Origin of the sequence: Microbacterium allomyrinae (genome assembly GCF_020682705.1) — a bacterium.
Taxonomy (GTDB): Bacteria; Actinomycetota; Actinomycetes; order Actinomycetales; family Microbacteriaceae; genus Microbacterium; species Microbacterium allomyrinae.
In genome coordinates this window covers 169778-281910 of sequence record NZ_JAGTTN010000004.1, presented here as the reverse complement: position 1 = coordinate 281910, position 112133 = coordinate 169778, and the positions used below count along the sequence as shown (strand labels likewise).

Here is a 112133-nt window from a genome sequence, read left to right as displayed (position 1 = left end):
CAAGGGGTGTGTCCGGAACGAACACGTACAGCTCGCCGTCGACGACTTCTACGGCGTATTTCGGCAGGGGCGTTTCGCAGGGCAGCTCGGTCGCCTCGCCGGTCATCAGTGAATACCGGCCCATGTGGACGGGGCAGTTGATCTCAAAGCTCTCGGGCAGCACGTGTCCGCGCCGCAGCTGCGCCGGCAGATGCGTGCAGCGGTTCCCGATGGCGAACAGCCGGCCTCGGACGGCCAGCACCAGCACTTCGCGGTCGCCGACCTTGACGACGGTGCGCTCGTCCTCTTCGAGGAAGGCCGAGACCGGCCCCACGTGCACACGCAGCTCCGACGCAGCGGCGTGCACCACGGTCAGTCATCTCCTGTGTCGTGGTCGGAGTGATTCGCCACGTTCGCCTTCCAGTAGGCGCGGGGGTGCAGGCGATGACGGTCGATCAGGCGGTTGTCGAGGAGGTGACGACGGATGCGACGCATCGCGCCCGCCTCGCAGCCCACCCAGATCTCCCCCGGACCGTCCGGCAGCTGCAGCTGTGCGGCCGCGCGCACCAGGGCGTCGCCGGGCTCGCCCTCTTCGGGGATCCAGCGCCAGTCGGCGCGCGCCTGGCTGTCGGCGGGATCCGCGTCGGCGAGGTCGTCGAGCTCGACCACCGCGATCGCGGTGACATGCGGCGGGAGCGCCTCGACGATCGCGCCGACGGCGGGAAGAGCGCAATGGTCGGCGAAGAAGACGCACCATCGGGTCGCCGGCTTGGGTGCGAAGCCGCCGCGCGCCTCGCCGGCGACCTCGAAGACCGAGCCCCTCGTGACCTCGCGCGCCCATCGGGTGGCCGGGCCGTCGGCGTGCAGACCGAAATCGATCTCGATCTCGCCGGTGCCGTCCTCGACCCGGCGGACCGTATAGGTGCGCATCGCCGCGGACTCGGCGCCGTCCTCGGGCACGAAGATCTTGACGTGCGCGCCGGGCAGCCCGTGCTGCCAGCCCGCGAGGTCGCCGCGCGCCCGCACCCGGACGAGCTGCGACGTGCGCCGCTCGATCGAACGCACCTCGAGAGACCGACGCGGCAGACGCACCCGCGGCGCTCCGCCGCCACGCGCGCCCCGTTCACCGCGCTCGCCGCCGCCGCGCCCGCCCCCACCGCCGCGGCGCGCGGTCAGGTGGGTGCGGAAGTGCTGCACCGTGCGCGCCCAGGTCGCGGCGGCGGCGTCGCTCGGATCGTCGAGGTCGGCCCGCAGCAGGAAGCCGTGCCCGAGGCCCGCGAGCATCTCGGCGTCGAACTCGGGGTTCGAGCCTCGCGCCGCGGCGATGTACTCGTGGACGTTCTCCTGCACCACGCCGGCATCCTCGTCGCCCCAGAAGGCGAGCACCGGCCCGGTCAGCGAGCCGACCAGATCGAGCGGTCGAGGCGGCGGCATCACGATCGCCCGCGCCGGCACCGGGAAGCCGTAGTACGCCACGGTCACCAGGTCGGTGCGGGTGCTGGCGAGATCCAGAGCGAAGGTGCCGCCCATGCAGAAGCCGAGGACGCCCACCTTCGCCACGGCGAATTCGGCTGCGAGCCAGTCTGCCGCCGTGCCCAGATCGATGAGCGTGTTGCGCTCGTCCAGTGCGCTCCGGCGGGCGAAGGCATCCTCCTTCTCGGCACCCACCGGCCCCTGCCGGAAGAAGAAATCCGGCAGGAGCACGGCGATGCCGACATGTGCCAGCCGATCGGCGAGCGCCTCGTAGAACGGGCTCGGTCCGCGGATGTCTGCGACAAGGAGGACTGCAGACCGGGCATTGCGGCCCAGATGCAGCGTCGCAGGCATCGACTCGCCGTCGCCGACGGGGATCGACACGACGCGATGGTCGGCGACCGCGACGGTGTCGTCGCCCGATACTTCGGTGGGGCACATGGCGTTCTTTCGGTTCAGAGCCCGGTGGGCTCGCGGGTGAACAGCTCGTCGATGCTCAGGCGGGTCGCAGTGATGCCCTGATCCGCGCTGTAGCCCAGGAAGACCTCCAGCGTCGCCCGGTTGGCCTCGACGCCATACGGCCAGAAGTCGTCACCGAGCAGGCCTCGCGCACGTTCGGCGTTGGCCGACGCCCACGGCAGCGGGTAGCTGGGAACCACCGCACTCAGCGCGCGTCGCAATGAGCGATCCTTCGCCTCGGTGAAGGAACGCACGAGTTCGTCGGCCACGGCCGGGTTGCGGTCGTAGGCCGCGCGGCGAAGGACGAGCACGTGCATGATCGGGAAGATCCCGCTGCGCTTGGCGTAGTCCATCTCGTCGAAGGTGAACTTCGGGAACAGCCGCTGCACTGCCGCGCCGCGTCCCTGCGCGCTGGCCGGCGGCCGTGCGGTGATCACGGCGTCCAGCTCGCCCGAGGTCAGCAGATCGTCGAGGGACCGATCCGTCTCGCGACGGATGTCGAAGCCGTCGAGGTCGAGGTCGACGGGCTCCTTGCGGCCCGGCTCATCGACTCCGCCCTGCACCCACCGGACCGAGCGGAGATCGACGCCGTGATCGGATGCGAGGACGCCACGGGCGTAGATCCCGGCGGTCTGCGCCCATACGGGGATGCCGATGCGAGCGCCGTTGAGTTCGGCTGCCTCGGCGATGCCGTTCGCGCGGACGAAGACCGAGCTCTGTCGATACGCCCGCGCGGGGAAGACCGGCAGGATGATGAGCGAGTCGTCGCCCTGTGCGCGCCGTGCCGTGGCGACCGCGAGCGACAGCTCCGCGGCATCCCACTCGCCGCCGTCGAGGAAGCGGGAGAACAGCTCTTCCGGGCTGTCCACCGGAGTCGCCTCGAGTTCTCCTTCACCGAAGGAGACTCGGCCGTTCCACAGGTCGCGGGTGTGGTCGTAGTCGCCGAACCCGACGCGCACAGTCGATGACATGCTCTGGCTCACCAGTCGCGGTCGGGGTGGAACGTGAACTCGACGCGGTGCCCGTCGGGGTCGATGATGCTGCCGGTCTTGGACGAGTCGTGGCCGCGGTTGGGCTCCTCGACGTGGTCGATGCCGAGCTCGCCGAGGTGCACCAGGAATGCGTCCCAGTCCTCGACCTCGATGGCGAAGTGGATGAGGCCGGTGACTTCCTTGCCCTTCTCGACCGGACGGAAGTGCAGGTCGAAGTTGCCGCCGCGGTCGGTGTTGGTCAGCAGCATGGTGCGGTTGACCGGGATGTTGACGGGGTTGGACACCGTCAGGCCGAAGACCTTGCCGAACCACTCGGCGGTCGCCTCGGTATCGGTGATCGGGAAGTTGACGTGATGCAGGCTGTGCGCGTGCGATGTCATGGTGTGCCTTTCGAAGTGGGCTTTTCGATGCTCGGCGTCATCGTGATCGACACTCCGCGACCCTCGTCGACGTGTCGTCGACAGGCCCCGTCGTCTTTGATCGGATGCGCTTGGCGTTTCATCAGCATACGGACTTTCTCGTCCGCCAGAAGAGGTCGAGCGTGGCGATCGCGCAGGCATATCGTGCACACCAGGCAATCTCGTTCGTGTGATCGCACACCTACTATTCCGCCGATTCGTGGAGGCGCAGACGCGCCCGTGATGCGCAGGGCATCACGGGCGCGGACGGTCGTGCCGACAGCGGTGGTCAGACGGCGAGAGCCTCCCCGACGGCGGGGATCACGAGCTCGGTGCCCTCGGGCAGCAGCTTCGCGAGCAGTCCGCCATGCAGGCGTCGATGAGCCTCGGCAAGACCGCCCTGGTGGATCGGGACGACGATCCGGGGTGCGACGTCGCGGGCGAAGTCGATGACTTCCGAGAGCTTGAGCCACGGAGCCCCGAGCGGAAGCAGCAGCACGTCCACGCGCCCCTCGGGGCGCTGCAGCGAGTCGCCGGGGTGGAAGATGCGGCCCTCGATCATCAGGGCGATGTTCTGGGGAAGCGGGAGGGTCTCGTAGATCACCTCGTGGGGCTGCTCGTACGCCGTGACGGCGAAGCCTCTCACCCCGTCGACCTCGCCGGGGGCCAGAAGACGCACGTCCGCGGTGCCGGCGGCGCGAACGTCGTCGAGGGCATCGGCCGGAACGAAGACGGGGGTCGCGGCATCCGGTGCCACCTTCGCCAACTGCGCGAAGTCGAGGTGATCCTCGTGGCGGTGGGTGACGAGCACGGTGTCGGGCCGGGCAACTCCGGTCAGATCGCTCGCCAGGCTCCCGGGATCGATCATCAGCCGGCTGCCGCCCGATTCGTTCTCGATCGTCACGCAGGCATGTCCGTGGTGGGTCAGCTTCATTCTCTCTCGCCTTCGTGGGTCGCGCCTCTGGCACGTCGGATGGTCGGGGCCGCGCCAGCGATGCGCGGGCGGTTCCACCTTTCGAGCCGCGTCCGGTGCTGTCAAACGGGCGACCCCGCGTGTTCCACAGACAAAGCATGCACACTCGTGCGCCATCCCGGGCGCAGGTAGCCTGAGACGCCACACACCCTCTCGTCCGTGCACTTCGACTCGGACGACCGCCGACCTCCGGAGACTGATCGGTGTCCATCCCGGACGCAGCCGCGATCGCCGGCGCGCACGCCCTCTCGCTCGGGCTCACCCGTACGCCGGGCCATCTCCTGCGACGAGGTCTGGCGACCTATAACGCGATCTGGGCCGACGAGGTCGGCAGCGACCCGACCAGCGCCCAGTTCGCGGTGCTCGCCGCGCTCGCCACGAGTCCCGGCATCGACCAGCGCGCCGTCGGCGAGCTCGCGTCGCTGGATCGATCCTCCACGACCGACGTCGTGCAGCGCCTGGCGCGCCGCGCCTGGATCACCAAGTCCCGCGATCCCGCAGACGCCCGTCGCGCGGTGCTGGACCTCACGGTGCCTGCGGCCCACGCGCTGGAACTGCTCACGGCCCGTGCGGCGGCGGTCCACGACCGGCTCCTCGCACCTCTCGACGCCGACCAGCGCATCGAGCTGCTCGCGGGACTTCGCAGCATCGCCCGCCTTCCCCCCGGGCGCATCAGCCGATCCGATCACTCGCCGCTGGAGGCGCCGGGCTTCCTCATCCGTCGCGCGCAGCAGATGCACACCGCGCTGTTCGCCGAGGAGTTCGGCGACGACATGACCGGCCCGCAGTTCGCCGTCCTGCATACGCTGCGCAACTCCCCGGGCATCAGCCACCGGACGCTGCGCAGCGTCGTGCGGATCGACCGCACGACCGTGACGGGCATCGTCGATCGCCTCGGTCAGCGGGGCTGGATCGGCCGGGAACGCGATCCTGCCGACGCCCGGCGCTTCCGGCTCACCCTCACACCGGCCGCCGAGGCGATCTACGACGACCTCGCAGAGCGCGTCGAAACCGTGCAGCAGAGGCTGGTCCTGCCGCTCTCGGCCCAGGAGCGCGAGGGATTCCTCCCCCTCCTGTTCGCCGTCGCGACGCAGCGCAGCGCCGACGGCGACTGACGGCGACTGCCGGCGCCGCCGCCGGTCACTCCGCCGAGAGCGCGAACCGCACGGAGATCTGCTCCGCGGTCCGCCGGACCGCCGAGACCAGGTCGTCGACGACGCCTTCCGCGCGCCGCTGCACCGTGACGATGCTGATGCCTGCCGCCACGGAGCCGTCTGCCGCGTGCACCGGCGCGGCGATGCCGACGGCGTCGGGATCCAGCTCGCCCCATGACACCGCGAAGCCGTCCTCGCGCACCCGGGCCAGGCGCTGCAGGATCTCGTCGGGCCCGGTCAGAGTGGTCTCGGTGTACTTGGTCAGAGAGGTGCTCTCCAGCAGCCGTGCGATCACGTCGGGTTGTTCCCACGCCAGCAGCACCCACGCGGATGCGCCGGCGTTCACCGCCTGGACGGTGCCCCGCTCGTAGCTCAGGCGTACCTGCGCGGCATCCGATTCCACCCGCTCCAGGCACACGACGCGGTCACCCGAACGACGAGTGAGCAGCGCGGTCTCGCCGGTCGTCGCAGACAGCTCGCGCAGAAGAGGCAGCGCGATCTCGGAGAGTCCGTACGAGCGTCGTGCCAGCCGCGCCAGCTCGAACACCCGCAGCCCGAGGCGGAAGCCGCCGGCCGGATCCTCCTCGACGAACCCCCCGGCGATGAGCGTCTGCAGGTAGCGGTAGGCGGTCGAGCGCGCCACGCCGAATGCCGCCGCGACATCGGTCGCCGACAGGGTCGTGCGCCGGTCGTCGAACAGTCCGAGGATGTCGAGCGCGCGGTCGGCGGTGCTGTTGCGTTCGCGGTACGCGCTCGCCGGTGAATCGGATGTCGCTCCAGCCATAGGCACCACCCTACGAGCGGGAAGCGCCGGTGGCGCACCCCGCCCGGCGTGAGGTATTGTCCTGTTTTGTGGTTGTACTGTCCTGTTATACAGGACATGAGGGAGATGCGATGCAGAAGACGAGCCCCGCGGACGTCATCGTCGTCGGCGCCGGCCCGGTCGGCATGACGGCGGCCCTGCTGCTGGCGGCGTACGGCCGGAGTGTCACGATCGTGGAGCGGCGCACGGCGACGAGCGACGAGCCCAAGGCGATCAGCCTCGACGACGAATCCCTGCGCGCCTATCAGATCGCCGGAATCGTCGACGAGGTGCTGGCGATCATCGTGCCGGGCACCGGCACGATGTACTTCGACGCCGCTGGCGAGAAGCTGTTCCACGCGAGGGCTGCCCAGCCGCTGCGCCTCTCCTTCCCGTTCAAGAACCCGTTCGCGCAGCCCGACCTCGAGCGGGTCCTCATGACCGCGATGACGCACAGTCCTCGCATCGACGTCCGTTTCGGCACGACCGTCACCGACCTCGTGCAGGACGCGCACGGCGTCGAGGTGATCGCCATCACCGAGGGGACGGCGTCCACGCTGCGCGCGGCCTACGTCGTCGCCGCGGACGGCGGCCGCTCGACGGTGCGCTCCCGGCTCGGAATGCCGATGGAGGGCCGGGGCTTCGACGACGTCTGGGTCGTGATCGACACCATCGGCGATACCCGCGGCGAGCGCTTCGGCATGCACCACGCGGACCCCGCGCGCCCGCACGTGATCGTTCCGGGGCTCGACGGCCGCTGCCGGTACGAGTTCTACACCTTCCCCGGCGAGGCGAGCCCCGATGCCGTCCCCGACTTCGCGCTCATCGAGCGTCTCGTCGCCCCGTACCGCTCCATCACGCCCGCCGATATCGAGCGCGCGGTGGCCTACCGCTTCCACGCGCTCAACGCCGTGGACTGGCGGCAGGGGCGCGTCTTCCTCGCGGGTGATGCCGCGCACATGATGCCGCCGTTCGCGGGGCAGGGACTGAACTCCGGCATCCGCGACGTCGTCAATCTCTCGTGGAAGCTCGCCGATGCCGTCGCACATCCCGACCAGGACCACGGCACCCTGCTCGACAGCTACCAGAGCGAGCGACGACCGCACGCCGACGCCGTGATCCGCAGCTCCGTCCGGCTCGGCCGTGTCGTGATGACGACGAACGAGCGCCTCGCGCGATTCCGCGACGACACCGTGCGTGCCGCACTCGCGACCCCCGGCGGCCGCGACTTCTTCGAGCACATGCGCTACCGGCCGCCGGTGCGGATCACCTCCGGCGTCGTCGTTCCCACTCCCGACTCCGAGCTGGTCGGCGTGCCCATCGCCCAGCCGATGGTGTTCGACTTCCGGCGGCACCGCATCGTTGCGCTGGACCGCATCCTGGGGCCGTCGTGGTCGCTCATCGCCGTGGGGCTGCCGCCGTCGGAGGTCGCGGTCGCCGCGGATCTGCTGCCCGAACTCGCTCCCACCCTGGTGGCCGCGCCACTGGACGACACGATGGCCGACTACCCGGCGAGCGCCGAGGTCGCCATCGACCTGGACGGGCGGCTCTACGCAGAGCTCGCGGGCGAGCGCGGGCACTTCGTGCTCGTGCGCCCCGACCGCTTCGTCGCGGCACGGTGGTCTCCCGCCGATTCCGACGCCGCCGTCGCTGCGGTCCGGCAGCGTCTCGGCGCCGTCTACGCGCTTCAGAACTGACGAACCTCCTGAAAGGAAGAGAAATGCAACGACCACAACGCGTCATCCTCGAGCAGTCGGCCGCCGCTGGGACCCTGCGCGACACCGCCGTCTCGCACATCGGCTTCCACGTTCCCGACGTGGTGGCCGCCGAGATCTTCTACGTGCGGGTGCTCGGCATGCATCGGCACGCCGAGCTCGCCGACGGCGGAGTCCGCCTCGGCTGGGGTGCCGGTCACCACGTCATCGATCTGATGCCCGGTGAGCAGCGCCTCGCCCACTACGGGTTCGAGGTCGGTGACGCCGCCGGCATCGCCGGGATCGCCGAGCGCCTGACCGCGGGCGGCTATGTCGTCCGGCCACTGGATCCGTCGTACATCGACGCGCCTCTCGGCCACGTCGAGGGTCTCTCGACCATCGATCCCGACGGCACGATCGTCCACTTCCACTCCCGGGTCCAGCGGCAGGGCGAGAACGCAGCCGACACCGGCCGCCGGCCGATCAAGTTCCAGCACACCACCATCGGCACCGTCGCGGTGGAGCCGTTCGTCGAGTTCTTCGCGAGCACCATCGGCTTCCAGCTCAGCGATCAGCTCGCCGACGGCCGCTTCTGCTGGCTGCGCAGCAACAAGGACCACCACACCCTTGCGGTCGTCAACGTCGGCAGCGCCGGCGACATCGACCACTACTCCTACGACCTCGCGGAGTGGGAGGACTTCAAGGCCTGGTGCGACCGCCTCACCGAGCTCGATGTGGAAGTGCAGTGGGGCCCCGGGCGCCACGGACCCGGCAACAACCTCTTCGTCTTCTTCGACGATCCGGCCGGCAACCACATCGAGCTGTCGGCCGAGATGGAGAAGTTTTGGGACGACTCGGTCGTGTACCAGCCGCGGAGGTGGGATCCGACCCCGCACGCGGTCAACATGTGGGGCGGCCAGACCCCGAGCTGGCGCCGGACGAGCGAACGAAAGGGCGGGGTGCCCGCATGAGGATCGTCAACTACCTCCGCGACGGCCGCAGCGGCGTCGGCGTCGTCGACGAGGACCGGATCATCCCGCTCGCCGGCCTGGATGCGATCGGCGCGGGCGTCGGCAGCGCCGAGATCCACGCGGCCGCGCGTCTCGAGGACGACGCGTTCCCGCTCGCCGAGGCTCACCTGCTGCCGGCGAGCCCCCAGCCGGCGAAGGTGTTCTGCGTGGGCCTGAACTACCTCGAGCACGTCGAGGAGACCAAGCGCGAGCTTCCCGCCTACCCGGTGCTGTTCCCGAAGTACGCCAGCAGCCTGATCGGCGCCCATGACCCGATCGCGATCCCCGCCGAGTCGGAGCAGGTCGACTACGAGGCGGAGCTCGCCGTGGTGATCGGCACCGGGGGGCGCCGGATCGCCGAGGCGGACGCGATGAACCACGTCCTGGGCTTCGCGGTCGCCAACGACGTGACGATGCGCGACTTCCAGTACAAGACGCACCAGTGGCTGCAGGGCAAGGCCTGGGACGGCGCCACCCCGATCGGCCCCGAGGTGGCGACCCCCGACGAGTTCGACTGGACCTCCGCCGGCATCCGCACGTTCGTCAACGACCAGCTGGTGCAGGACTCCGACCTGACGATGCTCATCTTCAGCATCCCCCGTCTCATCGCGACGGTGTCGGTCTTCACCCGCCTGGAGCCCGGCGACGTCATCCTCACCGGCACGCCGGGCGGGGTCGGCTTCCGCCGCGACCCTCAGCTGTTCCTGCAGCCGGGCGACCGGGTCGTGGTCGAGATCGACGGGCTCGGTCGCATCGACAGCGAGTGCGTGCGCGAGGCCTGACCGCCGCGCAGAAAGGCGCCGCCCGAGTCCTTCTCGGGCGGCGCCTTTCGTCGGTTCAGAACGGGGCGACGACCGCTTCGCGCATGCGGATGCCCTCTTCGACCGGATCGAAGTCCGGCGTCGGGTCGAACTCCCACTTGCGGGCGTTCGCGCCGTAATCGACCACCCTCTTGCAGCGCTCGTAGCGGCGGTCGCCGTATGCCTGCAGCGCACTCTCGAGGTCGTCGTTCGCGGCCAGCTCCTCGGCCAGCACCACGCCGTCCTCGATGGCCAGTGCCGCGCCCTGCGCGGTGTTGGGCGTCACCGCGTGCACCGCGTCGCCGAGCAGCACGATGCGGCCGCGGTGCCACGGACCCGGTGCGATCAGGTACTCCTCGGGCCGCAGCACGATCTCGTCCGCGGCATCGAGGTAGTCGTCCCGCACCACGCCTGCGGGGCCGCCGAACCCGGCGAGGTATGAGCGCATGAGCTCGCGCAGCTCCTCGGTGTCGGGCCGGACCGAACGGTCCCACACGATGTTCAGGTACATGTACCCGAGGTCGTCCGCCAGGGGGACGAAGCCGACACCGATGCGTTCCCCATCGTCGCCGAGTCGCTCCTGACGCAGGATCGCGTCGATCTCCGGCAGACGAGGCACGTTGATGCGCAGCACCGACTTGCCGCTGTAGGCCGGTTCGACCGGCTCGTCGTAGACATGGGCGCGGATGATCGAGCGCACGCCGTCGGCTCCGACGAGCAGTTCGGGGGTGCGGGTCGTGCCGTCCGACACGTCGACCTCGACGTGGTCGCGCCGAGGACGGACCGCGGTGATCGTCTTGTCGTACTCGATCGACACCCCCACGGCCAGCGCCCTCTCGGTGAGGACGCGGTGCAGCTTCGGGCGCGTGATCCCGTTCATCGCAATCTCGGGAAACTCCGCCACGCGCGGACCCGGGATCGCCCGCACCACAGCGCCGTCGGCATCCAGATGCTTCGCCGAGTAGGCGGCGGCATAGCCCACGGCGATGCAGGCGTCAGCGCATCCGATCGCGGCGAGCGCGCGCAGCTGATTGGGCTGCTGGATGATCCCGACGCCGACGGTCGAGGACCGCAGGCCCGGGTGCTTCTCGATCACGGTGACGTCATGACCGGACTGCGCCAGTGCGATCGAGGCGGCGAGCCCGCCGATCCCGGCACCGAGGATGAGGATGGAACTCTGGGTCATGGGACTCCCTTGTCGACGAGCGGGCATTTACGTATAAGTATGTACCTACATCTATCGGGGGTAGGATGCCTGTCATGCAACCTCGGAATGCAGACCCGTCCGATCCGATCGTGGATCTGAGCGGGGCGCTGCGCCATCTCGCATGGACGCTGCGCCGCAGCGCCCCAGATCGCGCGGGTGTGCCGTCGGTGCCGACCTCGGAACTCGCCGTCCTGAAGCAGGTGCTCGAGACTCCCGGCCTGACGGTCACGGAGCTGGCCGCCACGCTCGGCATGCAGCGCCCCAACACGAGTGCGGTGCTGCGCTCGCTCACGCTGCGCGGACTCGTGACGCGCGAAGAGGACGAGGGCGACCGCCGGCGGGCTCTCATCGTGCCGACGTCCCTCGCCCATTCCGAGGCGACGGCGATCGGCGATGCCTGGCTGGACGTGATCGGCGAGGCCGTCGGCATCCTCCCCGCCGACGAGCGCGCGGCCCTCCTGGCCGCGGCGCCCGCCCTCCGCTCGCTCGGCAACGCGATCCGGGCGGGAGCGTCTGCCCTCTAAAGTGCGACGGCCACCGTGACCTGCGTCGGAGCGCTCATCAGCCCGGCGACGCCGTCACGCAGCACCTGCACCGCCGCGCCGACGTTGTGCGCCGCGAGCGCCTCTCGCGAGGACCAGCGCTCGACGATCAGGATCGAGCCGTCGTCGGCCACGTGCGGGTCGTACTGCTGGCAGCCCGGTTCGTCGCGGATGCCGGCGACCGCGGCACCGACCGCCGCCACCGCCTCGTCGAAACGCGCCGGATCGGGGTGCAGCCGTGCGACGACGGTCACCGCGTCGGCGGCATCCGCGTTCCCGTCCGTCACGCCTCGTTCCCCCACACCATCGTCGCGAACGTCTCGACCAGCTCGAGCTTGCGTCGCTGCTCGGCGACCGTGAGGGCCGCCGGCAGATAGTGGATCTGCTGGAAGCCCCGGTGGGGCAGCAGGCCGATGCGATCGTATTCGTGCTGTTCGATCGCGACGTCGAGCCGGCTCATGACGGTGTCGATGTCCTCGAGCGCGGCGACGTCGGCGTCGACGATGCCCAGGCCGATCTGCTTCTCGTCCGGCACCAGCGACGGCAGATTCTGCGCGACGGCCGCGTCGGAGTGGTACGGGAAGGTGAACTTGTCGTACCCGGTCGCGAAGAGCTTCTCGGCGCGCGCGATGTCGATCTCGGCGTCGAGATGCTCCCCCCAGCCGATCGTGAGCGCGACCTTCTGCTGCTCCTCGCGCTCGAGCCCGGCCACCACGGCCGCGTCGATCTCGACGGCCTCGTCGAACGACAGTTCGCCGCTGTCGCGCCCGGCGAGGAACGCGGCGTAGTCGGGGTTGTCCAGCTGCACGAATGCGACGCCGATCTCGAACAGCAGCTCGATCTCATCCCGCAGCAGTTCGGCGATCGCATCGCCCAGCGCGGCCGCACCGGGGTAGGCGCGTCGGGCGTCGTCGGAATACGTCTGCGCGGCGATGTGCGCGGCGGACGGGAGCTTCACCTTCACCGGAAAGCCGGTGTTCTCGAGCAGGAACCGTGCAGCATCCGCCGCGATCGGCTTCTTCTGCACGAGCGGGCCGTCGACGGTCCACACCGTCAGGCCGTCCGCCGTCTTGGCGTTGGGCACCTTGGTGAATCCCGACACCGACTGCAGCACCGAGCTGCGGTAGTCGCCGTCGCGGAAGTTGCCGTCCGACAGGCACGACAGCGTCAGGTGACGCTGATAGGTGAGGAAGTCCAGAACCGCGGCGTCTTCGATCTCGCGGAGCTCGTCCGCGGTGATCTCCCCCGCGCGAAGCGCGTGGCGACCGGCCTGGATCGTGTCGGGACGGATGTTGTCGCCATGGTTGTCGATGCGGTACGAGAAGAGATTGGCCATCGTCGGGCCCTTTCAGTCCTGGTCGTCGGCGCGCGCCTTCGCGCCCGCCCACTCGGCGAAATCGGTGTCGTAGCCGAGCTCGGCCACGACCGTCTCGGCCAGCAGCTGGTCCTCCTGCGGCGTGCCGCCGGACACTCCGATGCCCCCGACGAACTCACCGTCGCGCTTGAGCGTCATCCCGCCGCCGGTGGCCACGATCGGGAAGTGGCCCATCGTGGAGACCTGCCCGAAGAAGGCCGGGTCGGAGTTGGACCAGGGCTTGAGCATGCCGCTCGGGCGCTGCATGACCGCCGACGTGTACGCCTTCGAGATCGCGATCATCGGGGTGATCGGGCGTGCGCCGTCGAAGCGGCGGATGCTGACGATGAAGCCGCCGGAGTCCACGACCGCGATGCTCAGACCCTTTCCGATGCGCAGCGCCTCGCGCTCGGCGATGACCATGATCTTCTCGGCGTCGTCCTGCATGACGTTCTTCGGCATCTCAGTTTCCTTCCAGCGCATCGACGAGCTTCGCGACGGCGGTGTTGAACAGGTCGGGGCGCTCCCAGTACATGGAGTGCGGGGCACCGGGCACGACCTCCAGCAGCGAGCCCTCGACGAGCTCGTGGGCCTTGGCGACCGTGGCGGGGCTGAGGACGGCATCCTTCTCCCCCGCGAGGAACGCGATGCCGAAGCCCGCCGCCGACACCTCGGCGATGCCGGGCCCGTCGGTGGAGAGGTTGCGGAGATCCTGCATGCGGGCCTTGTTGAAGGTGCCCATCTGCGTGAACAGGAACGTCTTCGCGGCCTCGTGCTCGCGGAAGCCCTGGGTCAGCAGACGGTCGATGACCGGCAGCTTCTCGGCCTCGGCGCGGTCGGCCTTCACCAGCGGCGTGATCTCGGGGTGATCCATTCCGCCCAGCGAGTGGGCGAGGATGACGCCGCGCACCCGGTCCGGAACGCGCAGCGCGGCCTTCAGCGCGGCGGCGGCGCCGATCGACTGGCCGAGCAGCACGACATCGGTGAGATCGGCGTCCTCGATCACCGCGACGATGTCGCCGGGGAAGTTGAGGCTGTCGTACGACTCGTCCTTGTCGGAGTTGCCGAAGCCGCGAAGGTCGATGGTGACGACGGTGTGCGTGTCGCGCAGCGCCGCGACCTGCTGCCACCAGGCGGCGTGATGGCCGCCGGAGCCGTGCACGAACAGGATCGGCGATCCGGTGCCGTGCACCTCGTAGTAGATCGAGGTGCCGTGGTTGTCGACGGTAGGCATCAGGCGGGGCGCCGGCCGTGGAAGACGAGCTCGATCATGGTGTGGTCGGGGTCGTGGATGTAGCAGAACTTCGACTGGTTCTCGGGGCGCTCCACCGTACGGGTGTGACGGATGCCGAGGCTGTCGAGGTGCCCGAGGAAGCCGTCCCAGTCCTCGACCTCGACGGCGAAGTGGTACGGCGCCATGCGGTCCATCTCCTCCACCGGGGTGAAGTGCATGTCGAAGCGCCCCTTGGTCATGAGCACCACGCGGGTGTTGCTCTTGGGCATGACGCGCTTCAGGCCGAACACCTTCGTGTACCACTCCACCGTGCGATCGACGTTGGTCGTCGGAAAGTTGACGTGGTGGATGTACTTCGGCTCGATGCTGCGGCCCTCGGCGTCGAACTTCGGCTCGGGAAGGCTGAACCCGGCGGCCACGTGCGTCGGGCCGGCGTTCGTCTCGGTGCTCATCGCTGGGTCCTCTCTGTTTCGCCGGCGACCTCGCCGGCAACGGTGTTGGTGAGTGTTCCGATTCCGGAGATCTCGATGTCGATGACATCGCCCACTGCCATGGGGGTGTTGCCGTCCGCGCCCATCCACAGCACGTCTCCGGGATGGACGGTGATGTACTTCGTCATCTCGACGAGGAAGTCGTAGGGATCGAAGATCATGTCGCCGGTCGCGAACGACGCGTCGACGACGCCATTGCGGCGCACCGTGGTCGTCGACTGCAGCGGGTCGACGTCGGTCTCGATCCACGGCCCCATCGGCTTGAACGTGTCGGCGTTCTTGGATCGCCAGAACGTGCGATCGGCGTGCTGCCACTCCCGTGCGCTCACGTCGTTGCCGATCGTCCAGCCGAACACGGCCGCCTTCGCCTCGTCGCGTGTCGCGTGCCGGAGCGTTCGCCCGATCACCGCGACGACCTCCGCCTCGGTCTCGAACCGGCCCTCGACATCGACGGGCTTGACGATCGCGCAGCCGTGGCCGACGAGCGCGCTCTGCGCGCGATATCCGACCTCGGGGTGCGTTCCGACCTTGACCGGGTCGTAGCCGAGCTCTTCGTGGTGGCGGTTGTGGGCCTTGTAGTTGAACCCGGCGGCATAGAAGGTGCGCGGCATGACCGGCGGCAGCAGCGTGATGGAGGCGAGTGGATGCCGCGCCCCGGCGCTCGTGGTCGGGCCCTCCCAGGGTGCGCCGTCGATCTCGACGACGTCCTGGTCCTCGACGATCGCGAAGAACTCGCGTTCGTCGCGCGCGCACCTGGCGTATCGCATCCGTCCCCCGCCTCAGCGCAGCTTGTGCGACACGCGCTTGGTGATGAGGTACGCCTGCACGCCCTCGGGACCGGACTCGCGACCGAGGCCGCTCTCTTTGACTCCGCCTGACGGCGCCTCGGTGACCGAGCCGCCGCAGTGGTTGATCGAGAGGATGCCGGCCTCGAACCCGCGGGCGAGGATGTCGGCCGTCGACGCGGACTCGGTGAATCCGTAGGCCGCGAGGCCGAACGGCAGCGAGTTGGCGATGCGGATCGCCTCGTCGAGGTCGGTGAACGTCGTGATCGGCGCGATGGGACCGAACGGCTCCTCGCTCATGACCTCGGCGTCCAGCGGCACGTCGACCAGCACGGTCGGTGCGTAGAAGCAGCCCTGCTCGCCGATGCGGTGACCGCCGGTGGCCACCGTCGCGCCGTGGGCGACGGCATCCTTCACCAGGTGATCGGTGGACTCGACGCGCTTCGCATTGATGAGCGGCCCCATGGTCACGCCCTCGTCGAGCGGATCGCCGACGACGAGCGCCTCGGCCTGGCGCACCATCTCGGCGGTGAACTCCTCGGCGATCGACTCGTGCACGAAGAAGCGACTCGGCGAGGTGCATACCTGTCCGGCGTTCGCCCACTTCGCCGCCGACGCGCGGCGTGCGGCCTGGATCGGGTCGGCATCGGCGGCGATGATCACGGGGGCGTGTCCGCCGAGTTCCATGATCGTCGGCTTCATGAGCGCGCCCGCGCGGGCGTTGAGCTGCTTGCCCACGGGCACCGAGCCGGTGAAGGCGATCAGCCGGGTGGTCGGCGAGTCGATGAGGTGCTCGGCGGTCTCGGCGCCGCGGCCGAATACGAGGTTCAGCACACCCTGGGGAAGCCCTGCGTCGTGGAAGATCTGCGCAAGTGCGCACACGGTCGCCGGCACCTCCTGGGACGCCTTGATCACGAGCGTGCAGCCCGCGGCGATGGCCGCCGACATCTTGCGCATCGGAGATCCCGCCGGGAAGTTCCACGGCACGATGGCGCCCACCACTCCCACCGGCTCGTACCGGACGGTCAGAGACGTGTCGACATCGGTCGGGATGACCCGCCCGTAGAGGCGGCGGGTCTCCTGGGCGCACCACTCGAGCGTGCCCGACACGCGGAATGCCTCCAGCGTGGCGTCCTTGACGGGCTTGCCCTGCTCGATGGCCATGAGCCGGCCGATCTCGGGGGCGCGCTCGCGCAGCAGCGCGGTGGCCTTCATCAGGATTCGGCTCTTCTCGAACGCCGAGGTGTCGCGCCACGCGGGGAACGCACGCTCGGCAGCGGCGAGCGCGTCGTCGAGGTCCGATGCCTCGGCGCGCGCGACCTGCCCGATCACCGAGTCGTCGACCGGGTTCAGCACGTCGAAGGTGCGTCCCGCGGCGCCCTCGCGCCATTCGCCGTCGATGTAGAGGCCCAGCGTGGCGGTGCTGTAGATCTCGGCTGCCCGGGCTGAGGCATCCGTCCGGATTTCTGTCGCGACGGTCATGACAGGGCCGTTCCTTCCGACGTGTTGGGGACCGCGGGATCGCGGTTGGTCTCGAGCACCCAGATGTGGTGCGGCGGGGTCTCTTCGTGCACGCGCGACGGGTAGGCGTCGTCGACGCGGTCCATGTCGGCGGCGTACTCGACGCGGCCGCCCGCCGGGCTGTGGATGAAGCGGAACACGTTCGAGCCGACGGTGTGCCGGCCCAGGCGCCGCGCTTCGCGCCAGCCCTTCTGGATCATGTGGTTGCCGCCCTCGATGACGTCGTCGAATCCAGAGACCTCGTAGGAGGTGTGGTTCGTGCCGGCGCGGTCGGGGCGATGGCAGAGCAGGAAGTTGTGCTGGTCGTCGTCGCCCTCGATCTGCATGAACACGCCCATGGGCTTGACGATGTCGACCGCGCGGAAGTTCAGCCGGTCGCAGTAGAACGCCGACGCCTGCTCCCAGCCCTCCTTCGGGATGTTGAGCGCGACGTGGCAGATGCGGATCGGCCGGATGTCGGCGATCGGCGTGTGCGGCAGATTCCAGCGCTCGATGCGGCCCGAGCTGTTGTATCGGCGGGGATCGTACGCGAGCTGCTCGGGGGCGGTGACGGCGAGCGCCAGCCCGAAGCCGGTCTCGTCGTAGGTGTGAGCGATGCCGTCTTCGTCGATCGTGACCTCGCGATCGGTGCGGAGCTCTTCGACGAGCGCATCGAGCGCCTCTTGCGAGTCGACTCCCCACACCACCTCGCGGATTCCCGGTGTCGTCTCGACCGCGCGCGGCAGCGACGGATCGTCGTTGCGCTTGAGCACCAGCCGCTGCTTCACCTGGGTGGTGAGCACGACGCGGGTGTCGGTGCGATCGACGAGCTCCAGCCCGAAGTCCTCGAAGAAGCGGGCGCACTCGTCGAGGTCGTCCACGCCGTAGACCACGGATTCGATGCGTTCGATCGCCATGTCGCGGGACCTTTCAGTTCGAGTCGTTCGTGGCGACGGCCGGGACCGCAGAAGCGGCCTCGATCGAGTCTGCGCGGTCGCCGCCCTGGGCGGGAGACTCCGTCACGAAGGCTTTCGTTGCGCGGTCTGCATGCAGTCCGGTGCGGATGCGCGCGAGCGTCTCGAGTGCAGAAGCGGGGATGGCGGCGGAGCCGGCGGCGGTGTGCCACCCGCTCTCCAGGAGCGCGGCCCATGACGCGCTGAGCGTGCCGATGGTCTCGTCGGCGAGCCCCGTCGCCTCGATGCGGATCGCGCGGCCGTCGAGGTCGTCGCGGCGTGAAGTGATGTATCCCCGACCGCGCAGATCGCGCAGCGCCGCACTGACGTTCGCGCGCTGGAGACCGGCGCCGTCCGCGATATCGGAGGCGGAGCATCCGGGGTGATTGTGGACGAAGCGCATGACCTGACCCTGGGTCTGCGTCAGAGGCACGACCGGCGTGGTCTGGGCCGCGCGCAGCTGGATCTCTCGCGCGATGTCGATCACGAGTTCCGCGAGCGTGCGGAACGCCGGGTCAGTGCGGGATGCGTCGTCGCTCATCGTGCCTCCTTGCTCGATTTGATTATCTAAACATAATCACTTTCTGGACGCAACAATCCAGGGATCGCTCCCCGGGTTCGTGGTCAGGCCGCGGTGCGTGCGCGGAACCAGGCCGTCATGAAGTCGAGGAAGACGCGCACCCGCTCTGGCGTCTGCCCGCCCGGTGCATGCACGGCGTACAGCGCCCGCGCCGGCGGCCGGTGCTGCGACAGCACCTCGACGAGCTCGCCGCTGTCGAGGCGGGACTCGGCCGGTCGGCGCGGGATGAGCGCGATGCCGCAGCCCTGCTCGACGAGCTTCTCGATCACGAGATACGAATTGGCGACCACCGGCGCGTTCTGCACCTTGTGGTGAATCGTCTCGGCGCCCGCGCCGAGGCGCCACACCGGGTCGTTGGGATGCAGCAGGCAGTCGTGGTCGCTCAGTTCGATGACCGTCTGCGGCGTGCCCTTGCGGCGTAGGTAGTCCGCCGACGCTGCGAGCACGAAGGGCAGCTCCGACACCCGACGCACCAGCACGTTCGAGTCCCGCAGATCGCGGGTGTGGAACGCCACGTCGTAGCCCCGATCGAGGAAGTCGTAGTTGCGGTCGGACATGCCACCCAGCTCGAAGCGGACCGTGATCCGCGGGTGCTCGCGCACGAATGCGGCGATCGCGTCACCGACCTCGAGCGTTCCGATCCACTTCGGGCAGATGATCGAGAGCGTGCCTTCCGCCGCGTCGCGCGAGCCCGACAGATCACTGTCCTCGACGTCGATCTCGGTGAGGATGCGCTCAGCGAACTCGGCGTAGCGCTTGCCCGCGTCGGTGAGGCTGACCGACCGGGCGGTGCGGTTGACCAGGCGCACACCCACCTGTCGCTCCAGATCCGCGACGTGTCTCGACACCAGCGACCCCGAGATCGCGAGCTCGCGCGCCGCCGCGCTGAAACTCGACGATTTCGCGACGGTGACGAACGTCTTCATGACGACCAAGCGATCCACAGTGACCTCCCTCGCGGCCCGACACTCGTCGTCGTGACCGCGATGGGAGTCTACGTGTGCAGAATCTGCAGAGGTGCTTTCCGATGCTGCAAGAATCGCAATCTCAGTCTGCGCGCGCTCAGACCTCGGCCATCGACCCCTCCGCGTGCGCGCTGGCGAACGCGTTGCGCACCGCGCGGCGCGCCTCGCGACCCTCCGGATGCGTCGCCGGCGTCGCGCCGAGGAGCTTGCGCGTATACGGGTGGCGGGGGCGCTCGAACAGCTCCTCGGCGTCGGACAGCTCGACGATCCTGCCCAGGCGCATCACCGCGATGCGGTCCGAGATATGACGCACGATCTCGAGGTTGTGGCCGATGAACAGATAGCTCACCCCGGTCTCGGCCTGCAGGTCGACCAGCAGATTGATGATCTGGTTCTGCGTCGACAGGTCGAGGGCGCTCAGCGCCTCGTCGCACACGACCAGCCGCGGATTGAGCACCAGTGCGCGGGCGATCGCGACGCGCTGCTGCTGACCGCCCGACAGCTCGGCCGGATACCGGTCCAGGTGCAGGCGGGTCAGTCCGACGTGATCGAACACCTCCTCGGTGCGGCGCCGTCGCTCGGCGCGATCGCCGATGCCGTGGCGGGCGAGCGCCGCGGTCACCGCCATCGAGACCGGCTGCCGCGGATTCAGCGACATCGACGGGTCCTGGAACACCGCCTGCACCTCGCGGCGATACGACAGGGGAGTCCGGCGGCCGAACGCCGTCACCTCGTCGCCGGCGAAGCGGATCGAACCGCCGCTCGGGGCGATCAGGCGCAGGATCGCTCGTCCGATCGTGGACTTGCCGGACCCCGACTCGCCGACGAGGCCGAAGGTCTCGCCGGGATGGATGTCGAACGAGACGCCTTCGACCACGTTCTTGCGGGTACGGCCGAACAGTCCCGCGGTCTCGTAGCTGACGGCGACGTCGCTCAGCTCCAGCAGCGGCACTCCTGCGGCGTCGCCGCCGGGTGCCCCACCGGCCAGAACGGGTTGCAGATCCTGTCGGACGGTCATCGTGCCACCTGCTTCACGGGTCGGGGGCGCCGCTCTCGCGCGGCCAGCAGCGACGCAGTGTAGGGGTGGCGTGGTGCGTCGAACAGCTGATCGACGTTCTCGGTCACCTCGACCATCTCGCCGCGATACATCACTGCGGCGCGGTCGCACGCCTCGGCCACGACGCCCATGTCATGCGTGATGAGCAGGATCGCCATGCCGAACTCGTCGCGCAGATCCAGAAGAAGGTCGAGCACCTGCGCCTGGGTGGTGACATCGAGCGCGGACGTCGCCTCATCGGCGATCATCAGCTCGGGCCGCGACGCCAGGGCGATCGCGATCGCGACGCGCTGCGCCATCCCGCCCGAGAACTGGTGCGGATAGTCGTCCAGCCGGCTCGCGGCATCTTTCACTCCGACGCGGTCGAGCAGTTCGATGGCGCGCGCACGGCGCTCGGGGCCGGTCATGTCGAAGTGCACGCGCAACGGCTCGGCGAGCTGCTTGCCGATGGTGTGCACGGGCGAGAGCGCCGCCATCGGATCCTGGAATACCGCCGCCATCTTGCTGCCGCGCACGGCGCGCAGCTGCTTCTCGGATCGGCCGACCAGGTCTTCGCCGTCGAGCAGGACCGAGCCTTCGCTGACGCCCAGACCCGGCGCGAGCAGGCCCAGCACGGCACGGGCGAAGGTCGACTTGCCCGAACCCGACTCACCGATCAGCCCGACGATCTCGCCGCGGCGGATCGACAGCGAGGCACCGTCGACGAGGGTGGTCATGTGGCGGTCGGTCGTACGCAGCTGGACCGTGAGATCGCGCACCTCCAGCACGTTCGCGGGATCGAACGGCCGATGATCGACGGATGCCTCGTCTCGGGCGATCGGCTGCGGATCGACGCCGTCGGGCACACCCGCCGGGGCCGCCACATCGAAGCCGCCCGCCTCGGCGGCGGCGATTCCCGCGGCGGCGGGAGCCTCGACGCGGGCTGCGCGCGCCACCGCCGCGGCGGCCTTCTTCGGCCGGCGGAAAGGACGACGGTTGCCGACGCCGAGGGCATCGTTGAGTCCGTCGCCGATCGTGTTGAACGCGAGGACGGTGAGGACGATCGCGACGCCGGGCGGGATCGCGAGGAAGGGCTGGAGCGCGAGCTTGGCAGCGGCGACTCCGAGCAGGCCGCCCCACGACGGCACCGAGGACTGCAGGCCGATCCCGAGGAAGCTCAGCGCCGACTCGATGATGATGGCGGTGCCGGTGAGGATCGCGGCCTGCACGACGAGCGGGGCCGCGAGGTTCGGCAGCACCTGGCGGAAGAGGATGGCCGATTCGCGCAGTCCCGACACGCGTGCCGCATCGACGTACAGCTTGCTGCGCTCGGACAGGGTGATCGCCCGCGCCATTCGGGCGAAGTTCATGCAGAACATCAGGCCGATCGCGAGCAGCAGCGACTCCAGCCCGCGGCCGAGGATCGCAATCACCGCGAACGCCACGAGGATGCCGGGCAGCGCGTCGAAGACGTCGACGAACCGGGTGCCCACGCGGTCGGTCCATCCGCCGCGGAAGCCGAGCAGGAGGCCGATCGGCACGCCGATCACCATGGCGACGATCACCGCGCCGAAGCCGACGATCAGCGCGATCCGCGAGCCGTAGATGATGCGGCTGAGCACGTCGCGACCGTTCTCGTCGGTGCCGAGCCAGTGCTCGGCCGACGGACCCTGGAGGGCGTTCGCGAAGTCGTTCTGAAGAGGATCGTAGGGCGCGAGCCACGGGGCGAAGATCGCCGCGATGAGCACGACGAGCAGCCAGCCGAGGGCGATGAGGGTGAGCGGCTGATGCAGGATCGTGCGCAGCACCCGGTTCTTCTGAGCGTCGGCGCGCGTGGCCGTGGCGATCGTGACCGTCGCGCTCGGATTCGTTGCGGTCATGCGGGACGCGCCTTCGGGTTGATGACGCCGTACGAGATGTCGAGCACCATGTTGACGATGATGACGATGACCCCGATCACCAGGGCGATGCCCTGGACCACCGGGAAGTCCTTGCCGAGCACGCTCGAGAGCATGAGCGTGCCGAGACCGGGGAAGCTGAACACGCGCTCCATCACCAGGCTCGTGCCGAACAGCACGCCGATGGCGAGACCGACGGCCGCGAGAGCGGGAACGAGAGAGTTCTTGAACGCGTAGCCCCAGATGATGCGCTGGCGCGGCACACCGGCCGCGGTGAGGGTGTCGACGAAGCGCGAGTTGAGAGACTCCGCCATCGCCGTGCGCATCTGGCGCGAGATGAGGGCCGCAGCACCCACGCCGAGCGCGATCGCGGGCAGCAGAAGCCCGGCGAGCCATCGGCCGACGTTCTGCGAGGGCGGCACCCACGCGAGGACGGGCGCGACGTGGAGCTGGATGACGAACACGACCACCAGGATCTGTCCGAGCCAGAACTCGGGGATCGACTGCATGAAGGCGGTGAATCCGGTCACCGCCCGGTCGCGCGGCCGCCCGGCCTTGATGCCCGCGTACATGCCCAGGCTGATCCCGACGATGACCGCGACCACGAGGCCGCCGATCACGAGCGACAGGGTGGCGGGCAGCCGTTGGGTGATCATGTCGGTCACGGGCTGACCCGAGAGGATCGACGTGCCCAGATCGCCGTGCAGCGCCGCGCCGTACCAGGCGAACAGGCGGACCAGGAACGGCTGGTCGAGCCCGAGCTCCGCCTCGATGCGGGCGATCTCCTCCGGCGAGGCGGCGGCGTCACCGAGGATGACCGCCGCCGCGCTGCCGGGGATGAGGTAGATCAGCGAGAACACCAGCAGTGACACGATCATCAGCTGGGGGACCGCGAGGACGAGACGGTAGCCGATCAGCTTCAGCATCTCCCGCCTCCTCGCCTCGTCGCTCGCAGTGCCATTCTCATCTACCTCTCCGCCGTTGCCTTCGTACTCGGAGTGACCGGGTCAGCCCGCGGGCGTCAGGTCACGATAGTTGACGAGGTTCTGCTCCCACGCCTCGGTGGGCTGCTCGACGCCGCTGACGGTGTCGCTGTTCCAGGCGATGATCTCCGAGCCGACCGTGAACCCGCAGGCGAGCGCCTCGTCGTCGACGATGATCGCCATGACCGCGCCCCACAGGGCTTCGGCCTCGGGAGTCGTGCCCGCCTGGATCGCGGCCTGCGCCGCAGCCTTCAGCTCGGGACTCTCGAGCTTCGACGGGTTGGCGAAGGCCTGTGCCGAGAACCACGTCGAGTACCAGTCGTAGGGCGTGATCTGCGGGTTGTTTCCCACGCCGAACGCGTACTGACCGCTGTTCCACTCGCTGATCCACTGCGGCACCGGCAGCTCCTGGACGGTCACATCCACGCCGTCCAGCTCGTTCATGCCGTCGGCGAAGTACTCCAGCTGCTGCTTGTTGAACGGCGCCGCCGGGAAGACCGCCTCGACCGCCGGCGAACCCGCCTCGGCGTAGGCGTCGGCCGCGGCATCCGGGTCGGCATATCCGACGATGTCGGCGTTGTAGCCGTACTCGCCTTCGAGGAAGTGCTGCTGAGGCGCTTCGAGCACACCCGTGTCGATCGCCTTGTAGCCCTCGTTGTCCGCCGCGTAGCACAGAGCCTTGCGCAGGTTCACGTCTTCGAAGACGCCGCCGGGGCCGCGGTCGAAGAAGACGATGTTGTTGCGGATCGCCGGGTAGGTGAGCGTGTCGGCGTTCTCGGCCGACTCGATCGTCGGCATCTGGTCCTCTTCGGTGTCGGTGATGTCGATCTCGCCGCCCAGGAGCGCAGCGGTGGCCGCCGTGTCGTCGGCGATGCCGTAGAGCTCGATGTTCTCGAACCCGGGCTCCTCGCCCCAGTAGTCGTCGGTCAGCGCGAACGTCATCTGAGTGCCGGCGATCGACGACGCCTCGTCGTACGCCCACGGGCTCGTGCCGACCGGGGTCGTCACGATCGATCCGTCGGCGATGGCCGCAGGGCTCGCCATCGGGACGTTGCGCTGCGTGAGCATCGTGAGGAACGTCGGCGCCGGACGCGAGAACACGATCTTCACGTGGGTGTCGTCGACGACCTCGACCGATTCGACCATGCTGAGCGCGCCCGAGAACTGACCGCCGTTGTCGCGCACGTACTCGATGTTGACCTTGACGGCCTCGGCGTCGAATGCCGTGCCGTCGTGGAATGTGACGTCGTCGCGGAGCGTGAGCGTCAGGTCGGCAGGGGTCTGCTCCCACTCGGTGGCGAGCCAGGGCTCGACCGTGAACCCGTCCTCGCCGAGCGCGGTGAGCGTCTCGTAGGGCACGCGCAGGTACCCGGGCTCCATGGGCTGGCCGGGCGCCCAGCTCTGCGGGAACCCTCCCCAGTTGGCTTTCAGGGTGCCCGAGGGGCCGTCGGCTGCCGGCGCGCTGGGCTCGGGGTCACCCCCTCCGCTGCAGCCGGCGAGCAGCATGCCCGCCACCGCCAACGGTATGACGAACTTCAGAACTGATGCCTTCTTCGGCATGGGACGCCTCCTCGCGTCTGACACTCCGGGTGGGATCCCCGCACGGCCGTGGAGCTGTCGCGGGGAGTTCTCCCGACGCTAACCCGCGCACGTCGGAGCCGGGATCCACAAGAAGTCAACATAACCGTGCACAGGACGCCGCCTCGACACGAGCCGGTTCGCGAGGGGTCGCCGAGGCATGACGAAGACCCCGTCCTCGGGGAGGACGGGGTCTTCGTCTGGGGTCGCCGAACAGGTCGGCGCGGGTCGTCAGTCGGTCTCGGCACCGCTGCAGAACGGGCACGGATCGTCGATGCACCGCCAGTCGTCGACGGCCGGCGCCGCAGGAGTGCTCACACCCGGCATGCTCATCTCGGCGGGGCTGCCGTCACGCGGTCGCGGGGGCGACCTTCGCGTAGCCGAGGACGTCGGGGAACGGAGGCCGGCGGCCCTCCTGCAGATCGACCTGGAAGGTGTTGAGGCACATCGACAGCAGCGTGAAGTTGCCGAGCAGCCCGATCGCGTCGACGATCTGCTGGTCCGTGAACACCGCCTTCAGGCGCGCGAACGTCTCGTCCGACACGAAGTGCTCGGTGAGCAGTTCCACCGCGAAGTCGTGGAACGTCTGAAGCTCGACGTCGTCGCCGAAGTCCGGTCGCTCGTTGTTCGCGAGGGCGGCGACCGCCTCGGCGGGCACGCCGGTCTCGATGGCCTTGTCGATATGCGAGTTCCACGAGAACTGCGCGTCGAAGTTTCGCGAGGCGACCAGCAGCGCGTACTCGCGGATGCGTTCGGGCATGCTGCAGTCGAATCGCACGAACGCGCCGAGCGCCTCGACCCGGTCGCAGAGCTCGGGCGAGTGCAGCCAGACCTTGAACGGGCCGCCGATCTTGCCGCGTTTGGCGATGATGCGGTCGGCGAGCTCGCTCTGACGTGCCGACATGTCTTCGCGCGGGATGACATCCAGTCGCATGAGTCCTCCTCGGGGTGCGTGGAACAGGGAATCCTCCGGTGAGAGTAGGCGCCCGGCGAGAGGGGAAGGAGTGTCCGGCGCGCAACGTGAGCGTGCAGGTCGCGAACCGCGGCTCGACCTAACGTGGGAACGTGCCCGCACTGATCACGCGGCTCGCTGCCGAGCTGCGCACCGACTCCCCCGCCGTCGCGACCCCGACGCCCCGCCTCTCGTGGACCGTCGAATCCGACCGCCCGGGCTGGCGCCAGGCGTGGTCCGAACTCCGCCGCGGCGACGAACTCGTGCGTCGAGAAGGCGACGACAGCGTGCTGGTGGCATGGCCGTTCGCGGCGATGGCGGCGGGCGAGCGCACCGAGGTGAGGGTGCGCGCCGGGTCGACCGACGGCGACGAGACCGAGTGGAGCGAGCCTCTCGCGGTGTGGGCGGCCTTCGCCGCCGAGTGGGTCGCGAAGCCCATCGCCCTCGCCGATCCCGAGAGGCCGGCTCAGCCGGTGCTGCTGCGCACGGTGTTCCGCGTCGATGCGCCGCTGCGCAGCGCGACGCTGCACTGGAGCGCGCTCGGAGCGGCGGACGCGACGCTCAACGGCGAGCCGGTCGACGACCTCGTGCTCACACCGGGATGGACCAGCTACCGCGAGCGTCTCGTCTACGAGACCTCCGACGTCACCTCGCTGGTCCGCGAGGGCGAGAACGCTCTCGGGATCTCGCTCGCAGGCGCCTGGTACACCGAGGAATACCACGTGCTCACCGAGCCGCGCCGCTTCTACGGCGATCAGCCCCGCGCACTGGCGCAGCTGCGTCTCGAGTTCGAGGACGGCAGCGTCCGCACCGTCGCGACGGGTGAGGGATGGCGCGCGAGCGGCACCGGTCCGATCGTCGACAGCGGAATCTACGCCGGTGAGCACGTCGATGCCCGCCGCGCCGTCCCACGGTGGGACAGGCCGGGCTTCGACGATTCGACGTGGGCCGCGGCATCCGTCATCCACGAACCACTGCCCGCCCTCGAAGCCCGCATGGCACCTCCGGTGCGCGAGATCGAGCGGATGCCGGTGCTCGCCGTGTCACGCACCGGCTCGGGGCGCATCCTGCTGGACTTCGGCCAGAACATCGTCGGCCGCCTGCGGCTGCGCGTGCAGGGCCCCGCCGGCACGGTCATCACGATTCGCCACGCCGAGGTGCTGGAAGGGTCGTTCGACGACGGCGCCGAGCTCGCCCTGCGGCCGCTGCGGCGCGCCTCGGCGACCGACTCGTTCACGCTCGCCGGCGGCGAGTCCGAGGTCTTCGAGCCCTCCTTCACGTTCCACGGCTTCCGCTACGCCGACATCGAGGGGTGGCCCGGCGAATTCGAGCCGGATGCCGTCGAAGCGGTCGTGCTCGGCAGCGATCTGCGCCGGACCGGCTGGTTCGAGGCATCCGATCCGCTGCTGGAGCGGTTCCACGAGAACGTCGTCTGGACGCTGCGCGGCAACTATCTGGCCGTGCCGCAGGACTGTCCGCAGCGCGATGAACGGCTCGGGTGGACGGGCGATACCCAGCTGTTCGCACCGACCGCGGAGTTCCTGTACGACTGCCACGCGTTCCTCCGGTCGTGGCTGCGCGACCTGGCGCTCGAGCAGCGCCGCCTCAACGGCCTCGTACCGCTGTTCGCGCCCGACGTGGTGCCCGGTTTCAGCGACCGCGGCCCGGTCGCGGCGTGGGGCGACGCGATCGCGATCGTGCCGCGGGTGCTGGCCGACAGCTCGGGGGATGCGAGCGTGCTCGCCGAGTTCTATCCCGGCATGCGCGCGTGGTCCGACCTCGTGCTGTCGCACGTCGATGACGAGGGCCTCTGGACGAGCGGACGTCAGCTCGCCGACTGGCTCGACCCGAACGCGCCGCCCAACGCTCCGTCGCGCGGGCGCACCGACACCGACATCGTGGCGACCGCGTATCTCGTGCGGACGCTCCGGCTGACCTCCGACATCGCCCGCGGGCTCGGTCACCACGCCGACGCCGACCGGTTCGAGGCGGCCGCAGAGGCATCGCGCCGTGCCTTCGTCGCTGCATTCGTCACCGCGTCGGGACGCATGATGTGCGACACCCAGACCGCCTACGCACTGACCATCGCCTTCGACCTCGTCGAGGATCCGCAGCTGCGCCGACGGCTCGGCGACCGGCTCGCGTTCGTCGTCCGACGCGACGGCTACCGCATCGCGACCGGTCTCGTCGGGACCGCGGTCGTCGCGCAGGCTCTCACGGCGACCGGTCACGTGGACGCCGCCGAGCGCCTGCTCTTCCAGACCGAGGCGCCCTCGTGGCTGTACCCGGTGACGGTCGGCGCGACCACGGTGTGGGAGCGCTGGGACGGTCTCACGCCCGACGGGTCGTTGAACCCCGGCGCGATGGTGTCGTTCAACCACGTCGCGCTCGGATCGGTCGCCGCCTGGCTGCACGCCGATGTCGCGGGACTCTCCGCCGCTGCGCCCGGCTACCGGCTCGTCCGCATCGCGCCGCACCCGCTCGCCCGGTTGGGTCGCGCGTCGGCCCGCCATGAGACCCCGTACGGACCGGCCGAGTCGGGGTGGGAGCGCGTCGACGGCACCGTACGCGTCCACGCCGTCATCCCCCCGAACACGACGGGTCTCATCGAGCTGCCCGACGGCCGGCGGTTCGAGGTCGGCTCCGGATCGCACAGCTGGACGATCGACCAGCCGGATGCCGCTCCCCCGTGCCGGCCCGTCACGCTCGACTCGTCGATGGCCGAGCTCGCCGACGACGCGGAGGCCCACCGAGCGTTCTTCGCCGCTCTCGCCGCGCGACCCAACCGCTTCCTCGCGGGTGCCGTCACCGCGAACGCCCTGTACACCCCGGGTCGCAGCATCCGTGACGCCCTCGTCTTCGCCGATCGGGCGACGCTCGACGCCGTGTCGGACGCACTGGCGAGCGGCCCCCACTCGAAAGGAACAGCATGACGACGATCCGGATCTTCCGTGAGATCGAGGTCCTCGACCGGGGCGGCGCCGTGAAGACGTGGCCCTTGATCACGACCGAGACGAGCGGCGGCGAGAACGACCTGGCCACCGGCATCAGCGTCTACCCGGTCGGCGCGGGCGCACCGCTGCACTCCCACAACTGCGACGAGCAGGTGCTGATCCTCGAAGGAGACGGGTTCGTCGAGGTCCACGAAGGGGGCAAGGACGCGGCGGACGGCATCCTGCGTCGCGATCTCACCAAGGACGACACCGCCTACGTCAAGGCAGGCGTCTTCCACCGCTATCAGAACACCGGCGACGTGCCGATGCGCATCCTCTGGATCTACCCGCAGGCGTTCGTGACGCGAACCTTCGGCGACACCGGCAAGACCGTCGAGCATCTGACCACCGAAGACGCGATGGGCGGGCGCTGAGCACCGCTGTCGACCGAAGAGGGGACATCGGCGGGAGGGGCGGCTCGGTTAGGTTCTGAGGAGCGCTCCGGGAGCTGCCCGGGCCCATCCGCCTTCTTCGAGGAGACGCATGCGACGTCGCACCCCCGTGGCCGCCCTCACCGGCGCCGTGCTCCTGCTCGCCGGCTGCGCCATCGCACCGCAGGGCGCCCCCGGCTCCGTCGCCGGCTCGGCGTCTGCGACCCCGCAGTACGCGTGCCCCGAACAGCCCGGCGTCGAATTGCCACCGGAATGCGCACCCTACGACCCCGATGCGGCGATGGCGCAGAACGACGTCTATCGCGAACGGTTCGAGATGGATGCCGCCGACCAGGCCGCGAACGCGGATCTCGCGGCCGCCGTCGCGACGGCTCTCCAAGGCCTCGACCGTTCCGCACTGACGGAGGAGTCGGTGACTTCGGCGATCACCGATGCCGGTGTGGAGGGCTCCGTGCAGCTGCACGGCGATGCGCGCGCCTACGCATTCGGCGCCGCGGTCGCGGGCGGGTGCGTGTTCGGACAGGTGGACCAGACCGCGGTGAGCGTCGAGCTCGGCGGATTCATTCGCGACGGCGGATGCCTGCCTGCTCAGTGACACGGGCGGCTCGGCGCGCGGGGAGGACCGCTAGGACAGGAGCACGACCTTGCCGCCCGGATGGCCGGTGGCGACCAGGCGCAGCGCGTCGGGCGCCTGGGTGAGCGGGAAGGTCTTCGCGATCGGCAGGGTGAGCTCGCCCGATGCGGCGAGCGCGAGAACGACCGGACGCTGCGGCATCCGGAATGCGATGCTCGCGGGCGCAGCGCCGGCAGAGATCCTCACTCCGGCATCGCGCGCCTTCGGGCCCGGCGCGAGTGTCGCGACGCGTGTCGGATCGGCGACGAGCTCGAGCGACACCGCGAGCGCCTCGTCGGTGCCGGCCGCATCGATCGCGCCGTCGAACCCGCCGGGGGCGAGGGTGAGGGCCCGATCGGCGAGACCGTCGCCGTACGTCGTCGGCTCTGCGCCGAGCGCCCGGAGCTTGGCCTGATTCGCGGGGGAACCGGTGGCGATCACCCGGATCCCGGCGCGCCGGGCGAGTTGGACGACGAGGGATCCCACTGAGCCCGAGCCGCCGTGCACGAGGAGCGTCTCGCCATCCGCTGCGCCCGAGAGATGGAGGAGTTCGCTGGCGACGACACCCACGTGCAGGATGCCCGCCGCCGCCGTGTCGTCGATCGAGTCCGGCAGCGCGAAGACGTCGCCCGCGGGCACCGTGAGCTCGGTCGCGAAGCCGCCCGCGACCTTGAAGGCCACGACTCGGTCGCCCACTGCCACGGCTCCCGACGCGATCGTCGTGTCCGGGCCGATCGCGGTGACGACACCGGCGACCTCCTGGCCGATCGCGAGCGGCAGCAGCGCCGGGTCGGCATTCCAGCCCCCGGTGAGGGCCTTGGCATCGGACGGGTTCACACCCGCCGCCGTGACCGTGATCGTGACCTCGCCCCGGGCGGGCTGAGGCACCGCGACGTCGATGAGCACGAGCGCATCGATCCCGCCGTACTCGGGAAGCACCCAGCGCCGGGCCACGAGTCAGGCCGCTTCGGGAACCGCGACGCCGAGGGTGCCGGCGGCCTCGACGAGCTCGGCCCACAGCTTGTCGCCGACGGGGATGCCGGCATCCGAGCGCGCCGCGAGCGTCTCGGCGCTGCGCTCGCCCGGGACGAGGATCCGGTCGACGCCCTCGGCCTTGGGAAGGCCGTGGATCGTATCGATCGTGGCATCGACGTTCGCCGCGAACTCTTCGGCGGAACCGAACGCCGACGGGTCGATCACGATGAGCGTCGCGTTCTGGCGGTGCTTCTTCTGGCCCGCGTGGTAGCTCGTCAGAATGGGCGCTGCGACCAGCACCGAGGTCAGCAGTTCGAAGACGAGCGAGAGGCCCGAGCCCTTCGGACCGCCCAGCGGCGTCGGGATCTTCGCGAGCTCGGGATCGGTGGTGGGCGTGCCGTCGGCTGTCGTCGCGGCACCTTCGGGCAGGGGCTTGCCCTCGCGCTTGTACTGCGCGATCTTGCCCAGCGCGATGAGCGAGCTCGCCATGTCGAGCAGGACGGGTGCGTGGGCACCGGTGCCGGGGACGGCGACGGCGAGCGGGCTCGTCGCCACCGAGGCGCCGACGGCACCCTCGTACGACATCATCGGAGACCCTGCAGCGATGCCGATGCCGACCAGCCCGGCGTCGGCGATGCGCGACACGTAGTAGCCGATGGCGCCGGTGTGCACGGTGTTGCGCACCGATACGATCGCCACGCCCTGGGCCTTGGCCTTCTCGATCCCGATGTCGGCCGCGCGGGTGAGCGCGACGGGCCCGGGAGCGAAATCGGCATCGACCACGGCGACACCGGGTGCGGTGTCGGCGACCGTGATGTCGGGGGTCGGGTTCGCGACGCCCGAGCCGAACATCTCGACGTAGCGCGGCACGCGCGAGATGCCGTGCGAGTCGACGCCGCGCAGGCTCGCCCACACGAACGACGGGGCGGCGGCCGCGGCGTCGGCGGGGCTGACACCCGCAGCCTGGAAGATGTCGCGGATGAAGCCCTCGAGGGCGGCGGGCGAAACGGTGACGGGCATGGGACTGCTTTCGGATCGGTGAACGAAGGGACGAAGCGGGCCGGCCGCTGACTGCCGGCCCGCTCCGGGCTCAGCGCGAGACCGCGACGTTGACGACGGCGGTCGTTCCGCCCTTGACGGCGGCGGTCGCGTCGGCGAGCACCGAGGCGAGCGCGGCGGGGTCGTCGACGGCGGCATGAAACATATCGAACGGTGCAGCGAAGGCCGACAGCTCGGGCTGCGTCGACAGGTCGACACCGAGGTGGTTCTGCGTCTGCACGGCGGATCCCTCGGGGTAGAACCGCAGGTGGTTCATCTTCATCGACAGGTACTTCTTGTTGTTGAAGATGACGATGAGCAGCGGAAGCCCGATATCCCTGGACGCGAGCAGCGACTGCACGATCGGGTTGTAGAGGAACGCGCCGTCGCCGATGGTGAGGATGACGAACCCGTCCTGGACGGCGAGCTTGACGCCGAGCGCCACCGCGATGCCCTGGCCGAGCCCGCCCTGCACGTAGAAGTACGAGTCGGGCCGGTCCCAGCCGACGTGACGCTGCACCACTCTGGCGTGCGTGATCGTCTCGTCCACGATGACGGCCTGCTCGGCGCGGGCGATGTCGCGAAGGGCCACGCCGAGCGCGACCGGGTCGATCGCACCGGTGGCCGACGCGGCGCGCTGCTCTGCGGCATCCGTCTGCGCCTGCCACGCGTCGTGCGCCGCGACGGCGATGCCGCGGCGTGCGGCGATCGCCGAGTCGTCGGCGCGCTCCAGCGTCGCCTGGCGCAGCTGCTCGAGCGTCTCGGGCAGCGCCCCCTCGAGGTAGTGGTCGGCGTTGAGCACCTGATACACGACGTGCGGGCGCTGCGGGATCTCGTCGATGACGACCGTCTTGGCCTTGGCCGGCTTGCGGCTGGGCGGGTAGTACGGCGCCCGGCAGTTGATGAGCAGGATGAGGTCGGCCTCGTCGACGTGCGGATCCAACTCCGAGCCCAGGTGGATGGAGCTCGTCTTGGGCAGGTTCGCGCACACCGCCGACTGTGGCTCGATCACGCCGATCCCGAGGTCTTCGGCGAGAGCACGCAGCGCTTCGAAGCCACCGGGCTCGCGGCCCGCGGTCTCGACGATGATGATCGGCCGCTCGGCGGCCGCGAGCAGCGCTGCGACCGCCGCGATGTCGTCGGGAACGCTCATGCGGCGTCCGCGGAGCACCACATCCTTGCGGACAGGCTTCTCGGCGGGCTCCAGGAGCACCTCGAGCGGCACGTTGAGGTAGACGGGCCCGGTCGGCTGACGATCGGCCAGCTCTCCCGACCGCTTGACGAGCTCGTACAGCGTCGACACGGATGCCGCCTGGTTGGACCATTTCGTGAACGGCTGGGCGACGTGATGCGTGCCGCCGACGATCGAGAGGTTGCGGTACCACTGGCCGCCCGGGTCCTGCCCCGGACCATCGCCGTAGGTGGTCGACTCCGACGAGGCGACGACCATCCCGACCCCGGCCAGGAGCGCGCCGTGGACGGCCATCGATCCCTGCAGGAGTCCGGGTGCCGCGTGCAGCAGCACGGCCTGCACGCGACGGGTCACGAGGCCGTAGCCGGTGGCCATGCCGACTGCCACCGTCTCGTGGGTGAGATCCAGATAGCGGGGCGCCGACTCGCCGGCCTCTTGGCGACGAGCGAACGCCTCCCACGCCGGGGCCCATTCGGACCCCGGCGAGCTGAAGACGACGTCGACGCCGAGGTCGGTGAGTGCGTCGATGAGCAGCTCGCCGCCGTCGTACGTCTGTGTCATGAGGTCAGTTCTCCGCCTTCGCCGAGGTCGCGCCGACACCGGCGGTCTCGGGGATGTCCCAGTCAAGCACCTTGCAGATGCCGCGGCCCATGATCCAGTCGAGCTCCTCGGCCGAGAACGTGTAGTACTTGGTGAACTGCTCGACGGTGTCGGTCCAGGTCAGGCCGTGGCCGAGCAGACGGGTGATGTCGGTGCCGAAGTGCGCACGCTCCGGACCCATCTTGTCGACGACCTCGTGCACGTACTTCTCGATGTTGTAGTTCGGGAAGGGCTGCGTCGAATAGCCGGGAAGCGCCGACACCTTGACCGAGATGTTCGGGTGCACGTGCAGGTCTGCGGTCTCCTCGACCCAGTACCCGATGGCGTCGTCGACGCAGCGGGCCATGATGCCCATGTGGTCGATGATGATCTTCAGGTCGGGGTGCTTCTCGGCGATCTTGCCGAGCTCGGCCTTCCAGATCGGCGCGTGCACCATGGTCGGGATGCCCAGCTTCTCGGCGAGCGGCCAGTACCAGTCGTTGGTGCCGTCGATCATCCAGTTGCGGTCCTGAGGACGGTGGAAGGTCAGGCGGACGCCCTTGATGTGCTCGCTGTCCTTGATGAAGTGCAGCAGACGCTCGCCCTCCTCGGGATCGTTCTGCGGCACGCGGGCCATGATGCCGAAGCGGCCGTCGTACTTCTCGGCCGACTCCAGCGCGTAGTCGATGCGGTCGCCCTCCCACGACGGGGGAAGGATGAGGGCGCGGTTGATGCCGGCCTCGTCCATGAGCGAGACGGCCTCTTCGGCGAGGAACGCCTCTTCACGGTGGCCGTTGAGGCGGATGCGGGCGCGGGCGCCCGGAACCCAGGGCCGGTCCGGGGTCTCTTCTTTCCAGAGGTGGATCTGCGAGTCGACGATGAACATCGGCTTTCCTTACGTTCGAGGGCTTGCGTTCGAAGGCTCTGTGCCCGTCCTGCCGTGGCGGCGCGGAACGGGTCACCGGCTGGGGCCGGTGAGCTCCAGTGCAAGCGAACCTAACCCGGCCGAGGAGCGCTATCCAGGGGCGGGAACGCACGTTTAGCTTTCCGGATCGTGCACGCTTGCCGGCATCCGTGCGCCCCGGCGCGTGATTTGCTGGGTGAGGCCGCACTCTGCCTTTCGGCCACCGAGGAGGACGAGATGACGGATGCCTCGACCGTGCGTCGCGATGACGGTCAGCGCCCGGCGCGCCCCGCCGTCGACCCGTCTTCGCCGTTCTTCCGCGCCGGCGGGCGAAATCGATTCACGGCGCGGCGGGCCCGCGCCATCGCCGTGGAGCAGGTGGCTCCGGTGCTGCTGCGGGTGCGTCTGACCGGCCCCGACTTCGGAGACTTCACCAGTGGCGGACCCGGCGATCACGTGCGGGTCTACTTCCCCGACCCGGTCTCGGGCGAACTGGTCGCACCGACCGCCGCCGGCCCGGGCGAGGACGGCATCGTGCGTCCCGACGCACCGACTCACGCCCGTGACTTCACGCCGCTTCGCGTCGTGCGGCGGGGCGGCGACATCGCGATCGACCTCGACTTCTTCCTGCACGACTCCCCCGGCCCGGCGGCGCTCTGGGCCGCTTCGGCACGCATGGGCGATGAGCTCGTCGTCGTGGGTCCGCGCGGATCCAAGGCTGCGCCGCAAGGTGCGGCACGGCTGCTGCTGGTGTGCGACGAGACCGCGCTCCCCTCCGCCACGCGGTGGGCGGCCGAGGTCCCCGCGACGACGTCGGTCGACCTCGTCGCCCTCACCTGCGACGACGGGTCATGGGTGCCGGAGTACATCGCCTCCGCGTCGGGCCGGAGCGACGTGCGCGTGCACCACCTCGATGTCGATGCGGGTGCCGACGCGCTCGTGGCGCTCGTCGATCGCATCGGGCCGGATGCATCGACCTTCCTCTTCGCCGCGGGCGAGGCATCCGCCCTCGTTCCGCTTCGCCGGCACCTGCGACGCACGCTCGCGCTGTCGGCCGAGCAGGTCGCGCTCAGCGGGTACTGGAAGCGCGGCCAGGCCGCGTTCGACCATCATTCGCCGGTGGATCCCTCCGACCCGGATCACTGACTCCGACGCGACCGGCCCGGCTGCGTTCACGCGCACCGAGGCTCCCGCCACCGGCCAGCGATGTCGCGATGCCCGCCCCCACTGCCCCGACGAGCAGCGCCAGCGAACCGATCAGCGGCACGAAGAGCCCGAGGGCGAGCGCTCCCAGTCCCCCGGCCGCGGTGCGAGTCACCATCACGGATGCCGCGGCCGCCGCATCCTTGCGCGGACCCGCCGCGGCCATCATCGCGGCGGTGATGGCGGGCGTACTGGTGGCCGCCCCCGCGCCGAGCAGAACCGCGCCCGCGATCCAGGCGAACCCGCCGAGCATCGGTGCGAGCGCCCACACGACCAGGCCGGCGGTGACCAGAGCCGCCCCGCCTCGCGCGATCCGCGTGGGCGCCGACTCCAGGCGCGAGGCGAGTCCGGCAGCGACCGCCGCGGCAGCCGCCAGCGCCGCGAGCGTCGCACCGTAGATCAGTTCGCCTTCGCCCGAAGACTGGATGAGCCGCGGGAGGAACAGGCGTGCGGCATCGGAGGCCGCCGCGATCAGCGCGACCGCCCACAGCCACGGGGATCGGACGGCGGTCCTCAGCGCCGCCAGTGCGCCCCGCGGCGCGGCGCGTTCCGCACGGTCGCGGTCGGTGGGCCGGATGACGGCGAACATGCCTCCGACCACGACGAACGAGAGCGCGTTCGCCGCCGCCAGCCAGGCTGGTGCCCCGGGCACTCCGTGCAGCGCGGCGCTCCCCACCAGGGGCCCGATGAAGCGGCCCAGCTGGAACTGGATCCCATCGCGCAGCAGCTGGCTCGTTCCCCCGCGCGTCCCCGGCCAGCCGGCGACGAGAGCCATCCACGCGGGACCGCCGATTCCGCCGCCGAATGCCGCCCCGCTCGCAACCGCCGCAAGGAGGTACGCCTGGGCGGACGTGGGCGTCTGCTCGATCCGGAGAACCGCGAAGAGGACGCCCACAGCCGATGCGGCTTCGAGGAGCGCCGACACGACGAGCGTGCGCTTGTTGCCGAGGCGACGCACGATCACCGCCCCCACTCGGACGCCGAGGATGGTCGCGACGACGATGGCTACTTGATACACGATCAGGACCGTGGCCGGCAGCACCGGGTCACCGAGGATCCAGCCCACGGCGACGCCCTGTGCTCCGGTGGCGATGTTGGAGACGAGCGCGACGCTCCAGAAGAGGGGGAAGGGCACTCGCACCGCTAGTCGCGCTCGATCCAGGTGAGGACATCCCCGCGCTTGGTGTGCCGGTCGAGCCAGTCGATGACCATTGCCGTCGCCTGCGCGCCGCGATCCACGTCGAAGATCCGGCTGGGGCCGAGTCGGTCCCACTGCCCGATCGGAGAGTCGGTGCCCCGCTGCAGCCAGCGGTCCGTGAAGGCACGGTCGACCTCGGCGGCGAGCTTTCGGTCGAGCACGTCATCGCCGGCGAGGCCGCCGAACAGCTCGCTGGTCATCCACAGCGCCCAGGTCGCCGTGTCGAGCACGTTCGCCCGGTGGGCCCACTCCACAACCGCGCCGCAGGTGAGGTCCCACGCGCGGAAGGCGAGGAGGATGTCGGAGTACTGGAAGAGCCGCAGGTCGAGTCCGCTGCGCACATTGGTGAGCGTCTGCGTGTCCCACCAGGCGTGGTACGCGAGATGGGCGACGAAGAGCTCCGGCGCGAATCTCCGGTAGTCGCCGCCGACATCGTCCGCGGTATGCGAGAGGAACACCTGCGTGTCGGGCGCGCGGTGATCGAAGACCGTCGACAGGCGAAAGTGCAGATCGATCGTGAGCGCCGAACCCGCCTCTGTGACCCGGGTGAACTCCCCGAGGTGCTGCAGCTCGTTCCGGTAGCCCTCGATCCGTGCCGGAGAGAGCGACTCGAGCTCGCCCGTGGCCGGCACCACCTGCGACGTGAGGAACCCCTGCCGCTGAAGGGACGCCGCTGCGCGCTCGAGGAGATCCGGCTCGACCAGTAGGTCGAGGTCGCCCGTCTCGCGCAGATAGAACTCGGGATAGCACTCGATGCCGAGCACATAGCCCTTGAGCACCGCGGCATCGATGCCGTCGGCGCGCAGTGCCGCGATCGTCTGCTGCGACTCCCACCGCCGCATCGCGGCCTGTCTCTTCAGCATGAGGAGAAGTCGCCGCGCCAGATGCTTCGAAGGTGCGGGGGCATCCGTCATCTCGGCAGCGATCCTGCTGAGGTTGGCGAGCACGCGGTGCGTCCCCGCCAGCTCGAACAATCGTCCCCACTCGGCCGGGTCGAGGCTGCGCAGAGCGGAGCGCACCTCGGAGTCACGCGATGGTTCGAATCGCGCGAGTTCGATGAGGATGCCGCGCACGGCGGGGTTCAGCGGGCGGGTCATGCTTCTTCCTCGTGTTCGCGGAGGTTCCCGGAGGGCGAGGCGCCGCCCACGCGCGGGATCGAGATCCGGTGTCCGAAATCCAGGGCCTTGCTCGTCAGATACTCATGCCAGGCCGGATTGTGAGAGCCGACGACACCGTCGACGTCCTGCACGCTGATGCCGCCGTCCTCCAGCGCCTGCATCTTCACGGGGTTGTTGCTCAACAGGCGCACCCGATCGATTCCCAGAGCCTTCAGAATCGTGACGGCCGCGCCATACGATCTCGCGTCGGCCGGTTCACCGAGCGCCGAGAACGCCTCGTTCGTCGACATCCCCCGGCTCATCAGCTGGTACGACTGGAGCTTGCGGAACAGACCGATCCCCCGCCCTTCCTGATTGGGGTGGTAGATGATCACGCCGGAACCGAACTCGATGATCCGGCGGAGGGCCTCTTCGAGCTGCCAGGCGCAATCGCAGCGGTCGTCGCCGAACACCTCGCTCGTCACGCAGGCGGAATTGATACGCGTGGGAACGGGGTCGACGAGTTCGCCGTGCGTCACCACGAGATGGGTGTCGATCTCCCGCCCGTCCGCCACGACGAACGCCTCTGCCGAGAAGTCTCCGAGCGCACTGTGCATCGGCACGGTTCCGGACCGTTCGAGAATCCGGGCACTCATCTGCGCACCAGCCCGCCGTCGACATCGACTGCTGTTCCGTGGAGCGCAGCCGGGGCGTTCGCGAGCAGCCAGACGACCACCTGTGCGACTTCGCGCGGGTCGTTGAACCTCCCGAGCGGGATGGTGCTCTCGTAGTGCGCGCGCCGGTCGCCCATCACCGCCGCCATGGACGTGTCGGTGGGACCGGGGCTGACCACGTTCGCGATGAGCCGAAGGCTGGCGAACTCACGCGCGAGCGACTTCACCGCCGCCCCGAGGCCTGCCTTCGACGCGGCATAGACCGCGTCCGTGCCGCCGGTGTTGCCGGCCTGACTTCCCACCACCACGAGTCTGCGCGTGCGCGAGTCGCGTCTCTGCACCCGTGCCAGCGCCGCGGCGAACACCAGGAAGCTCGTGAGATTGGTGTCCACGACATCCCCGATCGTGCGGGCGTCGTATCGCGCAGGCTCTGTTCGCGGATAGATCCCGACCGTCCAGGCGATGACGTCCGGTATGCCGTCGTCTTCGAGGGAGTCCGTCCACCGGCGATACGCGGAGCCGTCGCGGAGATCGGAGACGTCGATCAGATGATCCACCTCACCTCTCTGGTCGACGGTGGCGACCGGGCCGAAGCCCTCGGTGCGAAGTTGAGAGACGACCTCGCGGCCGATGCCGCCGTCCGCACCGACCACGAGGGCCGACCTCAATTCAGACCTCCGTCGACCAGGCTCTCGACCCCGGCCCACACCACGTCGGCGGGCTGGGAGCCGTCCAGCACGTGATACGCGGCCGAGGCGCCCCAGGGTTGGCTCAGGAACACCTGGCGCACCGATGTCATACGCTCCAGATCGAGTTCTTCCCGCTTGCGCGACGAGCCGTCGCGTCGGATGATGCGTTCCGCGGCCAGCACGGGCGGCACATCGATCACGAGCGTCAGGTCGGGGGTGGGCGCGTGCCTGTTCAGTGCGCGAAGCCACTCGACGTCGTCGATGCCCCTGCTGGCGAAGTAGGCATAGGTGGAGTACACGTAGCGATCGGTGACCACCCAGTGCCCGGATTGCAGCGCGGGCTCGATCACCTCTCGTACGTGGCGGAGGCGGTCGAACGCGGCGAACAGGGCGAGCTCGGGCGCGATGCGTGCGAAGTCCAGCTGAAGATCCAGCGCCGCGCGAACCGTGGCGTCCTGCCGGTAGCGGTCGGTCGGCTGCCGCGTGGCCACGACCTCGTGACCACGATCACGAAGATGACCGACGAGCCGGTCGATCTGCGTCGTCTTTCCGGAGCCGTCGATTCCGCAGACCGCGATCAGTCGCCCGCGGGTCATCGCGCGCCCTCCGTCGCCGATGCGAAGCCGAGCGCTTCGGTGCAGGCGTCCCGTTCCTCCTTCACCACCGCCGCGATGCTCGCGACGCGGGGTCCCGCCGCGGCGATGGCGCGCGACACGGTCGGAAGCACGTTCCACCCGGTGGGGAACCGTCGAGAGAGATCTGCGGGCGACGCGCCCTGCGCCCCGATACCCGGAGCGAGCACGAAACCGTTGAACGAGGCCAGTGCTGCCGGGGGATCGTCCACCGTCGCGCCGACGACGCACCCGAACGAGCCGATCTGCTCGTCGCCGTTCTGCGCGCCGAGCCAGGCGAGCACCTCGTCGGCGACCGAGCGCCCGTCGTCGGTGCGGGCAGTCTGCAGTGAGCGCGATCCGGGATTCGAGGTGCGGGCCAGGACGAACAGCCCCGCCCCCTCCGCCTTCGCCACGTCCACGAACGGAGACAGCGTGTCGAGGCCGGCGAACGGGGAGACGGTCATCGCATCGACGGACAACGCCTGACCCCGACGAAGGTAGGCCTCCGCATACGCGCGGTTGGTCGATCCGATGTCGCCCCGCTTCGCGTCGAGCAAAACCATCGATCTGGCCTCCCGCGCGAGGGCGCAGACGTGCGCGAGCGCGACGATGCCGTGGGGACCCCAGCGCTCGAAGTAGGCCGATTGCGGCTTCACGATCGGAACCAGTCCCGCCGACGCCTCGATGATCGCGGCGGCGAATCGGACCGCGTCCTGGGCGGTGTCCTCCAACCCCCAGGCGTGGAGGTCCTGCGGAGTCGGATCGATTCCGACGCAGAGCCTGCCCCGGTCGCGGATCCCGGCCTGGAGCCGCTCGCCGAACGGCGTGTGCCCGATCACTGCGCGACTCCCCGCAGGCGCGCGGCGATCGCGCGCACGTGAGCGATCGCCCGATCGTCGTCGATGACGTCGGGAGCGGGAAGGACGTCGGCTGCGGTTCGTTCGCCGTACGAGTGCGAGTACTCCCGCTTCGCCGGCCCGGAGAGCATGAGCGTGACCGCGTCGGCACCGGTGTTGTTCCACACGATGTGCGGATCCCGGTAGTCCAGGATGTGGAACGCGCCGCTGGAGATCCGGTACGAGCTGGTGGGGCGGATCCTTCCGTCCTCGACGCGTTCCAGACGCTTCTCACCGGTTCCGGTGGCGTCGAACAGCCGGTATCGGGGAGCCCCCGCAGCGAGGGCGTCGTCGTCCCGCGTGTAGTTCATGACATCGAGGGCGCCATCGACGGCGATGGAGGCGAAGGACCACCGGTGATCGTGGATGCGCTGGTCACCCTGTCCTGCCGGCCACACGTGCAGACGGAGGTTCCAGCCGCCGTCGAGCCGGACGAGCGAGATCTTGGAGAACCCGTTGTTGTGCATCTGCGAGCGGCCGCGGTCCGGCTCGGCGCCCTGCTCGATCTCGTCGGCCCACGACGAGAGGATCGCGGCGCTCCTGCTCGGGTCGGCGAAGGCGGAGGTCAGGATGTGACCGGCCCTCGCCAGCGACACGGAATCGTCGGGACCCCGCGTCGCCGATCGCATCTGCTCCACGAGGCCGGAGAAGTCGACCGGTGTCGCGATCCGAGTGGAGTCTTCGTCGTTGCGGACATCGAGCTGTACCAAGAGGCGAGCCTTTCTCTGTCTACGCTGCACCGTTGCGGCGCAACGATGAAGCGCTCACCGATGCTCCGGCAACGTTCCGCGCGAGGGCGTCACATCACCGTGAGCATCAGACCGGGGGGATCCTGTAAGCGCTTACATTGCGATTTATAGACCGTATCCAAAAATTGCCGCGGAGCCAATATCGAATTTCGCCAGGCCGCGGCTACGCGCGTTCCACCGGCAGCCACAGCTCGCACGTGGCGGTGCTGAAGTCGGGGGCGCGATCGAGCACGGCCACGATCGACGGCCCGGGCCGGAGCCGCCACGGGTTGGAGGGAAACCAGTCGGTCGCCGTCGCCGCCCAGGTCGACTGCAGCGCCGCCGGGTGGGCGCCGCCGGTGCGAAACACCGCCCAGGCCCCTTCTGCAACGTCGATGACGTCGAGGTCGGCGGGCACGGGCGTATCGTCGGCAACGGCTACGCCGTGGAGGTAGGTCAGCTCGCTGCCCTCGGTGTAGTCGGCGTCGACGTCGGCACTCACCTGAAGCAGACCCGCCGGCTCGGTGTCGCTCATCTCCTTCAGCCGGGCATGCTCGGATGCCGGCAGCGCGGTGATGTGCGCCTGGATGTGCGGATTGACGCCCTCGTGGATGAGCGGCACACGGGCGGCGTGGCCGATGAGCCGGAATGCCGGGCGGTTCGTGATGCGGGTGTCCATGGTCGTGTTCCCTTCTACGGTCAGGCGGAACCTGAGCTGCGGTTGCGTTCGAAGGGGACCGCCGTCGCGGCGCACGTCGGCCGGGCTGACGCCGTGCACCGCTCGGAACGCACGGGCGAACGCCTCGGTCGAGCCGTAGCCGTGGCGCACGGCGATGCCGAGGATGTCGCCGTCGCCGAGCATCTCGGCAGCGGCCAGCGTCATGCGCCGCCGCCGGATGTATTCCGACAGCGGCATGCCGGCGAGCGACGAGAACATCCGACGCACGTGGTACTCCGTGGTGCCGAGGCTCCGCGCCAGGCCCGCGATGTCGATGTCCTCGGTGAGATGGTCCTCCACGAACTCGACGACCCGATTGAGAATCGCGATCACGGTTCTCCCTTCGACAACCAGCCTCACGTTCGTCACGCGCTCGCACCCGACGATCGCGGTTCGATTCGATCGCGGTGCGCGCTGCGGCTCCCGAGCCGCTCGGCCCATCCTCGCCGACGCGAGCGCGAGGCGCATCAGGTCCACCGCCGGATAATGAGGAGGTGGAGACGTGGGAGATGCGCGAGTGGTACGCGGACTACCTCGACGCGTGCAACCGGCACGATCTCGAAGCGATCCGCTCGTTCGTCGATCCTTCGGTCCGCCGCGCGCATCTGCCCGGCGGAGCCGATGCGTGGGTCGCCGACCTGGCCGAGCTCTTCCAGGGCTTTCCCGACTGGCGCTGGCGCCGCATCCAGCTGGTGGTCGAAGACGATCGCCTCGCCGCGCATCTGCGCGGCAGCGGCACCCATCTCGGCGCGTGGCGCGGCATCCCGCCGACTCGGCGGCACGTCAACGTGGCCGAGTTCGCGATGTACCGCGTGACGAAGGGGCGTATCGCGGAATTCACCGGCTCGGCCGACGGCGTCGAGCTGCTCGCGCAGCTCGGGCGCATCACCCCCTAGAGCGAAGCGACGTACGCGCGCCAGCCTCCGAACTCGCTGATCTCCCGTGCGCCAGCTATCGCGATCGGCTCGCAGAGGAAGCCGTGCACCTCGTCGCCGTTCTCGAGTCGGACGGTGCCGAGCCCCAGCGGCGCGGCGATGCCCGCCAGAAACGACCCGACGTTCGCGATCGGCAGGTCGTAGACCTCCACCTCGAGCGCGAAGCCGCCCGGGCCGGTGCGGATCAGGCCGGGCTTGGCGGGCACCGTATCGAGCGCGTACAGCCGGTACTCCGCTGCCGTCACGGTCGCCCTCGCCAGGCGCGCGTCGAGCGCGACGAGCTCCGCGTGCAGAGGCATGCCGCCCAGATGGGCGCCGACGACCGCGATCGGCAGCGTCGGCTGCGGTCCGCCTCCGGCCGGCTGCGACGCGCCTCCCAGGGATGGAAACCCTGACGCGTGATCGGGGGCGACGACGCTCTCGATGGCCGCCGCGACGGCTGACATCCGGGCGTCGCCGCCCGCACGGACGATCACCGACACCCCGAAAGGGCGGTCCGGGCGCTCACTCGCGGTCGGAATCGCGATCGCCGCCAGGTCGAGCAGGTTGCCGAACGTGGTGAACTGCCCGAGCCGGGTGTTGTTGTCGATCGGCTGCTCGAGCATCTGCTGCACCGTGAATGTGGTCGCGACGGTGGGCGTGAGGAGCGCGTCGACCGTCTTCAGCACATCCGCGGCGTCGCGTTCCAATCGACGGAGGCGATCGATGCCGCGAAAGACGTCGACGCCCGAGACGGAGCGCCCCCGCTCGAGCAGGGCACGGACGACCGGGTGGAGGTCTGCGGGTCGCGCATCGACGAACTCGACCGTTCCGGCGAGCCGCTCCGCCACCCAGGGACCGTCGTAGAGCATCCCGCCCGCCTCGGTGAAACCCGCGAGATCGATCTCGACGAGGTCCACGCCTGCAGCCCTCAGCCGCTCGAGCGCGGCATGCCATGCCCGGTCGTAGCCGTGCTCGGCGCTCAGTTCGATGGTCGCCGGAATCGCGAGTCGCAGCCCGACAGGTCCGGTCGGCGTGCCGGCGGCATCCGGCAGGTCGCGCGTCCACGGATCTGCGGGATCGACGCCGGCCATGATGTCGATGACCTCGGCCGCCTCGCCGACGGAGTGCGCGAAGACGCTCACGCAGTCGAGGCTTCGGCATGCTGGGACCACGCCTGCGGTGCTCACCAGTCCCCGGCTGGGCTTGTGCCCGACGATCCCGTTGAGCGCCGCCGGCACTCGGCCGGAGCCTGCCGTGTCGGTGCCGAGAGCGAATGCCACCAGGCCCGCCGCGACCGCGACGGCGCTGCCCGAACTGGAACCGCCGGAGATCATCGCGGGATCGGAGACGGACCGCGGAATCCCGAACGGCGAACGCGTGCCGTTCAGGCCGGTCGCGAACTGGTCGAGATTCGTCTTGCCGACGAGGATCGCGCCGGCCTCCTGCAGCACGCGCACGCAGGTCGCCGTCTCACTCGGCCGGTAGGCGAACTCCGCGCACGCGGCCGTGGTCTCCCATCCTGCGACGTCGATGTTGTCCTTCACGGCGAACGGAATCCCCCACAGCGGCAGTGCGGGATCGAGCACGGCACCGAGCGCGGTCGCGGCGGTGAGAGCCCCCTCGACATCGACCGAGATCCACACCGCATCATCGCCCCGCACGGCGATCCGGCGACCGATCTCCCCGATCACGTCCGCGGGAGTCAGCGCTCCCGATCGGTACGCGTCGTGGAGGGTGCCGATCTCGAGCACGTGAGCGGTGACAGGATTCCCCGTGGCCGGGGCGGCCGTCATACGATGCTTCCCGCCGCGAGCGACGCGAGCAGGGCACTGGACGGTGCGATCGCTCCGAAGACCCCGCCCTGCATGGTGATCATCTTCAGCGCCGCCTCGTAATTGCCGACGTCGGTCGCGCCCGTGCAGTCGGTCAGCAGCAGGCACTCGTATCCGCGATCGTTCGCATCGCGCATCGTGGTGTGGACGCAGACATCGGTGGTGATTCCGGTGAGGATGATGTGGGTGATCCCACGATTTCGAAGCAGGAGATCCAGGTCCGTCGCGTAGAAGGACCCTTTGCCCGGCTTGTCGATCACGAGTTCTCCTTCGAGGGGAGCGACCTCCTCGACGATCTCCCACCCGGGTTCGCCACGCGTGAGAATGCGACCGCACGGGCCGTCGTCTCCGATCCCCGCACCGATCTGCTTCGAGCGCCACAGCTTGTTCGGCGGGCAGTCCGCGAGATCGGGCCGGTGCCCCTCCCTCGTGTGCACGATGTAGAGGCCCGCCGCTCGGGCCGCCTCCAGCACGGTCTGCGTGGGGCCGAGACCGGCGCGGGTGAGGTTCAAGTCGTAGCCCATGCGGTCGACGTAGCCGCCGATTCCGCAGAAGTCGACCTGCCAGTCGATGTTGATCAGGGCGGTGCGCTCAGGGCGGAAGCCGCCGTCGAACGGCCAGCTGTACGGCTCGGCCGCAACGGGGCCGAACAGGATGCCCGTCTCGACCGTGGTGGGTGCACTCATGCTCGTTCTCCTTCTTCGCGCGCGTACGCTTCGACGACTCGCGCGGTCGTTCCGACGGCTCCGAAGATCCCGCCGGACATCTCGATCATGGAAACGCTGTTCGCGACGAGGTCCGCGTCGCCCGGGGCACACGCGTCGACGACCAGCAGGCATTCGAAGCCCATGTCGTTCGCCGTGCGCATGGTGGAGTGCACGCTCGTCTCGAGCCATGCGCCGACCAGGATGAGTCGCTCGATCCGGGCCTGGCGCAGCACCGTCTCGAGCGGGCTTCCGAAGAAGCCGTCCACGCCCCGCGACACCACGGTGTCGTCGGTGGGGATCTCCCCCGTCCCCTCGTCGGCGAATGCGGACGATGCGCCGGCGAAGGGACGGGTGGCGGATGCTCGACGGGTCAGGACGCGGATCGCCGCACCTCCGCCCCGCCGCAGGGTGGCGACCACGACCTCCGCGTTGCGCACATACTCGTGGTCGACGTCGCCGGCTTCACCGGGCGCCTCGATCACGAGGACCGCCGTGCGGGTCGCATCGAGTGCGCCGTTCCACGGCCAGGCGTACGGCGTCGTCTCTGCGACATGGCCGGTGCGCGCGGGCGCGTCGATCGTGGTCGCCATGGGCTACTTGGCCAGGTTGCCGACGACGCCCTGGACGAAGTAGTCCATCGCATCGACCTCGGCGTAGTCCGGGACCACCCCTGCGGCCACCACCTCGGTGCCGTCCTGCGCAAGCACCGGGCCGGCGAAGGGCGAGCCCTCGGGCGTTCCGAGCCAGGCCTGCGCCTCATCGATCGACGCGACGGTCTCCTCGGTGACCGACGGGCCGAACTCGGCCAGCACGAACGGGTTGGTGCCCGTCTTGTAGCCGACGCGGTAGTTGGCGTTGAACTCGCTGCCCGTGAAGTCACCGGCGAGAGTGGTGTCGACGATCGAGGTGTACAGCGGCGCCCACTCCCAGACCGCCCCCGTCAGCCAGCCCTCGGGCGCGAGCTCGGACGCGTCGGCGTGATAGCCGACCGTGTACGCCCCTGCGGCCTCGGCGGCGTCGATCACGGTCTTGGTGCAGTCCTGATGCTGCGTCAGCACATCCACGCCCTGACTCAGCAGGCTGCTGGCCGCGTCGCGCTGCGCGGCCGGGTCGCACCAGCTCGACGTCGCGACGGTGATGGTCTCGACGTCGGGGCGAACGGTCTGGGCGCCGCGCTGGAACGCGTTGATGTTCGCGATCGTCTGCGGGATCGGGAACGCGTAGACATAGCCCAGCTTTCCCGATTCGGTCGCCGCGCCCGCCGCGATGCCCGCCAGGTACATCGGCTCGTAGACGGTGCCGAAGTAGGTGCCGCTGTTGGGCAGGATGTCTTCCTCGGCCATGGTGTTGCCCTGCTGGACGACGACGACATCGGGGTGATCCTCGGCGACCTGCTGCGCGGCATCCAGGTGTCCGTAGGACGTGGCGAAGATGATCTTCGCCCCACGATCGATCATCTGCTCCATCGTGGTGGCGGCGGTGTCGTCCTCGGGGACGTTCTCGGCCGTGAGGATCTCGAGGTCGGGATACTCCTCGGCGAGCACCTGAGAGGCCTCGTACACCGCCTGGTTGTAGCCGTAGTCGTCCTTGGGGCCGACCATGATGAAGCCGATCGCGGTGCCGCCCACACCCGGGACGTCGGCCGCGGGCGAACTGCCGTCGCCGCCGCTCCCGGTGCCTGCGGGCGAGCAGGCTGCGAGAGCGAGGACCGCTGCGGTGAGCCCTGCCACGGCCAGATGCCGCGGAGTAATGTGATGCATGGTGTTCCTTTCGGGTATCGGGCCATGCCCGGTGCAGGTCGCCGTGATCAGCTGCCACTGATCAGGGCGGTGAGAAGGGATAGGGAGTGTGGTGCTGTCGCGCCTCGCCTTTCGGGGCTAAGTCGTCGGTGGGCCGTTCTCGAACACCCGTTTGAGCTCGGCGGGCGCAGCCGAGATGGTGCGCCTGCCGAGCACGGCGAGGACGACGAGCGTGAGCACGAAGGGGATGACGTGCAGCGCGAACTGGTTGATGCCCACGCCGCGCGCCTGCAGGGCGGGGCCGAGGGCCAGCGCGGCGCCGAAGAGATACGCACCGCCCATCACCTTGATCGGTGACCACGAGGCGAAGATCACGAGGGCGACCGCGATGAACCCGCGACCGGCGACCATGTTCTCGAACCAGGAGTTCGTGTAGGCGATCGACAGTTGTGCGCCTCCGACCCCGGCGAGGAAGCCACCGGCGGTGACGGCGGCGATGCGGATCCGCTTCACGTGATAGCCGTTGACGGTCAGCGCATCCGAGCGTTCGCCCGCGGTGCGGATCAGCAGTCCCCATTTCGTGCGGAACAGGATGAACCACACCGTCGGGACTGCGAGGTAGCTGAGATAGACGAGCGCGTTCTGCTCGAAGAAGATCGGTCCGATGAACGGGATCTCGCTGAGCCCCGGGACGGCCCACACCTCGAACGGGGTGATGGTGCGGCCGACGTAGGCCGCGCCGAAGAGCGAGGTGAGCCCGAGGGCGAGGAAGAGCATCGTGAGTCCGCTGGCGAACTGATTCGCACCGCGCCAGACCACCAGCAGGGCATGCAGCAGCGAGAGGACGGCTCCGATGAGTCCGCCCACCAGAGCGCCGAGCCAGGGGTTTCCGGTGTCTGCGGCCACCATGTACGCGGCGAGCGCGCCCAGGAGCATCGACCCCTCGGTGCCCAGGTTGATGACGCCGGCGCGCTCCGAGACGGTCTCGCCGAGGGCGGCGTAGAGGATCGAGGTGCCGCCGCGAACTCCGCCGGTGAGTACGTCGATGATGAGATTCACAGTGTGGCCCCCTTCTTCTGCGTGAAGCCGAGCACGGCGATCAGGATGAAGGCCGTGAGGATGCTGACGGTCGCCGCCGGCAGCTGTGCGTCCAGCTGCAGACTGTCGCCGGCCACCGCGAGGGCGGCGAAGACGAACGAGGCCAGCAGCACCGGCAACGGCCGGTGGCGCGCAAGCCAGCTGGCGAGGAAGCCGATGTACCCGATCTGAAGTCCGAACCCGGACCGCAGCTTGTATTCGATCCCCGCGAACTGGATCATGCCGGCGATGCCGGCGAGAGCGCCGCCGACCAGGAGTGCGGAGAGGATCAGCACGGGAACGTGCAGGCCCGCCCGTCGGGCTGCCTCGGCGTTGCCGCCGACGACCGACAGCTTGAAGCCCCAGCGCGTGTAGCGCAGGACGAAGAACACGATGAGCGCGGCGGCGACGGCGATCACCACCCCGATTCCTACGCCGAGCCCGGAGATCTCGGGGAGCTTCGCGGCGTCGGCGAGCTCGCGCGACGTCGGCTGACCCGAGGGATCCTCTCGCCATGGCTGATAGATGAGGAAGAGAAGCAGATCCAGTGCGACGAAGTTCAGCAGGAGCGTGCTGACGGCCTCATTCACCTGGAAGACGAGCCGCAGCACCCCGGCGATCGCGGCCCAAGCGGCGCCACCCACGATTCCCGCCACCACCATGAGGACCATGACGACGTTTCCGGGCAGCATCTGATCGGTCGCCAGCGCCACACCGGCCGCCGCGGCCGCACCGACGATCAGCTGCCCCTCGCCACCGACGTTCGACATCCCCGCCCGCGCAGGCACCACCACTGCGAGCGCGGCGAGCGCGATCGGGGCCATCGTGTTGAGGATCTCCACGAGCGATCGTGGGCGAAGGAAGGTCGAAACCCACATGTCGCCGAACACTTCGAGGGGGCTCGCGCCCTTGAACACGATGATGACGCTGAAGGCGGCGAGGGCGCCGACGATCGCGACCAGCCAGCGGATGATCGCGGGCGCTTCCCGGCGCCGGGTCGACGAGAAATCGGGCGGGGACGTGGGGGGCGCGTCGGTCAATGTCATGCCACACCGCCCAGCATCAGGCGCCCGATGTGCTGACGGTCGTAGTCGGCGGGCAGCACCTCGCCCGACATGTGCCCGTCGTGAAGCACCACGATTCGGTCGGCCATGGCCATCAGCTCGTCCAGGTCTTCCGAGATCATGAGGACTCCTGCGCCTCCGGCACGCCGGTCGAGCAGAACCTGCTGCGTGCGGCGGACGTTCGAGATGTCGAGCCCGCGGCTGGGATACGCCGCGACGACGAGGGTCGAGTCCGCGCTCAGCTCGCGGGTGAGGATCACGCGCTGGATGTTGCCGCCCGAAAGCTCGAACAGCTTGCGGCCGATCGGCGCGATCCGCAGACCGAGCCGCTCGTTGCTCGTGGCCGTCTTGGCTTTGATGCCCGCCCAGTCGATCCCCCATCGTCGCCGCGGGAACGGGCGACCGTCGAGGGGCATGTGCTCGAGAACCGTCAGCCGCGTCACGACGGAGTCCGCGACCGGATCCTCCGGCACGCTCACGGCACCGGCATCTATGGCCTTGCGCGGAGTCGATGCGACGAGGCCGGCGACCTTCACCACTCCGCTCGTCACCTCCCGAAGCCCGGTCGATACCTCGCACAGCTCGCGCTGGCCGCTGCCGGCGACCCCGGCCACACCGACCAGTTCGCCGCGCCGCACCGTGAGCGAGATCGACTTCAGCGCTTCATGCCCCTTATCGCCTCGGGAACTCACTCCCTCCAGCGACAGGGCGAACTCGGCATCCGCTTGCACCGCGGTGCGCTCCACGGGCAACGCGGGCACCGCGTGACCGACCATCGCGGTGATCAGCTCTTCATCCGTGTAGTCGTCCGGCGAGACGCCCTCGAGAATGGGCACGCCGCCGCGCAGGACCGTCACCCGGTCGGCGATGGCCCGCACCTCGTTGAGCTTGTGGGTGACGATGAGGACGCCGAATCCCTGCGAACGAAGCCGATCGACGACGCCGAACAGTGCCTGCACCTCCTGCGGCGCCAGGACGCTCGTGGGCTCGTCGAGGATCACGAGCCGCGCCCCTGTCATGAGCACCTTGAGGATCTCGGCGCGCTGGCGTTCACCGATCGAGAGGTGCTGGACGAGTGCTCGCGGCTCGACGGCGAGACCGTACTCCTCGCTGGCCGCGGCGATGCGGTTCGCGAGCGCACGAGGGCGGAGGATCGCTCCGACATCCAGCGACAGCGCCATGTTCTCGGTGACGCTGAGGGCCGGCACGAGCCGGAGATCCTGGAACACCATCCCGATTCCCAGGTGCCGCGCCTCGGCAGGGGAGCCCAGGCTCACCTCCTTGTCGTCGATGAGCATGCGACCCGAATCCGGCGTGTAGACGCCGTAGATCATCTTCAGAAGCGTGCTCTTGCCGGCGCCGTTCTCGCCGACGAGAGCGTGCACTTCACCGGGAAGCACGTCGAGGCTGACATCCGTATTGGCTCTGACCTCCGCGAAGTGCTTCGTGAAGCGCTCGACACGGAGTATCGGGACGAGCGCGGTGGAGCTTTCCGATTCGTTTGGAGCACCCACGACGTTCGTCATGTCTCTTACCTCCGCCTGCTTCTCAGCCGCATCATTTTGGTCATGGCCTTCGCTGCGCGCTCTTCGACGACGTCGAGGGAGATGCCGATGTGGCGGCTCAGCAGATCAGCCGCCTTCTCGATCTCGTGCGCGATCACGGCATCGAGGATCTCGATGTGCTCCGCGATGCTGATCTCGATGCGCTCCGCGTCGAGGAAGTCGTGCAGCCGAACGGGTCGGATGCGGATGTTCACACTTTCGAGCGTCTCGGTCAGCACGAGGTTCCCTGACGCCCGGGACAGGCCGACGTGGAACGATTCGTCCAGCTCGATGAAGCTGCCGTCGGCCGGCGGCGGCTCCGCCTGGATGCGCAGCCATTCGGCGCGCAGCGCCTCCAACAGCTCGGGATCGTGCTCGACGCCTTCCTCGGCCGCGCGCAGGATCCCCCGCAGCTCGAGCGTGAGTCGCAGCTCGTACAGGTCGCGCAGATCGATCAGGTTCGGCTCGGCGACGTAGTAGCCGCCGTCGTCGTACCGGCTCAGGATGCCGTCCGAGTCGAGCCGCGCGAACGCTTCGCGGACAGGAGTGCGCGACACCCCCAGCTGCTCGGCGATGCCTTCCTCCGGCAGTCGCTGCCAGAACGGGAACTCGCCTTCCAGCGCCATCCGGCGGATCTCCAGATAGGCGACCTCCCGGCGCGATCGAGCCGCGCGCTTGCGGCCCTTCACGGCCGTATCCGAAGTCGGATCCGAAGTTGTATCCATGGGTACGACGTTGGCCCAGCACTGTTTCCCTGGCAGTCCGGTCGCGTAACGAGTTTGTTTCCGTGCGCTTGGAATGGTGATCTTCCGGGGATCGGCGGTCTCGAGGACGCCCCGACATGGATACCTTGTGCCCATGACGCCCCCCGTCGTGCTGCTGCACGGCATCGCAACCACTGCCTCGATCTGGGACCGAGTGATCGCCGCCCTCGGCGAGCTCGGGCTCCGTGACGTCACGGCGATCCGCCGCCCGTGCACCGGGTCGCTGAGCGCGGAACTGCGCGCGCTGGAGCCGCAGGTCGAAGGTGCGCTGGTCGTCGGGCAGAGCGGCGGCGCCACCCTCGCGCTCGCGCTGGCCGCCTCCCGGACCGAGCTCGCAGGCGCGGTGGCGCACGAGCCGGCCGTGGGAAGCCTGCTCCCCGAACTTCTCACTCCGGTGGCGCGCGCCTATGCGGAGCACGGCGTCGAAGGACTCGGCGCCACGCTCTACGGCCCGACGTGGTCGGCGGCGATGGCACACGATCACACCGTGATCCCCGGTGAACTGGCGATGTTCCGCTCTTTCGAGCCGTCCCGAGCGCGTGCCGGTCAAGGCCCGGTCCTGGTGACCGTCGGTGCCGCGTCGCCTCCGATCCGTCACGATGCCGCGTCAGCCCTGCACGACCGGCTCGGGTATGAGATCGAGCCCCTGACCGGGGCCTCGCACTTCGTCGCGTGGGATGCACCCGAGGTCTTCGCCGCTGCCATCGCCGCGCATGCCCAGAACTGTCGGAGTGAATCCCCGGCGTTCCGCGCGGGCAGGAGGTGAGGGGTGAGCGTCGGTGACATCGCCACGATCGGAGGGCTCCTCGTGATCGGCATCCCTCTGCTGGCCGCCATGGTCGCGAGCACTCTGCACGATCGCCGGTCTCGTGCGGAGCCGGCCTCCGCCGAGCAGGCCGATGATCCGCTCCGCTCCGATCGGCCGTCCGCGGGCGCCGGGTAGGGTGAGCAGCGACGGAGGGATGCCGCAGTGATCGCTCGGTTTGAAGAACTCGACTGGCAGCCCACCCCGATGGGCGATCTCACCCTCCGACGCCGCTCGGAACCGGCGGTGGGCGAAGAGATCTACGAGGTGAAGCTCGGCGACGAGTACCTCATGTCGAGCCTGTTCACGGTGGCCGAGGAGGAGCTCGCGAATCTCGGACTGGCCGCCGTCGAAGGCGATGAGCTGTCCGTCCTGGTCGGCGGGCTGGGGCTCGGGTATACGGCCGTGGCCGCTCTGAGAGACGAGCGCGTGCGCGCGCTCGTGGTGATCGACCGTCTCGGCGCGGTGATCGACTGGCACGAGCGGATGCTGCTGCCGGCGTCTGCAGAACTGGTCGGCGACGCGCGGACCACCCTGATCGAGGACGACTTCTTCGCCGTCATGCGCGCGGCGCCCGCTCGAGGCCGTGGGCCGTACTCCGCCATCCTGCTCGACGTGGATCACTCCCCCCGTCATCAGCTGGACCCCAGCCACGCCGACCTCTACGCCGCGGCTGGTCTGCGCGCGCTCGACCGCCATCTCGTCGCGGGCGGCGTCTTCGCGCTGTGGTCGGACGATCCGCCCGACGACCGTTTCACGATCGAACTGAACGCCGTGTTCGACGACACGGCCGCCCATGTCGTCGGCTTCGACAACCCCGTCACCGGTGGGGTGTCGTCCAACACCGTCTACGTCGCGCGCAGCCGCGGCTGACCGGCACGACCCGGCTCGTCACCGCGCCCGTTCCGGATGCGCCAGACTGCTCTCGTGCCGACCGATCGCGCCCTCGTGGGCCGTCACTCCGAACTCGTGCGATTCGGCGCGCTGTGCGCGAATTCCGACGCCGGTGGTTCTGCCCTGCTGATCGAAGGCGATCCCGGTGTCGGCAAGACGGCGCTGGTCGACGAGTACGAGCGAATGGCGCGGGAGCGGGGCATGGGAGTGCTCCGCACCTCCGGCACTCCCGACGAGTCCGCCGCACCGTTCTCGGGCCTTCACCTGCTCCTGCACCCGTTGCGCGAGCGGATCCCCGAGCTGCCAGGACCGCAGCGCGACGCGCTCGAGGTCGCGTTCGGGGTGCGATCCGGCGAGACTCCGACGACCTTCCTCGCCGGCGTCGCAACGCTGACGCTCTTGTCCGACGCATCGAGAGCGCGCCCGCTGCTGGTGATCGGCGAGGATCTGCACTGGCTCGACCCCGTGTCGCGCCAGACCCTGCTGATGGTGGCGCGGCGCGTCTCGTCGGACCCGGTGATCGTGGTCATGACGGCCCGCGGCGGTCATGAGGCGGTCGAAGGGGAGACGATCGAGCGCCTCCGCCTCGCGCCGCTCAGCTTCATCGACGCCAACGCCCTGCTCGATTCCCGGACCGACAGCCCGGCCGGGACGGAACGGCGGATGCTGCTGGAGCTGGCGGACGGCAATCCTCTCGCCCTCGTCGAACTCCCCGTCGCCGGCCTCCGCGTCGCCGACGTGGATGTGGTGCCGCTCACGCACCGGCTCGAACTCGCGTTCGCCGGACGATACGCCGAGCTTCCAGGAGAAGCACGCCTGGGCGTGCTGGCGGGGTCGCTGGGCTGCGATTCGATAGACGACACGACGACGGCAATCGCCCGGGTGCTCGGCCGCGCGCCATCGCGGGATTGGCTCGGTGTGGCGGCGACTGCCGGTCTCATCGAACCGGCGCAGGGCCGCATCGGGTTCCGGCATCCGCTCGTGCGCTCTGCCGTCGCCGGAGCGGCGCACCCGCAGGAGCGCTCGACCATGCTGCGGGCACTCGTCGACACGATCGCAGACCCCGCGCGCACGGTGTGGTGGCGGGCCGACCTGCAGACCGGCACCGACCCCGGCCTCGCGGAGGAGCTGATGCAGCTCGGTGAGGCGGCGCTCGGCGCGCGCGATGCCGCGCTGGCCCTGCGGGCGCTCCGCCGGGCGGCCGACCTGACCGCGCCGTCGCCCGCGCGCATCGAGCGACTCCTGCTCGCGGCCGATGCCGCGGGACGCGCGGGGGCGCATCGGACCGCGTTCGTGCTCCTCGACGAGGCGGATGCCGAGACCGACGACTCCCGTGCCCGCTCGCGTGCCGCGTGGATGCGCGAACTGCTCCCCGTCGAGGAGGCGGCGCTCGCGCGCGGCGACCTGAGACCCGCGACCACCGCCATCGAGACCATGCGGCGGTCGGGCGATGCGGATGCCGCGCTCGATGCGCTGCTTCACCTCGCCTCGATCGCGTGGGACCATTCGACGCACAGCGATCCGGGCCTGGTCATCTCCGAGGCGGCGCGTGCCTTCGACCTCGACCCGGACGAGCCGCGGGCGCTCCTTCTGGCGGCCGTCACGGATCCGGCAGGCCGGGGCGACGACGTCATCGCGCGCATCCGCGATCGTGCCGTCATCGAGCCGGACGACGCCCAGGCGGACTGGTACCTCGGCTATGCGCTCAATCTGTGCGGAGAGGTCGAATCGGCGGCCGAGCACCTGCAGCGCGCCGTCGACGGATTCCGGGCGCACGGCAACCGGGCACTCCTTCCCCACGCACTCATGGGGCTGTCGTGGATCTGCTTTCTGCAGGGCCGGTTCGAGCGGGGACGCGCCTGTATCGACGAGTGCCTCACGATCGCGATCGATGCCGAGGATCCGGGGCTCGCGACGGCGGCACGGATGGCACTCGCCTGGTACGACGCGCTGGACGGCGCCGTACCGGACCGCGACGCCATCGCGGGCTCCTCACCGCTCGCGGCCCTCGCGCTCGAGGCCCAGTCCCCGCGCGCGACGCTCGTCTTCGCGGAGGGATGCGCCGCGCTGGTCGGCGCCCGTCCGCGCGACGCGGAGCGCACTCTGCGACGACTGGCCGATCCGGAGGACGGCGTCTACAACCTCATGTTCCGGATCGTCTCTCTGCCCGATCTGGTCGAGGCTGCGGTGCTGCTCGGCCATCGACCGCTGGCGCAAGCCCAGGTCGCCGCCATGTCCGAAATCCAGGAGGGCTGGCATGCGCCCGTCCTCCGTGCCGCACTCGGATACTCCCGCATCGTGCTGTGCGATGACGCACGCCTCGACGAGGAAGCCGACCGGCTCGAGCGCCATCCGCTCCCCATGCCGTTTCTTCAGGCCCGTGCGCACCTTCACGTCGGCTCGCGCCTGCGTCGGATGCGGCGGTCCGCCGACAGCCGGGTCCACCTGCGCATCGCGCTCGCGCTCTTCGAAGGGTTCCCCGCTGCCGGGTGGGCCGAACGTGCGCGCGAAGAGCTCCGGGTGGGCGGCGTGCGGCTTCCCGATGCCGCTCCGTCGGGGACTCACGTGCTGACGCCGCAGGAACTCCGAGTCGCCGAGCTCGCCGCCGCCGGCCTGAGCAACCGCGAGATCGCCGAGCGTCTCTTCCTGTCTCCGCGCACGATCGGCGCCCACCTGTACACGACGTTCCGCAAGCTCGGGATCACCGCGCGAGAGCAGCTCGGCCCCGCGCTCGCATCGAAATGAGCCGCGGGGCCGAGAGCGAGGTCGACGTCAGGCGGGCACGGCCAGGGCACCCACCCGCGTGACGAAGTCGAGCGAGGTCTGGGCGACCTCGGCCCATCCGTGGTCGATCGTGAGGGAGTGACCGCGGTTCGGCATCACCACCATCTCGGTGATGCCAGGGTTCTTCGACTGGATCTTGAACGCCTGCTCGGTGGGCTTGAGGGGCACCGTGTGGTCGAGCTCTCCCCCGATGATCAGAAGCGGTCCCCGGTCCGGGTTCTTCGAATCGACCTTCGTCTCGCTGAAGGGATTGAGGTTGGCGGTCACGACCTGAAAGATCGGGTTTCCGGCCGCGGCAACGTGGAACTCGTCGTACAGCGCACGGGCTTCGTCCTCTTCCAGGGCTTTCGCCCAGCCGTACGTGAAGTCCTCGAACGACAGCGTGACGCCGTGCTTGAGGCTGGTGCCGGGGTGCGAGACGACGGGTGCCGACGACTTGAAGGAGGAGATGGGCACGGCCAAGACGCCCTGGAACGGCGCGGGATCGACCGCCACGGTGGCGACGGATGCTCCGACACCGGCGATCTTCTGCGCGATCAGCCCGCCGAACGAGTGGCCCACGACGGCAGGCTTCGTGGTGAGTGCGGCGATCGCCTCGAGGTAGTGGTCGGTGACCTCCTGCACCATCTTCTCGGCGAATGCGTCGGGGTTCGCCCGCGCATCCTCGATCGACTCGGGGTCGTCGGGCCATCCCGGTGCGATCGTCGTGAAGCCCGCTTCCTCGAAGCGGGCGCGCCAGCGGTCCCAACTGCTGGAGAGCAGCCACAGCCCGTGCACGAAGACGACGGGACGCCGCCCGGATTGGTTGGCTCGTTCGATTTCGGCGAGCTCGTGAGCGGTCAGGGCCATGGGGGGTCTCCTCATCGTGGGCGAACACCGCAAGCGTCCTCCGCACGTGGGCCGGCGGCATCCGTCGGTCATACCTAGATTCACCACCGGAGCGCGCCCCTGCCCGCGCGCAGCCGTACGGTGGCCGCATGGACCTGATCTTGAGTGGACGCGTTGCGGTGGTGACCGGCGCGAGTCGCGGAATCGGCGTGGCGGTGACCCGTTCGCTGCTGCGAGAAGGCTGCACGGTGATCGGGATCGCGCGAGGGCCGATTCCCGAGGACGAAGACGTTCGGGATCAGGACCGCTTCTCCTACCTGCGCGCAGACCTTTCGAGCCCGGACGCGATCGAGGCGCTCGCCGCCGCGCTCCCCGGCCGGATCGATGTCCTGGTCAACAACGTCGGCTCGGCGCCGCCCCGCCCGGGCGGATTCGAGAGCATCACGGATGAGGACTGGACGAGCACGATCTCACTCAACCTGCTCGCCGCGGTGCGAGTGACGCGCGTGCTCCTGCCGCGCATTCCCTCCGGCGGCGCCATCGTCAACGTCGCTTCGGAGAACTCGAAGCTCCCCGACCCTCTCGTGATGGACTACAGCGTCGCCAAGGCGGGCCTGCTGAGCTTCACGAAGTCGCTGTCGAAGGAACTCGGACCGACGGGTGTGCGCGTGAACTCGATCAGCCCCGGCCCGGTGGCGACGGACCTGTGGCTCGGGGCCGGAGGCGTGGCGGAGCGGGTCGCCGCCGCGACGGGTGGCAGCGCCGCCCAGGTCCGTGCCGGAGCGGAGAACGCGATGCCGACCGGACGATTCACCAGGCCCGAGGAGGTCGCCGATCTCATCGCCGTCCTCGCCAGCGCGCGCTTCGGCAACGTGACCGGATCCGACTTCGTCATCGACGGGGGGATGCGCCCCACCATCTGAGAACGGCATCCCGCCGACCGAAGATCGACCCTCGCTAGCTTGCGTCACGCCGGAGTTCAAGCCCCTCAGCGTGGCCGCCACCGCAACATAGCGTGGCGGCACATACGACCGCCGTCACGGATGCGGCCGTCGGCGACGAAGGGATCGACGGATGAAAGCACTGACCTGGCAGGCACGGCGGACCGTCACGGTCGAAGACGTGCCCGATCCGGCTATCGAGCAGCCCACGGATGCCATCGTGAAGATCAGCTCGACGGCGATCTGCGGATCGGATCTTCATCTCTACGAACTCTTCGGTCCCTTCATCGACGCCGGTGACATCCTCGGTCACGAGCCGATGGGGGTCGTCGTCGAAGTGGGTTCCGCCGTCACGCAACTCGCCGTCGGAGATCGTGTCGTCGTTCCGTTCAACATCGCCTGCGGACACTGCTTCATGTGCCGTCGAGGTCTCCAGTCGCAGTGCGAGACGACGCAGGTTCGCGAGTACGGCAGCGGGGCGGCGCTGTTCGGCTACACGAAGCTCTACGGCCAGGTTCCCGGCGGGCAGGCCGAATACCTGCGTGTGCCGCTTGCGGACTACAACCACGTCCGCATCGGCGACGAACTGCCCGACGACCGCTACCTCTTCCTGAGCGACATCCTCCCCACCGCGTGGCAGGGGGTGGAGTACGCCCACGTGCCTGACGGGGGGACGCTGGCGGTGATGGGCCTCGGCCCCGTGGGCCAGTTCGTCGCACGTGTCGGAGTCCACCGCGGATACCGGGTGCTCGCGGTCGATCCCGTTGCGGAACGCCGCGAGATGGCCGAGCGGCACGGTGCGCTGACCTTCGACCTGACCGACACGGTCGTCGAGGAACTCCGGGATCTGACCGAGGGGCGCGGTGCGGATGCGGTCGTGGATGCGGTCGGGCTGGAGGCGCACGGCGACTCGGCGGTCGAGTTCGCCCAGCGGGCGATCGGTCTCCTCCCCGATGCCGTCGCGCGCACCCTGATGGACAAGGCGGGCATGGACCGGCTCGCGGCGGTGTACGCGTCGATCGACGTCGTCCGCCGTGGCGGCACGGTCTCGCTGAGCGGTGTGTACGCCGGCGACGCCGACATCCTGCCGATGAAGACGCTGTTCGATCGCCAGATCAGCCTGCGCATGGGCCAGTGCAATGTGAAGCGATGGGTGGATGCGCTGCTCCCACTCGTCGAGGATCCACGGGACCCGCTCGGGGTGATGGACCTCGCCACCCATCACGCGCCGCTGAGCGATGCGCCGCAGCTGTACGAGACGTTCCAGAAGAAGGCGGACGGATGCATCAAAGTCGTGCTCCAGCCCTGACGGCGAGCCACTGATGGCACGGATCGGCACATCGGGTTGGAGCTACGACCATTGGCAGGGAGGCCTCTACCCGCCAGGCCTTGCGCCCGCCGCGCGACTGGAACGATATGGGGCGGAGTTCGACACAGTCGAATTGAACGCGAGCTTCTATCGCTGGCCGCCGCCGAACCGGTTCTCATCGTGGCGGGAGCGTCTGCCCCCGGGATTCGAAATGGCGGTCAAAGCGCCACGCGGGTTGACCCACGCCAAACGGCTCTGGGAACCGGAGCGATGGATCGAGCGCGTCAGAGCCGGATTGCACGAGCTCGACGGCCGTCGTGGTCCGCTTCTGGTCCAGCTGCACCCCGCGATGCGACGCGACGATGCCCGGCTGGACTGGTTCCTCGGGCACCTTCCCTCATGGACGAGACCGGTCGTGGAGTTCCGCCACGACTCGTGGATCGACGAAGCGGTGTTCCAGCTGCTCGAGCGTCACGGCGCCGCGTACTGCGTGATGAGCGGGGCCGGGCTTCCGTGCATCCTCCGCGCCACCGCCGCGACCGTGTACGTGCGCCTGCACGGTCCCGATCCCGATCACCTGTATCGAGGCTCGTACTCCGACGCGGATCTGCGATGGTGGAGCGACCGGATCCGCGAATGGGAAGCGGCCGGCCGGGCCGTCTACGCGTTCTTCAACAACGACGGCGAGGGCCACGCCGTCCGCAATGCGCGCACGCTGCGGTACCTGCTCGACAGCTGACGTCAGGACGCTTCGGCGACCTCTACGGTCTGAGGTGACTCGTCGGCCGTGTCGATGGGGCCGGTGTCGAAGTGCTCGGCGACGAGCATGATGCCGCCCGACGAGTTCGCAGAGTTCGCGAGGTCCTCGATCCAGGCGCGACTGAGTTCCGGCGGCTCCGGCTCGTCGAAGACGAATCGCAGCGGAACCGACTGGTGCAGCCACACGGTGCTTCGTCCACGCGGCTGATCGTCGGGATGCTGCCACGACAGCGTGAAGCTCTCGCCACGGCGCAACTTGGTCGCGATCACCACCTTGAGATGGGCGAGCGCGCGATCCTCGATGTGGATCGGTGTCGCCGACCCGCCGTAATAGATAGTCCCCACAGTCACAACATAACCCGTCCCGTCACCGCGACGAGCACGGCGGGCATGGCGGGGCACGGCGATCTCCGGGTCACCTGAGCCGTTTGCGCATGAAGACCTGGGCGGTCCCGTCCCCCTGGTCGATCCGCTCCGTCTCGGCGTAGCCGCATCGTTCGTACAGCCGGATGTTCGCTCCGCTCAGGCTGCCCGTGAACAGCTCGGCCTCGCGGGCGCCGCTGTGCGTCTCAGCCATGTCGAGGAGCCGTGCGCCGATCCCTCGGCCTTGGACGTCGGGGGCGATGGCGATGCGCCCGATGACGAGCAGCCCGTCGCTCTCGCGCGTGCGGATCGCGCCGACGAGCCTGCCGCCGATGCGGGCGACCCACCCGTCCGCGTCCTCCAGTTCCGCCTCGAGCTGCTCCAGCGTCTGGGTCAGCGGCGGTATGTCGGGATCGCCGTAGATGACGGCCTCGCTGGCGAAGGCTGCCCGTTGAACCGTGAGCACCTCCCCCGCGTCGGTGGGCGCGATCCGCTCCACGACGATGTCGTCAGCCGCGGCATCCGCTCCGGGGTCGGCGAGAGACATGAACAGTCCTTTCGAGATGCTGCAACGCTACCGCCGGCGTCCGCGGTGAGAACGAACTTCCGCTCGATGTCAACCCCCTCGGGTCATCTTCACGAGCCGACCGACAATGACCTCGAAGTTGCAGTCGAGGAGCATCATGAGCATCACATTTCCCCTCACACCGCCCGCCGCAGACGAAGACGACGAGTTCGACGACGAGTTCGGTGACGAGTTCGAAGAAGCCCTGCGCGCCGACATGATCAAGGCGGGGCTGATCAGTGGCGACTGACGATCTTCCGACCCGCTACGCGCTGCGTCGGGTGGACGGCCTCACCTGGGTCATCCGTGACGACGAGGTGCCGGCGTCCGATCCTCGGCACGTCGTCGCACGCATCACCCATGACGAGCAGACCGGGGTCGGAGTCGAGTGGCTCGGCGACTTCCCCCTCCCCGATCGCTACCTGACCGTGGAGTTCGCGCTCGACGATCTGGTGCGATGGACCCGGCGGCGCGAAGCGTGGTCTCAGCCCGTGCCGATTCCCCACATGCCGCCGCGGCAGGCTGCGGCGCGGTAGAAGGATCGCTGCATCCCCTACCGGCCCCGATCGATCGCGCGCCCACGGCCCGGGCTCATGATCACGCCATCGGTGCCATGGCTTGGGCAGGAGCGGCGGCGGTGCCCGAAGACACGTTCTGCGCGAGCCATTCGAGAACCGGGACGATCGCCTCGTCGGAGTTCGCCTCCATCATCACGCCGTGGCCGTTGCCGTCGATGCCACGGTCTTCGAGGCGGATCAGTTCGGCCCGCGCGCCGACAGCGGTCAAGAACTCCACCATCGCCGGGCCGGCGGGCGACAGCGGAGACGCCGGCGCGGTCAGTACCGCGACGGGAACATCGAGGCCGATGATCCGCGGTGACGCCGGGCCGCCGAGCCCCTCGGGCGAGTGCGTCGGCGGTTCGGTGGTCACCGGAATCGCGGTGATCCCCCATGCCAGCTCGCCGATCCCGGGTACCTTCACGAAGGGCGGGCCGAGCGGTTCGATCGCGACGATCGCCGCGATCACTCCCGGGCGCCGGTTCGCCGCGAGCCAGCCGGCGTTCGCTCCGAGTGAGTGGGTCACCAGCACCGCTTCGCCCGTGATGTCGAGCAGCTGCGCGAGCCGCTCGGCTTCGAGCTCGCTCGCCGCTGCGAAATCGGCGGCGATGAAGCCCGAGCTCGCAACGAACTGCTGCATCTCGTCGCCGTCCGGTGTGCGACGCCAAGGCCACTGGGTATGCGCATCGGCGAGTTGCGGTGTCATGAAGACGGCCGTGGCCGACTCGTATCCGGCGGGAAGACCTGGCTCGCCCAGGACCGCCGGATGATGCGGCGAGCGGCCGTGACCCGGCCGGTCGACGAGATAGACCGCGTAGCCATCGGCCACGAAGCGATCGACCCAGCCCGGCCGACCGTCCGCGGTCACCCGCCAGTCGGTCATCTGGCCACCGCCGCCGTGCACAAGCACGAGCGGGAACGGCTTCGTCACCGTTTCGGGTGCCTCCCATTCGACGAACAACGGGCCACGCTGCACCGTTCCGAACGGCGTGGGCACGGGCTCACCCGGAATCCAGAAGGAGCCGCGCCGGATGGTCACCGCCGGGCTCTCCGCGCGGTGAGGAGGGTTCAGACTGCGCCGCAGGCTCGGCGAGCGCACGGCTCCGAGCCCGAGCAGCACGGCGCGCTGCCCCTCGGTCACCGCCGCAGCCGCACGCAGCGGCGCAACAACAGCCTCGACGTGGTCGGCACCGGTGTCGTAGACCATCGTCTTGAACTGGACGGCGCTGGGTGAGGTGAACTCGTCGAACACCTTCGCGCGCGCGCGGGCGTACAGCGCCAGCACACCTTCGTCGGCCCCGTTCTGCAGGATCGCGATGAGTGCCTCCTGCAGCAGGTAGACATCTGTCAGGCCCGTCGTGAGACCGAGCCCGCCAGTCGGGTTCGTCAGATGGGCGGCGTCCCCCGCGAGCACGATGCGCCCGTCGTGCAGCGCGCTCGCCCGTCGCTGGTGAATGCGATACGGCCGGTAGTCGACCACGTCGACCACCGCGTCCCGGCCGAGCAGCCGCGCGTAGAAGGCCGGGATGCGCTCGGCCACGGTCGCTTCGTCGAGGTCGCCGGGCTCCTGGTACGTGCAGCGCCACAGTCCGTCGGCGGTGATCTCGGCCACGATGCAGCCGATCTCGGGGTCGACGTACATGTTGGAGGAGCCGAAGCCGCGCGAGCGGAAGTCGAAGCGCACGTTGGTCGCGACGAAGCGATCCGGCCAGGTCGTTCCCACGAGCTCGGCGCCGATCGCGGTGCGCACGGCGCTGCGCGCGCCATCTGCGCCCACGAGGTATCGGGCGGTCAGGGTTTCTCCCGCACCCTCGGCGATGTAGTCGACGCGCACCTCTTCCGCGTCCTGCGCCACAGCGACGACGTCGGCGCCGCGCACCACTCGCACGTTCGGCAGCAACGCCAGCTTCTCGGTCGCGATCTGACAGAAGTCGCCCTGACCGAGATGGATGTTGAACGGGTGCGAGCTGACACCATCGAGCGCCTCGTTCGAGACGCGAATGACCTCGCCCGTCGCCGGCACGTGGAGGGTGAGACCTTCGCGGTCGACGACCCCACGGTTCTTCATCTCGTCGAGCAGTCCGATCTCGTCGAGTTCGGGGAGCACGGTATTCAGATACACCATCGCACGCGGCGACCGGTTGATCTCCGCGTCTCGCTCGAGAACCGTCACCTGCACGCCCGCGCGGGCGAGGAACAGCGCCAGCGTGAGGCCGACCGGCCCGCCCCCGACGATTGCGATCTGTGTATCGGGCATCGTTGCCTCCTTGTGACGTTCGCTGACAGAGCGAGTGTTCGTTGACAGTACAATGGAACCCGCGCCATGTCTATGCTACGTTGTTCGCTGAACGCACGTTTGTTCGTTGAGTAGAACATAGTCTGCGCTGAGATTCGACGGCGAACTCGATTCGCGTCAGGAGACCGACATGACGGTAGAACCTGGATGGCTGGGACGCTTCTTCGAGGACTTCGAAGTGGGCGCGCTCTACCGGCATCCGCTCGGCAGGACCATCTCCGAGACCGACAACACCTGGTTCACGCTCCTCACGATGAACACGAACCAGCTCCACTTCAACGCGGAGTACGCCAAGGGATCCGAGTTCGGAGGCCTGCTCGTCGTGTCGACCCTCACGCTCGCGATCGCCGTCGGCCAGAGCGTCACCGACCTCACGCAGAACGCCGTCGCGAACCTCGGCTGGACCGACATCCGGATGACGCACCCAGTGCACGTGGGCGACACCCTGTTCAGTGAGTCGATCGTCACGGAACTGCGCCCGTCGGGCAGCCGACCCCATTCCGGGATCGTCACCGTGAAAACGCGCAGTCTCAATCAGCACGGCGACGAGGTGTGCTCGTTCTTGCGCACCTTCCTCGTGCACCGGCGCGACTCGCCCGAGCTCGCGCATCCGTTCCCGACCGCGGCGGCACCCCTCGCCGTCGAGGGCCGATGAGTCCGCGACCGCTCGAGGGCGTGCGCATCATCGCCATCGAGCAGTACGGCGCCGGACCCTGGGGAACCCTGCACCTCGCCGACCTCGGCGCCGACGTGATCAAGATCGAAGACCCGGCGTCCGACGGCGACGTCGGCCGCTACGTTCCGCCGTACAGCGTCGCTGAGGACTCGCTCTTCTTCGAATCGTTGAACCGCAACAAGTCGAGCCTCTCGCTCGACCTGCGCACCGCCGCCGGCCGTGAGGTTTTCGAAGAGCTCGTCCGCAACTGCGACGCGGTCTACTACAACCTGCGCGGCGACGTTCCGGCGGCGATCCGTGTGACCTACGACGACCTCAAGCACATCAACCCGGCGATCGTGTGCTGCTCGCTGAGCGGATTCGGCATGACCGGCCCGCGGGCCAAGGGCGCCGGATACGACTACATGCTGCAGGGGCTCGCCGGCTGGATGGACCTCACCGGCGAACCCGGCGGACCGCCGACGAAGACCGGGCTGTCATTGGTCGACTTCACGGGCGGCTACGTCGCCGCCCTCGCCCTCATGGTGGGGCTGTTCGCCGCCCGCCGTGACGGCATCGGCATGGACTGCGACGTCAGCCTTTTCGACACGGCGATCACGATGCTCAATTACTCCGGCGCCTGGCACCTCAACGAAGGCTACGAGCCGGCCCGCACCCGCCATTCCTCACACCCCTCGCTCGTGCCCTTCCAGAACCTCGAGGCCTCGGACGGATGGCTCGTGGTGGCGTGCCCGAAGGAGAAATTCTGGCGCCTGCTCGCCGACGCGATCCAACATCCGGAGCTCTCCGAGGATCCGCGCTTCGCCACATTCGCCGACCGCCTCGTGAACAAAGAGTCGCTGCTCGAGATCCTCGAGCCGATCTTCCGGCGCAAGACGGCCGCGGAGTGGCTCGCCATCCTCGAAGACGCCGGGGTGCCGGTAGCGAAGATCAACACGGTCGCCGAAGCTCTCGACGACCCGCACACGGTGGCCCGGGGCCTCATCGTCGAAACCGAACACCACCGCTTCGGAAGCATCCGCACCCTCGCCTCCCCCGTGCGCGTGGGTGACCCCGCCTCGCTCACCTATCGGGCGGCGCCCGTGCGCCATGCCGACGCGCGGCGTGTTCTCACCGAACTCACCGCCTTCGACGACGATGCGATCGCCCGTTTCGCGAGCGAAGGCGCCTTCGGGTCTGTCCCAGACCCCGTCGTCGCGGCGTACGGCGCCCCGGCCCCGTCAGCGTCACACCATCAGGCATCGGAGTAGATCATGGACTTCACTCTCAACGACGACCAGCACGAGTTCCGCAAGCTCCTGCGCAGCTTCGTCAACAGCGAGATCATTCCCGTCGCCCGGGAATGGGAGAACGAGGGGCGCTATCCCACCGAGATCGTCGAAGGCCTGAAGGAACTCGGGCTGTTCGGCATGACGATCCCCGAGGAATACGGCGGCCTCGATCTCGACCCCGTCTCGTTCGCCATCGTGTTCGAAGAGCTCGCGCGCGGATGGATGGGGATCGCGGGCGTTCTCGGCAGCCACTCGCTCTCGTGCCGGATGATCGCCACGCACGGGACCGCGGAGCAGAAGGAGAAGTACCTGCCCGCCCTCGCGACCGGCGAGCGCCGCACCGGTCTGGGACTGACCGAGCCCGACGCCGGAACGGATGTGCAGGGCATCCGCACCGTTGCCACCCGCACGGACACCGGCTACCTCGTGAACGGCACCAAGACGTGGATCACGAACGCGCGCTACGCAGACCCGCTTCCGGTGATGGTGAAGACCGATCGCACCACCTCGCCGGCGCACAAGGGCATGAGCATTCTGCTGGTGGACAAGGACACCCCCGGCTACTCGGTGCTCAAGGACATCCCGAAGCTCGGCTACAAGGGGCCGGAGTCGTCGGAGGTGCTGTTGGAGAACGTCGAGGTACCGGCCGAGAACCTGCTCGGCGGCGTCGAGGGGCGCGGCATGCAGCAGGTGCTCTCGGCACTGGAGTGGGGGCGGGTGAATATCGCGGCGCGTTCGGTGGGGCTCGCCCAGCGCGCGTTCGACGAAGCACTGGCGTACTCGCAGCAGCGAGAGGCCTTCGGTCAGCCGATCTCGCAGTTCCAGGCCATTCAGCTCAAGCTCGCTCAGATGGGCACCAACGTGCAGGCCGCGCGCCTTATGGCGTACTGGGCCGCGTCGAAACTCGCCGAGGGGCGCGCCGACGGTCCCACCGGCATGGCGAAGATCTTCTGCTCGGACATCGCTCTCGAAGCAGCCATCGACTCGATGAAGGTCCACGGCGGTTATGGCTACTCGAAGGAGTACGAGATCGAGCGGCTCTACCGCGATGCCCCTCTGATGAGCATCGGCGAGGGAACGAACGATGTGCTGCGCACCGTCGTGGCGAAGTCGCTGATCAATGGCTCCACGGTGATCGGCTAGCCGGATGCTCCCCGTCCGCTCGTATCTGTTCGTTCCGGGCTCCGCGCCCGCGCTGCTGCGGAAAGCGGCCCTGGGCGAAGCGGATGCGCTCGTCGCCGATCTGGAGGACGGCGTCGCGTTGTCGCAGAAGCCACTCGCCCGCTCAAGTGTGGTGGAGTGGCTGCGGCAGGGCGTCGAGCAGCCTGTGTGGGTGCGCGTGAACCAGGGTGACGCACTGGACGACGACCTCGACGCGCTCGCTCCCGTAGCCGCACTGCTCGCCGGGCTCGTCGTCGCGAAAGCCGACGCCTCGTCCGTTCGCCGCGCCGGGCGACTGCGCGTCCCCCTCGCTCCGATGATCGAGACGGCCGCGTCGATCGAGGCGGCTCCGGAGCTCGCTCGGTTGCCGCACGTGGCCATGCTGCAGATCGGCGAGGTGGATCTCGCCGCCGACGTCAGCCTCAGCCCCTCCGCCGACGACGCCGAGCTCGGTTGGCCGCGCGGACGCGTGGTCTTCGCGAGCCGGGCAGCCGGCCTCCCCGCGCCTCCCGCGCCGGTCAGCACCGAGCTCGGCGACATGGACGTCTTCCGCGCCTCGACTGTCCGCCTGGCCCGCCAGGGGTTCGTCGGCCGGATGTGCATCCACCCCCGGCAGGTGGCCGTCGCCAACGAGTCCTTCACCCCGAGCGCCGAGGCGGTCGCCCGTGCCGAGCGGCTTCTGGCCGCTTTCGACCGCGCGCTCCTCGCCGGCGACGCGGTGCTGACGGATGAGCACGATCGCATGGTCGACGAAGCCGTCGTGCGCTCCGCGCGACGCACCCTCGAGCTTCACGCCGGCGCGGCGGCGAGGAGTGCACGGCTCTGAGCATCGCCGTCGCCTGGCACGACCGGACGGGCATCCCGTCGCGTCCGGCGAAGCAGGGCGCCGACGAGCGCCGCTGAGCCCCTTTCGCATCCTCAGGCTGCGAGTGCGTTTCGCTCGAGCCAGTAGAGGATCACGCCCAGCACCTCGACGTTGTTCGCCTCGAGCATCATCATGTGCCCGTTGCCACGGACGCCGTGCCGCTCGAGTCGCAGCAGCTCAGCGTCGCAGCCCGCCTGCTCGAGGAACGCCATGAGATGCCCGTCGAAGAGCGTGAACGCGGATGCCTCGCCAGTGACGACAGCGATGGGGACCCGGGCGAGGTTCGGCAGTCGCCGCGCAGGTTCCTCTTGCAGGACGAGCGGCACCGGACCTGTCCCGTCGATCGAGAGGCGCAACTCGGAAGCGCGCGTCGCCGGTGGATCGAAGACGAGAGGTGCGCACGCCAGCCCCCAGTCGAGCGACACCCCCGGCCGTTTCAGGAACGGCGGACCGATCGTCTCGACGGCGACCAGCGCGCGCACGAGCTCCGGGCGGGCATCCGTCGCGAGGTAGCCGGCCGGGCCGCCGGCGGAATGGCAGATGAGGATCGCCGGACCGATGCGATCGAGCAGCTCCGCCAGCCGGCGCTGCTCGAGCAGGTGCATCTGTTCCCAGTCGGCGAGCATCGGACCGCTCGAGGACGTGAGATGCCGGACCACGGGGTCCTCCACCTCTCGCGCTCCGCTCCACTGCGTGCGCAAGGGTGCGAACGCTTCCGGCAGCATCACGTCGAGCCAGCTCTCGATCGGCATGGACGGCGCCATCGGGCCGAGAACGTTCGGGTCGTGGGGCGAGCGTCCGTGCCCGGGCCGGTCGACGACATAGACAGGGTGCCCGGCCGCCACCAGCAGCGGCGCCCAGCCTGGGCGCCCGTCGGGGGTCTGCAGGAAGTCCAGGCCCTGGCCGCCCCCGCCATGCACGAGCACGACCGGCAGCTGCCCGGTCTCGCGGGCGGGCGACTCCCATTCGACGTACATCTGACCGAAGGGCACCGTACCCGCATCGGTGGCGCGCGTCTCCGATCCGACCCAGAAGTGGCCGCGCAGAGTCGCGGGCACGAGGGGACCGCCAGACGCCTGGCTCATGAATCCACGCCGCTATGGGCGGCGGCGAGTACGTCGGCGAAGCGCAGGTCGGGAGCCTCGGCGAGGCCGAGCAGGGCGTGCTCGAGTGCCCGCAGCGCCTCTGATGGCAGCGCAAGGCCCGCGTTGGTGCGGTACTTCTCGAGGATGGCTGCCTCGCTCAGCGGGTTCTCGGCCCCGCCTCGCTGGTAGCGCAGCTCGTGTTCCAGGACCCGACCGTCGCGGGTGTACACCCTCGCTCCGCCACCGAAGGCATCCGGCGTGGGCGCGTACTGCCTCAGCTCGTAGCCGATACGCGGGGTGAGTTCCCGCACTCGCGGGTCGGCGAGCGCGTCCGGGGTGAAGCTCGTGACATCGAGACGGCCGTGCACCAGCCGATACGCCAGCGCCCAGGGAAGGCTGAACTTCGCGTCGTACGGCGTGCGGGGAAGGACTTTGGCCGATGCGGGCTCGCAGACCAGTCCGACGCCGACGACGTCGGTCAGGCCGACGATCCGCTCGACGTCGTCGACGCGAAGCCCTTCGGCGTCCATCAGGTGCGCCAGCGCATCGACCGGAGCGTGGGTGTAATGACATGCCGGATACGGCTTGTACGCGATCTCGCTCGTGGCCCAGCGATCGCCGAGCCCTTCCAGCGCCTCAAGATCGACGTCGAAACCGTTCAGGTAAGCCGCGAAGAAGCCCCGATCGCCCTCGAAGACGGTGCGCGGCCCGGTCGCCCCTCGCGCCGCCAGCCTCGCCGCCGCGAGGCCGGATTGCGCGGCCCAGCCGGCATGCAGCTGTTTGGTCTGCGAGCCGTCTGCCAGGAATTCGAGCAGTCCCGCCGCCATGCTGCCGGCGATCCCGAGCGCGTCGGCCGTGCGGCGGGAGTCGAGCCGCCCGGCGCGCGCGGCCGCCGCGGTGGCGCCGAACACGCCGCAGACGCCAGTGGGGTGCAGGCCGCGGGCGTGGAACTCCCCGCTTCCGGCAGCACCGACCCTCGTCGAGACCTCGTTGCCGGCGACGAGCGCGGCAAGCAGGTCGGCGCCGGTGGCGCCGGCAGCCTGCGCCGCCGCCAGCGCCGCCGGCACGATCACGGCGGAGACGTGCACGACCGACGTCGGGTGGGTGTCGTCGAAGTCGAGCGCGTGGCACAGAGTGCCGTTCAGGAAGGCCGCGTCGCGTGCGGGGAGGGCACCCGACCCGATGCCGGTGCTCGGCCCGCGGGTTCCCGCTTCGAGCAGGGCTGTGGCGTACGGCGCAGCATCCAGGGCGAACGCCGCGAGACCACAGCCGAGGGTGTCGAGAGCGTGCAGAGCCGCAGTGGCCTGCACGGGCTCGGGGATCGAGGGGAGGCCGATCCCGGCCACGAACTCGCCGAACCGCTCCGCTGCTGTCACCATCGCCACCATGTCCGTTCGTCAGGAGGCGAACTGTTCGGTCAGCGTACAAGAACGACTGTTGATCGTCAAACGCGCTGGACGCGCGATGTGGCGTGACGTAAGGTGACCGTTGTGCGTTGAGCGCACGCTAGTTCGACATTAGAACACATCGGAGTGTCTGCATGACCATCGCCCGTGACCATTCTCCGCTCGTCTTCACACACCGTGCCCTCCCCCAACGGGTGCGCTTCGGGACCGGCCACGCGGCCCGCAACGTCGCGTCGGAGATCTCCGACGCGGGCGCCCTCCGCGTCATGCTGATCGCCAGCGAGGCGAAGCTCGCGATGGCACGGACGGTGACCGGCTCCGTCGAGCCTGCGCTGATCTGGACGGACGTCGTGCAGCACGTTCCGGCGGCCGTGGCGGAAGCCGCGCGCGTTGAGGCCGTGAGGGCGGGCGTCGACCTGATCGTGAGTGTCGGCGGCGGTTCGACCACGGGCCTCGCCAAAGCGATCGCCCTGACCACCGGCATCCCGATCGTGGCCGTTCCCACCACGTACGCGGGCTCGGAGGCCACCAATGTATGGGGGCTCACCGAGGGGGCTCGCAAGACCACGGGCGTCGATGACCGGGTCCTGCCGGGCGCCGTCGTCTACGACGCGGAACTCACTCTGAGTTTGCCGGTCGAGCTCTCCGTCACCTCGGGGCTGAACGGCGTCGCCCACTGCGTGGACTCGCTCTGGGCGCCGCGTGCCGACCCGATCAACGCCGCCCTCGCAGCCGAAGGCATCCGGGCGCTCGCGACGGGCCTGCGGGGCGTCGTCGCCGATCCTGGCGGGCTTGCAGGCCGCGAGCAGGCGCAGTTCGGTGCTTACCTCGCCGCGGTGGCGTTCGCCTCGGCCGGTTCCGGGCTCCATCACAAGATCTGCCATGTGCTGGGCGGCACATACGACCTCCCTCACGCCCAGACGCACGCGATCGTGCTGCCCTACGTGACGGCGTTCAACGTCGGCGCCGCGCCCGCGGCAGAGCGGGCGATCGCGAGAGCCCTGGATGCCTCCGACGCCGTCGAGGGCCTGGACGCCCTGCGCGACGATGTCGGCGCACCATCGGCACTGCGCGATCTCGGCTTCGATCCCGACCGCATCCGGGAAGCCGCCGAGATCATCCTGCCCCAGGTGCCGGCGTCGAACCCGCGACCGGTCGACCTCGACTCGCTGCAGCTGCTCCTCGGCGCCGCGGCCGACGGCCGCTCATCCGAGACCCTCCGCGGCCGATGATCTCTCCCGAGCAGTCCGCACGCGAACAGGCCCTCGTCGAGTTGGTCGTCGCGTCGTTCGACGACACCGCCGACCCGCGCTTGAAGGAGCTCATGCGGGCACTCGTGCGCCATCTCCATGCCTTCGTGCGCGAAGTGAGGCTGGGTGAAGCAGAGTGGGACGCGGCGATCCGGTTCCTCGGCGAAGCGGGCCGGATCACGAATGCGCAGCGTCAGGAATTCATCCTGCTCTCCGATGTGCTCGGCATCTCGATGCAAACGGTCGCCGTGAACAACGAGGCCTATCGCGATGCCACGGAGGCGACCGTCTTCGGCCCCTTCTTCACGGAAGAAGCACCCTTCATCCCTTATGGGGGCGACCTCTCGGCGGCGGCGCCAGGGCAGCCCTGCTTCGTCGAGGGAACCGTCACAGATGTCGACGGCTCCCCCATCGCCGGTGCCCGGCTCGAAGTGTGGGAGGCCGACGAAGAAGGTCTGTACGACGTTCAGTACGGCGACGGTCGCGTTGCGGGCCGCGGCTACCAGCTCTCGGATGAGAGCGGACGATACAGATTCTGGGGCCTCACGCCGACGCCCTATCCGATTCCCGCGGATGGACCGGTGGGCTCCCTGCTCGCCGCCACCGGCCGATCGCCCATGCGCGCCTCACACCTGCACTTCATGGTGTCGGCGCCAGGTTTGCGAACCCTCGTGACGCACATCTTCGTGCGCGGCGACGAGCTTCTCGATCACGACTCTGTCTTCGGCGTCAAGGACTCGCTCGTCAAGGACTTCGTCGTCCATTCCGCCTCCGACCCGACTCCGGACGGCCGCAACCTCGGTGGGCGCAGTTGGGCGGACGTGCGCTTCGACATTGTGCTCGCGCCGTCGTCGCTCTGACCGGCGAGCACCGCCGCCGCGTCAATGACCGCTGCGAAGGAGCGCGGTCGAGATCGTCGCGGCGGCCTCCTGGAGTGCGGGAAGCGACCGACGCCTGATCTCCAGCAGGCTGACGCGCGCCGAGTTCGAGGAGACGCTCAGCGCCGAGGTGATCTGGCCGTCATGACCGCGCACCGGCACGGAGATCGCCCGGAGGCCGATCTCGAGTTCCTGATCCACGATGGCCCACCCCTGGTCACGGATCGTTCGCAGCTCCGCCCGGAACAGCTCCGGGTCGGTGATTGTGCGTCGGGTGTACTGCTCGAGCGGCTCGTCGGCGAGATACGCGTCGAGCGCCGCGTCGTCGAGCCCCGCGAGCAGGTTGCGGCCTGCGGCCGTCGCACTGGCCGGCAGCCGGCTGCCGACCGACCCGCCGATCGTCATCATCCGCGGAGTGTGCACGCGAGCGACGTACACGATGTCCGGGCCGTCGAGCACCGCCATCGAGCACGATCCCTCCGTCGCCGTCACCACCTCCTGCATGATGGGTTGGGCGATCTCGCTGATGCTGAGCGATGCGAAGTAGCCCCAGCCCAGGTTCAGCACCTTGGGCGTCAGCGAGAAGCGCCGGCCGTCGGAGCGGACGTGTCCCAGCGCCCGCAGCGTGAGCAGGATCCGCCGCGCGGCGGCACGCGTGATGCCGGTCAGCTGCGCCACCTCGCTGAGCGACAGCGACGAGCGCTCGCGGTTGAACGCTTCGAGCACGCTGATGGCTCGCTCCAGCTGCTCGAGTCGTTCCCCACCGCCTGCCAGAGCGAGTTCGGCGTCATCGATTTCATCGGTTCCTGGCATGCGGCAGAGCATACACGGCGTTCGCTCACCGAACAATCGCACCGGAGCGGTGCGATCAAGCTGCGGTGAACGCGCGCTCCGGAGTCCGCGCCGCGAGCGCGATCTCGATCGCCGCCGCGGCTGTCGCACTGGGCCGCATCGCCGCCGGCCAGGCCACGACCACGCTGTCCTCGGGTGGTGCCGGAGCGAGTGGGCGGACGGCCAGAGGCAGGCCCTCGTAGCTCACATCTCCTGGCGACCGCAGGATCTGAAGGCTGTAGCCGATGCCGCGTGCGACGAGTGAGCGAGTCAGCTCAAGGCTCGGAGCCCTGAACGCCACGCGGGGAGTCAGCCCGACCGCGGAGAAGATCTCCAGCGTGCGCTGCGCGCTCTGGGCGGTGTCGGTCATCACCAGCGGCTCATCGACGAGTTCGCCCAGCGAGATCGCCTCATTCGCCGCCAGGCGGTGTTCGGCGGGGAGGATCACGAAAGCGGTCGTCGGGAACAGCTCCCGCGTCTGGATGCTGTCGGGCAGCTGCGACCGGAAGCAGAAGGCCAGGTCGAGTCGGCCATCGAGGAGCGCATCGACGAGGGCGGACTGCCCGTCGACCTCGAGTCCCACCCGGACTGCCGGATGCTCGACGGCGAAGCGCTCGACCAGCGGCGGGAGCATGATCGGGGCCAAGCCCGCCGTGCTGCCGAGCCGGACGGCACCGCTCAGCATGCCGGTCGAAGCCGACAGCTCTGCTGCCAGCGCGTGCGCCTCGTTCACCAGAGACCTCGCACGCCCCGCCAGGGCTCGCCCCGCAGGCGTCACCACGATCCCGTGTCCTTTCCTGCGGATGCAGAGCTGCACGTCCAGAGCCGTCTCCAGTTCGGTCAGCGACGAGGCAAGAGCAGATTCCGAGATGTGCAGGCGTCCGCTGGCCTCGCGGAGAGATCCGGAGCGCGCCAGCTCGACGAAATAGGTGAGTTGGCGAATCGTGAAGTCTCCGGCCATATCCCGATATTCCCACGTTATGAACACGAATAAACCCGTTTTACTCGGAAAGAGAGACAACGCAGACTGGCACCACAACGCTCCACAGCGCTGACGAAGGAGTCAGACCATGTCATCATCCACGGCGCCGGTCGCCGACTGGGTCACCCTCGACGCGCTCAACACCGATCCACTCGGCGTCTACCGCCGGCTGCAGGAAGAGACGCCCGTCGCCTATGTGCCGGCGGCCGAACGCTATTTCGCCACCCGCTACGAGGACTGCCGGTTCATCGAATCGGATCCGACCATCTTCACCTCGACGGTTCCGGATCCACGGGACCTCATGCCGCGGGCGATCGGCCACACCATGCTGCGAAAGGACGACCCTGAGCATGCTGCCGATCGTGCTGCGATCAACCCCGCCCTGCGCCCGAGAATCGTCGCCGATGTCTGGAAGCCGATGTTCGAGAGGAACACCCGCACCCGGCTCGACCGGCTGATCGAGGCCGGTCCGGGCGCCGACCTCGATGCGGAGTTCTCGGCGCCCCTCGCGGCCGACAACCTGATCGCGATGCTCGGGCTCGTAGGCGTCGACTCCACACAGATGCAGCGCTGGTCGCGAACCTTCATCCGCGCGGTGGCAAACATCGTCGACGATCCTGACATCTGGGCGGAGTGCGAGAAGTCGAACGACGAGGTCGACGCAGCGATCGAGATCGCGATTCCTCGTCTGCGGGCCGCGCCCGACGACTCGATGCTGTCCGCCATGATCAACGGGCCTCGTCCCGTCCCGCTGGAGTCGGTGCGCGCCAGCGTGAAGCTGACGATCTCCGGCGGCATCAACGAACCCGAGCATGTTCTCACCAGCGGGGTGTGGGCGTTCGCCCGCCATCCGGAGCAGCGAGCACGGCTGATCGCGGACCCGTCGAGGTTCCCGGCGGCGTTCGACGAAGTTGTGCGATGGCTCTCGCCGATCGGCGCCCTCACGAAGCTTGCGGTCGCCGATGTGGAGCTCGGCGGCTTCACGATACCTGCCGGCTCCCGCGTCGCCGCTGTGGTGGCCGCGGCCAACCGCGATGCCGCGCAGTTCGAGGATCCCGACGACTTCTCGGTCTTCCGCGAGAAGAAGCCCCACCTCGCGTTCGGCAGTGGCGTGCACCTCTGCGCCGGCTCATGGGCGGCCAAGAGCGCCGTCGGCCAGGTGGCCTGGCCGATGCTGTATCAGCGGCTGGCGGGGCTGCGCCCCGTCGATGCGGACGCGGTCCAGTTCCGCGGCTGGCTCTTCCGGGGACCGACGAGCCTCCCCGTCACGTGGGACGAGGTCGCCTGACGTGCCTGAAGTGACCTTCCATCTCGCCCCCGCCGGCCGCGCCGCTGTCTCCGTCACCGTCGCCGACGGGATGTCGGTGATGCGTGCAGCAGTGACGAACGCGGTACCCGGCATCATCGGCGAGTGCGGCGGGCAGGCGATGTGCGCCACGTGTCACGTGCTCGTGCGCGAGGAGTTCCTCGATCGTCTCGCCCCGGCCGGAGCGGACGAGGTCGACATGCTCGAGTTCTCAGTCTCTGGCCGCGACGAGGCGCGAAGCCGCCTGGGCTGCCAGATCCACCTCGGCCCCGCGCTGCCGGCGCTGGAAGTCGACATACCCGCATCGCAGTACTCCTAATGCCGGGCACGATCATCGTGGGCGCCGGTCATGCCGGCGTGCAGGTCGCGGACTCACTCCGGCGGGAGGGCTATCGCAACGCCATCATGCTCATGGGCGACGAAACGCATCCCCCCTACCAGCGACCTCCGCTGTCGAAGGAGCACCTCCTCGCCACCGGCCCCGTCGGCCGTGTCTCCCTCCGCGGGCCGTCGTTCTTCGCCGAGTCGGGTATCGAGCTGCGCACCGTACGTGCCGTGGAGATCGACCGCGCGCACCGCCGTGTTCGCACGTCGGACGGCGTCTGGACCCCCTACGCGCGGCTGGTTCTGGCCACCGGCGCCCGCAATCGCGCCCTGGAGGTGCCGGGCGCCGGGCTGACCGGCGTGCTGAGCCTGCGGACCGCCGACGAGGCTGACGCGATCCGCGGAGCGCTCGCGGCCCATCGTCGCATCGGCATCATCGGTGCGGGCTTCATCGGCATGGAGGTCGCGGCGGCAGCGCGCGAAAGGGGTCTCGACGTCACCGTCGTCTCGCCCCGATCCGGGCCGATGGCGCGCTCGGCGTCACCGACGGTCGTGGAGTACTTCACCCGGCGCCTGGTCGCGTCCGGCGCGCGCCTCGTGTCCGGCACCGAGGTCCGCGCCCTGCGCGGCAATGGCGGGCGAGTGGATGGCGTCGTGCTCGCGGACGACCGCGTGATCGATGTCGATGTGGTGGTCGTCGGCATCGGCGTGCACCCGAACGACGAGCTCGCCGCACGCGCCGGGCTCCAGGTCGATGACGGCGTGGTCGTCGATGCCGGGCTGCGCACATCCGATCCCCGGATCTGGGCGATCGGAGACTGCGCCACGCACCCGAACCCGCACGCCGGCGTGCGGCGGCGCATCGAGTCGGTGCAGAACGCTCTGGACCAGGGCCGCCACGTCGCCCGGGCCATCGCCGCTCAGACGAATGAGACGGTGCCATACCGTGACCTGCCTTGGTTCTGGAGCCATCAGGGCGGCGACAAGCTGACGATCGCGGGGATCAGCAGCCCGGCGGACGAACTCCTCGTGCTGGGCGACCTCGCCGCGGGGAGCTTCTCCGTGCTGCGATTCCGCGAAGGCCGGTTGCGCTGCGTCGAGTCGGTCAACGCCGTGCGCGACCATCTGGCCGCGCGCGCCGTGCTCGGATCGGACGTCGTGCTCACGTCGGCTCAGGCCAGGCTCGAAGGGTTCCGGCTCGCCGATTTCGCCCGCGCGCCGGCGAAGCCCCGCTGACGGAATCGCCAACGGGGCCGGCCATCTCGCTCCGCCTGATGCTCAGAGCTCGATCGGCTCGAGCTGTGCCATGACCGACTCGCGCTCGCTCTCGAACTGGGGCGGCAGCATGAACGCGCGGCCGAGTTCCTCGGGCGACTCGTCACAGTCCCAGCCGCCCTCGTTGTGCGTCACGGCGAGCTCGAACAGGGCGCCTCCGGGAGTGCGCACGTAGTGCGACTTGAAATAGGTGCGGTCCTTGAGCTCGGAGATGTCGGTGTAGCCGGCGCCCTCGATGTCGAAGCGGATCTCGCTCTGATTCTCGAGGTTGTCGAGGTTCCACGCGAAGTGGTGGTACGCGCCAGCGCCGTACCGCCAGGTGCCCTGCTCATCGGTGCGGTTGCCCGTCAGCTCCACCCAGTTGCCGAATTGCGCGTTGCCCACAGCGAAGCGCGCGCGGTGGCCGTCCTCGGTCACCTCGCCGCCCGCGAAGAAGACCTGGTTGCCGAATTCGACCATGCGGTCCTGGTCGTACACATGGATGCCCACTCCGTGCAGCCCGTGGATAGCGTGTTCTGCACCGACACCACCGCCGGTGAAGCCCGCGCGCGGGTCGCCCGCGTGCTCGATGAGCACGTATTCGATCCCGGACGGATGACGGAAGTTCAGCCGGCGCTCGTTGAACACGTCCTCGAAGGCGTTCTCGACACCGTGCGCGGTGAGACGTTTCGACCAGAAGTCGAGCGAGTCGGCAGGCACCGACAGCAGCACCTCCCGTGCCTGGTTGGTGCCGCGAGTGCCGTAGACGCCGGCCTGGGCCCAGGGGAACGTCGTGATCACCGACGAGGGATCGCCGCCCGCGTTGGAGTAATACAGGTGATAGATCGGCTTCGAGCCGTCATAGAGCACGGTCTTCTTGATGAAACGAAGGCCGAGCACCTTCGTATGGAAGTCCACGTCCTCCTGGGCGTGCCCGACGGACAGCGTGACGTGGTGCGAACCTGTGATGAAGGTCATCCGGTATCTCCTCTACTTGTGCTTGCGCATGTGCGCGGCAGCGCGTTCTGCCGCATTTTCCGGGCCACGGGGACCGAGATCATTCCTCCGACAGCGGATCTCCGCCGCTGCGCACCAGTCGGGCCACCCGGCTGCGGATGTGGATGAACGTCTCGTTCTCCTTCGTGGCGATCTGGTCGCGGGGCGCCGGCAGCTCGACGGGGATGTCGGCCACGAGCCGGGCTGGCGCACGGGAGAGCACGAGCACACGATCGGCGAGGTAGACGCTTTCATCTATGTCGTGGGTGACCGAGACGATCGTCATCCCGTAAGCGGCGCGGATCGCCAGCACGAGGTCTTCGAGGTCGGAGCGCGTCTGCGCATCGACTGAGGCGAACGGCTCGTCCATCAGCATCACGCGCGGACGGTATGCCAGCGCGCGTGCGATCGCGACCCGCTGCTGCATCCCGCCGGAGAGCTGCCAGGGGTACTTCTTCTCGTGGCCGCCGAGACCGACGGCCTCGATGCTCTCAGCTACGATCGCGCGGCGATCGGCGGCGGTCTTGGGGGAATTGTTGAGCGGGAAGAGAATGTTCTTCTCCACCGACATCCACGGCAGCAGCGAGCGGCTGTAGTCCTGGAACACCATTGCCAACCCACGCGGCACCCCGCGGATCACCTTGTCTTCGAGCCGCACCTCGCCCTCCGAAGGTGTGAGCAGGCCGGACAGGAGCCGCAGCAAGGTGGTCTTGCCGGCGCCCGAGGGACCGACGATCGACACCATCTCCCCGGGAGCCACGGCGAAGGAGAGGTGGTCCACCGCTCGGTAGGCCTTCTCGCCCGAGCCGTACACGTGGCCCACATCACGCACCTCGAGAAGCTTGTCGGTCGTCGCGGTTCGGATCGTCGATGTGTTCGTCGTAGTGGTCACGTTCTCTCCTTCGTCGGTCTTCGGCCGGCTCATCCGCGGGCCTGCGTGTCCCAGCGCAGCGCGCGCCGTTCGACCGCCTCGAGCACGGCGTTGAGCAGGAAGCCCAGTACCGCGAGGGCCACCATCCAGGCCCACATCTGAACGAGGTTGAACGAGGCCTGCGCCTGCACGAGCCGATACCCGATGCCGTTGGTCGCCACGAGCAGCTCCGAGACGACCGCGAGCAGCAGCGCTGCGGTCAGGGCGATCCGTAACCCGGCGAAGATCTTGGGCGAGGCCGCGGGCAGCACGATCTTGAACAGCACGACCGCCTTGGGGAGGCGGAAGATGTGCCCCATGTCGATCAGGGTCGGGTGAACCGACGCGACTCCTCGCGCCGTGTTGATCAGGACGAACCACATCGTGCCGTACGCGATGAAGGCGACCCGCATCGCATCCTCTCCCCCCATCAGGATGATGAACAGTGGCAGGGTCGCCGTGGCGGGGATCGCCCGCAGGAACTCGACGATCGGGTCGGAGACTTCGCGCAGCGCGCGGGAGCGGCCGATGGCCGCACCGAAGCCGATGCCCACCGCCGAGCCGATCACGAATCCGAGAAGCAGGCGCCAGAGCGTCGAGAACACGTCGACCGACACCGCATCGGTCACGAAGAGGGTGGCGGGGTCACCGCTGAAGAAGAGTGCGCCGGCGGCCGCGGCGATGACCGAGGGCGCCGGAAAGTACACCGACGGGTTGAGGGTCGTGCCGAGCTGCCAGAGGAGGATCGCCGCGACGAGAACGAGAATCGTCAGGCCGAGGGTGCCCAGAGCTCCGAGGCGTGCGGTCCGGCGCCCGCGACTGCGCTGCGCGGTGTCCGCGGCTTTCACCGTGTCCAATATCACTTCCCGTTCTCCTGTGTGCTCCAGCCGAAGAGGCGGCGCTCGAGCGCGCCCAGCGCCAGATTGATGACGAGGCCGAGGATGCCGGTGAGCAGAATCCCCGCATATACGAGCGCGACTTGATTGCCCTGGGCGCGGTTCGAGGCGATGAACGCGCCGACGCCGTCGGCCCCTCCGGCGACGAGCTCCACCGTGATCACAACGATCAGGACGATGGCGGAGGAGATGCGGATGCCGGTGGCGATGAGCGGCGCGGCGCTGGGCAGCACGATGCGCCGGATGATCTGGAAGCGGGTCTGGCCGAAGATCCTGGCCATGTCGCGGGTGCTCGGATCCACGTCGTGGACGCCGTAGATGGTGTTGAACAGGATCGGCCAGACCGCCGCGTAGACGGCCACGACGACCTTCATCTCGAGACCGGGCCCGATCACCAGCAGTACGAGGGGGATGAGGGCGATCGCGGGCATGGTGCGCGCGAACTCCACAATGCTGCGACTCACCTGGTAGCCGACCTCGGAGAGGCCGAGCACGATGCCGAGGGGAACCGCGACGACGGCGGACACGAGCATGCCGATCAGCCACGCGGCGAGCGTCGACGCGACGTGCAGCCAGAGCTGAGGCTCGGCGAGGGCGCCGAACAGACGCGCCGCGACCTCGGAGAACGGAGGGAGGAATGCGGGGTTGACCAGGTTCAGCCGCGAGAGGACCTCGAGGGTCGCGATCAGGGCAGCGACGCCCGCGAGGCCGCGGAGGATCGAGGTGCGACGACGACCGGTCCGGGCGGAAACGGCTGGGGCGGGGGCCGTGGTGCCGAGGGGCGAAGGCGATGGAGCGGTCCGTGCAGTGGTCATCGAAACGACTCTTCCCGTGCGCTGGGTGGGCGGGTGGATCGGGAGCGCGGCCGCAGCACGGGCTGGGGCCGCGCCCGCCTCAATCGCAGTTGTCGGGCAGCGGGATCGTGATCCCGGCGATGTCGAATTCCTCCGTGATCACGCCGAAGTTGTACATGATGTCGGGCACGATCTGCATCGCCTCGGTGTCGTTCGATGCAGGATAGATGACCTTCTTGGTCGCGGCGATCGCCGCAGCATCCCAGCCCAACGCGCCGGAGATGGCCGAACTGTAGGCCTCTTCGTCGTCGGTCACGAGCTCGGCGCCTTTCACGACGACGGCGCACTGGAACGCGGCGATGGTGTTCGGGTTCTCGTCGGCGAACTTCTTGGTCGTCACCCATTGGAGGGACGGGAATCCCTCATAGAGGCCGGCGCCGTAGTCGAGCACCGTCACGGTGTCGAGATTGGCTTTCGCGGCGGCGAGCGTGGGTCCGAGGAAGACGCCAGCGTCGATCACGCCCGTCTCGAGGGAGGCGCCCATTTCACCGAACGGCACGTCGAGGAACTCCACCGACTCCCAGTCGAACCCTTCGTCCTGCATCAGGTACTTCAAGCGCAGGTCGTGGGTGCTGTTGAGGCCGACCACGCCGACCTTCTTTCCCTCGAGGTCCTCGATCGTCGAGATGCCCGAGTCGGGCAGCGCTTCGAGCGTGAGTGACTCCTCGACATCGCGGAAGTTCTCGCCGATCACACGGAGCTCGATCCCCTGCAGGTTGGCGTTGATCGTGCCCCAGAGGCTCGCCGTCCCGACGTCACCCCCGCCGCCGACGATCTGAGTGATCGCTGCTGGTGCTGACTCGGCCCAGGCGGGCTCGAGGGTGATCCCGTACTCCGCCGCGATGCCGCTGTCCTGCGCAGCGGCGAACGGTGCCACCGACGTCTGGCGATAGTTGACGCCGACGACCGTCGACTGCTCCGGAGCGAAGGGATCGACCGCTGAGACCGCGGGCGCGGCCGCCCCAGCCGCGTCGGCGTCCGACTCGGTGCTCGCAGCGCACCCTGCGGCGGCAAGCAGCACCAGGGACACGGCACCCGCGACGCCGGCGAACCGGGCTGTGGTTGTGATTGGCATGACTCTCCTTCTTCATTGAATGAGCGTGTAGCGAACAATAGTTCGCTGAACAAACAGTAGCCGACATCGGTGCGAGGCGCGAGCGCTTCGCCGCTCAGCTAGAGACGAACGAGCGGTGCAGTCTCGAGCCGGCGGATTCCGAAGGCTCGCTCGCGCTGCAGCGACTCGTCGGACCCGACCCGTCTCAGCGCTGCGAGGTCGGACTCGAGGCGCTCTGGATCGTGGGAGTGGTACACGAAGCGCTTGTTCTCGCTCGCCGTCGGGGAGGCGTTCTCGAGGAACACGCGCCGACGCTCGTCCGCGTAGCGATCGAGCACGTCCTCGGACTCTGCGCCGCGCAGGACGCCGGCCAGCGCGTCATAGAGCACGAAGGTGTCGAAGAGCCCCGAGGTGAGCCCGAGACCTCCGCTGGGATTCGTCGCGTGCGCCGCATCCCCCGCCAGCAGCACGCGTCCCGCGCGGAATGTCGGGGCTGCACGCTGATGCATGCGATAAGGCGTGAACTGATCGAGTTCATACTTGCCGTCGCCCGGCAGCACCGCTTTCAGGAATGCCGGCATCCGCTCGAGCACGGTCTCTGCGGGCAGATCCCGGCTCTCGCAATAGGTGAGGCGCCACAGCCCCGTGTCGTCGATCTTCGCGATGATCGCGCCATACCGGGGGTCGACGATCATCGTCGAGCGGGCGAAGCCGTGCGCTTGGAAGTCGAAGCGGATGTTCGTGGCGACGAATCGCTCTTCCCACGTGAATCCCTCGAACGGGATGCCGAGGGCGGCGCGCACGCCGCTGCGCGCGCCGTCGGCGGCGATGACCCAGCGGGAGCCGAACTCGACGGGGCCGACTGCGGTGACCGCAGAGACCCGTGCGCCGTGATCAGACTGAGTGACACCGTTCACCCGCACGCCGAAATGCACCGGCACGCCGAGCGCGACGAGCTGTTCGAGCGCGATCTCGGCGAGTTGATGCTGGCCCAGATGCAGGTTGTAGGGGTGGGCGACCTGCCCTTCGAGCACGGAGAGGGTCAGGTCGATGGCCTCGCCGGTGCGGAACACCCGATAGGTGGACTCCTGCTTCGTGAATCCCCTGCGCATCGCCTCATCGAGAACCCCGAGACGATCGAGGCCCTCGAGAGCCGCCCAGTGGTAGACCATCGCGCGAGGAGACTGCACGATCGCCGGCTCAGCCTCGAGCACCCGCACCGAGACCCCGGCGCGCGCGAGGCCGAGCGCGTTGAGCATTCCGACCGGGCCGCCGCCCACGACGAGCACGTCGACGTCCGGCGCGGGTGCGGACATGGATTCAGGCCTGGGACCAGCGGCCACGATCTACTCCTCATCGAGTGACAGCGACTGTCTATTGTTCGCTGATAGATTATCTGTTCGCTGAACGTACCGAATTGCAACGAGCGGGTCAAGTCGACGGCGAGGGGCCTCGACGCGGTCAGGCGCTCGCCGCGACGAGCAGCGCTCGGGTCCGCGCGCGGGCATCCTCTGTCACTCCATGCTCGGCGCCCGGCTCCACGCACAATTCCGCCTCGGCGCCGAGGCGCTCGAACTCGGCGTGTGTGCGGATGACCCGGGGCAGCGGAACCCACGGGTCCTCCCGCACCGTCGACATCAGCACTCGCGTGCCGTCGAAGGACCCGCGAAAGTCGGTCCGGCGTTCCTCCGGCCCGATGAAGCCGCCGGTGAGGAGCACGATGCCCGCGTATCGTCTCGGGTTTCGCAGAGCGTATTCCGAGATCAGGCAGGCGCCTTGCGAGAAGCCGAGGAGGACGACCCGGTCGGCGGTGAAACCGTTCGCGAGTACGCCCTGAAGCACGGCGTCGATCGCTTCGAGCGACCAGTCGAGCTGAGCATCGGCCTTGGGTGGTGCGTCCATGAACCTGTAGTCGTACCACTGGTGATCCGCTGCAGCCGGCGCCACCCAGCGCGCGGGCGGACCGTCCACCGAGATGCTCAGCTCTCGCATGAACTCCGGCGACTGGGTTCGGCCGTGCACGGCCAGCACAGCGATTGGCGCCCGTCTGCTTCCCCACGACACCGCCGCGGTCTGAAGATGCGGATTCCGGTCGGCCTGCTCAGTCATGTCAGCACACTTTCCACTTGTGCGCTCATCGTACGACTGTTCTGCGTAAGAACCATGACGGCTCCAGATCTACGCTCCCAGCGTCATCTGCTGCCGATCGCCGCCCGTCACCCGGTGCGGGTGCCGACCACGCTGGAAGCGGGGAAGGGTCCGGACTGCGCCGTTCCGGTCATGCGGTTGCCGATGACGCGCATCTGGAAGACGAGCGACGTCGGCAGTGGCGCGGCGAGATCGAGCCTGAACGCAACCGTGTCGCCCGCCGCTGTGCCGTTCCGGATGGGAACCGGCCCGGTGGCGCCGACGGCGGTACCCGTGAGAGTCGTTCCGGCCACCGACAGAGTGAGGTCGTACCGTCGGGAACCCGCGAGCGTCGCGACCTCGATCGCCCACTTCCCCTCGATCTCCGCCATGTCGCCGACCTCTCCTCGATGCCCCGACCGCGCTGGCCGACGAGCTCATTCTGCCCGCACCGCCGACTAATCTTGAAGAGATGTCGAATACGCGTGCCGAAGCGGCTTACCAGCGCTCGGTGCTGGCGTTCAAGGATCCGACTCTCGATCTTCTCCATGGCCGTTTCGCGCCCTTCGTCGTGGCCATGCTCTCGATCGTGTTCACCGCCGAGCGCCGCTCGGTCGCTGTCGCCGACGCCCACGTCGAGATCGGCGAGGCCCTCGAAGAGCTGCGGGCCGCGGGCTACGACGAGGACGAGCGCCGGCTTCCGGCCGGAACGGCCCGCGAGATCTGCCGCAACTGGGTCCGAGTCGGCTGGCTGGCACCGCAGCTCGAGGACGACGTCGAGGTCTACCGGCTGACCGCTCACGCCGTAGGGGCGCTCGAGATCGCCGGACGGACCGGCGGGCGTGCGCGCGTGTCGCGGTCGCGGGTGCGCACGCTGCTGGATGCCGTCGAGCGGCTGGCGCGCGACGCCGAATCCGACCCCGAGCAGCGGATCGCCCTGCTGATGCAGGAGCGCGACGCACTCGACGAGGAGATCGCCCGGCTGCGCGGCGATGAAGCGGAGCCGGTCGATGACGAACAGCTGCTCGAGGAGGCCGAGAACGTCCTGCACCTCGCCCGCGAGCTGCCCGCGGACTTCTCCCGCGTCGCGGAGTCGATCAAGGCGATGCAGCGGGATGTCGTCGCGGACCTCCGCCGCGACATCCGCCCGACCGGTGAGATCCTCCGCGAGTATCTGCAGCGGGGTCAGCACGTCATGCAGTCGACGCCGGAGGGACGGGCGTTCGAAGGCGCCCTGCGCCTCATCGGCGATCCCGAGCACATCGACCGTCTCGCAACGCAGTTGCGCACCCTCCTCGCCCAGCCGTTCTCTCGGCTGATGGGACCCGCCCAGCGGGGCGATCTCGACTCCATCGGACGACAGGTCGAGAAGGGCGTGCAGGACGTGCTCACCGCCCAGCGGCGGGCCTCGCAGGTCATCACGGCGCAGGTGCGCACGCACGACCCGATCCGCGACCGCCAGGTCGACGATCTCCTCCGCGGGGTGATGTCGGGACTGCACGTCTGGATGCAGAGCTCCAAGCCGAGCGACCGCGTCGAACCGCTGCACACGTTCCCGGTGTCCGACATCGGGCACCTGCGCCAGACGCTCAGCGATCTCCGCCCGCCGGGTGCGCCGGCCCCGCTGCCGGTGACGGACGACGTCGAGTTCGTGGATGCCGACACCCGCGCGTGGGGCGGGCCGCGCTATGCGGAGCTCGAGGAGTACGTCCTGACGCTCGGCGACCGCTTCGACCTCGCGACCGCCTTCGAGGGCGCCGACGACGACACGCGCCGGCCCGTCGACCTCGTGGGACTGCTGGAGATCGCCCACCGCAACGGCATGACCGAGACCGACGACGTGTCTGTCGCGCAAGCGCGACGACCCGATGGGACGACCCGCCGGTTCGCGTTCGGCACCGTTACCGCGAGCACCGTGAAAGAGCCCCAGAATGACTGACCTTGCGACCCTGCCCGATACCGCGAGCGACGGTCCGTTCATCGATCCGGTCGCGATGGAGCACGACCCGGAGGAGCTCTTCGCCGGTGACCGGGGCGTACTCGACCCCGACGTGCGTCGCGTCCTCGTGCGACTGCTGCAGCGCCGCTTCCTGCTGGCCAGCCGCAACCGCGGCGAATGGGCCGTGCTGATGGACCACCAGCACACGATCGAATCGCGCTTGAACGACCTGTTCGTCCGCCTGATCGTCGACCACGATCGCGGCGTCGCCTACAAGGAGCAGATCCGCTCGGACGAGCTCGAGATCCCGATCCTGCTGCGCGACGAGGCGTACTCGCGTGCCGAAACGCTCGTGCTGGTGCACCTGCGCACGGTCTACCAGCGCGAGACGACCGCGGGCGAGTCGTCGGCGCGCGTCGATATCGAAGAGGTCGAGCAGACGGTCCTGACCTACTTCGCCGAAGCGGACGGGAGCACGGCACGGCGCCAGAAGGCGATCCGAGCAGCCGTGGGCAGGCTGCGTCAGGACGGCGTCCTCGAGGAGGAGTCGGAGGGCCGCTACCGGATCAATCCGCTCGTCGAGATCCTGCTCAGCTCCGATCGCCTGCGGGAACTGCGCGACTGGCTCGAGGAGCAGTCGGCACGGTCCATGCCGATCGATCTCGACGACGAAGAAGACGAGGACGTCGACGCGACGGACGACGACACGGAGGCCGCATCGTGACCATGCTCGACACCCTCTTCGGCCTCATCCCCGCCGCTTCTCGCGGACAGCAATGGGTGGCCGATGAACTCCAGCTGGTCAACTGGGGCGGCTACGACGGAGCGCACCGAGTGCGCTTCTCGCCCACCGCCACGCTGCTGTGCGGCGGCTCCGGCTCGGGCAAATCGACGCTCATGGATGCCTACGTCGCGCTCATGATGCCGCATACGACGCCGTTCAACGGCGCCTCCAACGGCGCTGTCGTCGGGCGGCCGCGCGGACTGGAGCAGCGCAACATCCTCTCCTACGGGCGAGGGAAGACGGACGAGACCCGCACCGAGGACGGCACGAAGCTGACGGTGCTGCGTGGCGACGGCACCGATACGTGGACGGCCATCTCGATGACCTGGCTCGACCACGACGGCTCCTGCTTCACGGCCGTGCGTGCCTGGTACATCCCGGCGGCCGCGCGCCTGGTGGAAGACACCGTGCGGGTTCGCGCGACGGTCTACGGTCCGTTCGATCTGAGCTCGCTCCAAGCGGCTGCGGCGCAGCGGCTCGCGGATGCTGCGGTGAGGAGCACCGGACTCGACACCGTCGCCACCGACCGCGAGTTCTCGGCACGCCTGCACACCGTGCTCGGCATCGGTGCGGCCGGCGCCGGCACCAAGGCCATGAGCCTGCTCGCCCGCATCCAGGCCGGGCAGCAGATCACCACCGTCGATGACCTCTACAAGCGCATGGTGCTCGAGGAGCCCGAGTCACTGGCGACCGCCGACGCTGTCGTGGCACACTTCGACGGCCTGGAGAGCACCCGCGGCCGGATGCTGACGGCACAGCAGCAGGTGCGCGCACTGGAGCCGATCCGGTCGGCACGCGCGCGGATCGAGGAGTCCGCCGAGCGGTTGCGTCTCCTCGACGAGATCGGCCGTTTCACCGAGCCGGACTCCCTGGCCACGCTCTGGCGGGCATCCCGCCGCCTCGATCTGCTGCGCGATGTCGAGGCCGAGCTTCAGGCCGGAACCCACACCGCCGAAGCGACGGTTCGCGAGAAGCAGGCGCTCGCGGAGGCCGCCGACCTGGAACGAGAGGGTCTCGGCGAGGTGCTGCGCGCCGCGGGCGGCGACCGGCTCGAGGTCGCACACCGGGAGCTGCGCGGACTCGAGCACCGGCTCACGAACGTGGCGCGCGAACGCGAGAAGCTCGACGATGCGCTGGGCGTCCTGCAGGTGGAGGTCGACTCGGCGCAGGCCTTCGAGGCACTGGTGGACCGAGCCCGCCGCGCGCTCGCCGATCCCGGCACGAAGGCCACGCTCCGCGAAGCGCACGGCGAGGCTATCGGCGCGAGGAACATCCTGGCGACGCGCCTGAGCGAACTCGAGGCCGAGCGTCGCGATGCAGAAGGTCGAGACGACAACATCCCGGCCCGGCTCCGCCGTTCCCGGGAGTTGCTTGCTCGCGCCGCCGGACTCGCCACCGCCGATCTGCCTTTCGTCGGCGAGCTCATCGAAGTGCGCACCGAGTTCGAGCCCTGGCGCGAGGCCTTCAACCTCTCGCTCGGCGGCTTCGCCACCACGCTGCTCATCGACGTCGAGCTGCTTCCGGCGTTCCGCACCGCGATCGACGCCGTCCGCTCCGGTGATCGGCTCCGCTACGAGGGCGTGCGCACCGGCCTTCCCGAATCCGGTGCCGGTGACCCGCAGACGCTCCCGGGACGGCTGGACTACAAGAGCACGCCCTTCACCGGGTGGCTGCAGGACGAGCTGGACCGACGATTCGGCTATGTCTGCGTCGACACGACGGCCGAGCTGTCGGCTCATCGGATGGCGCTCACGATCGCCGGGCAGATCTCTCACGGCTCGCGCGGCGCGCACGGCGGGCACGATCGGGGCAACGTCCTCGGATTCTCGACCCACCGCCGCCTCGGGGAACTCGACGTGCAGCTCGGTGCCGCGCGTACCGAGCTGGAAGGCGCCCGCGCGGATGCCGCGAACGCCGTCGCCGAGCTCGACGCCTTCGACGCGCGGCTCATCGCGTACGGGAAGATCCAGTCCCTGACGTGGGACCAGGTCGACGTCGCCGCCCTCGAACGCGAGCGCGAACGCTGGACGGCGATCGTCGAGAACGTCACCGCCGAGAACCCCGAGATCGCCGGCATCCAGTCGCGGATCGACCAGAAGCGGAGCGAGGCCGCCGTCCTGCGCGAGGGGATCGGCAGCGCCAAGGCGGAGCGGCAGCGCCTCGCCGACGCGTGGGCCGCCACCACCGATGACGTCGACGCCGCCCAGATCGTGCTCGAGTCGGCGGAAGATGCCGGACGTGCGCTGACCGACGGGCAGACGACATACCTCGACACGCTGTTCCTCGCCCCCGACCCCACCGGCGCGTCGAGGCGCGCACAGGAGCTGGCTCGCTTCGACGCTGCCCTGGACTCGGCGTCGCGACGTTTCAGCGAGGATCAGCGCGCGGCGCAGGAAGCCGTCGGGGAGCAGCGAGAGGGTCTGCGGCGGACACTGACCGGGTTCCTCGATCGGTGGCCCAACCCGAACCTGCTCGCCGATCCGGACCATTCGCTCGGCGACTTCGAGCGCATCCTCGCCGACCTCGAGACCAGTGGGCTGCACGAGCTCGAGACGGAATGGCGCGACAGCCTGCTCAAGCTGTCGGGCAACGACCTCACCAACCTCGACTCGACGCTGGGTCGCTCGCTCCGCGAGATCAGGGACCGCATCGAACCGATCAACGTGATCATGAGGGACCTCCCGTTCTACGATGACGACCACCGGCTGCAGATCACGCCGCGCGAGAACCAGTCCGAGGTGCGGCGGCGCTTCCGGCGAGAACTGCGCGAGGTCCGCAAGCTGATCGAAGCCGCGGCGACCGACGAAGAGCGCGAACGCGCGTATCACCGGATGTCGCGCCTGATCAATCGCCTCCGCCGCAGCGCTCCGGACTTCGCCGAGCTCATCGACGTGCGCAACCACGTGCGGGTCAGCGCGGAGCGCGTTCACGCGGGCACCGCGCAGCATGTCGCGCTCTACGACCACATCGGGGAGAAGTCCGGCGGCGAGTCCCAGGAGCTGATCGCCTTCATCGTCGGAGCGGCACTGCGCTACCAGCTGGGTGATGCCGGCGCCGAGCGCCCCCGGTACGCGCCGGTCTTCCTCGACGAGGCTCTCATCAAGGCCGACGCGCATTTCACGAAGCGGGCGATCGGCGCGTGGCGCGGGCTCGGCTTCCAGCTCATCATCGGCGCCCCGAACGACAAGTACAGCGCGATCGAGCCGCACGTCGACGTCGAGTACGACATCCTCAAAGACACCCAGGGCCGTTCGTGGGCGAAGCCGAAGGTCGCGCTCTCAGACGTCCGTGGCTGAGGGCGCAGCTCATAGAGCGACCGGTGCAGCGACAGCGCTCGCGCGGGACGAAGGCTCGCTCCCGCACCCCGGGTGAGGACGCATCCTCTTCCCGCTTCGATGCGCGTTCTTCAGCTCGTGCTCACGGCAGATCCTCCACGCGCAGGTCGTCGGGAGCGTCGTCATCCGAGGTAGCGGGTTCATCCTCGGCGAGAATGTCGCCTTGCCCGTCCTCTCCCAGCTCGGCGTCGAGCGGACTGCTCCCCTGGCTCTCGGGTTGGCGCTCGTCGAAACTCGCAGCGAGATCCGGGGGCGGGACACCATCGCTTCGGGGCGTTGCGCCGTCGTCATCCGTGGGCCGTGATGCGTCGGTCATGTTGTCCTCTCAATCATCCAGGTGGCGTGGATCCGCACGGCGACGTCTCAGGCCTGCGCATCGATATCGCCACGCCAGGCGCCCGTGGCGGCCCCACGGTTCTCGATGAACTGCTTGAAGTTCTTCAGATCGGCCTGCACGGCGTGAGAGCCCGCGCCTACCAGGGCACCAGCCCGTTCGAGGAGACCCTCCGGTTCCCAGTCGATCTGCACGGTCACCCGACTCGATTCGTCGTCCAACCGGTGGAAGGTGACCACGCCGGCGTGGCTCGTATCGCCTGAGACGCTGGTCCAGGCCACTCGCTCATCAGCGTGCTGCTCGGTGATCACGGCGTCGAACTCTCGTTCCACTCCGCCGACCTTGACCTTCCAGTGGGTGTGGGTGTCGTCGAGTTGCGTGATCGACTCCACCTCGTCGAGGAACTCGGGAAAGCTCTCGAACTGCGTCCACTGGTTGTAGGCGACAGCGACCGGCACGTCGACGTCGATGGTCTCGATGATCTGCACCATGGAAATGCTCCTCAGCTCGCGCTTGCACGTATCCGACCCATTCGAAGCGATCCCGCCACGTCACCCAAGGGGGTTGACAGCCCCCTCAGCTGGGGCTGATGAAGCCGCCGGATACGGAGTGCTGGAGCGGGTGGGCCGTTCCGGCGCAAGGGGGTGGGCGTGCAGCGACACGAGTCCTAGCGTCTTCGCATGGCGAAGCTGACGAAGCTGACGAAGAACGAGGAGCGTCCGGGCGCAGAAGAATGGGTGCCCGCGGGAGCGGACCTCGATGAGCTCCGCGGTGCGGCGGAGAAGTGTCGCGGATGCGAGCTGTGGCACGACGCGACGCAGGTCGTCTTCTGGCCCGCGCACGATCGGTCAGACGAAGCCAGTCGACTGCTTCTCTGTCCGAGCCGGGTCCTCCGCTGGACGCCTGGTGCTCAGTTCCTCCAGCAGGTGGGGAAGCGTGGTGTGAACGAACGACGAGGCAACGAAATCCGCCTCGCTCCCGCCGCGGAGCAGCCACGACTCGAACGATCGCTCGTAGGTGTCGAGCACCACCCGGACCGCGAGACGGGGTTCCCACACGAAAGGGCGCCCTAGTTTGTCCATCAACGCGACGAGAGTCTCTTCGACAGCCAGCTGGAACTCACGCTCCGCGTGAACCACCGCCTCGCCGGTGTGAGCACTCCGCAATGATTGAAGCCGCCGCTCGGCCCTGATGAGAATGCTCCCCCGGTCCAGAGGACGCGCACTCGCCAGCATCCGGGCCGCAGCCGCCATCGCTTCAAGGGCATCCGCGGGCACGGAGAAGTCTGTGACGACCCGAGCCAACCGCCGCGCACATTCCTCCACCAACTGAGCGTTGACCACGTCCATGAGGTCATCCGTCGAGCGGAAGAGGGTCCGATACTCGGCGGGCGTAACCCTCAGCTGCCGACACACGTCAGCGATCAACTCCGGACCGAGCGACTCGGATGACAACGCGATCCGCAACGCCGTCGCCACCCGGGCCCTGGCCACAGGCACGCGTCTCGACACGATGTCGGAAGAAGCGCTCGGGCGTGGGACCGGAGACGTCCTCATTTCGTGAGGCGGGCCGCGTCAGACCGCGCGAGCAGCCGTTTGGCGTACTGGTAGTTGGCGTTGTCGATGAAGAGGCTGCCGAGCATCATGGACCCTCGACCGTCCAGGGCGGCCTCCTCGTACGCCGTCACCACACGGCGTGCGGACTCCACCTCTTCGCGAGAGGGACTGAATGCCTGGTTCAGCACCGCGACCTGACGAGGATGAATGCAGGACGCGCCCGAGGATCCCATCTCCCGCGACCTCGAGGCCAGGGTGTGGAACGCCTCGATGTCTTCGAAGGACACCAGCGAAGAGGATCTGGCCAGTCTCGTCCACCTGTTGGAGTCTGCTGAGGATCAGAGCCGGCTGTACAACGCCCGGGTTGCCGAAGACCTGCCAATCGATGGACACCCCGAACAGCTGTACGCCCGCGTTCAGGAGTTCAACTCCGCGGTCCTGGCTAGCACACACAACCCGGTACTGATCCGGATCTTCGAGCAGACCCGAGCTCTATCGAGTATCGAGCGTCAGGAGCGGTCACTGCGTCGTCTACGGGAGGATCCCACCTTCGGTAGGAGCCGGTGGGACAGCCATCGGAGCACGCTCGAGGCGATTCGCGCTCGTGATCCAGACCTCGCTGAACGGACTGCAATCGAGCGTGCCCGTAGCGCGATGGACGACCTCGCGGGCCTCGGCGACGATTAGCTCGCTCTGACAGGGCACCGTCCCGCCCCTGGCGCGACCCCGACCACCCGAGTTCATGGGACGATCGAGGATTCCCGTTCATCGGCATCCGTCGCCCACAGAGGAACGGACCGAGTGCCGCCACCGGCCGCACGATTCTCGCACCTCTGCTGGATGCTTCGCTGAAGCTCGCCCCTGAGGGTGGTCGAGAGTCGAGGCGAGGGGAAGCGCATCGCCGAGTAGCTCGTCCGCCACGCCTAAGGCGTTCGGGTGCGACTCAGGCGAGGTACGGGTCGACGAGCAGCGGACCGCGAATGTCTCTGAGCGTGTCGATGAGAGACCCGAGCCCCTTCCGGCTCCACGCCGACATCTGCAGATCGTAGGGGCCGAGCGGTTCGAGCTTCCCGGTGCGGATCCGGATCACCTCCCATCGCGCAGAGCGCAGGGCCCGGTCCTTGCGGCGATCTGCGTCCGCGCGCCTGCCGACGTGCTCCAGACCGTGCCGGCCGGTGCTGTCGTACTCGATCGCGATACGCAGCTCGGGGAGCAGGATGTCCGGCCACACCTCCACGTGATCGAAGAACGGTCGCGCGACCCGCACGGCGTTCAGCGCCGGCGTCACCGACAGGCGCGCGAACAGGTCGGCGCGCAGCTGCGCCTCGATCGCAGACGCAGGCCGGGGGGCGCAGCCCGAGAGGAACGACTCCCCGACGGGCAGGTCGGGTGTCTTCGGACACAGTTGCAGCTTCCGCTTCGGCTGTCTCGGCCGCAGAACCGTGCGTCCGATCGGGTTCGCGACAGCGGCGGGGACGGAGGCGCCGGGAAGCGTCACCACGTCCCGCATCGGCAGTGCCCGGGCGGGACGGGCAAGCTCCGCGCAGTCGGGACACCAGGCGGAGCGGCGGCGTTCGCGGCCGGGTCGGTTGCGCTGCTCGTCGGGTGTGGCGGCGAACTTGTGGCCGGCTTCGCACTGCCACAGCAGCAGCACGTCGGCCGCCGGAGGAATCTGGCTCAGGACGATGCCGGCGTTGAGCTCCGGGTGATACTGACGGATGAGGGCGGGGAAGGATGCCCACGCGTCCCGGTAGTTCCCGACCGGGTACGGGACATCCGCGCCTCGGGAGAACTGGCGGCGTGCCCACCACAGTTCGACTCGCTCCGGCATGCGAGCAGGGTACGCACGGCCCACGACATCGCCACCGGGTGACCGCGTTCGTCACTCGTGTTCCGGAAGCAGCGGCGTCGACCAGCCCGGATCGCGACCGAGTTGCGCGGCCCGGCCAACCGATGCCGTGCCGAAGCGGTCGCGCACCGCGTCGAGCACGGTGTCGAGGCGCAACCCGTCGTCCCCGTCGATCGGCAGTTCGGGCGGGACGCTGTCGGCGCGCGCCAGCTGCGACAGCGACACTCCGATCAGAGTGATGCCGCGCTGTGCGATCTCGGGTTGTGACGCCGCGAGAAGCCCGCGCGCGACGGCGAGCAGCACGGCCGTCCGGTCGGTCGCGATGCGGAGCGAGCGGGATCGGGTGGCCTTCGCATAGTCGCCGTAACGGAGGCGCAGCACGAGCGTGCGGCACACACGCTCCTTGTCGCGGAGGCGGCGGGCGAGCCGATCCATGATCTGGGTCAGGATGAGATCGAGTTCGTCGACCGAGCGTGGACGGTTGCCAAGCGCGCGCTGTGAGCCGATGGACCCGCGGCGGCGCGTGGTGTCGACCGGGCGCGGATCACGCAGCCGGGCCAGCGCGTGCAGGTGCGCGCCGGTCGCCCTGCCCAGCAGCCGCTCGGCGGTCGCGGCCTCGAGCTCGGCCAGCTGCCCGACCGTGTGGATGCCGAGCCGGTGCAGCTTCTCGGCGGTGACGGCGCCCACGCCCCACAACCGCTCGACGGGCAACGGCAGCAGGAACTCTTCCTCCCGGTCGGGTTCGACCACCAGCAGCCCGTCGGGCTTGCTGACCGCGCTGGCGACCTTGGCGAGGAACTTCGTCCGCGCCACCCCGACCGAGATGGCCAATCCGACCTCCGCCCGGACGCGCTCACGCAATCGCGCGGCGACCTGCTCGGGTGTGCCCGCGATGCGTCGGAGACCCCCGACCTCCAGAAACGCCTCGTCGATGGAGAGGCCCTCGACGAGCGGAGTCGTATCGCGGAAGATCGCGAACACGTCTCGGCTGGCCGCCGAGTAGGCATCCATTCGCGGCGGGACGACCACCGCGTCCGGACACAGGTCGCGCGCCTGCCGGCCGCCCATCGCGGTGCGCACCCCGCGGGCCTTCGCCTCGTAACTTGCCGCCAGCACCACGCCCCCGCCGACGATCACGGGCCGGGCCTGCAGCGCAGGCGCGTCGCGCTGCTCGACCGAGGCGTAGAACGCATCGAGATCGGCGTGCAGCACGGTCGCCTCGCCCCGCATCGCGCCTCCCGCCGATCATCCGTCCTGCGGATCGTCGCACGCACCGGGGACATGGGCCGCTCGCTGCGGACTGGATGCGTGCGCAGGCCCTGCGGCTGCGGAAGGATGCTCTCATGGCTCGAACACACCCACTCCGCGCGGGAGCTCCAGCGGCCGTGAGTGTCCTCATCGCACTCGTCACCGTGTCGCTCGGCGGATGCGCATCGGGGGCGCCGGGCAGGGGGGCCGCTGACCCGGAGTCGATCGCTGAGCGCGCGAGCGCCGTCGGCATCGCGCCCGAACTCGTGTACACAACCGAGGTGGACGGCTACGATCTGGCGCCGCAGTCCGTCGGGACGGGTGCCGCTGACGGGATGTCGGCGACCTGGTTCAACGAGACCACAGGGGCGATGGTGACCATCCGCACCGATAGCGGCGAAATGACGGCGGCGTCGTGCGTGGAGACGCCGCTGTGGGAAGCACCCGACGAAGGGGTGACGTGCACCGACGAGGGTGGCATCTGGCACCGATCTGGCGGCATCGTCCACGAGTACATCGCGGTCGCAGACGGTGTATTGATCCGCGTGACCGGGACGAACGACGCTTCGCCCGCGGATCTCCTGGCAGCCGCGAAGGCCGTGCACGTTCCGACGGACGCCGAACTCGAACTGCTCTTCTCCGACCTTCCCGAGGTTCCCGAGGTTCCGGTCGAGCGTGGGGATGTGCCTGAGAACGGTGATGGTGCTCCGATCGATCCGGTCGGACCGGGTGGCTGATTCGACCGCACGAGTCTTTACGCCATCGGGCGGCTCTCGATCGCGCTATCTGAGTGCCCGATCAGTGATCGGCCGACCGCTGCCCGAGCCGACCGGGTCGGCCTGAATCGTGCCCGCTCTATGCAAAGGAATGAGGTGACGGGTGAGATTTGAACCCAAAGAGGTTCGATCTCTCATCCGTCTGGGTCGGAAAGCCCCGGATTCAACTTCCTGTGCATGATCAAGTTCGTCGACCCGGGCACTCCCCAGAAGCCGCGCGTCGTGAACGACTGCACCTGGCGAGCGCTACGCGCCGGATTTCGCCGCCGGAGTCGAGCGGGCTCTGAGGTGGATGCGTTCGCCTTGCTTGCCGAACATGCTCAGCAGCTCGACTGGGCCGGTGCCGGCTGAGCCGAACCAGTGTGGGTTCTTGGTGTCGAACTCGGCAGCTTCCCCGGCAGCCATGACGATGTCGTGTTCGCCGAGGACCAGTCTCAATCGTCCGGAGAGCACGTAGATCCATTCGTATCCCGCGTGCGCGCGAAGAACAGGGGTGCGGTCGGTCGCGGAGATGGTCATCTTGTAGGCCTGCGGCTCGCCGTGGTGGGTGGACAGTGGAGTTAGGGTTCGACCGTCGGCCCGGATCGACCGCTGCGGCACCCGGGGGTCTTCAATCCTGGGTGAGGTGACGATCTCGTCCAATGGCAGTGCGAGCGCCGCGACGATCGGCAGGAGCAGCTCGAGGCTGGGCTTGCGCTGACCCGATTCAAGTCGCGACAGAGTGCTCTTCGAGATGCCCGTGACCTTCGACAGTTCGTCGAGCGTGACGTTCTTCTTCTGGCGTGCGTGCCGCAGCCTGGGGGCAATCTGGCTCAGCTCTGTTGCGACCCGCTGTGAAGTGCTCACACGCACAGCCAACCACCCTGTTCCGGTTTCGGCAACAGAAGTCTCACCGCGGGCGGGTCAGGTGGCAACGTTCGGTTAAGAGGTGATCAACGTGACGAACAGTGATGTTGTGGTTGTTGGCGCAATCACCGCCGCAGGAGCGGGAAGCGCCAGCGCCATCGCCATCAACGGATGGCTTCTGCAATACGACTTCAATGCCGCGACCGCGGCACGATCACCAGCACGACTCTGATGAGGAGCTCCACCATGTCATCAACCGTCAAGACGTCCGCAGTCAACCCACCTTCGATCCACGCGCGAGCAGTCATCACTTGGCTCGCCATCTTCCCGCTGGTGACCCTCGGGTTCTTCGCGATCGCTCCGTTCGCCACGGATTGGAACCCGGTGCTGCGCGCGTTCGTGCTGTCCGTGGTTGTGGTCCCGGTCGCGGTATACCTTGTCGTCCCGCAGCTGATGCGGATCTACGGCAAGATCCGCACCGCGCGTCGGTGAGGTCCACATCCAGGGTCGGGGCTTGATCGGGCGCGTCCCTCGGACGAGCACTTGGCGATGCCGGTTCTGGCGACCAAGCTCTAGGTTCCGCCACCGCGCTGCGACGCCCTGTCCCGTCCCCGCCTTATCAAGTAGCTCAACGCAGGCGTCGACGCCGGGCACACGCTCACTTTCGTGTCTGCACCCGCCGGATTCGGAAAGACCCCGGCGCTCAGCGAGTGGGTCGCCGATCGCCGGCGCGCGGATCCCGGCCTCAGCGCCGGGTGGGTCTCTCCCTTGAATAGAGCGACAACGACCCGTCCCGATTCCTGTCCGACCTGGTGGCGGCATACAACGCCGAGAACGACGAAACAGGGCGCGCTCCCAGCGACCCAGGTACATTACGCAGCTGAGCACCAATCTGCGCGCCCAGGCTCCCATTGACGGACATGTCGAGTGGCCATTGGTTGAGCGAGGCTGGAAGGTCACCGTCAAAGCGAAGCTTTGCCAGGACCATGCTGCCACTGGTTGACCTCGCGCTGCGACCGAGAACACGCTACCCGGGAACTGTCACCGATGTCCTGAGACATGACAGCGGTCCTCGGGAACGTTCTTTCTCATTTCTTTCCCACGAGCCTCTTCCGGGAAAGGCAAAAGCCCCGACATCCCAGTGTTTACAAGGGATCTCGGGGCTTCCAAGCTGGCGGTGACGGTGGGATTTGAACCCACGGTAGGGGTGAACCTACACAACATTTCGAGTGTTGCACCTTCGGCCGCTCGGACACGTCACCGTCGTCGAGTTTACGACACGCGAGCGGATGCCGCGAATCGAGGTTGCCGCCCGATCACGCGGCCAGGAACGGGCGGTGGTGGTACCCGGATCCGTCGAGGACGGCGACCGTGGACTCCCCCACCTCGACGAAGGCGCCGGGAAGGTCGTTCAGCGGCTCGGAGACGACCACCTGGGCGTGGTCGCCGAACGCCGAAAGGCGTTCGGCGTCGGGGTACATTCCGCGCAGTGTCGGGATGTCGGTCGAGTGGAAGAGCGATCGCGAGCGCCCCTGTGACGAGTAGCGGAAGGCCCAGAGCGTGGTCCCGTCCGACACCGCGATCGTCCCCTGCATCGGGAACTGCACGCCGGCGCCATGCCCCGCCGACTCGACCAGTCGGATCGCCTCTCCCACCGCGGCGACCGGATCGTCGGTCAACCCGAACGTGAGCGCGAGGTGGAACAGCACTTCGGAGTCCGTCGTGCCCTGAATGGTCGGATACAGCGCGGGATCGACCGCCAGCACGAGGTCGCGCTTGATCAGCCCGAACCGCGAGATCGCGCCGTTGTGCATGAACAGCCATCGCTCGTGGCGGAAGGGATGGCAGTTCGTCTGCTGGATAGGCGGTCCTGCCGCAGCCCGCACATGAGTGAAGAACAGCGGACTGCGCACGGCCTGGGCGATCTCCCGCAGATTCTGGTCGTTCCAGGCCGGTTCGATGCTGCGGAACAGCGAGGGCGGGGCGCCCGGGGACGCGCCGTCGGAGTACCACCCGAACCCGAAGCCATCGCCGTTGACGGGTTCGGCGCCGAGCGGGGAGTTCAGCGACATCGCGACGACCGAGTGCTGCGGGTCGAGGATGAGGGTGGAGGGCTGCAGCGGCTCTCCGGTGTAGGCCAGCCAGCGGCACATCTCGTGACCTCCTGAGAGCTCGGCGGCGAGGCACGTCCGAGGACGATGCACTCGTCATCGTAGGCGCGTGACGGCGCCCGCGGGAGGGATGCCGTGACAGAGCATCCATTCGACTCCGCTGCTCGCGGGTTTCTCCCGGCGATCCACCGTCGCACCGTCCCGGCGGGGCCTGCCAGACTGGCGGCATGGCCGTCATCGAGAACTCGAAAGTCACCATCGTCGGAGCCGGCAGCGTCGGCTCGAGCGCCGCGTATGCCGCGCTGATCCGCGGGTCCGCCCGCCACGTCGCCCTGTACGACATCGCGACCGAGAAGGCCGAGGCCGAGGTGCTCGACCTCGCACACGGCACGCAGTTCACCGGCACCAGCGACATCATCGGCGGCAGCGACCTGTGGGTCGTCGAGGGCTCGCACGTGGTCGTGATCACTGCGGGGGCCAAGCAGAATCCCGGGCAGACGCGCATCGAGCTGGCCGGCGTCAACGCCGGGATCATGAAGAAGATGATGCCGCAGCTGCTGAGCGTCGCCCCCGACGCGATCTACGTCATCGTCACCAACCCCTGCGACGTGCTGACCGTGCTCGCGCAGGAGGACACCGGCCTGCCGCCCGAGCGCATCTTCGCGTCGGGCACCGTGCTCGACACCTCCCGCCTGCGGTGGAACCTCGGCGAGCGCGCCGGGGTTTCGACATCCAGCGTTCACGCCTACATCGTGGGCGAACATGGCGACACCGAGTTTCCGCTGTGGTCGAAGGCGACGATCGGCACCGTGCCGATCCTCGAGTGGGTCACCCCGCGCGGCGATCGCATGACCGTCGAGGAGCTCGACCAGATCGCCATCGACGTGCGGGATGCCGCCTACAAGGTGATCCAGGGCAAGGGTGCGACCAACTACGCGATCGGCCTGTCGAGCGCGCGCATCATCGAGGCCATCCTGAACGACGAGCGCGCGGTCATGCCCGTCTCGGCCGTGCTCCGCGACTTCCACGGGGTCGACGGCGTCGCCCTCTCGGTTCCCGCGGTGGTCAGTGCTGCCGGAGCAGTGCCGATCCGCGAGACGCAGTTCGACCCGCGCGAGCTCGAGCTGTTCCACCGCTCCGCCGAAGCCCTGCGGCAGGTGGCGGACTCGCTCCGCGGCTGAGCCCTGCGCGGCAGGTCTCGTCGCGGCGCCCCTGATCGGGCAGACCCCGCCCGCCGTCCCGAGCGAGCCGACGGCCCGATGTCGCCGGGCCGCCGTACGCTCGATCCATGGCCGCCACCCGACGACCCACCCAGACCGCCCCGTACCGGTGTACGGAGTGCGGCTGGACCGCGATCAAGTGGGTCGGGCGCTGCGGCGAGTGCCAGCAGTGGGGAACGGTGGTCGAGGCATCCGAGTCCACCGGCCTCACCCGCGCGATCGCGCCCGTGGCGCCGGGCGCAGGACGCGCCGCACGGCCCATCACCCACATCGACACCACCGACACCCCTCGGCGCACCACCGGCGTGGGCGAGTTCGATCGCGTGCTGGGCGGCGGCCTGGTGCCCGGGGCGGCGATCCTGCTCTCGGGTGAGCCCGGCGTCGGCAAGTCGACGCTTCTGCTCGAGGTCGCGGCGCAGACCGCGCGATCCGGGCGCCGAGTGCTCTATGCGAGCGCAGAGGAGTCGACCGCACAGGTGCGGCTGCGGGCCGAGCGCACGGGAGCTTTGCACGACGAGCTCTATCTCGCGAGCGAGACCGACCTGGCGACGATCCTCGGTCACGTCGACGAGGTGAAGCCCGGGCTGCTGATCGTGGACTCCGTGCAGACGGTGTCCTCGGCGATGTCGGAGGGCATGGCGGGGCATCCGTCTCAGGTCCGCGAAGTCGCGGCCACGCTGATCCGCATCGCGAAGGATCGCGGCATCCCGACGATCATCGTCGGTCACGTCACGAAGGACGGATCGATCGCGGGGCCCCGCATCCTCGAGCACCTCGTCGACGTCGTCTGTCAGTTCGAAGGCGACCGGCAGACCTCGCTGCGCTTCGTGCGCGCGCTCAAGAACCGCTTCGGCCCGACCGACGAGGTCGGCTGCTTCGACATGACCGGCGCGGGCATCGCCGAAGTGTCCGACCCGAGTGCGCTGTTCCTCGGTCACGGCAGCACCGAGCCGGGTACGTGCGTGGCCATCGCCCTCGAAGGGCGCCGCGCTCTGCCTGTCGAGGTGCAGGCGCTGGCGATCGAGACGAAGGCGCCGAATCCGCGTCGCATCGTCAACGGTGTCGACGCGGCACGGGTCGCGATGGTGCTCGCCGTGCTCGAGAAGAAGGCGGGCATCCGCACCTCCGACAAGGACGTCTACGTCTCGACCGTCGGCGGCGTGCGCTTCACCGAACCGGCAGCAGACCTCGCGATCGCCCTGGCGGTGGCCGGTTCCGTCAGCAACCGCGCGATCCCCCGCAACATCGCGGCCATCGGTGAGCTGAGCCTCGCCGGTGAGATCCGCCCGGTCACCCAGGCCGCGCAGCGGCGCAGCGAGGCGGCGAGGCTCGGCTACCGCGACCTCATCGATGATCGCTCGGGCCGACTCCGCGGAGCCCTCGACGACGTGCGCGCCAGAACCAAGGATCGCCCCGGCGACGACATCCCCGAGTTCTGAGTGGCGCGGTCAGCTCTCCGAGCCGCCGATCGCGGGGCCGAGCAGAGTGCGCAGCAGCCGGCTGAGTTCCGCTTGCTCTGCATCGTCGAGACGGGCGAGCAGTTCACGCTGCGCCCCATCGATCGCGTCATCGAGTTCGCCGAGCCGCGCGTGTCCGCGTGACGTGATCGACACGGTGTTGCGGCGCCGATCCCGCTCGTCGGGAGCCTGGACGATGAGCCCGGATGCCTCGAGCTCGCGAAGCACGGCGTGCAGATCACTGCGGTCGATGCCCAGTCGCCGCCCCAGCTCGGCCTGACTCACCGATCCGTTCTCGGCCAGAGAGTGGAGCACGGAGAAGTGATGGCGGCGCATCCCGTGCACCGCGAGCGCGTCGCCCACGACGGCCGCCCCCACTCCCGCCGCTCGGCTGAGCAGCCAGCTCGGAAGCTCGGCGAGACGACGGGGCGGCATCGCCTGCGGCCGCATGCCATCGGGCTGAGTCATGGCGGTCACGCCGACGCCGTGCGCCAGACCGGCGTGACGCGCAGCTCTGCGATGCGCCACCTCCCGGCGGTCTCACGCACGCCGAGCCGGTACACGGCGCCGAGCGTGAGCACCGGGACACCGTCGTCGTGGGCGAAGCGGGCGGTGAGATTCGCGCGCACTCTCGCCGTGCGAGCGACCTCGGATGCCGTATCACCGGCTTCCACAGGCTCGACGAGCACGTTCGTCATGACGTGATGCAGGCGTGTGAAGCCGATGTGGTTGCGGGTCGCCTGCGCGACGACGTCGTCCCGGCCTTCGGCCGCACCGCCGGGCGTCGTGGCGGTGGCGTCTTCGGTGAAAAGCTCGCGCAGCGTGTCGAAGCGATGCTCATCGAGCGCCGCGCCGAGGTGCGACACCAGATCGGTGAGAGCCGCCCGGTCTTCGAAGGTCAGCGAGGCGAAGCCCGCGGGATGCGCGGGGATGGTGGTCGTGGTCATCGTGAACTCCCATGCTTTCATTGGAAACGCCAACGTTGGCTAATCCAACGATACGCCGTTCCCGACTTCACGCAAGGGATCCGCTCAGCGTCCGCCGGGACGGCGTCTGCCACGCATCTGGATCACGCCGAGCGCGACGGGGATCACGAGTCCGGCGGCGCACACGACGCCGACCACGAGGTAGTCCATCACGCGAGCGTGCCAAAGACCGGTCCGCCTGGTGCGGCGCGTGCCGGAGTGTCGCCGAACCTGGGAGAGTTCGAGATCGAGTGCGGCGATCAGGCGTCGAGCGCGGCGATCAGGTCAGCGGGCGAGGCCTGCAGCGGATGCGGCCCGGCGATATCGAAGAAGACGGTGGTGATCTCGTCCTCGTGCGCACCGAGGAAGGCGCGCAGCCACGCGGGAGACTGCAGGGCGACACCGGGCGGGAGCGTCTCGGGCTTGTGGGTGGCGTCGCTGAACAGCAGCAGGGCGATGTCGCCGGTGCTCGGATCGCGGTAGGTCCAGACCTCGCCCACATCGAGCGGATTGTCGCGCTGCCCCGAACGCATCAGCGGAACCACGGTCGGCCCGTGCCGCAGCGCGAACGCGACGGCCGCCATGTCCTGCGTCTGCAGGGCGTCGCTCAGCTGCGTGTTTCGGAACTCGAGGGGTTCCTGCTTCTTCGCGCGCTTCTTTCCGGTAGCCACGCCTTCCAGCGTAAGCCGCCGGGCCGCACGGAGCCGCACGGGTCTGCGCGCACGGTCCTCCCGCGCCTTCCCGCTGTGGGCGGCTCGAGAGGACCCCTGCTCACCGGGGGACTACGAAGTTGCTCGTTGGGGACCGAGACTACTGCTGGGGACAGCACTCCGAGCCGACTGCCACGGGAGCTGAGGCCCAGGATACGCCGATGCAAAACGGAGTTCTGTCCCCCCTTCGGGGGACAAGATCGTCGTCAGTACAGCAGGAACTGGGTCGGTTGGGAGGACGAGATCCCGCCGATCTCGACCGACAGGTGGTACGAGGCGCCGCCCCCCGGCGCCCGTGGACGAGTCTGGTCATCGCACGTCCCGACGGCGGAGCGAGTGCGGTCCCACGACAGCGGTGCCGCGCTCGAAACCGTCTGGCCTGCGCCGATCAGCACGACCATGTCGCTCGGCTCGCTCTGGCAGTCCGTCGACCGCCACCACGTGTCGCTGCCGCTCACGACGGTGAACGACTGGGCGGTGGTGCCGACGTTGAGCGTGCAGTCGGCGCCGTTGTTGGTGAGCCGGATCGAGAACTGGGGGTTCTGGTCGGCCTGATAGGTCGTCTGGTCGGTGACGGCTTCGACCGAGATCTCGCTCGCGACGCACGGCAGCGCGGTCGGGCCGGCCGATGACGATGGCGAGGGGTCGCTGCCCTCGACGACGGCACCCTCGACCGCTCCGGTCTGCGACGGGTCGGGCTCGGACGGCGACGTCGGAACCGGCAGCGCGGTCGCGGTGCTCTGGCCCACGGGGCCCGCCGGCTCGTCGGACCCCTCGGAGGCGGCGCCGGACCAGGGCTGTGAGATCAGCAGCCAGACGACTCCGGCGAGCACGAGGATCCCGAGCAGCAGCACGATACGACGACGCCGGTACACCGCCGGCGAGTGGCGGCGTCGCGGAGTTGTGCCGGTCATGGTGCCAGGGTAAGCCGAGGTGTGCGGGTTACCGGTTCGGCACGCCCGGATGCCGCGTCCCGCCGGTGCGGCCCATCAGAGGCCTGAAGGGTCAGAGGCTCTTGATCATGCGCGTGTTGCCGAGGGTGTTCGGCTTCACGTGCGCGAGGTCCAGGAACTCTGCGACGCCTTCGTCGGGTGAGCGGACCAGCTGCGAATAGACGTCGGGATCGACGACCTGCTCGCCGATCGGCGAGAACCCGCGCCGGGAGAAGAAGTCCACCTCGAACGTGAGGCAGAACAGCCGCGACAGCCCGAGCGTGCGGGCGTTCGTTTCGAGCCCCTCGACGATCCCGCGGCCCACACCGTGATGCAGCCACTCGTCTACGACGATGAGCGTGCGGATCTCGCCCAGGTCCTCCCACATGACGTGCAGTGCGCCGCACCCGACGAGGTTGCCCTCGGAGTCTTCGGCGACGAGGAACTGCTGCGTCGCCTCGTAGAGGACGACCAGGTCCTTTCCGAGAAGGATGCGCCGCTGCACGAAGGGCTCCAGCATTTCCTGGATGCCGCGCACGTCGCGCGTGCGTGCGGGGCGGACCGTGAACGTGCTCACGGATCTCAGCCTATTGCGCGCCGCGGAGGTTCCCGTAACGCATCCGCAACGCGCGTGCACCAGGCTGTGGTCATGTCGATCAAAGTCGCGCTCGAGCATTACACCGGCTACGAGTTCGCGCGTCCCGTCTCGGTCGCGCCTCACGTCATCCGGCTGCGACCTGCGCCGCACGCTCGCACCCCCATCGAGGCCTACTCGCTCGACATCAGTCCGAAGAACCACTTCCTGAACTGGCAGCAGGATCCGTTCGGGAACTGGCTGGCGCGCGTGGTCTTCCCCGAGAAGGTCAGCCGGCTCGAGATCACCGTCGGACTCGTCGCCGACATGATGGTGATCAACCCGCTCGACTTCTTCATCGAGGACTACGCCGAGCGCTTCCCCTTCACCTACGATCCCAGCCTCGCCGCCGACCTCGCCCCGTACCTGCGCCCCGTCGACGACAGCGCGCAGGCCGCCGTCTGGCGGGATGCCCTCCCCGCACTCCCGGCCGACGGCATCCCCACGGTCACCTTCCTCGCTCGCCTCAACAGCGCCGTGAACGGCGACGTGGCCTACAGCGTGCGGATGGAGCCGGGCGTGCAGACGCCCGACCACACGCTCGCCTCGGGAATCGGCTCGTGCCGAGACAGCGCGTGGCTGCTCGTGAGCCTGCTGCGCCAGTACGGGCTCGCCGCCCGGTTCGTGTCGGGCTACCTCGTGCAGCTGGCCTCCGACCAGAAGGCCCTCGACGGCCCCAGCGGACCCGAGGCGGACTTCACCGACCTGCACGCCTGGGCGGAGGTGTTCATCCCCGGCGCCGGATGGGTCGGACTCGACCCGACCAGCGCCCTCTTCGCGGGCGAGGGGCACATCCCGCTCAGCGCGACGCCGCATCCCTCCAGTGCCGCCCCCATCGAAGGTGCGACGGAGCCTGCCGAGGTGACGTTCTCATTCCGCAACGAGGTACGGCGCGTGCACGAGGATCCCCGCACGACCAAGCCGTACACCGACCCGCAGTGGCAGCGCATCGATGCCGTGGGCGAGGCGGTCGACGAGCGCCTGCGCCGCGGCGACGTGCGGCTCACGATCGGCGGCGAGCCGACGTTCGTCGCGCTCGACGACGCCACGAGCCCGCAGTGGAACACGGACGCCGACGGACCCGAGAAGCGCGCGCTGGCGAGCGTGCTCGCCGAGCGCCTGCGCGAGACCTATGCGCGCGGCGGCGTGGTGCACCGCGGCCAGGGCAAGTGGTACCCGGGCGAGCCGCTCCCGCGATGGAACATCGCGCTGCAGTGGCGCGTCGACGGCGAGCCCCTCTGGCACGACCCGTCGCTGCTCGCCGACCCCTGGGCACAGGCGAGCGACACCGGCGCCACGGCGCACGCGGAGTCTCTCGCCCGGCGCGTGACCGAGCTGCTCGGGCTGCCGGGAACCCAGCTGCTCGCTGCGTTCGAGGATCCCCTCGCCGCCCTCGCCGCCGACGTCCGAAAGCCCGCGGGTGAGCGTCCGCCGAGCGATGACCTCGACCCCGATGATGTCGCAGCGCTCGACCGGGATGTCAAGACCGCGACCGGCTGGGTGCTCCCGCTCGCGACCGGCGAGGCATGGAAGAGCCCCGCCTGGAGGTTCCGCCGCGGACGCCTCGTGCTCTCGCCCGGCACCAGCGCCGTGGGGCTGCGCCTGCCGCTGGACTCCATCGCGTGGACCGATCCGGAGTGGCCCGGAGAGCCGTCGTACCTCGAAGCCGGGCCGCCGCTCGAGCCCGGCATTCGTACGGTCGAGGTCACCGCACCCGAGACGGGCGTGACGACGGCGCTGACCTTCGAGGCCCGTGACGGGCACGTCCATGTCTTCCTGCCGCCGGTGCAAGAGCTCGACGACTACGCCGACCTCCTCCATGTCATCGAACGCGGCGCGGCCGACACCTCCACCCGCCTCGTGATCGAAGGCTATGGGCCCCCGCCGGACGCGCGCCTGCTGCAGCTCATCGTCACGCCCGATCCGGGGGTCATCGAGGTCAACGTGCAGCCGACCTCGTCGTGGGCGGATCAGCGCGACCTCGCCCTCACGCTGTACGACGAGGCGCGCAAGGCGCGGCTGTCGACAGAGAAGTTCGATCTCGACGGCACCCACACCGGCACCGGAGGCGGCAACCACATCACACTGGGGGGCGCGCAGCCCATCGACTCCCCGCTGCTGCGCCGGCCGGATCTGCTCGCGAGCCTCATCACCTATTGGCAGCGGCATCCGTCGCTCTCCTATCTGTTCTCCGGGCGCTTCATCGGTCCGACCAGCCAGGCTCCCCGGTTCGACGAGGGTCGTCCCGAGGCGGTGTACGAGATGGAGATCGCCCTGCAGGAGATCCGTCGCCTCACCGCCGACACGTCCGATGACCCGAGCCCCTGGATCGTCGATCGCGCCCTTCGCCACCTGCTGACCGACCTCACCGGCAACACTCATCGCGCCGAGTTCTGCATCGACAAGCTGTACAGCCCCGATTCCAGTCGCGGGCGGCTCGGTCTGCTGGAACTGCGCGGTTTCGAGATGCCCCCGCATCCGCAACTCGCACTCGTGCAGGCGCTGCTCGTGCGCAGCCTCGTCGCGATGTTCTGGGAGAAGCCCCTCACCGCTCCGCTGGTGCGCTGGGGGACGGCGCTGCACGAGGACTTCCTCCTGCCGCAGGGCGCCGTCCGCGACATCGGCGAAGTGGTCGCCGACCTGCGTGCGCACGGCATCGCCTTCGAAGAGACCTGGCTCGACTCGTTCACCGAATTCCGGTTCCCGCGGATCGGTGTGGCGCGGATCGCGGCGACGCCGTCCACGCCCGCGCGTGCCACGGACGAAGGCGGCTGGACGGGATTCGCCTCGAGCGGCGGAGGAGCGACGATCGAGCTGGAGCTGCGCCAGGCGATCGAGCCGTGGCACGTCCTCGGCGAAGAGGCCACGGCCGGGGGCACAGCGCGCTACGTCGATTCCTCCGTGGAACGCGTCCAGCTCAAGGTGCACGGCATCGACCCCGCGAAGCACCTCGTCGCGTGCAACGGGGTCGAGGTGCCGCTCACCTCGACCGGGCACTCCGGTGAGTACTACGCCGGCGTGCGCTACCGTGCGTGGCAGCCGTGGTCGGCGCTGCATCCGTCGATCGAGGTCCACGCACCGCTCACCTTCGAGGTCGTCGACATCGCGTCGGCGACGAGCCTGGGCGGCGCGACGTACCACGTCGTCCACCCCGGGGGACGGGCCTACGACAACCCGCCGATCAACGCGAACGAGGCCGAAGCGCGCCGCTCGGGACGCTTCGAACCCCGGGGCCACACCGCCGGGGAATTCGACGTTGCGGGCGCCCGCGAAGCAGGCCGCCGCGCGGCGAGCCCCGACTATCCCCGTACGCTGGATCTTCGGAGGGCTCCAGAGGCGTGACGGTGCTGCGCGATTATGCGACGGCTGTGTCCCAGGCGACACTGCCGCTGATCGCGCCGTCCGGACTCGAGGGCGCCCTCGCCCTCGCCTCGGTCGCCCGCTACGACGAAGTCGTGTCTCCCGACGGCGGTCTCCGCCCCGCGTGGAAGGCCATGGCGTCCGTCGCTCTCGCGCTCACCCCCGAAGAGCTGCACCGCGTCGAAGGCGAGATCACGCGCTTCCTCGCCGATGACGGTGTGACGTACGTCACCCCCGGGGCGGGTCCCCAGCCCTGGAAGCTGGATCCCGTGCCGTTCGTCATCGACGCGGCCACGTGGGCGCCGCTCGAGGTCGGCCTCGCGCAGCGCGCCGAGCTGCTCAACGCCATCCTCGCCGATCTGTACGGCGCCCAGACGCTGCTGTCGACCGGCGTCGTGCCGTCGGCGGTCGTGTTCGGCCACTCGGGATTCGCACGCCCGGCAGCGCGCGAGAGCGCCTTCGACCCCCAGCCGCTGCTGCTGTCGGGCACCGACCTCGGCCGCGACGCCGACGGCGAATGGCGGGTGCTCGCCGACCGCGTGCAGGCGCCGTCCGGTCTCGGCTTCGCGATGGAGAACCGCCGCGTCATCTCGCAGGTGCTCCCCGAGCTCTACCAGGAGGGCGACCTGCACCGGGTCGAGCCGTACTTCGCGGCTCTGCGCGCGGCCCTGCTCGGCTCGGCCGCCGACGAGCTCTCCGAACCGCGCATCGTGGTGCTGTCTCCGGGCACGCACTCCGAGACGGCCTTCGACCAGGCGTTCCTCGCCAACGCTCTAGGCTTCCCGCTCGTGCAGGGCAGCGACCTCGTCGTGCGCGACGGGTGGGTGTGGACGAAGCCCGCGGGATGGCCGCGCGCGATCCCGACCGAGCGGATCGATGTGATCGTGCGCCGCGTCGACGCGGAATGGTGCGATCCGCTCGAACTCCGCGCGGACTCGCGCCTGGGAGTGGCCGGCCTCGCGGAAGCGGTGCGGCGCGGTCGCGTGCGGCTCGTCAACGGGCTGGGCGCCGGCGTGCTCGAGAACCCGGCGCTGCTGCCCTTCATGCCCGCGATCTGCGAGCGGCTGCTCGGCGAGCAGCTGCGCCTTCCCGGCGTCCCGACGTGGTGGTGCGGCGATCCCGACGACCGCGCCGCCGTGCTCGCGCGCCTCGCCGCGGGGGACGACGCCCTCGTGGTCCGCCCGATCGATCGCCCGCGCGCCTCGGTCGCGGGGCTGCGTCCCGAAGAGCTCGCCGAGCGCATCGCCGCCGCACCGCATCGCTACGTGGGGCAGGACCTCCTCCCCCTCTCGCAGGCGCCGGTGTGGGGACGCAGCGGCTACGCAGATGCGCGGCCCGTCCTGTTCCGCGCCTTCACGCTGCGCTACGGCTCGGCGTACCGTCCTCTCATCGGAGGGCTCGCGACCGTCCAGGAGGGCCCCGAGGCCCCGCCCACCACGAAGGACGTCTGGGTGCTCAAGGGCACCGACACCGACGCCGACCAGGGTCTGGCCGAGATCGCGCCGATGCCGTTCAGTCGCACCGTGCCCTCGCTGTCGCCGCGCGCCCTCGAAGACATGTTCTGGGCGGGCCGGTACGCCGAGCGCACCGAAGACCTCCTGCGACTGCTGCTGACCACCCAGGCCCAGTTCGACCAGGCCGGGGGCCACCGTCCCCGCGAAGGGTCGGCCGAGAGCGTCCGCGTGATGCTCGGAGCGCTGCAGCGCCTGGCCGGGTCGCGCTGGACCGATCCCGACGACGAGTTCCGCTCACTGCTGCTCGACGCCGACCGGCGCGGCTCGGCCGCCCACTCCATGGCGCGCCTCCGCGACGCGCTCGAGGGGGTGCGCGACCAACTCTCGGGCGACACCTGGCGAGTGTTCTCGGGCGTCGAGCGCGCGGGCAAGGCGCTGCGCTCGTCGCCCCGAGCCCATCGCACCGCCGAGTCGGGCGGGCGCATGCTGACGTCGATCCTGTCGCTGCACGGGGTGACGGCGAGCATGATGCGGGATGCCGGCTGGCACATGATCGAAGGCGGGCGCTGGCTCGAGAGGTCGCTGCAGATCTGCCAGCTGCTGGCCGCCACGACACTCGATCGCCGCGCCTCCCGCGCCGACCGCGATGTGCTCGAGACGATGCTGACCGCGGCCGAGAGCATCGTCACGCATCGCCGGCGCTACCGGGGGTCGGTGCGCACCGCCGACGCGCTCGAGCTCCTGCTGCTGGACCGCGACAATCCGCGCTCGCTCGCCTTCTCTCTCGCAGCGCTTCGCGGGCACCTGGCCGCGGCCCCCCTCTCGACGGGCTCGACGCGACCCGAGCGGCTGCTCGAGCACCTCGAGCAGGAGGTCGCCCACACCGACGTCTACGCGCTCGTGGCGACCACCGAAGACCGGCGCCACGAGCTCGAGGCCTTCCTCGCCGAGACGGTCGCCCAGCTCGAACAGCTCGCCGAGGCGATCGACCAGCAGCACTTCGAAGCGGGTCCGCCGCCGATCCCGCTGTCGTCCCTGGCGCTCATCGAGGAGATGGGGGCGATCGCGTGAGGTACCGCGTCACGCACCGCACCACCTACACCTACAGTCGCCCGGTGGAAGACAGCGTGGGCCTGTTCCACCTCATCCCTCGCCCCCTGCCGTGGCAGGAGGTGCTCTCGAGCGGAGTCGTCGTGACGCCGTCGCTGAGCGACATGAACCGCGACGTGGACTACTTCGGCAACTCGTCGACGTTCCTGCACGTCACCGAGCCGCACAGCCGTCTCGAGATCGAGGCGACGAGCGAGGTCGTCGTCCAGTCGCCGACCTACGACGCGGCGGCGCTGGCCGAGCCATGGGAGAGCTCCCGGCCGCTCATCGACAGCGGCGCGCCCGACGCGTGGCGTGCGGTGGAGTTCGCGCTCGAGTCGGCTCGTGCGGCGCACGTCGCCGACGCGACCGCGTACGCCGCGGCATCCCTCACTCCCGGTCGGCCGATCGGCGAGGCCGTCACCGATCTCATGCACCGCATCCACGCGGACTTCACCTACGACAGCACCGCGACGACCGTCACGAGCACCGTGGCGGACGTCATGCGCGAGCGCGCCGGAGTCTGCCAGGACTTCGCGCATCTCGCCCTCGCGTGCCTGCGGGCTCACGGCATCGCGGCGCGATACGTGAGCGGCTACCTCGCGACGAAACCGCCGCCCGGCAAGGAGCGCGTCGTAGGCGCGGACGCCTCGCATGCCTGGCTCGCGGTCTGGATGCCCGTGTCCGGAGAATGGCTCGCCATCGATCCCACGAACGACCAGTGGGCGAACGACCGCTACGTGACGGTCGCGTGGGGTCGCGATTACGGCGACGTATCGCCCGTGAAGGGCATCATCTACACGAAGGCGAAGAAGTCGACGCTGCGGGTCTCGGTCGACGTCGCGCCGCTCGAGCCGGCCGAGGTGTGACAGGCTGGCGCGGTGAAGGCGTACCGATGCCGCGTCTGCGGCAACCCGCTCTACTTCGAGAACTCGGTGTGCGTCTCGTGCGGCACGGGACTGGGGTACTCGCGTGCTGAGCGCGAGATCGTTCCGGTCGACCTCGCCGGCGTCTACGTCGACGCCGAGGGCTGGATCTGGCACGTCTGCCGCAACCTGAGCCTGTCGGGGTGCACGTGGCTCGCGCAGCTCGAGGGCGGCCAGTGCTTCAGCTGCGACCTCACCCGCACGCGTCCCGCCGACTCCGACGCCCAGGGCCTGGCGGCGTTCCCGCTCGCCGAGCGTGCCAAACGTCATCTCATCGCCGAACTCGACGCGCTCGGCTTCCCGGTCGTGGGCAAGGGGGACGATGCGGTCGACGGCCTCGCCTTCGACCTCCTGTCGTCGACGCGGCAACAGGTCATGATCGCGCACGCCGACGGCGTGGTGACGATCGATCTGGCGGAGGGCGACGACTCGCATCGCGAAC

At 69.2% G+C, this 112133-nt stretch carries 112 protein-coding genes and 1 tRNA gene (2 of these 113 running past the window's edge); 41 read left to right on the top strand and 72 right to left on the bottom strand.

Features of this window, described 5'->3' with window-relative positions:
- The 5 genes from KEC57_RS13810 to KEC57_RS13790 form a co-directional block, all read right to left on the bottom strand.
- Positions 1-349: the 5' portion of a Rieske (2Fe-2S) protein gene (locus KEC57_RS13810; RefSeq protein WP_229385219.1), read on the bottom strand. 83 nt of this gene lie to the left of the window's left edge; only the first 349 of its 432 coding nucleotides appear in the window; it begins with the start codon at positions 347-349; its stop codon lies off the left edge, out of view.
- Positions 350-351: 2 nt separating this feature from the next.
- Positions 352-1893: an SIP domain-containing protein gene (locus KEC57_RS13805; RefSeq protein WP_229385218.1), complete on the bottom strand. Its 1542-nt coding sequence runs from the start codon at positions 1891-1893 to the stop codon at positions 352-354.
- 14 nt (positions 1894-1907) lie between these two features.
- Entirely contained in the window at positions 1908-2882 is a 975-nt protein-coding gene (locus KEC57_RS13800) for a substrate-binding domain-containing protein (RefSeq protein ID WP_229385217.1), read from the bottom strand.
- Positions 2883-2890: 8 nt separating this feature from the next.
- Entirely contained in the window at positions 2891-3283 is a 393-nt protein-coding gene (locus KEC57_RS13795) for a VOC family protein (RefSeq protein WP_229385216.1), read from the bottom strand.
- Positions 3284-3590: 307 nt separating this feature from the next.
- Positions 3591-4235 carry an MBL fold metallo-hydrolase gene (locus KEC57_RS13790; RefSeq protein ID WP_229385215.1) on the bottom strand — a complete coding sequence of 215 codons (645 nt, stop codon included), beginning with the start codon at positions 4233-4235 and terminating at the stop codon, positions 3591-3593.
- Between the two features lie 242 nt (positions 4236-4477).
- Between KEC57_RS13790 and KEC57_RS13785 the strand changes: the two genes are divergently transcribed.
- On the top strand, positions 4478-5389 hold the full coding sequence (locus KEC57_RS13785) for a MarR family winged helix-turn-helix transcriptional regulator (protein WP_229385214.1): 912 nt from the start codon (positions 4478-4480) through the stop codon (positions 5387-5389).
- 25 nt (positions 5390-5414) lie between these two features.
- Here the strand turns inward: KEC57_RS13785 and KEC57_RS13780 are convergent, their stop codons facing one another.
- Positions 5415-6212: an IclR family transcriptional regulator gene (locus KEC57_RS13780; protein WP_229385213.1), complete on the bottom strand. Its 798-nt coding sequence runs from the start codon at positions 6210-6212 to the stop codon at positions 5415-5417.
- A 110-nt stretch (positions 6213-6322) separates the two neighbouring features.
- On the opposite strand from KEC57_RS13780, the gene KEC57_RS13775 reads away from it, so the two are divergent.
- From KEC57_RS13775 to KEC57_RS13765, 3 genes are read left to right on the top strand one after another with little or no spacing between them, the layout of a single operon-like run.
- The gene (locus KEC57_RS13775) at positions 6323-7927 is read left to right on the top strand and encodes an FAD-dependent oxidoreductase (RefSeq protein ID WP_229385212.1); all 1605 of its coding nucleotides are present in this window, start codon (positions 6323-6325) and stop codon (positions 7925-7927) included.
- 23 nt (positions 7928-7950) lie between these two features.
- The gene (locus KEC57_RS13770; protein WP_229385211.1) at positions 7951-8895 is read left to right on the top strand and encodes a VOC family protein; all 945 of its coding nucleotides are present in this window, start codon (positions 7951-7953) and stop codon (positions 8893-8895) included.
- Entirely contained in the window at positions 8892-9716 is an 825-nt protein-coding gene (locus KEC57_RS13765) for a fumarylacetoacetate hydrolase family protein (protein WP_229385210.1), read from the top strand. The genes KEC57_RS13770 and KEC57_RS13765 overlap by 4 nt, the downstream gene beginning before the upstream one ends.
- A gap of 55 nt (positions 9717-9771) precedes the next feature.
- On the opposite strand, the gene KEC57_RS13760 is transcribed toward KEC57_RS13765, so the two are convergent.
- Positions 9772-10920: an FAD-dependent monooxygenase gene (locus KEC57_RS13760; RefSeq protein ID WP_229385209.1), complete on the bottom strand. Its 1149-nt coding sequence runs from the start codon at positions 10918-10920 to the stop codon at positions 9772-9774.
- Between the two features lie 74 nt (positions 10921-10994).
- Between KEC57_RS13760 and KEC57_RS13755 the strand changes: the two genes are divergently transcribed.
- Entirely contained in the window at positions 10995-11465 is a 471-nt protein-coding gene (locus tag KEC57_RS13755; RefSeq protein WP_229385208.1) for a MarR family winged helix-turn-helix transcriptional regulator, read from the top strand.
- Here the strand turns inward: KEC57_RS13755 and KEC57_RS13750 are convergent.
- The 15 genes from KEC57_RS13750 to KEC57_RS13680 all read right to left on the bottom strand — a co-directional run bounded on the left by KEC57_RS13750 (position 11462) and on the right by KEC57_RS13680 (position 25774).
- Entirely contained in the window at positions 11462-11770 is a 309-nt protein-coding gene (locus KEC57_RS13750; protein WP_229385207.1) for a putative quinol monooxygenase, read from the bottom strand. The two genes, KEC57_RS13755 and KEC57_RS13750, sit on opposite strands and share 4 nt — an antisense overlap.
- A complete protein-coding gene (locus KEC57_RS13745; protein ID WP_229385206.1) occupies positions 11767-12819 on the bottom strand; it encodes a uroporphyrinogen decarboxylase/cobalamine-independent methonine synthase family protein in 1053 nt (350 codons plus the stop codon). The genes KEC57_RS13750 and KEC57_RS13745 overlap by 4 nt, the downstream gene beginning before the upstream one ends.
- Before the next feature lie 12 nt (positions 12820-12831).
- On the bottom strand, positions 12832-13299 hold the full coding sequence (locus KEC57_RS13740) for a GlcG/HbpS family heme-binding protein (protein WP_229385205.1): 468 nt from the start codon (positions 13297-13299) through the stop codon (positions 12832-12834).
- Position 13300: 1 nt separating this feature from the next.
- A complete protein-coding gene (locus KEC57_RS13735) occupies positions 13301-14071 on the bottom strand; it encodes an alpha/beta fold hydrolase (protein ID WP_229385204.1) in 771 nt (256 codons plus the stop codon).
- The gene (locus KEC57_RS13730; protein WP_229385203.1) at positions 14071-14523 is read right to left on the bottom strand and encodes a VOC family protein; all 453 of its coding nucleotides are present in this window, start codon (positions 14521-14523) and stop codon (positions 14071-14073) included. Before KEC57_RS13730 ends, KEC57_RS13735 begins: the two co-directional genes overlap by 1 nt.
- A complete protein-coding gene (locus KEC57_RS13725; RefSeq protein ID WP_229385202.1) occupies positions 14520-15329 on the bottom strand; it encodes a fumarylacetoacetate hydrolase family protein in 810 nt (269 codons plus the stop codon). The genes KEC57_RS13730 and KEC57_RS13725 overlap by 4 nt, the downstream gene beginning before the upstream one ends.
- Before the next feature lie 12 nt (positions 15330-15341).
- Positions 15342-16829, bottom strand: a complete 1488-nt coding sequence (locus tag KEC57_RS13720; RefSeq protein WP_229385201.1) for an NAD-dependent succinate-semialdehyde dehydrogenase — start codon at positions 16827-16829, stop codon at positions 15342-15344.
- Entirely contained in the window at positions 16826-17764 is a 939-nt protein-coding gene (locus KEC57_RS13715) for a VOC family protein (protein WP_229385200.1), read from the bottom strand. The genes KEC57_RS13720 and KEC57_RS13715 overlap by 4 nt, the downstream gene beginning before the upstream one ends.
- Positions 17765-17777: 13 nt before the next feature.
- Entirely contained in the window at positions 17778-18341 is a 564-nt protein-coding gene (locus KEC57_RS13710) for a MarR family winged helix-turn-helix transcriptional regulator (RefSeq protein WP_229385199.1), read from the bottom strand.
- An 83-nt stretch (positions 18342-18424) separates the two neighbouring features.
- On the bottom strand, positions 18425-19324 hold the full coding sequence (locus tag KEC57_RS13705) for a LysR family transcriptional regulator (RefSeq protein ID WP_229385198.1): 900 nt from the start codon (positions 19322-19324) through the stop codon (positions 18425-18427).
- Between the two features lie 118 nt (positions 19325-19442).
- Positions 19443-20363, bottom strand: coding sequence for an ATP-binding cassette domain-containing protein (locus KEC57_RS13700; protein ID WP_229385197.1), 921 nt, complete (start codon positions 20361-20363; stop codon positions 19443-19445).
- Positions 20360-22261, bottom strand: a complete 1902-nt coding sequence (locus tag KEC57_RS13695; RefSeq protein WP_229385196.1) for a dipeptide/oligopeptide/nickel ABC transporter permease/ATP-binding protein — start codon at positions 22259-22261, stop codon at positions 20360-20362. The genes KEC57_RS13700 and KEC57_RS13695 overlap by 4 nt, the downstream gene beginning before the upstream one ends.
- A complete protein-coding gene (locus tag KEC57_RS13690) occupies positions 22258-23205 on the bottom strand; it encodes an ABC transporter permease (protein ID WP_229385195.1) in 948 nt (315 codons plus the stop codon). Before KEC57_RS13690 ends, KEC57_RS13695 begins: the two co-directional genes overlap by 4 nt.
- Positions 23206-23286: 81 nt before the next feature.
- Positions 23287-24822, bottom strand: coding sequence for an ABC transporter substrate-binding protein (locus tag KEC57_RS13685; RefSeq protein ID WP_229385194.1), 1536 nt, complete (start codon positions 24820-24822; stop codon positions 23287-23289).
- Positions 24823-25189: 367 nt separating this feature from the next.
- Positions 25190-25774, bottom strand: a complete 585-nt coding sequence (locus KEC57_RS13680) for a carboxymuconolactone decarboxylase family protein (RefSeq protein WP_229385193.1) — start codon at positions 25772-25774, stop codon at positions 25190-25192.
- A 131-nt stretch (positions 25775-25905) separates the two neighbouring features.
- Between KEC57_RS13680 and KEC57_RS13675 the strand changes: the two genes are divergently transcribed.
- The 3 genes from KEC57_RS13675 to KEC57_RS13665 all read left to right on the top strand — a co-directional run bounded on the left by KEC57_RS13675 (position 25906) and on the right by KEC57_RS13665 (position 29772).
- Complete coding sequence (locus KEC57_RS13675) at positions 25906-28725, top strand: alpha-L-rhamnosidase (RefSeq protein ID WP_229385192.1); 2820 nt, start codon at positions 25906-25908, stop codon at positions 28723-28725.
- Positions 28722-29159 (top strand): cupin domain-containing protein, encoded by a 438-nt coding sequence (locus tag KEC57_RS13670; protein ID WP_229385191.1) that lies wholly within the window; start codon positions 28722-28724, stop codon positions 29157-29159. The genes KEC57_RS13675 and KEC57_RS13670 overlap by 4 nt, the downstream gene beginning before the upstream one ends.
- A gap of 109 nt (positions 29160-29268) precedes the next feature.
- Positions 29269-29772, top strand: coding sequence for a hypothetical protein (locus KEC57_RS13665; RefSeq protein ID WP_229385190.1), 504 nt, complete (start codon positions 29269-29271; stop codon positions 29770-29772).
- A gap of 30 nt (positions 29773-29802) precedes the next feature.
- Here KEC57_RS13665 and KEC57_RS19135 read toward each other — a convergent pair whose 3' ends face one another.
- The 4 genes from KEC57_RS19135 to KEC57_RS13645 all read right to left on the bottom strand — a co-directional run bounded on the left by KEC57_RS19135 (position 29803) and on the right by KEC57_RS13645 (position 34460).
- The gene (locus KEC57_RS19135) at positions 29803-30744 is read right to left on the bottom strand and encodes an NADP-dependent oxidoreductase (RefSeq protein ID WP_229385189.1); all 942 of its coding nucleotides are present in this window, start codon (positions 30742-30744) and stop codon (positions 29803-29805) included.
- A 3-nt stretch (positions 30745-30747) separates the two neighbouring features.
- Entirely contained in the window at positions 30748-31785 is a 1038-nt protein-coding gene (locus KEC57_RS13655) for an Ldh family oxidoreductase (protein ID WP_229385188.1), read from the bottom strand.
- 70 nt (positions 31786-31855) lie between these two features.
- Positions 31856-33556, bottom strand: a complete 1701-nt coding sequence (locus tag KEC57_RS13650; RefSeq protein WP_229385187.1) for a thiamine pyrophosphate-binding protein — start codon at positions 33554-33556, stop codon at positions 31856-31858.
- Positions 33557-33560: 4 nt separating this feature from the next.
- The gene (locus KEC57_RS13645) at positions 33561-34460 is read right to left on the bottom strand and encodes an amidohydrolase family protein (protein ID WP_229385186.1); all 900 of its coding nucleotides are present in this window, start codon (positions 34458-34460) and stop codon (positions 33561-33563) included.
- Positions 34461-34715: 255 nt separating this feature from the next.
- Between KEC57_RS13645 and KEC57_RS13640 the strand changes: the two genes are divergently transcribed.
- A complete protein-coding gene (locus KEC57_RS13640; RefSeq protein ID WP_229385185.1) occupies positions 34716-35624 on the top strand; it encodes a siderophore-interacting protein in 909 nt (302 codons plus the stop codon).
- On the opposite strand, the gene KEC57_RS13635 is transcribed toward KEC57_RS13640, so the two are convergent.
- From KEC57_RS13635 to KEC57_RS13600, 8 genes are all read right to left on the bottom strand, one after another.
- Positions 35548-36816 (bottom strand): MFS transporter, encoded by a 1269-nt coding sequence (locus KEC57_RS13635; protein ID WP_229385184.1) that lies wholly within the window; start codon positions 36814-36816, stop codon positions 35548-35550. The genes KEC57_RS13640 and KEC57_RS13635 overlap by 77 nt on opposite strands.
- Before the next feature lie 8 nt (positions 36817-36824).
- Positions 36825-37976, bottom strand: a complete 1152-nt coding sequence (locus KEC57_RS13630; RefSeq protein ID WP_229385183.1) for a nucleotidyltransferase family protein — start codon at positions 37974-37976, stop codon at positions 36825-36827.
- Positions 37973-38593, bottom strand: a complete 621-nt coding sequence (locus KEC57_RS13625; protein WP_229385266.1) for a GTP cyclohydrolase II — start codon at positions 38591-38593, stop codon at positions 37973-37975. Before KEC57_RS13625 ends, KEC57_RS13630 begins: the two co-directional genes overlap by 4 nt.
- Before the next feature lie 35 nt (positions 38594-38628).
- Positions 38629-39318 carry an SDR family oxidoreductase gene (locus KEC57_RS13620; protein ID WP_229385182.1) on the bottom strand — a complete coding sequence of 230 codons (690 nt, stop codon included), beginning with the start codon at positions 39316-39318 and terminating at the stop codon, positions 38629-38631.
- Positions 39315-39935: a dTMP kinase gene (gene tmk / locus KEC57_RS13615; protein ID WP_229385181.1), complete on the bottom strand. Its 621-nt coding sequence runs from the start codon at positions 39933-39935 to the stop codon at positions 39315-39317. Before tmk ends, KEC57_RS13620 begins: the two co-directional genes overlap by 4 nt.
- On the bottom strand, positions 39932-40792 hold the full coding sequence (gene pyrF / locus KEC57_RS13610) for an orotidine-5'-phosphate decarboxylase (RefSeq protein WP_229385180.1): 861 nt from the start codon (positions 40790-40792) through the stop codon (positions 39932-39934). The genes tmk and pyrF overlap by 4 nt, the downstream gene beginning before the upstream one ends.
- Positions 40789-41559 (bottom strand): cupin domain-containing protein, encoded by a 771-nt coding sequence (locus KEC57_RS13605; protein ID WP_229385179.1) that lies wholly within the window; start codon positions 41557-41559, stop codon positions 40789-40791. The genes pyrF and KEC57_RS13605 overlap by 4 nt, the downstream gene beginning before the upstream one ends.
- 202 nt (positions 41560-41761) lie before the next feature.
- Positions 41762-42628, bottom strand: a complete 867-nt coding sequence (locus KEC57_RS13600; protein WP_229385178.1) for an AraC family transcriptional regulator — start codon at positions 42626-42628, stop codon at positions 41762-41764.
- Between the two features lie 161 nt (positions 42629-42789).
- Between KEC57_RS13600 and KEC57_RS13595 the strand changes: the two genes are divergently transcribed.
- Entirely contained in the window at positions 42790-43191 is a 402-nt protein-coding gene (locus KEC57_RS13595; protein ID WP_229385177.1) for an ester cyclase, read from the top strand.
- Here KEC57_RS13595 and atzF read toward each other — a convergent pair.
- The 8 genes from atzF to KEC57_RS13555 form a co-directional block, all read right to left on the bottom strand.
- On the bottom strand, positions 43188-45005 hold the full coding sequence (gene atzF, locus KEC57_RS13590; RefSeq protein WP_229385176.1) for an allophanate hydrolase: 1818 nt from the start codon (positions 45003-45005) through the stop codon (positions 43188-43190). The two genes, KEC57_RS13595 and atzF, sit on opposite strands and share 4 nt — an antisense overlap.
- Positions 45002-45730 (bottom strand): biuret amidohydrolase, encoded by a 729-nt coding sequence (biuH, locus tag KEC57_RS13585; RefSeq protein ID WP_229385175.1) that lies wholly within the window; start codon positions 45728-45730, stop codon positions 45002-45004. Before biuH ends, atzF begins: the two co-directional genes overlap by 4 nt.
- A complete protein-coding gene (locus KEC57_RS13580; protein ID WP_229385174.1) occupies positions 45727-46341 on the bottom strand; it encodes a cysteine hydrolase family protein in 615 nt (204 codons plus the stop codon). The genes biuH and KEC57_RS13580 overlap by 4 nt, the downstream gene beginning before the upstream one ends.
- 3 nt (positions 46342-46344) lie before the next feature.
- Positions 46345-47511 carry a BMP family ABC transporter substrate-binding protein gene (locus KEC57_RS13575; RefSeq protein ID WP_229385173.1) on the bottom strand — a complete coding sequence of 389 codons (1167 nt, stop codon included), beginning with the start codon at positions 47509-47511 and terminating at the stop codon, positions 46345-46347.
- 117 nt (positions 47512-47628) lie between these two features.
- Positions 47629-48549, bottom strand: a complete 921-nt coding sequence (locus tag KEC57_RS13570) for an ABC transporter permease (RefSeq protein ID WP_229385172.1) — start codon at positions 48547-48549, stop codon at positions 47629-47631.
- Complete coding sequence (locus KEC57_RS13565; protein ID WP_229385171.1) at positions 48546-49613, bottom strand: ABC transporter permease; 1068 nt, start codon at positions 49611-49613, stop codon at positions 48546-48548. Before KEC57_RS13565 ends, KEC57_RS13570 begins: the two co-directional genes overlap by 4 nt.
- Positions 49610-51157: an ABC transporter ATP-binding protein gene (locus tag KEC57_RS13560; protein ID WP_229385170.1), complete on the bottom strand. Its 1548-nt coding sequence runs from the start codon at positions 51155-51157 to the stop codon at positions 49610-49612. Before KEC57_RS13560 ends, KEC57_RS13565 begins: the two co-directional genes overlap by 4 nt.
- Before the next feature lie 5 nt (positions 51158-51162).
- Complete coding sequence (locus KEC57_RS13555; RefSeq protein WP_229385169.1) at positions 51163-51864, bottom strand: GntR family transcriptional regulator; 702 nt, start codon at positions 51862-51864, stop codon at positions 51163-51165.
- 169 nt (positions 51865-52033) lie between these two features.
- Between KEC57_RS13555 and KEC57_RS13550 the strand changes: the two genes are divergently transcribed.
- The 4 genes from KEC57_RS13550 to KEC57_RS13535 are packed head-to-tail and all read left to right on the top strand — an operon-like array spanning position 52034 to position 56383.
- A complete protein-coding gene (locus KEC57_RS13550; RefSeq protein WP_229385168.1) occupies positions 52034-52705 on the top strand; it encodes an alpha/beta fold hydrolase in 672 nt (223 codons plus the stop codon).
- A 3-nt stretch (positions 52706-52708) separates the two neighbouring features.
- On the top strand, positions 52709-52882 hold the full coding sequence (locus KEC57_RS13545; protein WP_229385167.1) for a hypothetical protein: 174 nt from the start codon (positions 52709-52711) through the stop codon (positions 52880-52882).
- 27 nt (positions 52883-52909) lie between these two features.
- Positions 52910-53617: a polyamine aminopropyltransferase gene (locus tag KEC57_RS13540; RefSeq protein WP_229385166.1), complete on the top strand. Its 708-nt coding sequence runs from the start codon at positions 52910-52912 to the stop codon at positions 53615-53617.
- 54 nt (positions 53618-53671) lie between these two features.
- Positions 53672-56383, top strand: a complete 2712-nt coding sequence (locus KEC57_RS13535; protein WP_229385165.1) for an AAA family ATPase — start codon at positions 53672-53674, stop codon at positions 56381-56383.
- A gap of 27 nt (positions 56384-56410) precedes the next feature.
- Here the strand turns inward: KEC57_RS13535 and KEC57_RS13530 are convergent, their stop codons facing one another.
- Positions 56411-57271: an alpha/beta hydrolase gene (locus KEC57_RS13530; protein ID WP_229385164.1), complete on the bottom strand. Its 861-nt coding sequence runs from the start codon at positions 57269-57271 to the stop codon at positions 56411-56413.
- A gap of 128 nt (positions 57272-57399) precedes the next feature.
- Between KEC57_RS13530 and KEC57_RS13525 the strand changes: the two genes are divergently transcribed.
- The 3 genes from KEC57_RS13525 to KEC57_RS13515 all read left to right on the top strand — a co-directional run bounded on the left by KEC57_RS13525 (position 57400) and on the right by KEC57_RS13515 (position 60239).
- On the top strand, positions 57400-58173 hold the full coding sequence (locus tag KEC57_RS13525; RefSeq protein ID WP_229385163.1) for an SDR family oxidoreductase: 774 nt from the start codon (positions 57400-57402) through the stop codon (positions 58171-58173).
- A 151-nt stretch (positions 58174-58324) separates the two neighbouring features.
- Positions 58325-59500 (top strand): alcohol dehydrogenase catalytic domain-containing protein, encoded by a 1176-nt coding sequence (locus KEC57_RS13520; protein WP_229385162.1) that lies wholly within the window; start codon positions 58325-58327, stop codon positions 59498-59500.
- A gap of 10 nt (positions 59501-59510) precedes the next feature.
- Positions 59511-60239: a DUF72 domain-containing protein gene (locus KEC57_RS13515; protein WP_229385265.1), complete on the top strand. Its 729-nt coding sequence runs from the start codon at positions 59511-59513 to the stop codon at positions 60237-60239.
- Between the two features lie 2 nt (positions 60240-60241).
- Here KEC57_RS13515 and KEC57_RS13510 read toward each other — a convergent pair whose 3' ends face one another.
- Positions 60242-60604: a DUF7882 family protein gene (locus KEC57_RS13510; protein ID WP_229385161.1), complete on the bottom strand. Its 363-nt coding sequence runs from the start codon at positions 60602-60604 to the stop codon at positions 60242-60244.
- Positions 60605-60674: 70 nt separating this feature from the next.
- A complete protein-coding gene (locus KEC57_RS13505; RefSeq protein WP_229385160.1) occupies positions 60675-61169 on the bottom strand; it encodes a GNAT family N-acetyltransferase in 495 nt (164 codons plus the stop codon).
- A 136-nt stretch (positions 61170-61305) separates the two neighbouring features.
- Here KEC57_RS13505 and KEC57_RS18985 point away from each other — a divergent pair, with 136 nt between their 5' ends.
- Both KEC57_RS18985 and KEC57_RS13500 read left to right on the top strand, forming a co-directional pair.
- The gene (locus KEC57_RS18985) at positions 61306-61437 is read left to right on the top strand and encodes a hypothetical protein (RefSeq protein ID WP_267492582.1); all 132 of its coding nucleotides are present in this window, start codon (positions 61306-61308) and stop codon (positions 61435-61437) included.
- Positions 61427-61723, top strand: a complete 297-nt coding sequence (locus tag KEC57_RS13500) for a hypothetical protein (protein ID WP_229385159.1) — start codon at positions 61427-61429, stop codon at positions 61721-61723. The genes KEC57_RS18985 and KEC57_RS13500 overlap by 11 nt, the downstream gene beginning before the upstream one ends.
- Before the next feature lie 61 nt (positions 61724-61784).
- On the opposite strand, the gene KEC57_RS13495 is transcribed toward KEC57_RS13500, so the two are convergent.
- Positions 61785-64049: an alpha/beta fold hydrolase gene (locus KEC57_RS13495; RefSeq protein WP_267492647.1), complete on the bottom strand. Its 2265-nt coding sequence runs from the start codon at positions 64047-64049 to the stop codon at positions 61785-61787.
- Between the two features lie 121 nt (positions 64050-64170).
- Here KEC57_RS13495 and KEC57_RS13490 point away from each other — a divergent pair, with 121 nt between their 5' ends.
- From KEC57_RS13490 to KEC57_RS13475, 4 genes are read left to right on the top strand one after another with little or no spacing between them, the layout of a single operon-like run.
- A complete protein-coding gene (locus tag KEC57_RS13490) occupies positions 64171-64695 on the top strand; it encodes a MaoC family dehydratase (protein ID WP_229385157.1) in 525 nt (174 codons plus the stop codon).
- Positions 64692-65966, top strand: coding sequence for a CaiB/BaiF CoA transferase family protein (locus tag KEC57_RS13485; RefSeq protein WP_229385156.1), 1275 nt, complete (start codon positions 64692-64694; stop codon positions 65964-65966). The genes KEC57_RS13490 and KEC57_RS13485 overlap by 4 nt, the downstream gene beginning before the upstream one ends.
- Before the next feature lie 3 nt (positions 65967-65969).
- Positions 65970-67130, top strand: coding sequence for an acyl-CoA dehydrogenase family protein (locus KEC57_RS13480; protein WP_229385155.1), 1161 nt, complete (start codon positions 65970-65972; stop codon positions 67128-67130).
- A gap of 4 nt (positions 67131-67134) precedes the next feature.
- On the top strand, positions 67135-67974 hold the full coding sequence (locus KEC57_RS13475) for an HpcH/HpaI aldolase/citrate lyase family protein (protein ID WP_229385154.1): 840 nt from the start codon (positions 67135-67137) through the stop codon (positions 67972-67974).
- Positions 67975-68066: 92 nt separating this feature from the next.
- On the opposite strand, the gene KEC57_RS13470 is transcribed toward KEC57_RS13475, so the two are convergent.
- Both KEC57_RS13470 and KEC57_RS13465 read right to left on the bottom strand, forming a co-directional pair.
- On the bottom strand, positions 68067-69098 hold the full coding sequence (locus KEC57_RS13470; RefSeq protein WP_229385153.1) for an alpha/beta fold hydrolase: 1032 nt from the start codon (positions 69096-69098) through the stop codon (positions 68067-68069).
- Positions 69095-70477, bottom strand: coding sequence for an MmgE/PrpD family protein (locus tag KEC57_RS13465; protein ID WP_229385152.1), 1383 nt, complete (start codon positions 70475-70477; stop codon positions 69095-69097). The genes KEC57_RS13470 and KEC57_RS13465 overlap by 4 nt, the downstream gene beginning before the upstream one ends.
- Before the next feature lie 161 nt (positions 70478-70638).
- Between KEC57_RS13465 and KEC57_RS13460 the strand changes: the two genes are divergently transcribed.
- Together KEC57_RS13460 and KEC57_RS13455 are read left to right on the top strand one after the other, a co-directional pair.
- Positions 70639-71736, top strand: a complete 1098-nt coding sequence (locus KEC57_RS13460; protein WP_229385151.1) for a maleylacetate reductase — start codon at positions 70639-70641, stop codon at positions 71734-71736.
- Positions 71733-72614, top strand: a complete 882-nt coding sequence (locus tag KEC57_RS13455) for a hydroxyquinol 1,2-dioxygenase (RefSeq protein ID WP_229385150.1) — start codon at positions 71733-71735, stop codon at positions 72612-72614. The genes KEC57_RS13460 and KEC57_RS13455 overlap by 4 nt, the downstream gene beginning before the upstream one ends.
- 21 nt (positions 72615-72635) lie before the next feature.
- On the opposite strand, the gene KEC57_RS13450 is transcribed toward KEC57_RS13455, so the two are convergent.
- Together KEC57_RS13450 and KEC57_RS13445 are read right to left on the bottom strand one after the other, a co-directional pair.
- Complete coding sequence (locus tag KEC57_RS13450) at positions 72636-73445, bottom strand: IclR family transcriptional regulator domain-containing protein (RefSeq protein WP_229385149.1); 810 nt, start codon at positions 73443-73445, stop codon at positions 72636-72638.
- 55 nt (positions 73446-73500) lie between these two features.
- Positions 73501-74424 carry a LysR substrate-binding domain-containing protein gene (locus tag KEC57_RS13445; RefSeq protein ID WP_229385148.1) on the bottom strand — a complete coding sequence of 308 codons (924 nt, stop codon included), beginning with the start codon at positions 74422-74424 and terminating at the stop codon, positions 73501-73503.
- Between the two features lie 109 nt (positions 74425-74533).
- Here KEC57_RS13445 and KEC57_RS13440 point away from each other — a divergent pair, with 109 nt between their 5' ends.
- Genes KEC57_RS13440 through KEC57_RS13430 form a run of 3 tightly spaced genes read left to right on the top strand, consistent with a single transcriptional unit; the run spans position 74534 to position 77311 of the window.
- Positions 74534-75733, top strand: coding sequence for a cytochrome P450 (locus KEC57_RS13440; protein WP_229385147.1), 1200 nt, complete (start codon positions 74534-74536; stop codon positions 75731-75733).
- 1 nt (position 75734) lies between these two features.
- On the top strand, positions 75735-76070 hold the full coding sequence (locus tag KEC57_RS13435) for a 2Fe-2S iron-sulfur cluster-binding protein (RefSeq protein WP_308187605.1): 336 nt from the start codon (positions 75735-75737) through the stop codon (positions 76068-76070).
- Positions 76070-77311: an NAD(P)/FAD-dependent oxidoreductase gene (locus KEC57_RS13430; protein WP_229385146.1), complete on the top strand. Its 1242-nt coding sequence runs from the start codon at positions 76070-76072 to the stop codon at positions 77309-77311. Before KEC57_RS13435 ends, KEC57_RS13430 begins: the two co-directional genes overlap by 1 nt.
- Positions 77312-77353: 42 nt before the next feature.
- Here KEC57_RS13430 and KEC57_RS13425 read toward each other — a convergent pair whose 3' ends face one another.
- The 8 genes from KEC57_RS13425 to KEC57_RS13390 all read right to left on the bottom strand — a co-directional run bounded on the left by KEC57_RS13425 (position 77354) and on the right by KEC57_RS13390 (position 84558).
- Positions 77354-78307 carry a VOC family protein gene (locus tag KEC57_RS13425; protein ID WP_229385145.1) on the bottom strand — a complete coding sequence of 318 codons (954 nt, stop codon included), beginning with the start codon at positions 78305-78307 and terminating at the stop codon, positions 77354-77356.
- Between the two features lie 79 nt (positions 78308-78386).
- Positions 78387-79217, bottom strand: coding sequence for an ABC transporter ATP-binding protein (locus KEC57_RS13420; RefSeq protein WP_229385144.1), 831 nt, complete (start codon positions 79215-79217; stop codon positions 78387-78389).
- Positions 79218-79246: 29 nt separating this feature from the next.
- Positions 79247-80098, bottom strand: coding sequence for an ABC transporter permease (locus tag KEC57_RS13415; RefSeq protein ID WP_229385143.1), 852 nt, complete (start codon positions 80096-80098; stop codon positions 79247-79249).
- Positions 80095-80946: an ABC transporter permease gene (locus KEC57_RS13410; protein ID WP_229385142.1), complete on the bottom strand. Its 852-nt coding sequence runs from the start codon at positions 80944-80946 to the stop codon at positions 80095-80097. Before KEC57_RS13410 ends, KEC57_RS13415 begins: the two co-directional genes overlap by 4 nt.
- Positions 80947-81025: 79 nt before the next feature.
- Positions 81026-82060, bottom strand: coding sequence for an ABC transporter substrate-binding protein (locus tag KEC57_RS13405; RefSeq protein ID WP_229385141.1), 1035 nt, complete (start codon positions 82058-82060; stop codon positions 81026-81028).
- A gap of 98 nt (positions 82061-82158) precedes the next feature.
- Positions 82159-83355: an FAD-dependent oxidoreductase gene (locus KEC57_RS13400; RefSeq protein ID WP_229385140.1), complete on the bottom strand. Its 1197-nt coding sequence runs from the start codon at positions 83353-83355 to the stop codon at positions 82159-82161.
- Positions 83356-83500: 145 nt separating this feature from the next.
- Positions 83501-84148 carry an alpha/beta hydrolase gene (locus KEC57_RS13395; protein WP_229385139.1) on the bottom strand — a complete coding sequence of 216 codons (648 nt, stop codon included), beginning with the start codon at positions 84146-84148 and terminating at the stop codon, positions 83501-83503.
- 107 nt (positions 84149-84255) lie between these two features.
- A complete protein-coding gene (locus tag KEC57_RS13390) occupies positions 84256-84558 on the bottom strand; it encodes a hypothetical protein (RefSeq protein WP_229385138.1) in 303 nt (100 codons plus the stop codon).
- 80 nt (positions 84559-84638) lie between these two features.
- Between KEC57_RS13390 and KEC57_RS13385 the strand changes: the two genes are divergently transcribed.
- From KEC57_RS13385 to KEC57_RS13375, 3 genes are read left to right on the top strand one after another with little or no spacing between them, the layout of a single operon-like run.
- The gene (locus KEC57_RS13385) at positions 84639-86105 is read left to right on the top strand and encodes a DUF3375 domain-containing protein (RefSeq protein WP_229385137.1); all 1467 of its coding nucleotides are present in this window, start codon (positions 84639-84641) and stop codon (positions 86103-86105) included.
- A complete protein-coding gene (locus KEC57_RS13380; protein ID WP_229385136.1) occupies positions 86098-86829 on the top strand; it encodes a DUF4194 domain-containing protein in 732 nt (243 codons plus the stop codon). The genes KEC57_RS13385 and KEC57_RS13380 overlap by 8 nt, the downstream gene beginning before the upstream one ends.
- The gene (locus tag KEC57_RS13375; RefSeq protein WP_229385135.1) at positions 86826-90185 is read left to right on the top strand and encodes an ATP-binding protein; all 3360 of its coding nucleotides are present in this window, start codon (positions 86826-86828) and stop codon (positions 90183-90185) included. Before KEC57_RS13380 ends, KEC57_RS13375 begins: the two co-directional genes overlap by 4 nt.
- A 121-nt stretch (positions 90186-90306) precedes the next feature.
- On the opposite strand, the gene KEC57_RS13370 is transcribed toward KEC57_RS13375, so the two are convergent.
- The 4 genes from KEC57_RS13370 to KEC57_RS13355 form a co-directional block, all read right to left on the bottom strand.
- Positions 90307-90540 carry a hypothetical protein gene (locus KEC57_RS13370; protein ID WP_229385134.1) on the bottom strand — a complete coding sequence of 78 codons (234 nt, stop codon included), beginning with the start codon at positions 90538-90540 and terminating at the stop codon, positions 90307-90309.
- A gap of 47 nt (positions 90541-90587) precedes the next feature.
- Positions 90588-91049 carry an SRPBCC family protein gene (locus KEC57_RS13365; RefSeq protein WP_229385133.1) on the bottom strand — a complete coding sequence of 154 codons (462 nt, stop codon included), beginning with the start codon at positions 91047-91049 and terminating at the stop codon, positions 90588-90590.
- Positions 91050-91406: 357 nt separating this feature from the next.
- The gene (locus KEC57_RS13360) at positions 91407-91907 is read right to left on the bottom strand and encodes a hypothetical protein (RefSeq protein ID WP_229385132.1); all 501 of its coding nucleotides are present in this window, start codon (positions 91905-91907) and stop codon (positions 91407-91409) included.
- Positions 91908-92110: 203 nt separating this feature from the next.
- The gene (locus KEC57_RS13355; RefSeq protein WP_229385131.1) at positions 92111-92302 is read right to left on the bottom strand and encodes an aldolase/citrate lyase/malate synthase family protein; all 192 of its coding nucleotides are present in this window, start codon (positions 92300-92302) and stop codon (positions 92111-92113) included.
- A gap of 19 nt (positions 92303-92321) precedes the next feature.
- On the opposite strand from KEC57_RS13355, the gene KEC57_RS13350 reads away from it, so the two are divergent.
- Positions 92322-92801: an FCD domain-containing protein gene (locus KEC57_RS13350; protein ID WP_229385130.1), complete on the top strand. Its 480-nt coding sequence runs from the start codon at positions 92322-92324 to the stop codon at positions 92799-92801.
- 256 nt (positions 92802-93057) lie between these two features.
- Here the strand turns inward: KEC57_RS13350 and KEC57_RS13345 are convergent, their stop codons facing one another.
- Both KEC57_RS13345 and dinB read right to left on the bottom strand, forming a co-directional pair.
- Positions 93058-93945: a zinc-ribbon domain-containing protein gene (locus KEC57_RS13345; protein WP_229385129.1), complete on the bottom strand. Its 888-nt coding sequence runs from the start codon at positions 93943-93945 to the stop codon at positions 93058-93060.
- A 51-nt stretch (positions 93946-93996) separates the two neighbouring features.
- Entirely contained in the window at positions 93997-95193 is a 1197-nt protein-coding gene (gene dinB / locus KEC57_RS13340) for a DNA polymerase IV (RefSeq protein ID WP_229385128.1), read from the bottom strand.
- A 113-nt stretch (positions 95194-95306) separates the two neighbouring features.
- On the opposite strand from dinB, the gene KEC57_RS13335 reads away from it, so the two are divergent.
- Positions 95307-95948 (top strand): hypothetical protein, encoded by a 642-nt coding sequence (locus tag KEC57_RS13335; RefSeq protein WP_229385127.1) that lies wholly within the window; start codon positions 95307-95309, stop codon positions 95946-95948.
- 285 nt (positions 95949-96233) lie between these two features.
- Here KEC57_RS13335 and KEC57_RS13330 read toward each other — a convergent pair whose 3' ends face one another.
- Positions 96234-96833 (bottom strand): helix-turn-helix domain-containing protein, encoded by a 600-nt coding sequence (locus KEC57_RS13330; protein WP_229385126.1) that lies wholly within the window; start codon positions 96831-96833, stop codon positions 96234-96236.
- An 82-nt stretch (positions 96834-96915) separates the two neighbouring features.
- Here KEC57_RS13330 and KEC57_RS13325 point away from each other — a divergent pair, with 82 nt between their 5' ends.
- Together KEC57_RS13325 and KEC57_RS13320 are read left to right on the top strand one after the other, a co-directional pair.
- Complete coding sequence (locus KEC57_RS13325; RefSeq protein ID WP_229385125.1) at positions 96916-97065, top strand: hypothetical protein; 150 nt, start codon at positions 96916-96918, stop codon at positions 97063-97065.
- Between the two features lie 14 nt (positions 97066-97079).
- Entirely contained in the window at positions 97080-97325 is a 246-nt protein-coding gene (locus KEC57_RS13320) for a putative antibiotic biosynthesis monooxygenase (RefSeq protein WP_229385124.1), read from the top strand.
- A gap of 680 nt (positions 97326-98005) precedes the next feature.
- Here the strand turns inward: KEC57_RS13320 and KEC57_RS13315 are convergent.
- Positions 98006-98095, bottom strand: a tRNA-Ser gene (locus KEC57_RS13315).
- A 54-nt stretch (positions 98096-98149) separates the two neighbouring features.
- Positions 98150-98986, bottom strand: coding sequence for a class II glutamine amidotransferase (locus KEC57_RS13310; protein WP_229385123.1), 837 nt, complete (start codon positions 98984-98986; stop codon positions 98150-98152).
- A 185-nt stretch (positions 98987-99171) separates the two neighbouring features.
- On the opposite strand from KEC57_RS13310, the gene KEC57_RS13305 reads away from it, so the two are divergent.
- Positions 99172-100125, top strand: a complete 954-nt coding sequence (locus KEC57_RS13305; RefSeq protein WP_229385122.1) for an L-lactate dehydrogenase — start codon at positions 99172-99174, stop codon at positions 100123-100125.
- Positions 100126-100232: 107 nt separating this feature from the next.
- On the top strand, positions 100233-101603 hold the full coding sequence (gene radA, locus KEC57_RS13300; protein WP_229385121.1) for a DNA repair protein RadA: 1371 nt from the start codon (positions 100233-100235) through the stop codon (positions 101601-101603).
- Between the two features lie 9 nt (positions 101604-101612).
- Here the strand turns inward: radA and KEC57_RS13295 are convergent, their stop codons facing one another.
- The 5 genes from KEC57_RS13295 to KEC57_RS13275 all read right to left on the bottom strand — a co-directional run bounded on the left by KEC57_RS13295 (position 101613) and on the right by KEC57_RS13275 (position 104805).
- Complete coding sequence (locus tag KEC57_RS13295; protein ID WP_229385120.1) at positions 101613-102089, bottom strand: MarR family winged helix-turn-helix transcriptional regulator; 477 nt, start codon at positions 102087-102089, stop codon at positions 101613-101615.
- A gap of 5 nt (positions 102090-102094) precedes the next feature.
- Positions 102095-102568 carry a nuclear transport factor 2 family protein gene (locus KEC57_RS13290; protein ID WP_229385119.1) on the bottom strand — a complete coding sequence of 158 codons (474 nt, stop codon included), beginning with the start codon at positions 102566-102568 and terminating at the stop codon, positions 102095-102097.
- 278 nt (positions 102569-102846) lie between these two features.
- Complete coding sequence (locus KEC57_RS13285) at positions 102847-103257, bottom strand: dehydrogenase (RefSeq protein WP_229385118.1); 411 nt, start codon at positions 103255-103257, stop codon at positions 102847-102849.
- 245 nt (positions 103258-103502) lie between these two features.
- On the bottom strand, positions 103503-104210 hold the full coding sequence (locus tag KEC57_RS13280; RefSeq protein WP_229385117.1) for a hypothetical protein: 708 nt from the start codon (positions 104208-104210) through the stop codon (positions 103503-103505).
- A 91-nt stretch (positions 104211-104301) separates the two neighbouring features.
- Positions 104302-104805, bottom strand: coding sequence for an amino-acid N-acetyltransferase (locus KEC57_RS13275; RefSeq protein ID WP_229385116.1), 504 nt, complete (start codon positions 104803-104805; stop codon positions 104302-104304).
- A gap of 72 nt (positions 104806-104877) precedes the next feature.
- Between KEC57_RS13275 and KEC57_RS13270 the strand changes: the two genes are divergently transcribed.
- The 4 genes in view from KEC57_RS13270 to KEC57_RS13255 are tightly spaced (at most 26 nt apart) and all read left to right on the top strand, a layout consistent with a single transcriptional unit that may run on beyond the window.
- Positions 104878-108204 (top strand): transglutaminase family protein, encoded by a 3327-nt coding sequence (locus KEC57_RS13270; protein WP_229385115.1) that lies wholly within the window; start codon positions 104878-104880, stop codon positions 108202-108204.
- Between the two features lie 26 nt (positions 108205-108230).
- Positions 108231-110747: a circularly permuted type 2 ATP-grasp protein gene (locus KEC57_RS13265; protein WP_229385114.1), complete on the top strand. Its 2517-nt coding sequence runs from the start codon at positions 108231-108233 to the stop codon at positions 110745-110747.
- Positions 110744-111634: a transglutaminase family protein gene (locus tag KEC57_RS13260; RefSeq protein WP_308187604.1), complete on the top strand. Its 891-nt coding sequence runs from the start codon at positions 110744-110746 to the stop codon at positions 111632-111634. The genes KEC57_RS13265 and KEC57_RS13260 overlap by 4 nt, the downstream gene beginning before the upstream one ends.
- 12 nt (positions 111635-111646) lie before the next feature.
- A protein-coding gene (locus KEC57_RS13255; RefSeq protein WP_229385112.1) for a zinc-binding metallopeptidase family protein crosses the window boundary here: on the top strand, positions 111647-112133 show its 5' portion. It continues 515 nt past the right edge of the window; only the first 487 of its 1002 coding nucleotides appear in the window; the start codon lies at positions 111647-111649; the stop codon falls past the right edge of the window.

Excerpts from the sequence above, each read along its gene's own strand:
- KEC57_RS13805 (WP_229385218.1), bottom strand. The coding sequence starts at position 1,893 with ATGTGCCCCACCGAAGTATCGGGCGACGACACCGTCGCGGTCGCCGAC.
- KEC57_RS13800 (WP_229385217.1), bottom strand. The coding sequence starts at position 2,882 with ATGTCATCGACTGTGCGCGTCGGGTTCGGCGACTACGACCACACCCGC.
- KEC57_RS13795 (WP_229385216.1), bottom strand. The coding sequence starts at position 3,283 with ATGACATCGCACGCGCACAGCCTGCATCACGTCAACTTCCCGATCACC.
- KEC57_RS13790 (WP_229385215.1), bottom strand. The coding sequence starts at position 4,235 with ATGAAGCTGACCCACCACGGACATGCCTGCGTGACGATCGAGAACGAA.
- KEC57_RS13780 (WP_229385213.1), bottom strand. The coding sequence starts at position 6,212 with ATGGCTGGAGCGACATCCGATTCACCGGCGAGCGCGTACCGCGAACGC.
- KEC57_RS13775 (WP_229385212.1), top strand. The coding sequence starts at position 6,323 with ATGCAGAAGACGAGCCCCGCGGACGTCATCGTCGTCGGCGCCGGCCCG.
- KEC57_RS13770 (WP_229385211.1), top strand. The coding sequence starts at position 7,951 with ATGCAACGACCACAACGCGTCATCCTCGAGCAGTCGGCCGCCGCTGGG.
- KEC57_RS13765 (WP_229385210.1), top strand. The coding sequence starts at position 8,892 with ATGAGGATCGTCAACTACCTCCGCGACGGCCGCAGCGGCGTCGGCGTC.
- KEC57_RS13760 (WP_229385209.1), bottom strand. The coding sequence starts at position 10,920 with ATGACCCAGAGTTCCATCCTCATCCTCGGTGCCGGGATCGGCGGGCTC.
- KEC57_RS13755 (WP_229385208.1), top strand. The coding sequence starts at position 10,995 with ATGCAACCTCGGAATGCAGACCCGTCCGATCCGATCGTGGATCTGAGC.
- KEC57_RS13745 (WP_229385206.1), bottom strand. The coding sequence starts at position 12,819 with ATGGCCAATCTCTTCTCGTACCGCATCGACAACCATGGCGACAACATC.
- KEC57_RS13740 (WP_229385205.1), bottom strand. The coding sequence starts at position 13,299 with ATGCCGAAGAACGTCATGCAGGACGACGCCGAGAAGATCATGGTCATC.
- KEC57_RS13735 (WP_229385204.1), bottom strand. The coding sequence starts at position 14,071 with ATGCCTACCGTCGACAACCACGGCACCTCGATCTACTACGAGGTGCAC.
- KEC57_RS13730 (WP_229385203.1), bottom strand. The coding sequence starts at position 14,523 with ATGAGCACCGAGACGAACGCCGGCCCGACGCACGTGGCCGCCGGGTTC.
- KEC57_RS13725 (WP_229385202.1), bottom strand. The coding sequence starts at position 15,329 with ATGCGATACGCCAGGTGCGCGCGCGACGAACGCGAGTTCTTCGCGATC.
- KEC57_RS13720 (WP_229385201.1), bottom strand. The coding sequence starts at position 16,829 with ATGACCGTCGCGACAGAAATCCGGACGGATGCCTCAGCCCGGGCAGCC.
- KEC57_RS13715 (WP_229385200.1), bottom strand. The coding sequence starts at position 17,764 with ATGGCGATCGAACGCATCGAATCCGTGGTCTACGGCGTGGACGACCTC.
- KEC57_RS13710 (WP_229385199.1), bottom strand. The coding sequence starts at position 18,341 with ATGAGCGACGACGCATCCCGCACTGACCCGGCGTTCCGCACGCTCGCG.
- KEC57_RS13700 (WP_229385197.1), bottom strand. The coding sequence starts at position 20,363 with ATGACCGTCCGACAGGATCTGCAACCCGTTCTGGCCGGTGGGGCACCC.
- KEC57_RS13695 (WP_229385196.1), bottom strand. The coding sequence starts at position 22,261 with ATGACCGCAACGAATCCGAGCGCGACGGTCACGATCGCCACGGCCACG.
- KEC57_RS13690 (WP_229385195.1), bottom strand. The coding sequence starts at position 23,205 with ATGCTGAAGCTGATCGGCTACCGTCTCGTCCTCGCGGTCCCCCAGCTG.
- KEC57_RS13685 (WP_229385194.1), bottom strand. The coding sequence starts at position 24,822 with ATGCCGAAGAAGGCATCAGTTCTGAAGTTCGTCATACCGTTGGCGGTG.
- KEC57_RS13680 (WP_229385193.1), bottom strand. The coding sequence starts at position 25,774 with ATGCGACTGGATGTCATCCCGCGCGAAGACATGTCGGCACGTCAGAGC.
- KEC57_RS13670 (WP_229385191.1), top strand. The coding sequence starts at position 28,722 with ATGACGACGATCCGGATCTTCCGTGAGATCGAGGTCCTCGACCGGGGC.
- KEC57_RS13665 (WP_229385190.1), top strand. The coding sequence starts at position 29,269 with ATGCGACGTCGCACCCCCGTGGCCGCCCTCACCGGCGCCGTGCTCCTG.
- KEC57_RS13655 (WP_229385188.1), bottom strand. The coding sequence starts at position 31,785 with ATGCCCGTCACCGTTTCGCCCGCCGCCCTCGAGGGCTTCATCCGCGAC.
- KEC57_RS13650 (WP_229385187.1), bottom strand. The coding sequence starts at position 33,556 with ATGACACAGACGTACGACGGCGGCGAGCTGCTCATCGACGCACTCACC.
- KEC57_RS13645 (WP_229385186.1), bottom strand. The coding sequence starts at position 34,460 with ATGTTCATCGTCGACTCGCAGATCCACCTCTGGAAAGAAGAGACCCCG.
- KEC57_RS13640 (WP_229385185.1), top strand. The coding sequence starts at position 34,716 with ATGACGGATGCCTCGACCGTGCGTCGCGATGACGGTCAGCGCCCGGCG.
- KEC57_RS13630 (WP_229385183.1), bottom strand. The coding sequence starts at position 37,976 with ATGACCCGCCCGCTGAACCCCGCCGTGCGCGGCATCCTCATCGAACTC.
- KEC57_RS13625 (WP_229385266.1), bottom strand. The coding sequence starts at position 38,593 with ATGCACAGTGCGCTCGGAGACTTCTCGGCAGAGGCGTTCGTCGTGGCG.
- tmk (WP_229385181.1), bottom strand. The coding sequence starts at position 39,935 with ATGACCCGCGGGCGACTGATCGCGGTCTGCGGAATCGACGGCTCCGGA.
- atzF (WP_229385176.1), bottom strand. The coding sequence starts at position 45,005 with ATGACGGCCGCCCCGGCCACGGGGAATCCTGTCACCGCTCACGTGCTC.
- biuH (WP_229385175.1), bottom strand. The coding sequence starts at position 45,730 with ATGAGTGCACCCACCACGGTCGAGACGGGCATCCTGTTCGGCCCCGTT.
- KEC57_RS13580 (WP_229385174.1), bottom strand. The coding sequence starts at position 46,341 with ATGGCGACCACGATCGACGCGCCCGCGCGCACCGGCCATGTCGCAGAG.
- KEC57_RS13575 (WP_229385173.1), bottom strand. The coding sequence starts at position 47,511 with ATGCATCACATTACTCCGCGGCATCTGGCCGTGGCAGGGCTCACCGCA.
- KEC57_RS13565 (WP_229385171.1), bottom strand. The coding sequence starts at position 49,613 with ATGACATTGACCGACGCGCCCCCCACGTCCCCGCCCGATTTCTCGTCG.
- KEC57_RS13560 (WP_229385170.1), bottom strand. The coding sequence starts at position 51,157 with ATGACGAACGTCGTGGGTGCTCCAAACGAATCGGAAAGCTCCACCGCG.
- KEC57_RS13550 (WP_229385168.1), top strand. The coding sequence starts at position 52,034 with ATGACGCCCCCCGTCGTGCTGCTGCACGGCATCGCAACCACTGCCTCG.
- KEC57_RS13530 (WP_229385164.1), bottom strand. The coding sequence starts at position 57,271 with ATGGCCCTGACCGCTCACGAGCTCGCCGAAATCGAACGAGCCAACCAA.
- KEC57_RS13525 (WP_229385163.1), top strand. The coding sequence starts at position 57,400 with ATGGACCTGATCTTGAGTGGACGCGTTGCGGTGGTGACCGGCGCGAGT.
- KEC57_RS13520 (WP_229385162.1), top strand. The coding sequence starts at position 58,325 with ATGAAAGCACTGACCTGGCAGGCACGGCGGACCGTCACGGTCGAAGAC.
- KEC57_RS13505 (WP_229385160.1), bottom strand. The coding sequence starts at position 61,169 with ATGTCTCTCGCCGACCCCGGAGCGGATGCCGCGGCTGACGACATCGTC.
- KEC57_RS18985 (WP_267492582.1), top strand. The coding sequence starts at position 61,306 with ATGAGCATCACATTTCCCCTCACACCGCCCGCCGCAGACGAAGACGAC.
- KEC57_RS13490 (WP_229385157.1), top strand. The coding sequence starts at position 64,171 with ATGACGGTAGAACCTGGATGGCTGGGACGCTTCTTCGAGGACTTCGAA.
- KEC57_RS13485 (WP_229385156.1), top strand. The coding sequence starts at position 64,692 with ATGAGTCCGCGACCGCTCGAGGGCGTGCGCATCATCGCCATCGAGCAG.
- KEC57_RS13480 (WP_229385155.1), top strand. The coding sequence starts at position 65,970 with ATGGACTTCACTCTCAACGACGACCAGCACGAGTTCCGCAAGCTCCTG.
- KEC57_RS13475 (WP_229385154.1), top strand. The coding sequence starts at position 67,135 with ATGCTCCCCGTCCGCTCGTATCTGTTCGTTCCGGGCTCCGCGCCCGCG.
- KEC57_RS13470 (WP_229385153.1), bottom strand. The coding sequence starts at position 69,098 with ATGAGCCAGGCGTCTGGCGGTCCCCTCGTGCCCGCGACTCTGCGCGGC.
- KEC57_RS13465 (WP_229385152.1), bottom strand. The coding sequence starts at position 70,477 with ATGGTGACAGCAGCGGAGCGGTTCGGCGAGTTCGTGGCCGGGATCGGC.
- KEC57_RS13460 (WP_229385151.1), top strand. The coding sequence starts at position 70,639 with ATGACCATCGCCCGTGACCATTCTCCGCTCGTCTTCACACACCGTGCC.
- KEC57_RS13455 (WP_229385150.1), top strand. The coding sequence starts at position 71,733 with ATGATCTCTCCCGAGCAGTCCGCACGCGAACAGGCCCTCGTCGAGTTG.
- KEC57_RS13450 (WP_229385149.1), bottom strand. The coding sequence starts at position 73,445 with ATGCCAGGAACCGATGAAATCGATGACGCCGAACTCGCTCTGGCAGGC.
- KEC57_RS13445 (WP_229385148.1), bottom strand. The coding sequence starts at position 74,424 with ATGGCCGGAGACTTCACGATTCGCCAACTCACCTATTTCGTCGAGCTG.
- KEC57_RS13440 (WP_229385147.1), top strand. The coding sequence starts at position 74,534 with ATGTCATCATCCACGGCGCCGGTCGCCGACTGGGTCACCCTCGACGCG.
- KEC57_RS13430 (WP_229385146.1), top strand. The coding sequence starts at position 76,070 with ATGCCGGGCACGATCATCGTGGGCGCCGGTCATGCCGGCGTGCAGGTC.
- KEC57_RS13425 (WP_229385145.1), bottom strand. The coding sequence starts at position 78,307 with ATGACCTTCATCACAGGTTCGCACCACGTCACGCTGTCCGTCGGGCAC.
- KEC57_RS13410 (WP_229385142.1), bottom strand. The coding sequence starts at position 80,946 with ATGACCACTGCACGGACCGCTCCATCGCCTTCGCCCCTCGGCACCACG.
- KEC57_RS13405 (WP_229385141.1), bottom strand. The coding sequence starts at position 82,060 with ATGCCAATCACAACCACAGCCCGGTTCGCCGGCGTCGCGGGTGCCGTG.
- KEC57_RS13400 (WP_229385140.1), bottom strand. The coding sequence starts at position 83,355 with ATGTCCGCACCCGCGCCGGACGTCGACGTGCTCGTCGTGGGCGGCGGC.
- KEC57_RS13395 (WP_229385139.1), bottom strand. The coding sequence starts at position 84,148 with ATGACTGAGCAGGCCGACCGGAATCCGCATCTTCAGACCGCGGCGGTG.
- KEC57_RS13390 (WP_229385138.1), bottom strand. The coding sequence starts at position 84,558 with ATGGCGGAGATCGAGGGGAAGTGGGCGATCGAGGTCGCGACGCTCGCG.
- KEC57_RS13385 (WP_229385137.1), top strand. The coding sequence starts at position 84,639 with ATGTCGAATACGCGTGCCGAAGCGGCTTACCAGCGCTCGGTGCTGGCG.
- KEC57_RS13380 (WP_229385136.1), top strand. The coding sequence starts at position 86,098 with ATGACTGACCTTGCGACCCTGCCCGATACCGCGAGCGACGGTCCGTTC.
- KEC57_RS13370 (WP_229385134.1), bottom strand. The coding sequence starts at position 90,540 with ATGACCGACGCATCACGGCCCACGGATGACGACGGCGCAACGCCCCGA.
- KEC57_RS13365 (WP_229385133.1), bottom strand. The coding sequence starts at position 91,049 with ATGGTGCAGATCATCGAGACCATCGACGTCGACGTGCCGGTCGCTGTC.
- KEC57_RS13360 (WP_229385132.1), bottom strand. The coding sequence starts at position 91,907 with ATGGACGTGGTCAACGCTCAGTTGGTGGAGGAATGTGCGCGGCGGTTG.
- KEC57_RS13350 (WP_229385130.1), top strand. The coding sequence starts at position 92,322 with ATGCAGGACGCGCCCGAGGATCCCATCTCCCGCGACCTCGAGGCCAGG.
- KEC57_RS13345 (WP_229385129.1), bottom strand. The coding sequence starts at position 93,945 with ATGCCGGAGCGAGTCGAACTGTGGTGGGCACGCCGCCAGTTCTCCCGA.
- dinB (WP_229385128.1), bottom strand. The coding sequence starts at position 95,193 with ATGCGGGGCGAGGCGACCGTGCTGCACGCCGATCTCGATGCGTTCTAC.
- KEC57_RS13335 (WP_229385127.1), top strand. The coding sequence starts at position 95,307 with ATGGCTCGAACACACCCACTCCGCGCGGGAGCTCCAGCGGCCGTGAGT.
- KEC57_RS13320 (WP_229385124.1), top strand. The coding sequence starts at position 97,080 with ATGTCATCAACCGTCAAGACGTCCGCAGTCAACCCACCTTCGATCCAC.
- KEC57_RS13310 (WP_229385123.1), bottom strand. The coding sequence starts at position 98,986 with ATGTGCCGCTGGCTGGCCTACACCGGAGAGCCGCTGCAGCCCTCCACC.
- KEC57_RS13305 (WP_229385122.1), top strand. The coding sequence starts at position 99,172 with ATGGCCGTCATCGAGAACTCGAAAGTCACCATCGTCGGAGCCGGCAGC.
- radA (WP_229385121.1), top strand. The coding sequence starts at position 100,233 with ATGGCCGCCACCCGACGACCCACCCAGACCGCCCCGTACCGGTGTACG.
- KEC57_RS13295 (WP_229385120.1), bottom strand. The coding sequence starts at position 102,089 with ATGACTCAGCCCGATGGCATGCGGCCGCAGGCGATGCCGCCCCGTCGT.
- KEC57_RS13290 (WP_229385119.1), bottom strand. The coding sequence starts at position 102,568 with ATGACCACGACCACCATCCCCGCGCATCCCGCGGGCTTCGCCTCGCTG.
- KEC57_RS13280 (WP_229385117.1), bottom strand. The coding sequence starts at position 104,210 with ATGACCGGCACAACTCCGCGACGCCGCCACTCGCCGGCGGTGTACCGG.
- KEC57_RS13270 (WP_229385115.1), top strand. The coding sequence starts at position 104,878 with ATGTCGATCAAAGTCGCGCTCGAGCATTACACCGGCTACGAGTTCGCG.